This window comes from Desulfovibrio aminophilus DSM 12254, assembly GCF_000422565.1.
Lineage (GTDB): Bacteria > Desulfobacterota > Desulfovibrionia > Desulfovibrionales > Desulfovibrionaceae > Aminidesulfovibrio > Aminidesulfovibrio aminophilus.
The window spans coordinates 165,678-277,353 of record NZ_AUMA01000007.1; the positions used below are offsets into that span (position 1 = coordinate 165,678).

The 111,676-nt window shown below is 66.5% G+C and carries 106 protein-coding genes, 5 tRNA genes, 1 pseudogene and 1 riboswitch (2 of these 113 only partly in view); of the genes and pseudogenes, 83 read left to right on the top strand and 29 right to left on the bottom strand.

The annotated features are described in order from the left end of the window. The 3 genes in view from H587_RS0104375 to H587_RS0104385 are tightly spaced (at most 26 nt apart) and all read right to left on the bottom strand, a layout consistent with a single transcriptional unit that may run on beyond the window. Positions 1-173: the 5' end (the start) of an indolepyruvate oxidoreductase subunit beta gene (locus H587_RS0104375; protein WP_027175233.1), read on the bottom strand. 424 nt of this gene lie to the left of the window's left edge; the window shows 173 of its 597 coding nt (coding positions 1-173); the start codon lies at positions 171-173; the stop codon falls past the left edge of the window. Beyond that, complete coding sequence (gene iorA / locus H587_RS0104380) at positions 170-2,011, bottom strand: indolepyruvate ferredoxin oxidoreductase subunit alpha (protein WP_027175234.1); 1,842 nt, start codon at positions 2,009-2,011, stop codon at positions 170-172. Before iorA ends, H587_RS0104375 begins: the two co-directional genes overlap by 4 nt. Before the next feature lie 26 nt (positions 2,012-2,037). Further along, positions 2,038-2,697, bottom strand: a complete 660-nt coding sequence (locus tag H587_RS0104385; protein ID WP_027175235.1) for a hypothetical protein — start codon at positions 2,695-2,697, stop codon at positions 2,038-2,040. Between the two features lie 214 nt (positions 2,698-2,911). Between H587_RS0104385 and H587_RS0104390 the strand changes: the two genes are divergently transcribed. Together H587_RS0104390 and H587_RS17235 are read left to right on the top strand one after the other, a co-directional pair. Continuing rightward, on the top strand, positions 2,912-4,171 hold the full coding sequence (locus H587_RS0104390) for a glutamate-5-semialdehyde dehydrogenase (RefSeq protein WP_027175236.1): 1,260 nt from the start codon (positions 2,912-2,914) through the stop codon (positions 4,169-4,171). An 8-nt stretch (positions 4,172-4,179) separates the two neighbouring features. Next, positions 4,180-4,845: a nicotinate-nicotinamide nucleotide adenylyltransferase gene (locus tag H587_RS17235; protein WP_034608547.1), complete on the top strand. Its 666-nt coding sequence runs from the start codon at positions 4,180-4,182 to the stop codon at positions 4,843-4,845. A gap of 21 nt (positions 4,846-4,866) precedes the next feature. On the opposite strand, the gene H587_RS0104400 is transcribed toward H587_RS17235, so the two are convergent. Then, a complete protein-coding gene (locus H587_RS0104400; RefSeq protein WP_027175237.1) occupies positions 4,867-5,886 on the bottom strand; it encodes a glycosyltransferase family 9 protein in 1,020 nt (339 codons plus the stop codon). Positions 5,887-6,008: 122 nt separating this feature from the next. Here H587_RS0104400 and H587_RS0104405 point away from each other — a divergent pair, with 122 nt between their 5' ends. The 20 genes and pseudogenes from H587_RS0104405 (at position 6,009) to hisA (ending at position 23,808) form a co-directional block, all read left to right on the top strand. Continuing rightward, positions 6,009-7,064, top strand: a complete 1,056-nt coding sequence (locus H587_RS0104405; protein ID WP_027175238.1) for a hemolysin family protein — start codon at positions 6,009-6,011, stop codon at positions 7,062-7,064. A 9-nt stretch (positions 7,065-7,073) separates the two neighbouring features. Continuing rightward, positions 7,074-7,499, top strand: coding sequence for a cytochrome c maturation protein CcmE (locus H587_RS0104410; protein WP_027175239.1), 426 nt, complete (start codon positions 7,074-7,076; stop codon positions 7,497-7,499). Positions 7,500-7,569: 70 nt separating this feature from the next. Continuing rightward, complete coding sequence (locus H587_RS0104415; protein WP_027175240.1) at positions 7,570-9,456, top strand: heme lyase CcmF/NrfE family subunit; 1,887 nt, start codon at positions 7,570-7,572, stop codon at positions 9,454-9,456. Further along, positions 9,453-10,115: a heme ABC exporter ATP-binding protein CcmA gene (ccmA, locus tag H587_RS0104420; protein WP_027175241.1), complete on the top strand. Its 663-nt coding sequence runs from the start codon at positions 9,453-9,455 to the stop codon at positions 10,113-10,115. Before H587_RS0104415 ends, ccmA begins: the two co-directional genes overlap by 4 nt. Further along, complete coding sequence (locus H587_RS0104425; RefSeq protein WP_027175242.1) at positions 10,109-10,777, top strand: heme exporter protein CcmB; 669 nt, start codon at positions 10,109-10,111, stop codon at positions 10,775-10,777. Before ccmA ends, H587_RS0104425 begins: the two co-directional genes overlap by 7 nt. A gap of 12 nt (positions 10,778-10,789) precedes the next feature. Next, positions 10,790-11,476: a cytochrome c biogenesis protein gene (locus H587_RS0104430; protein ID WP_027175243.1), complete on the top strand. Its 687-nt coding sequence runs from the start codon at positions 10,790-10,792 to the stop codon at positions 11,474-11,476. 5 nt (positions 11,477-11,481) lie between these two features. Next, positions 11,482-11,616: a CcmD family protein gene (locus H587_RS20155; protein ID WP_084630390.1), complete on the top strand. Its 135-nt coding sequence runs from the start codon at positions 11,482-11,484 to the stop codon at positions 11,614-11,616. Then, on the top strand, positions 11,609-12,187 hold the full coding sequence (locus H587_RS17240) for a tetratricopeptide repeat protein (RefSeq protein WP_051202435.1): 579 nt from the start codon (positions 11,609-11,611) through the stop codon (positions 12,185-12,187). The genes H587_RS20155 and H587_RS17240 overlap by 8 nt, the downstream gene beginning before the upstream one ends. Before the next feature lie 187 nt (positions 12,188-12,374). Then, positions 12,375-13,559 carry a branched-chain amino acid ABC transporter substrate-binding protein gene (locus tag H587_RS0104445; protein ID WP_027175244.1) on the top strand — a complete coding sequence of 395 codons (1,185 nt, stop codon included), beginning with the start codon at positions 12,375-12,377 and terminating at the stop codon, positions 13,557-13,559. Positions 13,560-13,681: 122 nt separating this feature from the next. After that, positions 13,682-14,581: a branched-chain amino acid ABC transporter permease gene (locus H587_RS0104450; RefSeq protein WP_027175245.1), complete on the top strand. Its 900-nt coding sequence runs from the start codon at positions 13,682-13,684 to the stop codon at positions 14,579-14,581. Positions 14,582-14,615: 34 nt separating this feature from the next. Then, a complete protein-coding gene (locus H587_RS0104455; RefSeq protein WP_027175246.1) occupies positions 14,616-15,833 on the top strand; it encodes an ABC transporter permease subunit in 1,218 nt (405 codons plus the stop codon). Then, on the top strand, positions 15,826-16,614 hold the full coding sequence (locus H587_RS0104460; protein ID WP_027175247.1) for an ABC transporter ATP-binding protein: 789 nt from the start codon (positions 15,826-15,828) through the stop codon (positions 16,612-16,614). The genes H587_RS0104455 and H587_RS0104460 overlap by 8 nt, the downstream gene beginning before the upstream one ends. A gap of 1 nt (position 16,615) precedes the next feature. Continuing rightward, complete coding sequence (locus H587_RS0104465) at positions 16,616-17,320, top strand: ABC transporter ATP-binding protein (protein ID WP_027175248.1); 705 nt, start codon at positions 16,616-16,618, stop codon at positions 17,318-17,320. A gap of 18 nt (positions 17,321-17,338) precedes the next feature. Continuing rightward, positions 17,339-18,796 (top strand): IMP dehydrogenase, encoded by a 1,458-nt coding sequence (guaB, locus tag H587_RS0104470; RefSeq protein ID WP_027175249.1) that lies wholly within the window; start codon positions 17,339-17,341, stop codon positions 18,794-18,796. Positions 18,797-18,857: 61 nt separating this feature from the next. Then, positions 18,858-20,405, top strand: a complete 1,548-nt coding sequence (gene guaA / locus H587_RS0104475) for a glutamine-hydrolyzing GMP synthase (protein ID WP_027175250.1) — start codon at positions 18,858-18,860, stop codon at positions 20,403-20,405. A gap of 4 nt (positions 20,406-20,409) precedes the next feature. Then, positions 20,410-20,730: a Sec-independent protein translocase protein TatB gene (tatB, locus tag H587_RS17245; RefSeq protein WP_034608549.1), complete on the top strand. Its 321-nt coding sequence runs from the start codon at positions 20,410-20,412 to the stop codon at positions 20,728-20,730. 89 nt (positions 20,731-20,819) lie between these two features. Next, positions 20,820-21,554 (top strand): annotated as a pseudogene (tatC, locus tag H587_RS17250) (twin-arginine translocase subunit TatC); the annotation flags it as partial. A 291-nt stretch (positions 21,555-21,845) separates the two neighbouring features. Then, positions 21,846-22,436: an imidazoleglycerol-phosphate dehydratase HisB gene (hisB, locus tag H587_RS0104490; RefSeq protein ID WP_027175251.1), complete on the top strand. Its 591-nt coding sequence runs from the start codon at positions 21,846-21,848 to the stop codon at positions 22,434-22,436. Then, entirely contained in the window at positions 22,433-23,077 is a 645-nt protein-coding gene (locus H587_RS0104495; protein WP_027175252.1) for a hypothetical protein, read from the top strand. The genes hisB and H587_RS0104495 overlap by 4 nt, the downstream gene beginning before the upstream one ends. Next, positions 23,074-23,808, top strand: a complete 735-nt coding sequence (gene hisA / locus H587_RS0104500) for a 1-(5-phosphoribosyl)-5-[(5-phosphoribosylamino)methylideneamino]imidazole-4-carboxamide isomerase (protein ID WP_027175253.1) — start codon at positions 23,074-23,076, stop codon at positions 23,806-23,808. Before H587_RS0104495 ends, hisA begins: the two co-directional genes overlap by 4 nt. A 49-nt stretch (positions 23,809-23,857) precedes the next feature. On the opposite strand, the gene H587_RS0104505 is transcribed toward hisA, so the two are convergent. The 3 genes from H587_RS0104505 to upp all read right to left on the bottom strand — a co-directional run bounded on the left by H587_RS0104505 (position 23,858) and on the right by upp (position 26,661). Further along, positions 23,858-24,622 (bottom strand): glycosyltransferase family 2 protein, encoded by a 765-nt coding sequence (locus H587_RS0104505; RefSeq protein ID WP_027175254.1) that lies wholly within the window; start codon positions 24,620-24,622, stop codon positions 23,858-23,860. 100 nt (positions 24,623-24,722) lie between these two features. Further along, positions 24,723-25,973 carry a uracil-xanthine permease family protein gene (locus H587_RS0104510; protein WP_027175255.1) on the bottom strand — a complete coding sequence of 417 codons (1,251 nt, stop codon included), beginning with the start codon at positions 25,971-25,973 and terminating at the stop codon, positions 24,723-24,725. Positions 25,974-26,034: 61 nt separating this feature from the next. Then, positions 26,035-26,661: a uracil phosphoribosyltransferase gene (gene upp / locus H587_RS0104515; protein ID WP_027175256.1), complete on the bottom strand. Its 627-nt coding sequence runs from the start codon at positions 26,659-26,661 to the stop codon at positions 26,035-26,037. A 142-nt stretch (positions 26,662-26,803) separates the two neighbouring features. Here upp and H587_RS17255 point away from each other — a divergent pair, with 142 nt between their 5' ends. Further along, positions 26,804-28,471 (top strand): dephospho-CoA kinase, encoded by a 1,668-nt coding sequence (locus tag H587_RS17255; protein WP_245560821.1) that lies wholly within the window; start codon positions 26,804-26,806, stop codon positions 28,469-28,471. Next, entirely contained in the window at positions 28,468-29,190 is a 723-nt protein-coding gene (locus H587_RS0104525; RefSeq protein WP_027175257.1) for a rhomboid family intramembrane serine protease, read from the top strand. Before H587_RS17255 ends, H587_RS0104525 begins: the two co-directional genes overlap by 4 nt. 10 nt (positions 29,191-29,200) lie before the next feature. Here H587_RS0104525 and H587_RS17260 read toward each other — a convergent pair whose 3' ends face one another. Next, positions 29,201-29,755: a BON domain-containing protein gene (locus H587_RS17260; protein ID WP_051202436.1), complete on the bottom strand. Its 555-nt coding sequence runs from the start codon at positions 29,753-29,755 to the stop codon at positions 29,201-29,203. A 149-nt stretch (positions 29,756-29,904) separates the two neighbouring features. Here H587_RS17260 and H587_RS0104535 point away from each other — a divergent pair, with 149 nt between their 5' ends. The 26 genes from H587_RS0104535 (at position 29,905) to recJ (ending at position 57,638) form a co-directional block, all read left to right on the top strand. Continuing rightward, positions 29,905-30,873 carry a DnaJ C-terminal domain-containing protein gene (locus H587_RS0104535; protein ID WP_027175258.1) on the top strand — a complete coding sequence of 323 codons (969 nt, stop codon included), beginning with the start codon at positions 29,905-29,907 and terminating at the stop codon, positions 30,871-30,873. 12 nt (positions 30,874-30,885) lie between these two features. Continuing rightward, on the top strand, positions 30,886-31,215 hold the full coding sequence (locus H587_RS0104540) for a chaperone modulator CbpM (protein ID WP_051202437.1): 330 nt from the start codon (positions 30,886-30,888) through the stop codon (positions 31,213-31,215). 52 nt (positions 31,216-31,267) lie between these two features. Then, positions 31,268-33,865, top strand: coding sequence for an ATP-dependent chaperone ClpB (gene clpB, locus H587_RS0104545; protein ID WP_027175260.1), 2,598 nt, complete (start codon positions 31,268-31,270; stop codon positions 33,863-33,865). A gap of 4 nt (positions 33,866-33,869) precedes the next feature. Continuing rightward, positions 33,870-34,610 carry a hypothetical protein gene (locus H587_RS20500; protein ID WP_156904446.1) on the top strand — a complete coding sequence of 247 codons (741 nt, stop codon included), beginning with the start codon at positions 33,870-33,872 and terminating at the stop codon, positions 34,608-34,610. Continuing rightward, positions 34,597-35,802 (top strand): aminopeptidase, encoded by a 1,206-nt coding sequence (locus H587_RS0104550; RefSeq protein WP_027175261.1) that lies wholly within the window; start codon positions 34,597-34,599, stop codon positions 35,800-35,802. The genes H587_RS20500 and H587_RS0104550 overlap by 14 nt, the downstream gene beginning before the upstream one ends. A 113-nt stretch (positions 35,803-35,915) precedes the next feature. Next, a complete protein-coding gene (locus H587_RS0104555) occupies positions 35,916-36,479 on the top strand; it encodes a nucleotide exchange factor GrpE (RefSeq protein WP_027175262.1) in 564 nt (187 codons plus the stop codon). Between the two features lie 109 nt (positions 36,480-36,588). After that, the gene (dnaK, locus tag H587_RS0104560) at positions 36,589-38,508 is read left to right on the top strand and encodes a molecular chaperone DnaK (protein WP_027175263.1); all 1,920 of its coding nucleotides are present in this window, start codon (positions 36,589-36,591) and stop codon (positions 38,506-38,508) included. A gap of 141 nt (positions 38,509-38,649) precedes the next feature. Continuing rightward, the gene (locus tag H587_RS17265; RefSeq protein WP_051202438.1) at positions 38,650-40,686 is read left to right on the top strand and encodes a penicillin-binding protein activator; all 2,037 of its coding nucleotides are present in this window, start codon (positions 38,650-38,652) and stop codon (positions 40,684-40,686) included. 19 nt (positions 40,687-40,705) lie between these two features. After that, positions 40,706-41,002, top strand: a complete 297-nt coding sequence (gene gatC / locus H587_RS0104570) for an Asp-tRNA(Asn)/Glu-tRNA(Gln) amidotransferase subunit GatC (protein WP_027175264.1) — start codon at positions 40,706-40,708, stop codon at positions 41,000-41,002. A 49-nt stretch (positions 41,003-41,051) separates the two neighbouring features. Further along, positions 41,052-42,521, top strand: a complete 1,470-nt coding sequence (gene gatA, locus H587_RS0104575) for an Asp-tRNA(Asn)/Glu-tRNA(Gln) amidotransferase subunit GatA (RefSeq protein ID WP_027175265.1) — start codon at positions 41,052-41,054, stop codon at positions 42,519-42,521. Positions 42,522-42,940: 419 nt separating this feature from the next. Further along, complete coding sequence (gene rsxC / locus H587_RS0104580) at positions 42,941-44,275, top strand: electron transport complex subunit RsxC (RefSeq protein WP_027175266.1); 1,335 nt, start codon at positions 42,941-42,943, stop codon at positions 44,273-44,275. Continuing rightward, entirely contained in the window at positions 44,272-45,270 is a 999-nt protein-coding gene (locus H587_RS0104585) for an RnfABCDGE type electron transport complex subunit D (RefSeq protein WP_027175267.1), read from the top strand. Before rsxC ends, H587_RS0104585 begins: the two co-directional genes overlap by 4 nt. A gap of 4 nt (positions 45,271-45,274) precedes the next feature. Continuing rightward, entirely contained in the window at positions 45,275-46,159 is an 885-nt protein-coding gene (locus H587_RS17270; RefSeq protein WP_051202439.1) for an FMN-binding protein, read from the top strand. 13 nt (positions 46,160-46,172) lie between these two features. After that, positions 46,173-46,793, top strand: a complete 621-nt coding sequence (gene rsxE, locus H587_RS0104595; protein ID WP_051202440.1) for an electron transport complex subunit RsxE — start codon at positions 46,173-46,175, stop codon at positions 46,791-46,793. Next, a complete protein-coding gene (locus tag H587_RS20960; protein ID WP_084630394.1) occupies positions 46,790-47,710 on the top strand; it encodes an electron transport complex protein RnfA in 921 nt (306 codons plus the stop codon). Before rsxE ends, H587_RS20960 begins: the two co-directional genes overlap by 4 nt. Before the next feature lie 13 nt (positions 47,711-47,723). Continuing rightward, positions 47,724-48,617 carry an RnfABCDGE type electron transport complex subunit B gene (rnfB, locus tag H587_RS17275; RefSeq protein WP_051202441.1) on the top strand — a complete coding sequence of 298 codons (894 nt, stop codon included), beginning with the start codon at positions 47,724-47,726 and terminating at the stop codon, positions 48,615-48,617. Positions 48,618-48,627: 10 nt separating this feature from the next. After that, positions 48,628-49,587 (top strand): FAD:protein FMN transferase, encoded by a 960-nt coding sequence (locus H587_RS17280; protein WP_051202442.1) that lies wholly within the window; start codon positions 48,628-48,630, stop codon positions 49,585-49,587. 8 nt (positions 49,588-49,595) lie between these two features. Then, complete coding sequence (gene mnmA / locus H587_RS0104615; RefSeq protein WP_027175270.1) at positions 49,596-50,606, top strand: tRNA 2-thiouridine(34) synthase MnmA; 1,011 nt, start codon at positions 49,596-49,598, stop codon at positions 50,604-50,606. A gap of 67 nt (positions 50,607-50,673) precedes the next feature. Continuing rightward, a complete protein-coding gene (locus H587_RS0104620; protein ID WP_027175271.1) occupies positions 50,674-51,936 on the top strand; it encodes a MiaB/RimO family radical SAM methylthiotransferase in 1,263 nt (420 codons plus the stop codon). Continuing rightward, on the top strand, positions 51,933-52,529 hold the full coding sequence (locus tag H587_RS17285; protein ID WP_034608550.1) for a DUF4416 family protein: 597 nt from the start codon (positions 51,933-51,935) through the stop codon (positions 52,527-52,529). Before H587_RS0104620 ends, H587_RS17285 begins: the two co-directional genes overlap by 4 nt. Next, positions 52,514-53,395: a YicC/YloC family endoribonuclease gene (locus H587_RS0104630; RefSeq protein ID WP_027175272.1), complete on the top strand. Its 882-nt coding sequence runs from the start codon at positions 52,514-52,516 to the stop codon at positions 53,393-53,395. The genes H587_RS17285 and H587_RS0104630 overlap by 16 nt, the downstream gene beginning before the upstream one ends. Positions 53,396-53,397: 2 nt before the next feature. Next, positions 53,398-53,688, top strand: coding sequence for a DUF370 domain-containing protein (locus H587_RS17290; RefSeq protein WP_034608551.1), 291 nt, complete (start codon positions 53,398-53,400; stop codon positions 53,686-53,688). Next, entirely contained in the window at positions 53,681-54,313 is a 633-nt protein-coding gene (gmk, locus tag H587_RS0104640) for a guanylate kinase (RefSeq protein ID WP_027175273.1), read from the top strand. Before H587_RS17290 ends, gmk begins: the two co-directional genes overlap by 8 nt. Then, positions 54,306-55,007 carry an orotidine-5'-phosphate decarboxylase gene (gene pyrF / locus H587_RS0104645; protein WP_027175274.1) on the top strand — a complete coding sequence of 234 codons (702 nt, stop codon included), beginning with the start codon at positions 54,306-54,308 and terminating at the stop codon, positions 55,005-55,007. The genes gmk and pyrF overlap by 8 nt, the downstream gene beginning before the upstream one ends. 29 nt (positions 55,008-55,036) lie before the next feature. Beyond that, complete coding sequence (locus tag H587_RS0104650) at positions 55,037-55,912, top strand: HDOD domain-containing protein (protein ID WP_027175275.1); 876 nt, start codon at positions 55,037-55,039, stop codon at positions 55,910-55,912. Positions 55,913-55,931: 19 nt separating this feature from the next. Continuing rightward, positions 55,932-57,638: a single-stranded-DNA-specific exonuclease RecJ gene (gene recJ, locus H587_RS0104655; protein ID WP_027175276.1), complete on the top strand. Its 1,707-nt coding sequence runs from the start codon at positions 55,932-55,934 to the stop codon at positions 57,636-57,638. Position 57,639: 1 nt separating this feature from the next. Here the strand turns inward: recJ and lipA are convergent, their stop codons facing one another. From lipA to H587_RS0104720, 13 genes are all read right to left on the bottom strand, one after another. After that, a complete protein-coding gene (lipA, locus tag H587_RS0104660) occupies positions 57,640-58,521 on the bottom strand; it encodes a lipoyl synthase (RefSeq protein WP_027175277.1) in 882 nt (293 codons plus the stop codon). Further along, positions 58,451-59,107: a lipoyl(octanoyl) transferase LipB gene (gene lipB, locus H587_RS0104665; RefSeq protein WP_027175278.1), complete on the bottom strand. Its 657-nt coding sequence runs from the start codon at positions 59,105-59,107 to the stop codon at positions 58,451-58,453. Before lipB ends, lipA begins: the two co-directional genes overlap by 71 nt. Continuing rightward, a complete protein-coding gene (locus tag H587_RS0104670; RefSeq protein WP_027175279.1) occupies positions 59,104-60,231 on the bottom strand; it encodes a small ribosomal subunit Rsm22 family protein in 1,128 nt (375 codons plus the stop codon). Before H587_RS0104670 ends, lipB begins: the two co-directional genes overlap by 4 nt. Then, entirely contained in the window at positions 60,221-61,774 is a 1,554-nt protein-coding gene (locus H587_RS0104675) for an ASKHA domain-containing protein (RefSeq protein ID WP_027175280.1), read from the bottom strand. Before H587_RS0104675 ends, H587_RS0104670 begins: the two co-directional genes overlap by 11 nt. 71 nt (positions 61,775-61,845) lie before the next feature. Further along, positions 61,846-62,613: a sirohydrochlorin cobaltochelatase gene (locus tag H587_RS0104680; RefSeq protein WP_027175281.1), complete on the bottom strand. Its 768-nt coding sequence runs from the start codon at positions 62,611-62,613 to the stop codon at positions 61,846-61,848. Further along, on the bottom strand, positions 62,610-63,320 hold the full coding sequence (gene cobI, locus H587_RS0104685) for a precorrin-2 C(20)-methyltransferase (RefSeq protein ID WP_027175282.1): 711 nt from the start codon (positions 63,318-63,320) through the stop codon (positions 62,610-62,612). The genes H587_RS0104680 and cobI overlap by 4 nt, the downstream gene beginning before the upstream one ends. Further along, positions 63,317-64,270, bottom strand: a complete 954-nt coding sequence (locus H587_RS0104690) for an ABC transporter substrate-binding protein (protein ID WP_156904447.1) — start codon at positions 64,268-64,270, stop codon at positions 63,317-63,319. Before H587_RS0104690 ends, cobI begins: the two co-directional genes overlap by 4 nt. Then, complete coding sequence (locus H587_RS0104695) at positions 64,155-64,967, bottom strand: ABC transporter ATP-binding protein (RefSeq protein ID WP_027175284.1); 813 nt, start codon at positions 64,965-64,967, stop codon at positions 64,155-64,157. The genes H587_RS0104690 and H587_RS0104695 overlap by 116 nt, the downstream gene beginning before the upstream one ends. After that, positions 64,964-65,989 carry a FecCD family ABC transporter permease gene (locus H587_RS0104700; RefSeq protein ID WP_027175285.1) on the bottom strand — a complete coding sequence of 342 codons (1,026 nt, stop codon included), beginning with the start codon at positions 65,987-65,989 and terminating at the stop codon, positions 64,964-64,966. The genes H587_RS0104695 and H587_RS0104700 overlap by 4 nt, the downstream gene beginning before the upstream one ends. After that, positions 65,986-66,879, bottom strand: a complete 894-nt coding sequence (locus H587_RS0104705; protein WP_027175286.1) for a sirohydrochlorin cobaltochelatase — start codon at positions 66,877-66,879, stop codon at positions 65,986-65,988. Before H587_RS0104705 ends, H587_RS0104700 begins: the two co-directional genes overlap by 4 nt. Before the next feature lie 133 nt (positions 66,880-67,012). After that, positions 67,013-67,192, bottom strand: a riboswitch (cobalamin riboswitch). Continuing rightward, the gene (locus tag H587_RS0104710) at positions 67,191-68,852 is read right to left on the bottom strand and encodes a chemotaxis protein CheA (protein WP_027175287.1); all 1,662 of its coding nucleotides are present in this window, start codon (positions 68,850-68,852) and stop codon (positions 67,191-67,193) included. Its footprint overlaps the riboswitch before it by 2 nt. 7 nt (positions 68,853-68,859) lie before the next feature. After that, the gene (locus tag H587_RS0104715; protein WP_027175288.1) at positions 68,860-69,612 is read right to left on the bottom strand and encodes an Hpt domain-containing protein; all 753 of its coding nucleotides are present in this window, start codon (positions 69,610-69,612) and stop codon (positions 68,860-68,862) included. 15 nt (positions 69,613-69,627) lie between these two features. Beyond that, positions 69,628-70,023 (bottom strand): response regulator, encoded by a 396-nt coding sequence (locus H587_RS0104720; RefSeq protein WP_027175289.1) that lies wholly within the window; start codon positions 70,021-70,023, stop codon positions 69,628-69,630. 136 nt (positions 70,024-70,159) lie between these two features. Between H587_RS0104720 and H587_RS0104725 the strand changes: the two genes are divergently transcribed. After that, complete coding sequence (locus H587_RS0104725; RefSeq protein WP_027175290.1) at positions 70,160-70,750, top strand: TrmH family RNA methyltransferase; 591 nt, start codon at positions 70,160-70,162, stop codon at positions 70,748-70,750. Here H587_RS0104725 and H587_RS17295 read toward each other — a convergent pair. Beyond that, positions 70,740-72,383: a glycosyltransferase gene (locus H587_RS17295; protein WP_034608552.1), complete on the bottom strand. Its 1,644-nt coding sequence runs from the start codon at positions 72,381-72,383 to the stop codon at positions 70,740-70,742. The genes H587_RS0104725 and H587_RS17295 overlap by 11 nt on opposite strands. 75 nt (positions 72,384-72,458) lie before the next feature. Here H587_RS17295 and H587_RS0104735 point away from each other — a divergent pair, with 75 nt between their 5' ends. Further along, positions 72,459-73,088, top strand: coding sequence for an L-threonylcarbamoyladenylate synthase (locus H587_RS0104735; protein ID WP_051202443.1), 630 nt, complete (start codon positions 72,459-72,461; stop codon positions 73,086-73,088). Between the two features lie 755 nt (positions 73,089-73,843). Here H587_RS0104735 and H587_RS0104740 read toward each other — a convergent pair. Further along, a complete protein-coding gene (locus tag H587_RS0104740) occupies positions 73,844-75,262 on the bottom strand; it encodes a sigma-54 interaction domain-containing protein (RefSeq protein ID WP_027175292.1) in 1,419 nt (472 codons plus the stop codon). 302 nt (positions 75,263-75,564) lie between these two features. On the opposite strand from H587_RS0104740, the gene H587_RS0104745 reads away from it, so the two are divergent. The 9 genes from H587_RS0104745 (at position 75,565) to pdxA (ending at position 85,080) form a co-directional block, all read left to right on the top strand. Further along, positions 75,565-76,308 carry a sulfotransferase-like domain-containing protein gene (locus H587_RS0104745; RefSeq protein WP_156904449.1) on the top strand — a complete coding sequence of 248 codons (744 nt, stop codon included), beginning with the start codon at positions 75,565-75,567 and terminating at the stop codon, positions 76,306-76,308. A gap of 30 nt (positions 76,309-76,338) precedes the next feature. Beyond that, positions 76,339-77,343 carry a DMT family transporter gene (locus H587_RS0104750; protein WP_027175294.1) on the top strand — a complete coding sequence of 335 codons (1,005 nt, stop codon included), beginning with the start codon at positions 76,339-76,341 and terminating at the stop codon, positions 77,341-77,343. Between the two features lie 11 nt (positions 77,344-77,354). Continuing rightward, a complete protein-coding gene (locus H587_RS0104755; RefSeq protein WP_027175295.1) occupies positions 77,355-77,627 on the top strand; it encodes a hypothetical protein in 273 nt (90 codons plus the stop codon). 60 nt (positions 77,628-77,687) lie between these two features. Next, positions 77,688-79,229: a BCCT family transporter gene (locus H587_RS17300; RefSeq protein ID WP_051202444.1), complete on the top strand. Its 1,542-nt coding sequence runs from the start codon at positions 77,688-77,690 to the stop codon at positions 79,227-79,229. A gap of 683 nt (positions 79,230-79,912) precedes the next feature. Next, positions 79,913-80,395 (top strand): NUDIX domain-containing protein, encoded by a 483-nt coding sequence (locus H587_RS0104765; protein ID WP_027175296.1) that lies wholly within the window; start codon positions 79,913-79,915, stop codon positions 80,393-80,395. Between the two features lie 7 nt (positions 80,396-80,402). Next, entirely contained in the window at positions 80,403-81,866 is a 1,464-nt protein-coding gene (gene glgA, locus H587_RS0104770) for a glycogen synthase GlgA (RefSeq protein ID WP_027175297.1), read from the top strand. Between the two features lie 114 nt (positions 81,867-81,980). Further along, positions 81,981-82,184 (top strand): hypothetical protein, encoded by a 204-nt coding sequence (locus tag H587_RS0104775; RefSeq protein WP_027175298.1) that lies wholly within the window; start codon positions 81,981-81,983, stop codon positions 82,182-82,184. Positions 82,185-82,186: 2 nt separating this feature from the next. Beyond that, positions 82,187-84,097: a 1,4-alpha-glucan branching protein GlgB gene (glgB, locus tag H587_RS0104780; RefSeq protein ID WP_034608554.1), complete on the top strand. Its 1,911-nt coding sequence runs from the start codon at positions 82,187-82,189 to the stop codon at positions 84,095-84,097. A gap of 8 nt (positions 84,098-84,105) precedes the next feature. Further along, positions 84,106-85,080: a 4-hydroxythreonine-4-phosphate dehydrogenase PdxA gene (gene pdxA / locus H587_RS0104785; RefSeq protein ID WP_027175300.1), complete on the top strand. Its 975-nt coding sequence runs from the start codon at positions 84,106-84,108 to the stop codon at positions 85,078-85,080. A gap of 136 nt (positions 85,081-85,216) precedes the next feature. Here the strand turns inward: pdxA and H587_RS0104790 are convergent, their stop codons facing one another. From H587_RS0104790 to H587_RS0104805, 4 genes are all read right to left on the bottom strand, one after another. Next, positions 85,217-86,695, bottom strand: a complete 1,479-nt coding sequence (locus tag H587_RS0104790; protein ID WP_027175301.1) for a B12-binding domain-containing radical SAM protein — start codon at positions 86,693-86,695, stop codon at positions 85,217-85,219. Between the two features lie 143 nt (positions 86,696-86,838). After that, complete coding sequence (gene hypE, locus H587_RS0104795) at positions 86,839-87,843, bottom strand: hydrogenase expression/formation protein HypE (protein ID WP_027175302.1); 1,005 nt, start codon at positions 87,841-87,843, stop codon at positions 86,839-86,841. A 2-nt stretch (positions 87,844-87,845) separates the two neighbouring features. After that, positions 87,846-88,940: a hydrogenase formation protein HypD gene (hypD, locus tag H587_RS0104800; protein WP_027175303.1), complete on the bottom strand. Its 1,095-nt coding sequence runs from the start codon at positions 88,938-88,940 to the stop codon at positions 87,846-87,848. 125 nt (positions 88,941-89,065) lie between these two features. Continuing rightward, positions 89,066-89,383: a TusE/DsrC/DsvC family sulfur relay protein gene (locus H587_RS0104805; RefSeq protein ID WP_027175304.1), complete on the bottom strand. Its 318-nt coding sequence runs from the start codon at positions 89,381-89,383 to the stop codon at positions 89,066-89,068. A 239-nt stretch (positions 89,384-89,622) separates the two neighbouring features. On the opposite strand from H587_RS0104805, the gene H587_RS17305 reads away from it, so the two are divergent. Genes H587_RS17305 through H587_RS20510 form a run of 7 tightly spaced genes read left to right on the top strand, consistent with a single transcriptional unit; the run spans position 89,623 to position 96,528 of the window. Beyond that, positions 89,623-90,249 (top strand): HDIG domain-containing metalloprotein, encoded by a 627-nt coding sequence (locus tag H587_RS17305; RefSeq protein WP_084630416.1) that lies wholly within the window; start codon positions 89,623-89,625, stop codon positions 90,247-90,249. Further along, a complete protein-coding gene (locus H587_RS0104815) occupies positions 90,234-91,157 on the top strand; it encodes a D-alanine--D-alanine ligase family protein (protein WP_027175305.1) in 924 nt (307 codons plus the stop codon). Before H587_RS17305 ends, H587_RS0104815 begins: the two co-directional genes overlap by 16 nt. Before the next feature lie 16 nt (positions 91,158-91,173). After that, complete coding sequence (locus tag H587_RS0104820; protein WP_027175306.1) at positions 91,174-92,445, top strand: 3-deoxy-D-manno-octulosonic acid transferase; 1,272 nt, start codon at positions 91,174-91,176, stop codon at positions 92,443-92,445. 20 nt (positions 92,446-92,465) lie between these two features. Continuing rightward, positions 92,466-93,197 carry a 3-deoxy-manno-octulosonate cytidylyltransferase gene (gene kdsB, locus H587_RS0104825; RefSeq protein WP_027175307.1) on the top strand — a complete coding sequence of 244 codons (732 nt, stop codon included), beginning with the start codon at positions 92,466-92,468 and terminating at the stop codon, positions 93,195-93,197. Further along, positions 93,197-94,321 carry a glutamine-hydrolyzing carbamoyl-phosphate synthase small subunit gene (gene carA, locus H587_RS0104830; protein ID WP_027175308.1) on the top strand — a complete coding sequence of 375 codons (1,125 nt, stop codon included), beginning with the start codon at positions 93,197-93,199 and terminating at the stop codon, positions 94,319-94,321. Before kdsB ends, carA begins: the two co-directional genes overlap by 1 nt. A gap of 30 nt (positions 94,322-94,351) precedes the next feature. Next, entirely contained in the window at positions 94,352-95,155 is an 804-nt protein-coding gene (locus H587_RS0104835) for a tetratricopeptide repeat protein (protein WP_027175309.1), read from the top strand. A 14-nt stretch (positions 95,156-95,169) separates the two neighbouring features. After that, positions 95,170-96,528, top strand: a complete 1,359-nt coding sequence (locus H587_RS20510; protein WP_156904450.1) for an FAD-dependent oxidoreductase — start codon at positions 95,170-95,172, stop codon at positions 96,526-96,528. Between the two features lie 50 nt (positions 96,529-96,578). On the opposite strand, the gene H587_RS0104845 is transcribed toward H587_RS20510, so the two are convergent. Both H587_RS0104845 and H587_RS17315 read right to left on the bottom strand, forming a co-directional pair. After that, positions 96,579-97,529: a chemotaxis protein gene (locus tag H587_RS0104845; protein WP_156904452.1), complete on the bottom strand. Its 951-nt coding sequence runs from the start codon at positions 97,527-97,529 to the stop codon at positions 96,579-96,581. A 52-nt stretch (positions 97,530-97,581) separates the two neighbouring features. Continuing rightward, entirely contained in the window at positions 97,582-98,625 is a 1,044-nt protein-coding gene (locus H587_RS17315) for a tRNA dihydrouridine synthase (RefSeq protein ID WP_245560822.1), read from the bottom strand. A gap of 189 nt (positions 98,626-98,814) precedes the next feature. On the opposite strand from H587_RS17315, the gene H587_RS0104855 reads away from it, so the two are divergent. The 15 genes from H587_RS0104855 to rpoC all read left to right on the top strand — a co-directional run. After that, positions 98,815-98,890: transfer RNA gene (locus H587_RS0104855), tRNA-Thr, on the top strand. Positions 98,891-98,892: 2 nt separating this feature from the next. Continuing rightward, positions 98,893-98,978 (top strand) — tRNA-Tyr (locus H587_RS0104860). A 71-nt stretch (positions 98,979-99,049) separates the two neighbouring features. After that, positions 99,050-99,126 (top strand) — tRNA-Gly (locus tag H587_RS0104865). Between the two features lie 34 nt (positions 99,127-99,160). After that, a tRNA-Thr gene (locus H587_RS0104870) sits at positions 99,161-99,236 on the top strand. A 58-nt stretch (positions 99,237-99,294) separates the two neighbouring features. Next, complete coding sequence (gene tuf / locus H587_RS0104875) at positions 99,295-100,488, top strand: elongation factor Tu (RefSeq protein WP_027175311.1); 1,194 nt, start codon at positions 99,295-99,297, stop codon at positions 100,486-100,488. Between the two features lie 3 nt (positions 100,489-100,491). After that, the gene (rpmG, locus tag H587_RS0104880) at positions 100,492-100,641 is read left to right on the top strand and encodes a 50S ribosomal protein L33 (RefSeq protein WP_027175312.1); all 150 of its coding nucleotides are present in this window, start codon (positions 100,492-100,494) and stop codon (positions 100,639-100,641) included. A gap of 12 nt (positions 100,642-100,653) precedes the next feature. After that, a tRNA-Trp gene (locus H587_RS0104885) sits at positions 100,654-100,730 on the top strand. A gap of 28 nt (positions 100,731-100,758) precedes the next feature. Next, the gene (secE, locus tag H587_RS0104890) at positions 100,759-101,007 is read left to right on the top strand and encodes a preprotein translocase subunit SecE (protein WP_027175313.1); all 249 of its coding nucleotides are present in this window, start codon (positions 100,759-100,761) and stop codon (positions 101,005-101,007) included. A gap of 21 nt (positions 101,008-101,028) precedes the next feature. Next, on the top strand, positions 101,029-101,592 hold the full coding sequence (gene nusG, locus H587_RS0104895; protein WP_051202447.1) for a transcription termination/antitermination protein NusG: 564 nt from the start codon (positions 101,029-101,031) through the stop codon (positions 101,590-101,592). A gap of 41 nt (positions 101,593-101,633) precedes the next feature. After that, a complete protein-coding gene (rplK, locus tag H587_RS0104900) occupies positions 101,634-102,059 on the top strand; it encodes a 50S ribosomal protein L11 (RefSeq protein WP_027175315.1) in 426 nt (141 codons plus the stop codon). A 13-nt stretch (positions 102,060-102,072) separates the two neighbouring features. Continuing rightward, positions 102,073-102,780, top strand: coding sequence for a 50S ribosomal protein L1 (gene rplA, locus H587_RS0104905; protein WP_027175316.1), 708 nt, complete (start codon positions 102,073-102,075; stop codon positions 102,778-102,780). A gap of 165 nt (positions 102,781-102,945) precedes the next feature. Continuing rightward, positions 102,946-103,470 (top strand): 50S ribosomal protein L10, encoded by a 525-nt coding sequence (gene rplJ / locus H587_RS0104910; protein WP_027175317.1) that lies wholly within the window; start codon positions 102,946-102,948, stop codon positions 103,468-103,470. A 45-nt stretch (positions 103,471-103,515) separates the two neighbouring features. Continuing rightward, the gene (gene rplL / locus H587_RS0104915; RefSeq protein WP_027175318.1) at positions 103,516-103,899 is read left to right on the top strand and encodes a 50S ribosomal protein L7/L12; all 384 of its coding nucleotides are present in this window, start codon (positions 103,516-103,518) and stop codon (positions 103,897-103,899) included. 328 nt (positions 103,900-104,227) lie between these two features. Then, complete coding sequence (rpoB, locus tag H587_RS0104920; protein WP_027175319.1) at positions 104,228-108,337, top strand: DNA-directed RNA polymerase subunit beta; 4,110 nt, start codon at positions 104,228-104,230, stop codon at positions 108,335-108,337. A gap of 77 nt (positions 108,338-108,414) precedes the next feature. After that, positions 108,415-111,676: the 5' portion of a DNA-directed RNA polymerase subunit beta' gene (rpoC, locus tag H587_RS0104925; protein ID WP_027175320.1), read on the top strand. It continues 899 nt past the right edge of the window; 3,262 of the gene's 4,161 nt are visible here — the first part of the coding sequence; its start codon is at positions 108,415-108,417; its stop codon lies off the right edge, out of view.

A 111,676-nucleotide genomic window follows, 5' to 3' on the forward strand; every position in this document is an offset into this window, starting at 1 on the left:
ATGAGCAGGAAGGACTCCACCACGCCGCCGCGCTGGGCCATGCCGTGGATTTCACCCGAGGTCACGGGCAGTCCCTTGAGGGTCGCGGCCTGGGCCAGGACCGTGGTGGCCGTGAGCGTGCCTTGTCCGCCCACGCCGGTCATGAAGATGCGCACGGGCTTGATCGTTTTCATTTGCCCTCCAGCTTGCGTGCCTTGATGTGGGTGCAGACCTGGAGGCAGAGCATGCAGCCGCCGCAGAGCAGGGGGTTGATCTCCACCTTGCTGGAGGTCTTGTGGAAGGCCGGGCAGGCCAGTTCGTCCAGACAGCGGCCGCACTGGTCGCAGGAATCGGAAACCGCGGCCACGCGGGTGACCTTGGCTCCGTAGACGCGCCTGGCGTGCAGGGGGCAGGGCTCGCGGGCGATGATCACCCGCACCCCTCTTTCCGCCTTCATCTTTTCCAGGATCGCCGTCATTTTCTTGTGGTGCAGGGGATTCACGGTTTCGATCCTGGTCACGCCCAGGCCCCGGCAGACGGCCTCGATGTCCACCTTGGCCTCGTTGTCGCCGAGGATGGTCTTGTCCACGCCCGGGTTGGGCTGGTGGCCGGTCATGGCCGTGGTGTGGTTGTCCATGATCACGAGCAGGATGTCGTGGCGGTTGAAGACCGCGTTGACCAGGCCGGTGATGCCGGAATGGAAGAACGTGGAGTCGCCGATGAAGCCCACCACGGTCTGCCCGGCCGCGCGCGCGGCGCCGGAACCGGCCGAGATCGAGGAGCCCATGCAGAGCAGGAAGTCGGCGGCGGCCAGCGGGGGCAGGATGCCCAGCGTGTAGCAGCCGATGTCCGAGGAGTACACGGCGTCGTTGCCGAAGACCTTCTTCACCGCGAAGTAGGTGGCCCGGTGCGGGCAGCTGGCGCAGAGGTTCGGCGCCCGCTGGGGCAGGTCCGCCGTTCCGGCGCAGACCTTGCGCTGGGGCTTGCGCAGCTTGAGCACCGTGCGCAGGGCGTCGGCCACCAGGCCAACGGAAAACTCGCCGTTGCGCGGCAGGACGTCCTTGCCCCGGATGGCCACATTCAGGCCCCGCTTCTGGGCCAGCACGCGCAGGTCGTTCTCCAGGACGGGCTCCAGTTCCTCGACCACGAGCACCGTGGAGAGGCCCTTGAGGAACTTCAGGCAGAGCTTTTCGGGCAGGGGATGGGTGAAGCCCAGCTCCAGAAGCTTGACCTTGCCCGCCAGGCCCAGTTCGGCCAGGGCGTCGGCCAGGTAGGCCCGGCCGATGCCCGAGGCGGCCACGCCGATCTCGCCCTTGCCGGAGATGCGGTTGTAGGGGCTCTTCTCGGCCTCGGCCCGCAGCTTCTCGATGGTTTCCAGGAGACGGACGTGCATGGGCCGGGAAAAGGCCGGAACGGGCACGAAGCGCGCCGGGTTTTTCTGGAATCCGGCGGGCTTTTCCTTTTCCGGCCGCGCGCCGAAGGTCACCGGGCCGCGCAGGTGGTTGACCCGCGTGGTGGTGCGCAGCAGCGCCGGAGCGCCCATCTCCCGGGACAGGAGCAGGGCGTCGCGGGCCATGTCCTTGGCCTCCTGGGCCGTGGACGGCTCCAGGCAGGGCAACCCGCCCAGTCGGGCGTAGATGCGGTTGTCCTGCTCGTTCTGGCTGGAATGGCAGCCCGGGTCGTCGGCGGAAAGGAGCACGAGGCCGCCGGGCGCGCCCACATAGGTCAGGGTCATGAGCGGATCGGCGGCCACGTTCACGCCCACGTGCTTCATGGTGCACAGGCTGAGGGCGCCGGCCAGGGTCGCGCCGCCGGCCACCTCCAGGGCGACCTTCTCGTTGACCGAGTACTCGAAGTAGAAGTCGCCCTCGGGGCTCAGGCGGAAGAAGGTGTCGGGCACTTCCGAGGAGGGCGTTCCGGGGTAGCAGGTGATGACGTCGACGCCTGCCTCCAGGGCGCCCCGGACGATGGCCTCGTTGCCCAGAAGCAGGTGCCTGGCGCCCGCGTCACGGGTCAGCAACGGATGGGGCATGGACGGGACTCCTTATTGTGGGACGGCTAGTTGGCCGCCTTCAGTTGCGCGATCTTGGACTCGATGAAGGGGCGGTCACCCACGGCCTCGGACTTGGCCAAGGTTTCGTAAGCGGCCAGGGCGGTCTGCCGGTCCCCGGCGGCCTCGGCGGCCAGCGCCAGCTGGCGGGTCAGGGGCACGAGGAAGGGCTCGGGAGCGCCCTGCTTGAGGGCCTCCAGCTCCTTCACGGCCTCGGCGGCCTTGCCGCCCCGGGTCAGGGCGTGGGCGTGGCCCAGCTTGGCCACGACACGCTCGTCGCCGTCGGCGCGCGCGGCGAGATCGGCCCAGTATCCGACGGCCTTGTCGTATTCCTTGAGGTTCATGCTCGCCCCGGCCAGTTCGAAGAGAACGGCCGAACGCAGCCCGGAAGGAGCCTCGGGCAGGAACTTCTCCAGGGCCGCGATCTTCTCCTTGCCGGTGTTCCCGGCCAGGATGGCGCCCAGGGACTCCTGGGCCGTGGCCAGGGTGCGCGCCTGGATCATGCGGTAGCCGGCGAAGCCGGCGGCCGCGGCCACGATCACCGCCGCGCCGATGAGCAGGGGTTTCAGGTTGGCGACGAACTTCTGCAGGATGGTCGGGGTCTCCCGGTTGACCACGTCCTGGAACCGTTCCAGGACGACGCCGGGTTTCGTCTTGTTCTCTTCCATGTCGGGCAGCCGCCTCCGGGTTCGTTCAGTGTGGCTTGGAGCGCACACCGTTACGCAAAAATGTAAAAAAGGTCAAAACGGAAATCGCGAGGGTCCACGGCCGTCGGGCCCCGCGCCCCGAGCGCGTTGACTTTTTCGTCGCCGCGTGCTTCACCGAAAGGGCTCGATCCGTGTTCGGGCGGGGCTTTAGCATATTTTTTCTCGGGAGGGAATGATGGAAATCCGGGATGCGATGCTGGACGTGGCCGCGCGGGCCAAGCGGGCCGCGCGTTCCCTGGCCTCGGCCTCGGGCCGGGCCCGGCGCAAGGCCGTGGGGGACGTGGCCGTCCTGCTGGAGGCTCGCAAGGACGCCGTGACGGCGGCCAACGCCAAGGATGTCGAGGCGGCGCGCGCCGCTGGACTGGACCCGGCCAAGCTGCAGCGGCTCACGGTGACGCCCAAGGTGCTGGCCTCGATGATCCAGGGCTGCCGCGAGGTGGCCGCGCTCTCCGACCCGGTGGGCGAGATCGAGTCCATGTGGAAACGGCCCAACGGGATGCTCGTGGGCCGCATGCGCATTCCCCTGGGCGTGGTGGCCATGATCTACGAGGCCCGGCCCAACGCCACCGTGGACGCGGCCGTGCTCTGCCTCATGTCCGGCAACGCCTGCATCCTGCGCGGCGGTTCCGAGGCCTTCCACTCCAACGCCGCGCTCTGCGCCATCATTCAGGAAGCCCTGGCGGGTGCGGGGCTGCCCGTGGAGGCGGTCCAGGTTCCCGAGACCAAGGACCGGCAGGCCGTCACCGAGCTGCTCAAGTTGAACGAATACATCGACGTGGTCATCCCGCGTGGCGGCGAGAGCCTCATCCGGGCCGTGGCCGAGCAGGCCACCATGCCCGTGCTCAAGCACTTCAAGGGCGTCTGCCACATCTACGTGGACCGCGACGCGGACCTGGACCGGGCCGTCGAGATCGTGCTCAACTCCAAAACCCAGTATCCCAGCGCCTGCAACGCCCTGGAGTGTCTGCTCGTGCATCAGGCCGTGGCCAACGAGCTGCTGCCCCGCGTGGCCGGGCGTCTCGCCCCGGCCGGGGTGCGCTTCAAGGCCTGCCCGGCCTCCCTGCCGCTGCTCGGGCCTTCGGCCGAGCCCGCCGCCGAGGACGACTGGGGCCGGGAGTATCTGGACCTCGTCCTGGCGGTGAGGATCGTGGCCTCCATGAACGAGGCCCTGGAGCACATCGCCCGCTTCGGCTCGAACCACACCGAGGCCATTCTGACCAACGACCACGCCAAGGCCATGCGCTTCGTGCGCGAGGTGGACGCCTCCCTGGTCCTGGTCAACGCCTCCACGCGCTTCAACGACGGCAACCAGCTCGGCCTGGGGGCGGAGATCGGCATCTCCACGTCCAAGCTCCACGCCTACGGCCCCATGGGCCTCAAGGAGCTGACCAGCACGAAGTTCGTGGCCCTGGGCGAGGGCCAGGTGCGGGAGTAGCGCCGGACATGCGGCTCGGCATCCTGGGCGGCAGCTTCAACCCCATGCACACGGGCCATGTGCGCATGGCCGTGGAGGCCCGGGAGGCCCTGGGGCTGGCCCGGGTGGACCTGGTTCCGGCCGCCGCGCCGCCGCACAAGCCCGGGCCGGGCCTGCTGCCCTTCGGCCTGCGGCTGCGGCTTGCGGAACTGGCCGTGCATGGCATCCCGGGGCTGGCCGCCAGCGGCGTGGAGGGCGAACTGCCGCCGCCGTCCTACACGTGGCGCACCCTGGAGGAATACGCCCGGCGCGAACCGGGGGCGGAACTTTTCTTCATTCTGGGTTCGGGCACGCTGCTCGACCTCCCGGACTGGAAACGCGGGCCGGACCTTTTCGGTTTGGCCCATTTCGCGGCCCTGCATCGATGGGACATGGATCTTGAGGGAGTGGAGCGGATGCTCACGGCTCACTGGCCCGGAGTCCGTCGCGAGGCCCCGGCCCTCTGGCGCTTTCCATCGGGCAAGACCCTGTCCTGTCTGGAGATGCCCCGCCTGGACATCAAGGCTGCGGACCTGCGTGTCCGTTGGCGTGAACGCCGCAGCCTGGCCCTGCTCGTGCCTCCGGCCGTGGAAGAGGCCCTGGAGCGGGGCGGGGCGGAGTACGAGGCCGCCTGGGGGCCTCGCCGCCCGCTGTAATTCCTTCGGATTTCTGAGACATCAGCCCTTTTTTCCGTCCAGGACGCCCTGGGCGGCCTCCAGGACCTCGCGCGGATCAATGGCGGTCAGGCAGACGCGCCCCTCGGCGCAGGGGGTGCCGCCGTGCAGGGAGCAGGGGCGGCAGGGCAGGTCGCGTTCCAGAATCCGATCCCGGGGACCGGCCGGGTAGAAGCCCCAGGCCCGGGCCGTGGGGCCGAACAGGCCCACCACGGGCGTGCCCACGGCCGAGGCCAGGTGCATGGGCCCGGAGTCGTTGGTGACCAGGGCTCCGGCCTGGGCCAACAGGGCGCAGAGAGCGCGCAGGTCCGTGGCGTTGGTCAGGTCGCGGGGATCATCCGGCAGGAGCGGGGCCGCGTCCCGGCCCACCACGATCCAGGGGATGCCCGCCTCGTCCAGCCGGGAGGCGAGGGTGGCCCAGTGCTCACGCGGCCAGGCCTTGTCCGGGTGCGTGGCGTAGGGATGCAGGGCCAGGAAACCCGGCGCGGCTCCGGCCCGGACGGCCAGTTCCCGGCCCGTCTCGCGCTCCTCGGTGGTGAGTCGGATGAGCGGGAGCAGTTCGCCGGGAAGCGGCGCGGTGCTCTCCAGGGCCAGCGAGTAGCGCTGCGGCACGTTCAGGGCCTCCAGGCGGCGGCGCAGGAGATCCAGCCGGGTGCGTTGGAACAGGCGGCGGGAGAGGTTGAATTTCGGGTAGCGGCGCACCGGGCCGTTCCAGAACGCGCCGAGCACGCGGGAGCGCAGGGTGCCGTGCAGATCCAGGAGGCCCGTGCCCCGGCAGCGGGCGGCCAATTCCCGGGCCACGGCGGGCCAGGGCTCGCTGGAGAGCCGCGTCTCGTCCAGGCCGATGACCTCGTCCACGGCCGGGTGCCCGGCCAGGACCGGGGCCAGCCGGTCGCGGGTCACGACGGTGAAGCGCAGGCCCCGCCGGGCATTCCACCAGGCCAAGGGGCCGGTGGTCAGAACCAGGTCGCCGAGGGCGCTCAGGCGGAACACGGTCCACCGTTCGGGCTGGGAGGGACGCATCCGGCTAATGTCTCCGAAACGGCGGCCAAGTCAAGACCGGCGAGTTGCGCGGGCGCGCGGCTTCTGGTATATGGCCGTATCGGGGCGACCTCTGCCCCCCTGGAGACGGTCAACGAAACCATATGTTTGAACTCATCCTCGCCGTCGCGCTCTCCTGCGTGGCCTCGGCCTTCTGTTCGGTGAGCGAGGCCGCCTTCTATTCCTTTTCCTGGAGCCGGATCGAACAACTCAGGAAGCAGGGCAAACGCTCGGGGGACGTCCTGCACGCCCTGCGAAGCGACGTGGAGAAGCCCATCGCCGCCGTACTGACCCTGAACACCGTGGCCAACACGGCCGGGGCCTCCATCGCGGGCGCGGCCTGGGTCCGGGTCTACGGCCCGGAGAGTCTGGTCTGGTTCGTGGCGGCCTTCACCGCGCTCATTCTCATTGTCGGCGAGATCGTGCCCAAGACCGCCGGGGTGGCCTACAACCGCACGCTCATGCCCCTGTTGGCCCGGCCCCTGCAACTGCTCGTCCTGGGGCTTACGCCGCTGGTCTGGGTGGTGGGCATGTTCGGCCGTTTGGTGCGGCGCGGCAAGAAGGGCCCCGAAGCCACCGAGGAGGACATCCGCGCCCTGGTCAGCCTGACCCGCCGGGCGGGAGTGCTCAAGGCTTACGAGGAAATGGCCATCCGCAACATCCTCTCCCTGGACAGCAAGACCGTGGACCAGATCATGACCCCGCGCACCGTGGTCTTCTCCCTGCCCGCGGCCATGACCGTGGCCGTGGCCCGGGACTGCCGGGGCTCCTGGCCGCACAGCCGCATTCCGGTCTACGAGGGCGAGGACACCGAGGACATCGTGGGGGTCATCTTCCGGCGGCAGGTCTTCGAGGCCTTGGCCGACGACCGGGACGACATCCGCTTGGCCGATCTCATGCGGCCGGTGGACTTCGTGCCGGAAAACATTACCTTGGACAAATTGCTGGTGAAGTTCCTGGAAAGCCATTCGCATCTCTTCGTGGTCCTGGATGAATACGGCGGCCTGGCCGGGGTGGTCACCCTGGAGGATGTGCTGGAGGAGATCCTGGGCAGCGAGATCGTGGATGAGACGGACCAGGTGGTGGACATGCGTGAACTGGCCCGGCGGCGACGCAGCCAGATCACGAGGACGGCGGCCTCCGGGCCGCGTGAACGGTAGCGGACGGACATGACGCGGACGAAAAGCAACAAGATCGTGTATCTGGTGGCCCTGCTGCTCTTCCTCGGAGGGCTGGGCTGGCTGGTGCTCTCGGGGCTCTCCGAGGACAGCGTGTATTTCCTCAACGTCTCCGAGGCCCTGGCCCTGGAACCCGCCAAGCGCGAACAAGCTCGGCTCTTCGGCGCCGTGGACGCGGCGGACCTGGAGGCCGACGCCCAGTCCCTGGGGGTGAGCTTCAACCTCCTGGACAAGCTCGACCGCAGCAAGTCCATCCGGGTGAACTATCGTGGCGCGGTGCCCGACACCTTCAAGCCCGGGGTGGAAGTCATCGTCGAGGGCCGTTTCGACAAGGCGAGCGGCGTCTTCACGGCCAACACCCTGATCACCAAGTGTCCTTCCAAGTACAAGAAGATGAACGAGGAGGCCCAGGGCTAGACCCGGGGCCGTTTCCGTCACCCCTGCGCGTTCGCGTTCCGCTTCGGGCGGCCGCGATGAAGGAATCCGCATGCATTTGACCGCCTATCTCGGCCTGCTGTTCGCCCTCATGGCTTGTCTGTTCCTGGCCGGTTTCGCGGCCCTGGCCGCCTGGAGAGACCAGGAAAACGGTCTGGTCGTCCTGGAGCGGGGCTTCCTCGTGCCCACGTTCCTGGTGACGTTCTCCTCGGCCGTGTTTACCTCGGCCCTGGCCGCAAAGGACTTTTCGTTCCTCTACATCTACGAGCACGTGGACCGCGTGCTGCCGCTGTTCTACACCTTCTCGGCCTTCTGGGCCGGGCGCGAGGGTTCGCTGCTCTTCTGGGCCCTGACCATGATGCTCATGGGCGCGATCTTCGCCTTCTCCCCGGGGTATCGCTCCCTGTCCGGCCGCACCCGGGTCTGGTTCTGGCTTTTCTTTCTCCCTGTGCAGGCCTTTTTCCTCCTTCTGCTCACCTGCTGGAGCAACCCCTTCATCGAGGTCGTTCCGGTCCCGGCGGACGGGCAGGGGCTCAATCCGCTGCTTCAGAACCCGGGCATGATCTTCCACCCGCCGTTGCTCTTCCTGGGCTACGCCGGGTTCGCCATCCCGGCCTGCGCGGCCTTGGCCTCGGCCATCGCCGCCGAGCCCGGCTCCTGGATCAAGGCCTGCCGCAATTGGAATCTGCTCTCCTGGATATTCCTCTCGGCGGGCATCATCCTAGGCGGCTGGTGGTCTTACATGGAACTGGGGTGGGGCGGCTACTGGGCCTGGGATCCTGTGGAGAACGCCTCGCTCATTCCCTGGTTCTCGGCCACGGCCTTCCTGCACACGGCCATCATCGAGAGCCGCCGGGGGGCCCTGTCGCGGACCAACGTCCTGCTCATGGCCCTGACCTTCCTGCTCTGCGTCTTCGGCACGTATCTCGTGCGCAGCGGGGTCATCGAGTCCCTGCACGCCTTCGGCGAGGGCGGGGTGGGGACGCCCCTGCTCCTGTTCATGATCGTGGGCGGTGCGGTTTCCTTGCTGGCCGTGCTGGCCGGGGAGAAACCCGCCTACCGGGCCCTGAGCGACATGTGGAGTCGCCAAGGCCTGCTTCTGGTGACCTCCTGGTTCTTCCTCGCCCTGGGGCTGGTGGTGGCCATGGCCACCATGTGGCCGGTGATCAGCAAGCTTTGGAGCGCCACCACCGTGGGCTTGGGCGAGGATTTCTACAACCGCGTCTGCGTGCCTCTGCTGGCCCTGGTGGTGCTGCTCTTCAGCCTCTGCCCCTGGCTGGACTGGAAGGCGGGACTGCGTGAGCGGCGTGGGCCGCTGCTGGCCCTGGGGGCGTTCATTCTGGCCCTGGCGGGCTTCGCCGCCGGAGGCGTGACCAAGCCCGTGGCCCTGGTGGCGGCGGCTGGTTCCGTCTCGCTGATGACCACCTGTGTCCTGCTCTTCGTCTTCGTTCCGGCCATGCGCCGGACCCGCCAGTCCTGGGGCGCCTACGCAGTGCATCTGGCCGTGGGCCTCATGGCCTTGGGCATCGCCTTCTCCGGGCCGTACAAGGTGGAACGTGAACTGGTTCTGTCACCGGGCCAGTCGGCCGAGCTGTCCGGCTACACCCTGACCTTCGAAAAGAGTGAGCAGGAGCGCACCCCGGCGCTGTCCCTGGTGCGGGCGATCCTGCACGTGACCCGCGACGGCAAGCCCGTGGGCACCCTGGCCCCGGAACGCAGGCTCTATCTGCACTTCCCCCAGCCTTTCGCCGAGGCCTCGATCATCCCGGGCCTGGGCGACGAGCTGTACGCCACGCTGCTGGGCTTCACCAGCGAGACCAGCGTGAGCCTCAAGGTCAGCGTGAACCCCCTGGTGAACTGGGTCTGGATCGGCGGCACGCTGCTCTGTCTGGCTCCTTTCCTCCTGCTGCGTCGCCGCAACGGAGGCCAGGGCGCATGAACGCGGCCCCGGTGCTGTCCGCGCGCCGTCTGACCAAGTTCTACGGCGACAAGCTCGTGTTTCGGGACGTGTCCATGGAACTCGGGCCGGGTCGCGTGCTTCTGGTGGTGGGCGGCAACGGCGCGGGCAAGTCCACGCTGCTGAAGATCCTGGCCGGGCTGCTCAAACCCAGCGAAGGCGAGGTGGAAAGCGGCGCGGCCGAAGGCCGCACGGCCTATCTGGGCCACGCCACCTTCATCTATCCCCGGCTGTCGGCCCGCGACAACCTGGCCTTCTGGGCCCGGATGTACGGTCTGCCCGCCGACGAGGACCGGCTCGGGGCGGCCCTGGCCCGCGTGGGACTGGCCCGCGTGGCCCAGGAGCGGGCGGGGGGCTTCTCCCGGGGCATGGCCCAGCGCCTGAACCTGGCCCGGGTCTTCCTGGTGGAGCCGGAGCTGCTTTTTCTTGACGAGCCGGGCACGGGGCTGGACGCGGCATCCCAGGACATCCTGCGGGCCGAGATCGCGGGTCTGCGCCAACGCGGCGCAGCCGTGGTCTGGGTCAGCCACGACCTGGCGGGCGACCGGGACAGGGCGGACCTGCTCCTGGCCCTGGACCGGGGCCGGAGGGCCTTCTTCGGGCCCGCCGCCGACTACCGCCCGGAGGCCCCCTCATGCTGAGGCGCGCCGGGATCATCGCGGCCAAGGATCTGCGGCTCACCGTGGGCGGCCAGGGACTGGTCCAGGCGATCCTCCTGGGCCTGCTGCTCATCTTCCTGTTCAGCCTGTCGCGCCCGGCCGGGGAGCTGACGCCGCCCCAGTCGGCGGCGGCCATCTTCTGGCTGGCCTCGGCCTTCGGCCTGGTCCTGGTGGTCAACGACCTCTTCGCCCTGGAGGAGGCCAACGGCGCGCGGCTGGGACTTCTTTCCGCCCCTCTCGCTCCTCAGGCCATCTGGCTGGGCAAGGGGCTGGCCGGGTTCTGCCTCCTGCTTCTCTCCCAGGCAGTGTTCCTGCCCGCCTCGGTGGTCTTTCTGGGCCAGGACATGGGCGGGGAGTGGTGGCTCGCGCCGGTGACGCTTTTCACCGCGGACCTGGGGCTGGTGGCCCTGGGCACGCTCCTGGGGGCGTTGTCGCAGGGACAGGCCGCGCGGGAGTCGCTGCTTTCCGTAATTCTGTTCCCGCTGCTGCTGCCCGTGCTGCTCGGCGGGATCAAGCTCTTCACCCAGGTTTTCGCCGCCCAGGCGCCGGACCTGTCCTGGCTCGGGCTCATGGGCGCCTTCGACGCCCTGTTCGCGGGAACGGGCTTGATCCTTTTCCAATTTGTGTATACCGGCGAGGAATAGTTCGGAGTTCCCATGCCCAAGCTGAAAATTCTGGCCCTGGTTGCAATCCCGGCCCTCTGCCTGTTTCAGTACATGATCTGGTTCTACGCGCCCGTGGAGGCCACCATGGGGCCGGTCCAGAAGATTTTCTACCTCCATCTGCCCCTGGCCTGGTGGGCCTTCGTCAGCTTCCTGGTGGTCTTCGTGGCCAGCGCGGGCTACCTGATTCGGCCCAGACCCGCCCTGGACGCCCTGGCCGGGGCGGCCGCCGAGGTCGGCGTGGTCTTCTCCGGGCTGGTGCTCATCACCGGCTCGATCTGGGGCCGCGCGGCCTGGAACGTCTGGTGGACCTGGGATCCCCGGCTGACCACCACCCTGGTCATGTGGTTCGTCTACTCGGGCTATCTTCTGCTGCGGGCCTCGCCCCTCGGCGGCGAACGCCGGGCGCAGGTCTGCGCCGTGCTCGGCGTGGTGGCCTTCCTGGACGTTCCATTGGTGTTTTATTCGGCCCGGCTCTGGCGCAGTGTGCATCCGGCGGTCTTCGGCAGCCAGGGCGGCGGCCTGGAGCCGGAGATGTGGCACACCGTGGTGGCCGGAATGGTCGCCGTGGGCCTGTTCTGGCTTTGTCTGTTGCTGGCGCGCCACGGCCTGGCCCGGACCGCCGGGCGGCTGGACGCCTTGCGCGCCAGGTATTTGGAAAACGAAACCTCACGAGGATGAACCGCATGTCCATGAGTTATCTTTTCGCGGCCAACGTGGTCGTCTGGCTCGGCCTGGGAGGCTATCTGGCCTTTCTGGCCGGTCGTTCGGCCGGACTGGAACGGCGTGTGCGCCAATTGGAGCGTTTGAACGATGCCTGAGAACACCGCCGCCGGTCGCCGGTTGCTCGTCCTGTTCATGGCCGGAATCGTGGGCGTGCTTTTCGTGACGTCCTTCTGGTACCGCATGGAACATCCTTCCCTGCGGGTGGAGATGCGTTCCGAGAGCCAGACCCCGCCGGGCATGGGCGGGCAGGGCGGCATGGACATGGCCCGGGTCCAGGGGCTCATGAAGAAGATGGGCGAGAATCCCGAGGACGTGCCCACGCTTCTGGAGTTGGCCGACCTCTTTCTGTCCATGCAGGCCCATGACCGGGCTCTGGTTTTCCTGGAGAAGGCTCAGGCCCTCAATCCCGGTGATCCCAACGTCCTGCGCGGACTGGGCATGGTCCGGTTCGAGATGAAGGAATACGACAAGGCCGCCGAGGCCTTCGCCGCGATCCTCAAGGTGGAGCCGGACGACGCCGTGAGTCATTTCAATCTGGGCATCGTGCTGAAACATTTTTTGAACAGGCCCGAGGATGCGGAGGGGCATTTCCGCGCGGTCGTGACGGGCAAGACGGCCGATTCCGGGCTGCGGCAGGAGGCCGCCAAGGAACTCGGCGGCAAATGAACGGGATCTCGGAGTGGTGCCTGGTCCTTCCAGGCTGTTGACATGGGCGCGTATCTTACTAGAATGTTGGGCTCCGCAGGCGGCCGCACGAGCGTTTCGCCGCCCGGAGTCTCGGACACAACCGGAACGGGCCCGGGGCCCATTCCGGTGGACTTTCCCAGCTGACCGTTTTTCACAGGAGGACGCGATGAAAGCTAAGTGGACTGCGCTGGCCCTGTTTCTGGCCATGAGCCTGCTCCTGGTCGCCGGCTGCGCCCAGGAGAAGAAGGAAGAAAAGAAGGAAGCCGCCAAGACCGAGCAGACCGCTCCGGCCGCCGCTCCGGCCGCCGGCAAGATCATTCTTGGTGTGCCCGGCGCCCATTCCGGCGACTTGGCCTCCTATGGTCTGCCCACCTTCAACGCCGCCAAGCTCGTGGCCGCCGACTACAACGCCAAGGGCGGCATCAACGGCATGCAGATCGAGGTCGTGCCCCAGGACGACCAGTGCAAGCCCGAGATGGCCACCAACGCGGCCACCAAGCTGGTTTCCGACAAGGTCACCGTGGTTCTCGGCCACATCTGCTCCGGCGCCACCAAGGCGGCCTTGCCGATCTACACCGAGTCCAAGATCGTCTGCATGTCGCCCTCGGCCACCAGCCCGGCTCTGACCCAGAGCGGCGACTACCCGGTCTTCTTCCGCACCATCGCCTCCGACGACGCCCAGGCCGCCCTGGAAGTGCAGTTCGCCCTGGACAAGCTGGGCCTCAAGAAGGTGGCCATCATCCACGACAAGGGCGACTACGGCAAGGGCTTCGCCGAATACGCCCAGAAGTTCATCACCGACAGCGGCAAGGCCGAGGTGGTTCTTTTCGAGGGCGTGACCCCGGGCGCGGTGGACTACTCCGCCGTGGTCCAGAAGATCAAGTCCTCGGGCGCCGAAGCCGTGATCTACGGCGGCTACCATCCCGAGGCCTCCAAGATCGTGACCCAGATGCGCAAGAAGGACATGAAGATGCCCTTCCTCTCCGACGACGGCGTGAAGGACGACACCTTCATCAAGGTCGCGGGCGAGTTCGCCGAGGGCGTCTACGCCACCGGCCCCAAGGACATCTCCAAGAATCCCATGTACGCCAAGGCCCTGGAAGAGCATAAGAAGACCTTCGGCGCCGACCCCGGGGCCTTTTTCTACGAGGCCTACTCCGCGGCCCAGGCCCTGCTGAACGCCCTCGACAAGGCCAAGTCCACCAAGTACGACGACATCGTGAAGGCGCTGCGCACGGAGTACGTCGAGACCCCGGTGGGAAAGATCAAGTTCGACGCGCGCGGCGACGCCGAGGGCGTCGGCTTCGCCATCTACCAGGTCCAGGGCGGCAAGTACGTCGAGTTGAAGTAAGAGCCGGAGCCCAGGCTCCCGATGCTGAGAACGCAAGGGGGCAGGCCCGGAGCCTGTCCCCTTGCATTTATCCGCAATGGCCCGTATCAGGGCCGCCAAGCGCCTTGATCGACAGGACGGCCATGGACTATTTCTTCGAACTTTTCTTCAGCGGGTTGACCAGGGGCAGCATCTACGCCCTCATCGCCGTGGGCTACACGATGGTCTACGGCATCATCGAGCTGATCAACTTCGCGCACGGCGAAATCTATATGATCGGGGCCTTCACCGCCCTGGTCGTGGCCGGCGTCCTCACCGCCCTGGGCTTCCCAGCCCTGGCCATCCTGGCCATCGCCCTGGCAGCGGCCATCATCTGGTCAGCCGCCTACGGCTTCACGGTGGAGAAGATCGCCTACAAGCCCTTGCGCGGCGCGCCCAGACTCTCCCCGCTCATTTCGGCCATCGGCATGTCAATCTTCCTGCAGAACTACGTCATGCTGGCCCAAACCCCGGACTTCCTGCCCTTCCCCCGGCTCATGCCCGAGTTGCCGCTGGGCCCGTTGCAGAATTACATCGGCTCCTCCGGGGTCTTCATCATCCTGGCCACGGCCGTGTCCTGCGCGGGGCTGACCCTGTTCATCAAGTTCACGCGCATGGGCAAGGCCATGCGGGCCACGGCCCAGAACAGCAAGATGGCGATGCTGGTGGGTGTGAACGTGGACCGGGTCATCTCGCTCACGTTCATCATCGGCTCGGGCCTTGCGGCCGTGGGAGGCGTGCTCATCGCCTCGCACGTGGGCCAGATCAACTTCATGATCGGCTTCCTGGCCGGTCTCAAGGCTTTTACGGCGGCCGTACTGGGCGGCATCGGGAGCATTCCCGGCGCCATGCTCGGCGGCTTGGTCCTCGGCTGGACCGAGAGCTTCGCCACGGGCTACGTCTCCAGCGACTACGAGGACGTGTTCGCCTTCCTTCTTTTGGTGCTCATCCTCATTTTCCGGCCGTCGGGCATCCTCGGCAAGCCGCCGACCCAGAAGGTCTGAGGCCCCGGACAACTGAAGAGAGAAAGAGACGGCGATGGATCAATTCAAGCGAGCGATTTTCACCAGCATCTGGTTCATGTTCCTGACCTTCCCGATCATGGTGGTCCGCGTGAACACCATCGAGAAGATCGTGCAGTGGCGCTTCATGAACATGCTCTACGTGGGCGTGGGGGCGTTCATCTTCTCCTACGTCTGGCGCTACCTCCTGAGCAAGCGCCAGGTGGGGCCGCAGCAGGAGGAGGGCGGGACGGAAGCCAAGGCCGGATTCCTGCACCGGCTCGCCACCGACCGCCGGGTGTACGTGCCGGTGCTGGCCGGAATCCTCGTGGCCGCGGCCTGCTTCCCCATGGTGGGCACCATGTACCAGGTGAACATCATGATCACGGCGCTCATCTACGTGGTCCTGGCCCTGGGCCTGAACATCGTGGTGGGGCTTTCCGGCCTCCTGGTCCTGGGCTACGCGGCCTTCTACGCCGTGGGAGCCTATACCTACGCCTTGCTGAATCATCATTTCGGTCTGGGTTTTTGGACCGTGCTGCCCATCGGCGCGGGCATGGGCGCGCTCTTCGGCATCTTGCTCGGCACGCCGGTGCTGCGGCTGCGCGGCGACTACCTGGCCATCGTGACTCTGGGCTTCGGCGAGATCGTGCGTCTGGTCCTGGAGAACTGGGGCGTCGTCACCCAGGGCCCCAGCGGCATCTCCGGCATCAGCCGCCCCTCGCTGTTCGGTTTCAAGCTCTCGGTTTCCGACTCCACGGTCTACATGTATTACATCATGATCGGCCTGGTGCTGGTGACCATCTTCGTGGTCAACCGACTGAAGAACTCGCGCATCGGCCGGGCCTGGATGGCTCTGCGCGAGGACGAGATCGCCTGCCAGGCCATGGGCATCGACAAGACCAAGACCAAACTCACGGCCTTCGCCCTCGGCGCGGCCTGGGCCGGACTCATGGGCGTGGTCTTCGCCGGCAAGACCGTATTCGTGAACCCGGCCAGCTTCACCTTCCTGGAGTCGGCCATGATCCTGGCCATGGTCGTTCTGGGCGGCATGGGCTCCATCGTCGGCGTGATTCTGGGAGCCTTGGTGCTCATTCTCCTTCCCGAGTTCCTGCGCGACTTCGCGCTCTACCGCATGCTCATCTTCGGCGCGGCCATGGTCGTGGTCATGGTCCTGCGGCCCCAGGGGCTGGTCAGCGGCCAGCGCCAGAAATATCGTTTCAAGGTCAAGGAGGCGGTCGCCGCCCATGAATAAGGTGCTGGAAGTCAAGAACCTGTCCATGGATTTCGGCGGCCTGAGGGCCCTGAACGAGGTGGATTTGGACGTGCGCGCGGGCGAGATCGTGGCCCTCATCGGTCCCAACGGCGCGGGCAAGACCACCTTCTTCAACTGCATCACCGGGATGTACACACCCACCGAGGGCGATGTGTTGACCCGGCCGCCGTCCGGCGGCGAGGTCCGGCTCAACGGCCTCAAGCCCAACTCGGTGACCGAGATCGGCTTGGCCCGCACCTTCCAGAACATCCGTCTGTTTCCGTCCATGACCGTTCTGGAGAACGTCATGATCGGGCGTCACTGCCGTGCCAAAGCGGGCATCCTGGGCGCGGTCCTGCGTGGTCCGGGCACCCGCCGCGAGGAGCAGGGCATCGTCGACAAGAGTTACGACCTGCTCACCGAGCTGGGCCTTGAGGACTCGGTGAACGAGCTGGCCCGTAATCTGCCTTACGGCGCGCAGCGCCGCCTGGAGATCGCCCGGGCCCTGGCCACGGAGCCCTATCTGCTCCTGCTGGACGAGCCCGCCGCCGGAATGAATCCCCAGGAAACCATGCAGCTCAAGGATCTGGTCCTGAACATCCGCGAACGCTACAAACTTTCCATCCTGCTCATCGAGCACGATATGAAGATGGTCATGAGCCTCTCCGACCGTGTCTTCGTCATGGAGTACGGGCAGATGATCAGCGTGGGCACGCCCGCCGAGGTGAGCCGCGATCCGCAGGTCATCCGGGCCTACCTCGGGGAGGACCACGATGGCTAACGTGCTCGAACTCAAGGGTGTGAACACTTTTTACGGCCAGATTCAGGCCCTGCGCGACGTGACCATGGAGATCGGCGAGGGCGAGATCATCACCCTCATCGGCGCCAACGGCGCGGGCAAGACAACCACGCTCATGAGCGTCAGCGGCGTCGTCCCGCCCAAGAGCGGCGAGATTCTTTACCGTGGGAAACCCATCCACAGTCTGTCGCCGGACAAGATCGTGGCCCTGGGCCTGTGTCAGGTGCCCGAGGGACGACTCATCTTCCCCGAGCTGACCGTTCTGGAGAACCTGGACATGGGTGCATTCATGCGCACGGACAAGGACGGCGTGCGCCGGGACATGGAGTACATCTTCGGGCTCTTCCCGATTCTGGCCAAGCGCCGCAGGCAGGCGGGCGGCACCCTCTCCGGCGGTGAGCAGCAGATGCTGGCCATCTCCCGGGCGCTCATGGCCCGTCCCCAGCTGCTTCTGCTGGACGAACCCTCCCTGGGACTGGCTCCGCTGGTCATCAAGCAGATCTTCGAGATCGTGCGGAAGATCAACGCCGACGGGACCACGGTGTTCCTGGTGGAGCAGAACGCCAACCTGGCGCTCAAGATCGCCCACCGGGGCTATGTCATGGAAAACGGCCGGATCACCCTGACCGACAGCGGCCAGGCCCTGCTGGCCAACGAAGACGTGAAAAAGGCCTACCTGGGACTCTAGGCCGCGCGCGGAGGCGATATGGACAGGATCAACGGCAAAGCCTACACTTTCGACGACGTTCTGCTTCTTCCGGCCTATTCCGAGGTTCTGCCGGACAGCGTGGACATCTCCACCCAGCTGACTCCCACCATCCGCCTGAACATCCCCCTGGTTTCGGCGGCCATGGACACCGTCACCGAGTCGCGCATGGCCATCTCCATGGCTCGGCACGGCGGCGTCGGGGTGATCCACAAGAACATGCCCATCCGTGACCAGGTCACCGAGGTGGGCAAGGTGAAGAAGTCCGAGAGCGGCATGGTCCACGACCCCGTGACCGTGCATCCCGAGGACACCGTGGGCAAGGCCCTCAAGCTCATGGCCGAGTACCGCATCTCCGGCCTGCCCGTGGTCAAGGGCGACCATCTGGTGGGGATCATCACCAACCGCGACGTACGCTTCGTCGAGGACATGAACATCCCGGTCTCCGAGGTCATGACCTCGCGCAACTTGGTCACCGTGCCCGAAGGCATCTCCGAGGAGGAGGCCAAGCGGCACCTGCACCAGAACCGGATCGAGAAGCTTCTGGTGGTGGACGGCGACAACAAGCTCAAGGGCCTGATCACCATCAAGGACATCGACAAGATCAAAAAATATCCCAACTCCTGCAAGGACGACAAGGGACGGTTGCGCGTGGGCGCGGCCGTGGGCGTGGGCCGCGACTGTCTCCAGCGGGCCGACGCCCTGTTGCGCGCCGGGGCCGACTTCCTGGTTCTGGACTCGGCCCACGGCCACTCCATGAACATCCTCAAGGCCGCCCAGGCCCTGCGCGCCGAGTTCCCGGACTGTCAGCTCATCGGCGGCAACGTGGCCACCTACGAGGGCGCCTTGGCCCTGATCGAGGCCGGCGTGGACACCGTCAAGGTGGGCATCGGGCCCGGCTCCATCTGCACCACGCGCATCGTGGCCGGAGTGGGCGTGCCCCAGATCACGGCCATCATGGAGACCTCCCGGGCCTGTCGCGAACACGGCAAATGCCTCGTGGCCGACGGCGGCATCAAGTACTCCGGCGACGTGGTCAAGGCCATCGTGGCGGGCGGCGACACGGTCATGATCGGCAGCCTCTTCGCGGGCACCGAGGAGAGCCCGGGCGAGACCGTGCTCTACCAGGGCCGGACCTACAAGATATATCGCGGCATGGGCTCCATCGACGCCATGAAGCAGGGCAGCTGCGACCGCTACTTCCAGGACAAGTCCAAGAAGCTGGTGCCCGAGGGCATCGTGGGCCGCGTTCCCTTCCGGGGCCAGGTTTCGGAGAGCATCTACCAGCTCATGGGCGGCCTGCGTTCGGGCATGGGCTACGTCGGCTGCGGGAACATCGCGGAGCTTCAGACCAAGCCCCGCTTCGTGGAAATTTCGGCGGCTGGCCTGCGCGAAAGCCACGTCCACGACGTCATCATCACCAAGGAAGCTCCCAACTATCGGGTGGAGCCCTCCTGATCGACAGGGCCGGAGGCGAAATTCCTTCCCCTCTTCACAGCCTTGGTATAGAGGAAAGCGCATGCAGCACGGAGATATCGTCGTTATTCTGGACTTCGGGTCCCAGGTCACCCAGCTCATCGCGCGGCGCATTCGCGAGGCCGGGGTCTATTCGGAAATCCACCCCTGCAACGCGGACTTCGAGGCCGTCAAGGCGCTCAGGCCCAAGGCCCTGGTGCTCTCCGGCGGTCCTTCCAGTGTCATGGACCAGGACGCGCCGCCCTTCGATCCGCGTTTCCTGACCCTGGGCGTGCCCATACTGGGCATCTGCTACGGCATGCAGCTCCTGGCCCACCACCTGGGCGGCTCGGTGGTCTCCTCCACCGACCGCGAGTACGGCCGGGCGGAATTCCACGGCGAACCCTCCTGCCCGCTCTTCGAGGGCATCAAGGACAAGGAGCGCTTCACGGTCTGGATGTCCCACGGGGACAAGGTCCAGGCCCTGCCGGAAGGGTTCTCGGTCATGGGCAGCACGCCCAGCGTGGATTTCGCGGCCATGGGCAACCCGTCGGCCGGAATCTACGCCCTGCAGTTCCACCCCGAGGTGGCCCATACCGAGAACGGCGCGCTCATCATCTCCAATTTCCTGTTCAAGGTCGCGGGCCTGAAGCCCGGCTGGAGCATGTCCTCCTTCGTGGACTCCACGGTGAACGACCTGCGGGAGAAGATCGGCGGGGACAAGGTTGTTCTGGGGCTCTCCGGAGGCATCGACTCCACCGTGGCCGCCGTGCTCCTGAACCGGGCCATCGGCAAACAGCTTTACTGCATCTTCGTGGACAACGGCCTGCTGCGCCTGAACGAGCGCGAGGAGGTCATCGGCTACCTGGAAGAGCACTTCGACCTGAACGTGAAGTGCGTGGACGCCGCCGACCTCTTCCTGGACCGTCTGGCCGGGGTCACGGACCCGGAGCGGAAGCGCAAGATCATCGGCCACACCTTCATCGAGATTTTCGACAAGGAAGCCAAGGCCATCCATGGCGTGAAGCACCTGGGCCAGGGCACCCTCTACCCCGACGTCATCGAGAGCGTCTCCTTCCGGGGCCCCTCGGCGGTCATCAAGAGCCACCACAACGTGGGCGGCCTGCCCGAGAAGATGAATCTCTCGCTGGTGGAGCCCCTGCGCGAACTGTTCAAGGACGAGGTCCGCAAGGCGGCCTACGAGCTGGGCTTGCCCGAGGCGCTCATCTGGCGTCACCCCTTCCCGGGGCCTGGCTTGGCCATCCGGGTCATCGGCGAGATCACCCGGGAACGTTTGGACATCCTGCGTCAGGCCGACAAGATCGTGCAGAACGAGCTCATCGCCTCGGACTGGTATCGCAAGGTCTGGCAGGGCTTCGCCGTGCTCCTGCCGCTGAAGACCGTGGGCGTCATGGGCGACGGCCGCACCTACGAGCACGTCATCGCCCTGCGCATCGTGGACAGCCTGGACGCCATGACCGCAGACTGGTCGCGCGTGCCCACGGAGATCCTGGCCCGCATGTCCAACCGCATCATCAACGAGGTCAAGGGCGTGAACCGGGTGGTCCTGGACATTTCCTCCAAGCCGCCCAGCACCATCGAGTGGGAGTAGGGACATGTTCGGCATCGGCACCACGGAACTGCTCGTCATCCTCGTCGTGGCCCTGATCGTGCTCGGGCCCAGCAAGCTGCCCGAGCTTATGAAGTCCCTGGGCAAGGGATTGGCCGAATTCCGGCGCATGAGCACGGACGTCAAGCGCACGCTGGACGCCGAGGTGGAGAAGGCCGAGATGGATCAGAAGACGGCCGAGATGAAGAAGCAGATGTTCCCGGAGAAGCCGGACACGGTCACTCCGGATTCGGCCAAGGCCGCCAAGACCGCCGAGGCCGCCCCCGCCGAGACCGCGCCCGCCGGGGAGACCAAGGAAAAGGCATGAGTGAGCATCAGGACGTGACGCCGGAGGAGAAGGCCCTGCCCCAGGCCGAGGCCGGGGGGGAGGGCGGCGAGGAAACCGCGCAGGGAGGCATGAGCCTGCTGGATCACCTGGGCGAGTTGCGCAAGCGCCTGACCAAGTGCGTCTACGCCGTGGCGGTGGGCTTTTTCGCCTGCTACTCCTTCGCCGAGGACATCTTCAACGTCCTGCTGGCGCCCATGGCCGGCATCCTCACCGACGGCCACTTCCAGTACACCAGCCCGCCCGAGGCGTTCTTCACCTACCTCAAGGTGGCCCTGGTGGCGGGCATCTTCCTGGTCAGCCCCTACATCTTTTATCAGATTTGGGCCTTCATCTCGCCCGGGCTCTACGAGCACGAGCGCAAGTGGATCATCCCGATCACCATCGTCACGGCCGTGCTCTTCGTGACCGGTGCGCTCTTCGGCTACTTCGTGGTCTTTCCGTTCGGCTTCGAGTTCTTCGCCAGCTTCGCCAGCGAGAAGATCCAGTTCATCCCCAAGCTCAACGAATACACCACGTTCTGTCTGCAACTTCTGCTGGCCTTCGGCGTCGTCTTCGAGATGCCGTTGTTCATGCTCATTCTGGCCCGGCTCGGCATCGTCACCGCCGAGAAGCTGAGGAAATCCCGCAAGTACGCCATCCTGATCATCTTCATCGTGGCCGCCATCCTGACCCCGCCGGACCCCTTCACTCAGACCCTCATGGCCGGACCACTCATCCTGCTCTACGAGGTGTCCATCTGGCTGGCCAAGGTTTTCGGGCGCAAGCCTGAGCCCGAGGTCGAGGAGGACGCGGAGGGCGAGGCCCCGGTCGCCGCGCCCGCCGCCGCGCCCACGCCCGCCGTCGAGGCCGCGCCGGGTGCTCCCGACGAGTCCGAGTCCGCGGAAACCGCCGTGACCGAGCAAGAGGTTGCCATCGCGTCGGCCCCGGAGGGGACATCCGCGTCCGAGGAAGCGGCCCCCACGGAGGAAGACGCCGCCCCGTCCGACGAAGGGGAAAAGGACAAGGATAGCGACGGGAATGCGGGAGCCTAGCGGCTTCGGGCATTTCCTTTTTTTCATTTTTCCTGCATAGTCAGGCCTGGAGAGGAGGCGATGGTGGGCAAGCGAAAGGCGACCGTTGCGCGCACGACGCGCGAGACCGACGTGCGTGTGGTTCTGGGCCTTGACGGTTCGGGCCGCGCCGAGATCTCCACCGGCGTGGGCTTCGCCGACCACATGCTCACTCTGCTGGCCTTCTGGGCCGGTTTCGACCTGACCCTTTCCTGCAAGGGCGACCTGGAAGTGGACGCCCACCACAGCCTGGAGGACGTCGGCCTGTCCCTGGGGCAGGCCCTGGCCGAGGCCCTGGGGGAGAAGAAAGGCATCGCCCGCGTGGGTTGGGCCGAGGTGCCCATGGACGAGTCCTTGGCCCGCGTCACCGTGGACCTCTCCGGCCGCCCCTGGCTCGTGTACGCCGACTCCGTCCTGCCCGCGATCATCGCCGGGGAGGAGAAGGACGTCTGGCGCGAATTTTTCAAGTCCCTGGCCATCAAGGCCGGGATGAACCTCCACATCCGCTTCGAATACGGACAGAACGGCCATCACCTGCTGGAAGCCGCGTTCAAGGCTCTGGGGCTGGCCCTGGCCCAGGCCGTGCGCGTGACCCGCGTGGGAGTGTCCAGCACCAAGGGGAGTCTCGACTCATGAAACGCACCGCTGTCGCCGTCTCGTGCGCATTGTTCGTCCTGCTCCTGGCGGCCGCCTGCGCCCGGCCCGTGCCGCAGACGGCCCGTCCGTCAGGCACCTTGGCCGTGGCCGGTTTCCGCAATCCGGCGTTCACCTGGGAGCTTCTGGCCGGTTATCTGCCCCGCGAGGGCGTGAAGGTGGACCCCCTGGTCATCGACAAGCTGAACCAGTCCCTGACCAACGCGCTCATGACCCACGGCACCACGGGGTACGTGAGCATGGGCAACACCCGCCAGTGCGAGGACATCAAGAATTATGAGACCGAGGTGAGTTCCCGCACCACGGCCCTCAAGTACTGGGTCGAGGTGGGCCGCTGCACCGGCGCGGACCTGTTGCTCGTGCCCCAGCTGCTCTACTGGAAGGAGCGCCAGGGCAAGGAAATGGGCGTGGAGTCTCCGGCCTCGGTCATGCTCGACATCTACCTCATCAACGTGAAGGAGGGGCGCATCGCCCAGCGCTTCCACTTCGAGGAGACCCAGCAGGATCTCACCTCGAATCTCCTGGACATCCCCAAGTTCTTCGAGCGCAAGGCCAAGTGGATCACGGCCGGCCAGCTGGCCGACGAGGGCATCGAAACCGGCCTGCGGACCCTGGGTCTATGATTCTTTTCCCCGCCGTGGACATCAAGGACGGTCAGTGCGTCCGTTTGGCGCAGGGCCGGGAGGACGCGGTGACCGTGTTCTCGCCCGATCCCGTGGCGCAGGCCCGGCACTGGGCCGACCTCGGCTCCTCCTGGCTGCACGTCATCGATCTCGACGGGGCCTTCTCCGGTCAGCCGCGCAACGCCGAACTGGTGCGCCGCATCTGCTCCGAGGTCTCCATCCCGGTGCAGCTCGGCGGCGGCATCCGCGACGCGGCGACCGCCCGGGCCTACATCCAGGCCGGGGTGCGGCGGCTCATCATCGGGACCATCGCGCTCACCGAGCCGGAGGTCTTCGCCGCCATTTGCCGGGAATTCCCGGGCCGCGTGGGCGTGTCCCTGGACGCGGTGGACGGCCGCCTGAAGACCAAGGGCTGGGTCGAGGACGCGGGCCTGACCATCTTCGACGTGCTGCCGCGCCTGGAGGCCGACGGCGCGGCCTTCATCATCTACACCGACATCTCTCGCGACGGCATGCAGACGGGCGTGAACCTGAAGGCCCTGGAGGCCCTCTGCGAGGCCACCCGGCTTCCGGTCATCGCGGCCGGGGGAGTACATACCCTGGACGACCTCAAGGCCCTGGCCCCGCTGACGAAGAAGGGCCTGGAAGGGGCCATCTCCGGCCGGGCCATCTACACCGGCACCCTGGATGTGCGGGAAGCCCTGGACTGGATACGATCCCAGGCAGCCTGAAAATGAAAAGGCCCGGGGTGTCCCGGGCCTCTTTTTTTCGTCGTCGCCGTCAAGGCTTCGGCCCCCAGTCCCCTTTCTCCTCCACCCGGATGTACTTCTGGAAGGCGTAGTAGGCCCCGGCGCAGGCGTTGATGAACCCGGCCCGGCCGTCCAGGAACCCGAGCTTCAGGACATAGAGCTTCAGGAAGCGGATTGCGGCGTGGGCCACGGCCCGGGCCACGCCCCCCTTCCTGCCCTTGGCGCGCATCTCGTCCGCGGCCTGCTGGGCGTAGGAGTTCATCTTGGCCATGTGCTCGCGGAAGTTGGCGTAGGGGTAATGGACGATGTCGCCGGAGAGCTTGGCCGTGGGCCCTTGGGGATTGAAGTGGTAGTGCGCCCCCGTCACCGTGACCTTCATGCGCCCGGCCCGGAACACCCGCAGGAGGTGGTCCGGATACCAGCCGGAGTGCTTCAGGAAGCGGTCGAAATAGAAGGAGCGGCGCGGCACGTACCAGCCCGCCAGGTCCGCCGGGGCCTCGGCCAGGGCGCGCCGGATGTTGTCCCGCAACTCGTCGGTGAGATATTCGTCCTGATCCAGGCTGACCACCCAGTCGGTGGCGATTTGCCCGAGGGCGAACTGGAATTGCGGCCCGGGGCCTTCCCATTTCCGGGTGAGCACGCGGGCTCCGGCCTGCTTGGCCAGCTCCCGGGTTTGGTCCGTGCTGAGGGAGTCGACCACCAGAATCTCGTCGCAGAAGTCGAGACTCTTCAGACACTCGCGCAGCAGGCGTTGGCCGTTGAAGGTCAGGATCAGGCCGGTGACGGTGGGCTTCATGCGAGGGATGTAGAGGATTTCCCGGGCGTGGTCCAGCCCGGAGCGGAGAAGGGGCGGCGGCGCCGACCCCGAGGGGCCGCGCCGCCGCGCCGGGAATGCGTCAGGACTGCCGCTTGCCCTCGGGCAGGAGCAGATTCAGGACCACGCCGGTGATGCCGGCCAGTCCGATGCCCTCCAGCTTGAACTCGCCCGCGCCGAAGCTCATGCCGCCCACGCCGAAGATGACGATCAGGGCCACGATGACCATGTTGCGGGGTTCCATGAGATCCTGGCCAGCGCGCACCAGGGTGTTGATGCCCACGACCATGATGGCCCCGAAGAGCAGGACCATGATGCCGCCCATGACCGGCACCGGGATGGTGCCCAGGAAGGCTCCGAGCTTGCCCACGAAGGCCAGGAGCATGGCGGTGATGGCGGCCCAGGTCATGATCGCCGGGTTGAAGACCTTGATCAGGGCAACGGCGCCGGAGACCTCGGAATAGGTGGTGTTCGGCGGGCCGCCCAGCAGGGAGGCCAGGGAGGTGGCCAGACCGTCGCCCAGCAGGGTGCGATGCACGCCGGGGTCCTTGATGTAGTCCTTGCGGGCGATGGAGCCGATGGCCAGCACGTCGCCGAAGTGCTCGATGGCCGGGGCGATGGCCACGGGGACGATGAAGAGCACGGCCTCGAGCTTGAACTCGGGAAAGACGAAGTCGGGCACCGCGAGCCAGGGTGCGGCGAGCATGCGGCTGAAGTCCACCAGCCCGAAGGCCAGGGAGGCGGCGTAGCCCACGACGATGCCGGAAAGGATCGGCAGGAGCCGCAGCCAGCCCTTGGCCAGCATGGACACCGCGATGGTGGCCAGGAGCGAGAGCATGGACACGATCATGGCCGTGTCGCGGGGCACGAGCACGGCCGAGCCGTCGCCGGTCTTGCCCAGGGCCATGTTCACGGCCACCGGGGCCAGGATCAGGCCGATGACCATGATCACCGGGCCGGTGACGATGGGCGGCAGGATGCGGTGGAGCATCTGCACGCCGCGCAGCTTGATGACCGCGGCCAGGAGCACGTAGACCAGACCGGCGGCCGCCAGGCCGGAGAGCGTGGCCGGGATGCCCCAGGTCTGAACGCCGTAGATGATGGGTGCGATGAAGGCGAAGGAGGAGGCCAGGAAGACCGGCACCTTGCCCTTGGTGATGACCTGGAAGAGCAGGGTGCCCGCTCCGGCGGTGAACAGGGCCACGTTGGGGTTGAGCCCCGTGAGCAGCGGCACCAGGACCAGGGCGCCGAAGGCCACGAAGAGCATCTGGGCCCCAAGGACGGCGTCCTTGAGGCGGAAGACGTAATCAGTTGGTTGACGGACCGCGCTCATTGTTCCTCCTTGTCTCTCTCAGCCGCGCGAAAAAAAGGGGCGCCCGGACGCGCCCCGTGTCTTACTTGGTGCCGAAGATGCGGTCCCCGGCGTCGCCCAGGCCGGGGAGGATGTAGCCGTTCTCGTTGAGGCGCTCGTCGACGGCCGCAGTGTAGATGTCCACGTCGGGGTGCTGGGAGGTGATGCGTTCGATGCCCTCGGGCGCGGCCACCAGGAACAGGCCCCGGATCTGCTTGCAGCCCGCTTCCTTGAGCAGGGTGATGGTGGCGTTCAGGGTGCCGCCGGTGGCCAGCATAGGGTCCAGGATGAGGGCCATGCGGCTTTTGATGCTCTTGGCCAGCTTGACGTAGTACTTCACCGGCTGGAGGGTCTCCTCGTTGCGGTAGAAGCCGACCACCGAGACTTTGGCCCCGGGCACCATGTCAAGCACACCGTCCATCATGCCCAGACCGGCGCGCAGGATCGGCACCACGGTGATCTTCTTGCCCTTGATGCGGTCGATGGTCACGTCTCCGGCCCAGCCCTTGATGACCTTCTTTTCGGTCTCCAGGTCCTTGGTGGCCTCATAGGTGAGGAGCCGCGAGACTTCCGTCGCCACGTCGCGGAACAGGCTGGTGGGCAGATCGTGCTTGCGCAGGATGCCCAGTTTGTGCCGCACCAGGGGATGATCAACCACGAATACCGACACGGGACGCCTCCTTGGCTGGGATCAGGCGGCCGGGCCGCCGATGAAATCCCCCTCTTGTAAAGGCAGCTCCGCCGGAGGGTCAAGACGCTTCCGCATTTTTTTTGATATGCATGAGAAAGTGTTTTGCTTTCAACGGGTTCACGTGTATTTGTCGGAAATGGACAAGGAAGAGCACACGTCCTGGGAGCGCCGGGTCGAGAATCCCGACGCGGGCCTGCGCCTGGATCGTTTCTGGGCCAGGGAGTTGGCCCCGGAGGGCGTCTCGCGCGAACAGGTCAAGGACTGGATCAAGTCCGGCCGCGCTCTGCTGGACGGGGTGGTCTGCGCCAAGCCCAATCAGCGCCTGGACGGCGGCGAGTCCCTGCGTCTAACCGGCGAGTCCCGCGCCGGGCGACTCGCCGCCGAGGACGGAGTCCTGGACCTGATCCACCGCGACGCCCACCTGGTGGTTCTGGACAAACCCGCCGGGCTGACCACGCATCCCGCGCCCGGGCTCTCGGCGGGCACCCTGGTGCATCGTCTGCTGCACCACTTCCCGGAGATACGGGTGCTGGACGAGCAGCGGCCGGGCATCGTGCATCGCCTGGACAAGGACACCTCGGGCGTCATGGCCGTGGCCCTGACCTCGGAGGCCCGCCTCGCCCTGGCCCGGGACTTCGCCGAGCGACGGGTGTCCAAGGCCTATCTGGCCCTGGTGCATGGGCGGCCCCGGCGGGACGAGGGCCGGGTGGACGCGCCCATCGGACGTCATCCGACTCAGAAAACCAAGATGGCCGTGGTGGAGAAGGGCGGTCGTCCGGCCGAGAGCGCCTGGCGGGTGCTCTGGAGCGACCCTGAGGGCCGGGCCAGCCTGCTTCTGGTGCGCATCTTCACCGGCCGCACGCATCAGATTCGCGTCCATATGGCCCACGTCGGCCACCCCATCGTGGGCGACGCGGTCTACGGCCCGCGTGAGCACGCGGCCTGGAAGGCCCGGGGAGAGGCGGCCGCCGCCCTGGCCGGACGCCAGATGCTGCATGCCTTCTTCCTGGCGCTCACCCATCCGGCGACCGGCGGCAGGATGTATTTCCGACGCAAGCCGCCCGTCGATTTCCTGGAGCTTCTGACGGCCCTGGACCAACGCTGCCTGCGTCTGGCCGTGGTGGGCCGCACGGGCTCGGGCAAATCGGCCCTGCTGCGGGCCCTGGCCGCGCGCGGGGTTCCGGTCTTTTCGGCCGATGCCGAGGTGGCCGGGCTGTACGCCCCGGACGGCGACGGCGCGGCCCTGCTGACCCGGCGTTTCGGCGACGTGTTCATCGCGGCGGACGGCGGGGTGGACAAGACCGCGCTCATGGACGCCATGCGGCGTTCGGACGGCCTGCGCCGGGAGATCATGGATATGATCCATCCCCTGGTCTGGCACCGGCTGGAGGTCTTCTGGACCGCCAACGCCGCGGCCGAGGTGGCGGTTGCCGAGATTCCGCTGCTGCAGGAGTCCGGCCGGGCCGATGCGGTCGATCTGCTGGCCGGGATCTGGCGGCCGGAGGAGGTTCGCCGGGCCGACGTGCTGGCCGGACGCGGCCTGGACGCCGAAACCCTGGCCCTGTTTGATTCCTGGCAATGGCCCGGGCCCGCCAAGCTGCGCGCCTGCCATCTCGTTTTGGACAACTCCGGGAGCCTGGCCGATCTGGAGCGCCGGGCCGGGGCCCTGCTCAAGATCGCGCGCGGTGTCGCAGTCCGGCGGCGGGAGGCGGCCGCGCGGAGATTCGAGGCGCTCTGGGAGCGGCTGGAGCGGGAACTGGCCGCCGTCGACGGGGAGGCCGGGACGTGATCCCCCTGCGCGACAACGTGCCCCGGCTGACCATTCCCTACGTGGTCTGGGGCATCATCATCCTGAACGTGCTGGCCTTTCTCTTCCAGACGAGCCTGCCGCCCTGGGACCGCAACGCCCTGGTCCATCTCTTCGGCGTGGTCCCGCTGCGCTACTTCAACCCGGAGTGGGCCCGGGTCCACGGCCTGTCGCAGTCCCTCTGGCCCGCGCTGACGTACATGTTCCTGCACGGCGGCTGGTGGCATCTCATCATCAACATGTGGATGCTCTGGATTTTCGCCGACAACGTGGAGGACGCCGCCGGACATGTCGGCTTCGCGATCTTCTACGTGCTCTGCGGATTGGCGGCCCTGGCCGCGCATCTCATCCTGAACCTGGGCTCGCCGGTGCCGGTCATCGGGGCCTCCGGGGCCATCGCCGGGGTCATGGGGGCCTATTTCGTGCTCTATCCCCGGGGCACGGTGCACACCCTCATTCCGATCTTCTTCATTCCCTGGTTCGTGGACATCCCGGCGCCCTTCTTTCTGGGTTTCTGGTTCCTGACCCAGATCATCTCCGGGGTGGCCTCCCAGGGCGGCGGGGGCGTGGCCTGGTGGGCGCACGTGGGCGGCTTCCTGGCCGGAGTCGTGCTCATCCGTTTTTTCCGCAGTCCCCGGAGCTGCCCTTCCTGTTACAACCGGGGCACGCGCCAGTACGAGTGGCGGCGGCCCGGTCCCTGATCCCGCCCGGTCAGCGCCCCGGAATCAGGAAGGACTGGACCCGCTCCACGCCCGGAACGGCTGTCGCCGCCTCCCTGACCCGCTCGGCCGCGGCCTGGTCCGGCACGGTTCCCAGGAGCACGGCCACGCCGTTGACCACCTCGACCTCCAGCCGTCCGGCGGAGATGGCCTTGTCCGCCGCCAGGACGGCCCGCACCCGGTCGGCCACCTCGGGATCGGCGGAGGCGTCGCCGGTTTCGGGCAGGAAGTAGATTTCCACCGAGAGGACGCCGTCCGCCGCGCGCGCCGTGGTCACCGCGAAATTCTGGAAGGCCGCGTCGTCCAGCCGCCCCACGAGGTAGACCCGGCCGTCGAAGCAGGAAACCTTCACGGCCAGTCCTTTTTGCTTGTCCTTGTCCAGGAGCTTGGCCTTGATGGTGTTGGCGATGCGTTGGTCTCCGCTGAGGGTGGCCAAGCCGCGCCCGGCGGTTGTCGGTTCCTTCGTCTTCTGGGGCACGAAGCCGGAGGCGCAGAAGAGCAGGGCCAGGACGGCGCAGAGGGTCGCCGGGCGGGAGAGGGCGGGCATGGAGACCTCCTTGACTGAGGCGATCCTACGCAACCGGAAGGCCGCTGTGAAGTCGGGCGTCGGCTTCTTGACTTCTCCTTCTTTCACGTTACCTTGTAGCATCGAGGCGGACCGCGCCGACGGTCCCGATCAAGGAGTGTGGCAAGACGATGTCCGTCGAATACAAGGACTATTATAAGATTCTCGGAGTCTCCAAGACCGCCTCCCAAGAGGAGGTCTCCAAGGCCTTCAAGAAGCTGGCCCGCAAGTACCACCCGGACCTCAACCCGGGCGACCCCAAGGCCGAGGGCAAGTTCAAGGAGGCCAACGAGGCGTACGAGGTGCTCAAGGACCCCGAGAAACGCAAGCTCTACGACACCCTGGGGCCCAACTGGCAGCAGGGACAGGGCTTCCAGCCGCCTCCGGGCTACGAGAACATGCGCTTCAACTTCGGCGGCCAGGAGTTCGGCGGGGGCTCGGGCTTCAGCGACTTCTTCGAGACCATCTTCGGAGGCCGGGGATTCGGCGGCCAGGGTTTCGGGGGGCAGGAGTTCGGCGGCCGGGAGTTTCGCCAGCGTCCCCGGCGCGGCCAGGACGCCGAGGCCGCCTATGAGATTTCCCTGGAGGACGCCTTCCGAGGCGGGCCCCAGTCCATCACGCTCTCGGAGCACGTGCCCGGGCCCGACGGCCTGCCCCGGATGAGCACCAAGACGCTCAGCGTCACGGTGCCCGCCGGAGTCAAGGACGGCCAGCGCATCCGCTTGGCCGGGCAGGGCAACCCGGGCAGCGCGGGCGGCCCGGCGGGTGATCTCTACCTCAAGATCAGGCTCGCCCCGCATCCGCTGTACAAGGTCAAGGACGAGGACCTGGTCTACGACCTGAAGCTCACGCCCTGGGAGGCCGCGCTGGGCGCGACCGTGCGCGTGCCCACCCTGGACGGGGGCGTGGAGATGAAGATTCCCGCCGGCATCGGCAGCGGCAAGAAGCTGCGCCTGCGCGGCAAGGGCCTGGGCTGCGGCGACAGCCGCGGCGACCAGTTGGTGCGGATCATGATCCAGACCCCGGACCGCCTCTCCGACGAGGAGCGGCGGCTCTGGGAGGAGCTGGCCCGGAAGTCCTCCTTCCGGCCCAGGGACTAGGAGGACGTGGGCATGACCAAACGTGTTCAGGAAACGCTCGTGACCGTGGGCTGCACCCTGCCCGAGCCGTCGGAGCAGGTGGCCTGGGCCCAGCTCGTGGAGCTGACCGGGATCGCGCCCGCCTGCATGGGCGAGCTGGTGGAGATGGGCTGGGTGGAGCCGGTGCGCACCGGGGCCGAGGGCTACCTCTTCCGCATGCGCGACGTCTACCGCATCCAGAAGCTGCTGCGTCTGAGCAACGATCTGGGCATCTCCGTGGCCGGGGCGAGCATCATCGTGGATCTGCTGGCCCGCATCGAGGAACTGGAAAAGGAGGTGGCCGAGCTGCGGCGGCTGCTCTAGCCGCGCGCCCGGTACGCCGAGATCATCATACGAGACTGCAAGGAGGTTCCGCATGGACCCCAACAAGCTGACCCAGAAATCCCAACAGGCCCTCAGCGAGGCCCAGAGCTTGGCCGTCCGCTTCGGGCAGCAGCAGATCGACGCCGAGCATCTGCTGGCGGCCCTGGTGGCCCAGGAGGGCGGGCTGGTGCCCGAGATCCTCAAGAAGTGCGGCATCGAGCCCGGGGCCTATGCCCAGGCCGTGGAGGCCGAGGTCCGCAGGCTGCCCAGCGTGAGTGGGCCCGGAGCCCAGCCCGGCCAGGTCTTCGTGACGCCGCGCCTGTCGAGCCTGATCGTGCGCGCCGAGGACGCGGCCAAGCGGATGCAGGACGAGTTCGTGAGCGTGGAGCACCTGTTCTTGGCCCTGCTGGACGAATCGCCGTCCAGCGGCGTGGGCCGGGTGAACCGCCAGTTCAATCTGAACCGCGACAAGGTTCTCGGCGTGCTCACCGAGGTGCGCGGCAAGCAGCGCGTGACCTCGGACAACCCGGAGGCCACCTACGACGCGCTCAAGAAGTACGGCCGCGACCTGGTGGCCGAGGCCAAGGCGGGCAAGCTCGACCCGGTCATCGGCCGGGACGCCGAAATCCGCCGGACCATCCGCATCCTCTCGCGCCGGACCAAGAACAATCCCGTGCTCATCGGCGAGGCGGGCGTGGGCAAGACCGCCATCGTGGAGGGCCTGGCCCAGCGCATCGTCAAGCAGGACGTGCCCGAGGGGTTGAAGGACAAGATCGTCTTCGCCCTGGACATGGGCGCGCTCATCGCCGGGGCCAAGTACCGGGGCGAGTTCGAGGAAAGGCTCAAGGCCGTGCTCAAGGAAGTCCAGCAGTCCGAGGGCCGCATCCTGCTCTTCATCGACGAGCTGCACACCATCGTGGGCGCGGGCAAGGCCGAGGGCGCCATGGACGCGGGCAACCTGCTCAAGCCCATGCTGGCCCGGGGCGAACTGCACTGCATCGGCGCGACCACCACGGACGAGTACCGCAAGTACATCGAGAAGGACCCGGCGCTGGAACGCCGCTTCCAGCCGGTGATGGTCGACGAGCCGAGCGTGGAGGACACCATCTCCATCCTGCGCGGCCTGCGCGAGCGCTTCGAGGTGCACCACGGCGTGCGCATCAGCGACGCGGCCGTGGTCGAGGCCGCCGTGCTCTCGGCCCGCTACATCTCCGACCGCCAGCTCCCGGACAAGGCCATCGACCTCATTGACGAGGCTGCGGCCCTCATCCGCACCGAGATCGACTCCCAGCCCTACGAACTGGACAAGGCCAACCGCACGGCCCTGCAACTGGAGATCGAGCGCGAGGCCCTCAAGCGCGAGACCGACAAGGCCAGCAAGGAAAGGCTGAAGAAGCTCGAAGAGGAGCTGGAGGAGGTCAAGGCCGGGCAGGCCGAGTTGCAGGGGCAGTGGGAGCGCGAGAAGAGTTCCATCGAGAGCCTGCGCCGCCTCAAGGAGGACATCGAGCGCACCCGCCACGAGGTGGAGGAGGCCGAGCGGCAGCTCGACTACAACAAGGCCGCCGAACTGCGCTATTCCAAGCTGCACGCCCTTGAGAAGCAGTTGGCCGACTCCGAGGCCTCGCTCTCCGAGGACGGCAAGCCCCGGTTGGTCAAGGAGGAGGTGGGCCCGGACGACGTGGCTTCGGTCATCTCCCGCTGGACCGGCATCCCCGTGGCCCGGCTCCTGGAGGGCGAGCGCGAGAAGCTGCTCCGGCTGGAGGATATCCTGCACGCCCGGGTGGTGGGCCAGGACGCGGCCGTCACCGCCGTGGCCGACGCCGTGCTGCGCGCCCGCGCGGGGCTCAAGAATCCCAAGCGGCCCATCGGCTCGTTCATCTTCCTGGGCCCCACGGGCGTGGGCAAGACCGAGCTGTCCAAGGCCCTGGCCGAGGCCCTGTTCGACTCCGAGGAGAACATGATCCGCCTGGACATGTCGGAGTACATGGAGAAGCACACCGTGGCCCGGCTCATCGGCGCGCCTCCGGGCTACATCGGCTATGACGAGGGCGGCCAGCTCACCGAGGCCGTGCGCCGCAAGCCCTACGCCGTGGTGCTCTTCGACGAGATCGAGAAGGCCCACCCGGACGTCTTCAACGCCCTGTTGCAGATCCTGGACGACGGGCGGCTCACGGACAGCCACGGCCGGACCGTGGACTTCAAGAACACGATCATCATCATGACCTCCAACCTGGGAGCCCAGTACCTCCTGGACGGCATCGAGCCGGACGGGAGCTTCAAGCCGGGCACCGAGGACGCGGTGATGAACACCCTGCGCACCAACTTCCGGCCCGAGTTCCTGAACCGGGTGGACGAGACCGTGCTCTTCAAGCCGCTCCTGCAGGAGCAGCTCATGAAGATCGTGGACCTCCTGCTGGCCGGGCTGCGTTCCCGCCTGGAGGACCGCAAGATCGGCCTCGACCTCACGGACCGGGCCAAGGCCTTCATCGCCCAGTCGGCCTACGATCCGGTCTTCGGCGCGCGGCCGCTGCACCGCTACCTCCAGTCGCGCCTGGAAACGCCCCTGGCCAAGGAGCTCATCTCCGGCAGGCTGGAGGACGGCCGAAACGTGACCGTGGATGTGGACAAGGACAAGCTAATCTTTAGGTGAGATTATGGTTTGTAAGCTTTGTGGCCAGGTGAGAAAGCTTGTAAAAGCGCACATAATTCCACGCTCATTTTATGCTAGAGTATCTGATTCTCAATTCGGCACGTTAGTTTTGACAGATGTAGATGGGGAATATCCAAAAAAATGTTATTCTGGATTATATGACGATACAATATTGTGTAGTTATTGTGATAATAATATAATTGGAGTTTACGATGATTATGCGAAAAAAATATTCGTAGATGAGCTATTCAATATTGATCCAATATTTTTTGGTGGTGAAGTTGTTGGGTATAAAACAAATGATATTGATTACATAAAAACAAAAATGTTCTTTATTTCAGTGCTATGGCGAGCCTCTGTGTCAAGCCAGCATCACTTTAAAGGTGTTTCATTAGGTCCATTTGAAGAAATAGCGCGAAAGATGATTTTTACTAATGATCCTGCACAAAAAGATGATTTTTCTGTAATAATTTATAAACTTTCTGATGTTGATTATGCAATGTTCACACCTTATTTGACTAAACAAGATGGTGTAAATTTTTATAAGGTATTTTTACCTGGATATTGTGCCTTTGTAAAAGTCGATAAACGCAAGGCGCCTGAATCGTTGAGGTATGCACAAATAACTGCAAATGAGCCGATTAGAATTGTTTCAAAACAATTGATTGGGAGTAGAGACGGCAGAGCCGCAAGTAAAATAGCGCAGGCAAACTTAGGTAGAATAAAAATCCGTGAGCCTAATTAGCAAGGAAGACCTCGAATCCTACGCCGACGTTCTGTTCTGGGCGTTGGGCACGTCGCGGGCGATGCCGTTCAAGAACGGCGACCTCGTGCTCGTGCGCTACGACGTGCCCGCCGTTGACCTGGCCGAGGCGGTCTACGCCCGGCTCATCGACGCCCATCTCCATCCGCTCTGCCTCTCCCGGCCGACCCCGGGCATGGAGGCCTGCCTTTGCGAGAGCGGCAGCTTCGGCCAGCTCACCTTCGAGCGGCCGGGCGAGGTGGAGCTGTTCCAGAAGACCGCCGGCGTGCTGAACATCCTGGCCCCGGCCGATCCCGCCCACCTGGCCCACGTGGACCCCAGGGTGGTGGACCAGATGCGCCAGGGCCGTCTGCACGCGGGACAGATCCTGGAGCGTCGCCGCCGGGCCGGGCTCCTGGGCTGGACCACCTGCCTCCATCCCACCCAGGCCCTGGCCGACGCGGCCGGGGTGGACCTGGAGGAATACGCCCGGCTCCTGGCCCGGGCCTGCTATCTGAACATGGCCGACCCGGTGCGCGAGTGGAAGCGCCTGCGCGAGGAGGTGGAGGACACCGGCCGCTGGCTGGACGGGCTGAAGGCCACGTCCTACCGCCTGGAGTCCGCCTCCTGCGACCTGACCGTGGAGCCCGGGCCGCACCGCCGCTTCGTGGGCGTGAACGGGGCCAACATCCCGGGCGGGGAGCTGTACATCGCCCCGGACGGCCGCTCGGCGCGCGGGGTCTTCTATGCCGACCAGCCCTCCCTGCACATGGGCCACCTCGTGCTCGGCGCACGCCTGGAGTTCCAGAACGGCATCGCCGTGCGCGCCGAGGCCGCCAGGGGAGGGCAGTTCCTCCAGCAGCGGCTCTACGCCGACGCCGGAGCCCGTCGTCTGGGCGAGTTCTCGCTCACCGACAGCCGCTTCTCGCGCGTGACGCGGTTCATGGCCCACACCCTGCTGGACGAGAACCTGGGCGGGGAGCGGGGCAACTGCCACATCGCCCTGGGCTCCGCGCCGCTCTCCAGCTATTCCGGCCCGCTGGAGATCCTCACGCCGGAGATGGAGGCCGAATTCGGCTTCAACGTCTCGGCCCTGCACTGGGATCTGGTGAACACCGAGTCCAAGGTCGTGACCGCCGCCCTGCCCGGCGGGGCCGCGCGCGTGATCTACGAGAACGGCCGCTTTCTCCGCTGAATCGTACGGAAAAAAACCGTCCGTCCGGCCGCTGCCCGTTGACAACCCTTGAGCGGTGCTTACCTCATGGGCGCGGCGGTCTTCCGCCGCGATTTTTTGACGCGAGGTGACGCATGTCCGTTGAGGAAAGCAAGGATCGGGAGATTCCCGTGACCAATGGTGACACGGCTCCGGGCGAGGGCCCTGAGCTGACTCTGAGCGAGGAGGAGCTGGCCGCGCTCTGCAAGAGCCACGTCTGTCCCGGCTGCGAGGTCATGAAACAGGCCGAGGACGTGCGTTTGCGCTCCCTGGCCGAGGCCGACAACACGCGCAAGCGGCTTTCGCGCGAGACCGAGGAGTTGCGGCGGTTCGCCTGCCAGTCCGTGCTGGCCGATCTGCTGCCCGTGCTGGACAACCTGGACCTGGCCCTGAACCACGCCCCGGGCGAGGGCTGCAAGGACTTCGTGCTGGGCGTGGAGATGACCCGCAAGGTCTTCCTGGACATCCTCAAGAACCACGGCCTGACTCCCGTGGACGAGACCGGGGTGCTCTTCGACCCCAACCGCCACGAAGCCCTCGGCGCGGTGCAGGACCCCAATCTGCCCGACGGCTTCGTGACCCAGGTGGCCCAGAAGGGCTATCTGCTCAAGGACCGGCTCCTGCGGCCGGCCAAGGTTCTGGTGAACAAGCCGCAATAAATGCGGAACCGGCTCCTTTACAATCGGACAACAGGACTTATCCCAAACGGGACGGCGGGTTCCCGCCGAACAGACGAAACGAATTCTTCCAACTGAGGAGGACGAGATAATGGGCAAGATCATCGGGATCGACCTCGGGACCACCAACTCCTGCGTCTACGTCATGGAGGGCAAGGACCCGAAGTGCATCACCAACCCCGAAGGCGGGCGGACCACCCCCTCCATCGTCGCCTTCACCGACAAGGAACGGCTGGTGGGCGAGCTGGCCAAGCGCCAGGCCGTGACCAACCCGGACAAGACCGTTTTCGCCATCAAACGCCTCATGGGCCGCGCCTTCGCCGCCCCCGAGGTGGACAAGTGGAAGGGCCATTGTCCCTATCGCATCGTGGACGGCAAGGGCGGCGACGCCTGGGTTGAGATCGCGGGCAAGAAATACAGCCCGCCGGAGGTCTCGGCCATGATCCTGCAGAAGCTGAAGCAGGACGCCGAAACCTACCTGGGCGAGCCCGTGACCGAGGCGGTCATCACCGTGCCCGCCTACTTCAACGACTCCCAGCGCCAGGCCACCAAGGACGCGGGCAAGATCGCGGGCCTGGAGGTCAAGCGCATCATCAACGAGCCCACGGCGGCCTCCCTGGCCTACGGCTTCGACAAGAAGCGCAACGAGAAGATCGCGGTCTTCGACCTGGGCGGCGGCACGTTCGACATTTCCATCCTGGAGGTCGGCGACAACGTCGTGGAAGTCCGGGCCACCAACGGCGACACCTTCCTCGGCGGCGAGGACTTCGACCACCGCGTGATCCAGTATCTGGTGGAGGAGTTCCAGCGCGAGAACGGCATCGACCTTTCCAAGGACCGCATGGCCCTCCAGCGCCTCAAGGAGGCCGCCGAGAAGGCCAAGAAGGAACTCTCCAGCTCCATGGAGACGGAGATCAACCTGCCCTTCATCACCGCGGACCAGAACGGCCCCAAACACCTCATGATCAAGCTCACCCGGGCCAAGCTGGAGAAGCTGGTGGAGGACCTGGTGGACCGCACGGCGGAGCCCTGCCGCAAGGCCCTCAAGGACGCCGGGCTGTCGTCCAAGGAAATCGACGAGGTGGTCCTGGTCGGCGGCATGACCCGCATGCCCCTGGTGCAGCAGAAGGTGAAGGAGTTCTTCGGCAAGGAGCCCAACCGCTCCGTGAACCCGGACGAGGTCGTGGCCATGGGCGCGGCCATCCAGGGCGGCATCCTGGCCGGTGACGTCAAGGACGTGCTCCTGCTCGACGTGACCCCGCTGTCGCTGGGCATCGAGACCATGGGCGGCGTGTTCACCCGGCTCATCGACCGCAACACGACCATCCCGACCCGCAAGAGCCAGGTCTTCACCACGGCCGCCGACAACCAGCCTTCGGTGTCGATCCACGTGCTCCAGGGCGAACGGCCCATGGCGGGCGACAACATGACCCTGGGCCGCTTCGAGCTCACCGGCCTGCCCCCGGCCCCGCGCGGCGTGCCCCAGGTGGAAGTCACCTTCGACATCGACGCCAACGGCATCGTGAACGTCTCGGCCAAGGATCTGGGCACCGGCAAGGAGCAGTCCATCCGCATCACGGCCTCCAGCGGCCTGTCCGACTCGGACATCGACCGCATGGTCAAGGACGCCGAGGCCCACGCCGAGGACGACCGCAAGAAGCAGCAGGTCATCGAGGCCCGCAATCAGGCCGACAACCTGATCTACACCACGGAGAAGACCCTGCGCGACATCGGCTCGGGCGTGGACCCCGTGCTCAAGGGCGACATCGAGAACCGGGTCGAGGAACTGAAGAAGGTTCTCGGCGGGGACGACGTGGAGGCCATCAAGCGGGCCACCGACGCCCTGTCCAGCGCTTCGCACAAGCTGGCCGAACAGCTCTACGCCCAGAAAACCCAGGCCCAGGGCGCGGGAGGCCAGCAGGCCCAGCAGCCCGGCGCCGGGGAGCAGCAGGCCCAGGGCCGCAAGGATGACGACGACGTGGTCGACGCCGACTACACCGAGGTGAAGTAGCCCGGCCGCGCCCGGAGCGCTTGCCATGCACGGCCAACCGGTATAGCCTGACCCGGCCCGCGATCGACGCGGGCCGGGTTTTTTTCGCCCCATGCCGGGAACGGCCGCGCGCAAACCGCCGCCCTCTGGAGACGAGTCTTCATGATCTTCCGCCGCACCGCCTTCGCCGTCGCCCTGACGCTCTGCGCCGCGCTGCTCTTCGGCTGCGCCCAGCGCATCGCCTGGGCCCCCAGCGCCGAATCCGTGAATCTCATGACCACCCCGCAGCTCATGCAGGAGGCCGCCAAGGCCTATGACCAGCGCGACTGGGCCCGGGGCGAGTTGTATTACGGCCGCCTGCTCGAACGCGCCGACCTGTCCGGCCGCGACCGGCCCCTGGCGGCCCGCCGCCTGGCCGAGAGCGCCTTCGAGTCGCGCCACTACAACCAGTCCCTGGCCGCCCTGGACCTCTGGGCCAAGGCCGACAAGAAGGCCGTGGACGACTGGCGCTGGACCGACCTGAACATCCGCTCCCTGGCAGCCCTGGGCAAGGCGGCCGCCTTGGAGGAACAACGCGCCTGGCTGGCCGGGCGCAAGAACGTGCCCTGGGAGACGCGCCAAAAGGCCGCCCTGGCCTTCTTCGACGCCTTTTACGCGGACGGGCATCCGGTTCAGGCCCTGCAGGCCTTGGCCGACGCCTACCGCCTCGCCCCGGACGGCCCCTCCCGGGCGGCGCTGGAGAAGGATTTCCTGGTCCGCCTGGGGGCGCTCGGGGACAAGGATCTGAAGCGTCTGGCCGAGGCCGCGCCGTCCGAGGCCCGTTCGGCCTTTCCCTATGCCCTGACGGATTTCGAGAGGGCCCGCCGGGAAGCCAAGGGCAAGGACGACTGGGCCGAGAGCTGGCGGACCATGCGCGCGGTGTTGGCAGCCTCGCAGCTGGAGTCCAAGGACGTTCTCGCCCGCGATCTGCGTGAGCTGGAGAAGAAGCGGGGCGTGCCGCGCACCGGCGTGGCCCTGGCCCTGCCCCTGTCCGGCCGTTTCGCGGACGTGGGGCAGAAGATCGCCCGGGGCGCGTCCCTGGCCCAGTGGGCTCTGGCCAACGCGGGCCAGGAAACCGAGGTCCGGGTGATCAATACCGAGGTTCCGGGCTGGCCCGCCCGCCTGAACGAGCTGCCGCCGCATTTCTCCCTGGTGGGCGGCCCGTTGCGCATGGAGGCGGTCAAGGAGATGGAGCCCGCCGGGCTCTTGGCCAAGCGCGCCTTCTTCACCTTCCTGCCGAGCCTGGGCGACGTCCGCGAGGGCGCGCAGGCCTGGCGCTTCTTCCCCAGCGCCCGCGACCAGGCCCGGGCCGCGGCCAAGCTCGCCGTGGACGACCTGGGCATCCGCAACGTGGCCGTGCTGGCCCCGGAAGAGAAGTTCGGCCGCCATATGCGCGATCTCTTCGCCGAGGAGGTCGCGGCCCGGGGCGGGCACGTCTCGGTGACGGAAACCTACCCGCCGGGCGATCACCCGGAGTGGGGCAAGAGCGTGGCCCGGCTGCTGCATGTTCCGTTCAAGTCCGGCGGGACCGCGCCCAAGGCCGATTTCGGGGCAGTGTTCCTGCCCGATGGCTGGGCCCAGGCCCAAGTGCTCATCCCCAACTTCTTCTTTCATGAGTCCGGCTATCTCGTCTTCCTGGGACCGGAGATGTGGAGCCGTGCCCTGGACGAGTCCCGCGACCTGGAGGAGCAGTATTACCGGCTCACGGCCTGCTCCGGGGCCTGGGACCAGGAGAGTCCGGCGGCCCGGGCGCTTCAGTCCGCCCTGGACGAGCAGGGCTTGGGCGCGGCCGACTTCTGGGTGGCCCTGGGCTACGACTTCGTGCGTTTCGCGGCCCGCATGGGCGGCCTGGATTCGATCTCCCCGGCCGAGGTCAACGGCCGCTTGGCCCGCATGGAAGGCTTCGACTTCAGCCTCGCGCCCATGAGCTGGACCCCCGACGGCGCGGCCAGCGAGGCCCTGCACCTCTTCCAGCCCGCCAAGGACGGCAAGGTGGCGGCCGACCCCGCCCGCATGCACGAGAGCATCGCCAAGGCCCTGTCCCGGCGCGAACTGTTCATCAAGGCCGCCAACACCCAGCGGCAGGGCAAGGCGTCGGCCCCGGCGGCCGTCCCCGCCGCGCCCCAGCTGACGACGCCCGGGGAATTGGACCGCGACTGAGTCGCATCAAGGAGAAGTGATGAAGATCAGCCGAGAGGAAGTGTTTCGCGTGGCCCGTCTGGCCAGGCTGGAGCTGAGCGAGGACAAGGTGGAGCTGTTCGCCGGACAGGTGGGCGACATCCTGGACTACATCGACCAGCTCAACCGTCTGGACACCGAAGGCGTGGAGCCCATGTACGGCCCGGGTTCGAAGACGACGCTCCTGCGTCCCGACGAGGTTCGCCGGGAGTGCGGTCGGGAGCAGGTGTTGGCCAACGCGCCGGAAACCGACGGGGCCTTCTTCATCGTACCGCGCATTGTCTCCGCTGGACATTGATCCTGTTGCATGAGCAACTATTTAGTCTATTGAAGAGAACGGGAAAACCATGTCTGACCTGCATTTGAAGACGCTTTCCGAAATCCGGGGCCTGCTGGCCGAGCGCCGGGTGTCCGCCGAGGAGGCGACCAAAGCCTGCCTGGAGCGCATCGAGGCCACTGAGCCCACGATTCAGGCCCTGCTGCACGTGTCCGCCGAAACCGCGCTGGCCGAGGCCCGGACCTTGGACGCGGCCGGGCCTGACCCCGAGCGGCCGCTTTGGGGCGTGCCCCTGATCGTCAAGGACTGCCTGACCGCCAAGGGCCTGCCCGCCACGGCCGGGTCGCGCATCCTGGAAAACTTCGTCCCGTTCTACGACGCCACGGCCGTGGCCCGGCTCAAGGCGGCCGGGGCCGTGATCCTGGGCAAGTCCAACATGGACGAGTTCGCCATGGGCTCCAGCACCGAGAACTCGGCCTTTCAGCCCACCCGCAACCCCTGGGATGCGGAGCGGGTGCCCGGCGGGTCCAGCGGCGGCTCGGCCGCGGCGGTGGCCGCCTGCCAGGGCTTCGGGGCCCTGGGCACGGACACCGGCGGCTCCATCCGCCAGCCCGCCTCGTTCTGCGGCATCGTCGGGCTCAAACCCACCTACGGCCGCGTCTCGCGCTATGGGCTCATCGCCTACGGTTCGTCCCTGGACCAGATCGGGCCCATGACCCGCACGGTGGAGGACGCCGCGCGGCTGCTCCAGGTCATGGCCGGGCACGACACCCGCGATTCCACCAGCGTTGACGAGCCCGTGCCCGATTACCTGGCCGCTCTGTCGGCCCGGAGCGACCTCAAGGGGCTGACCATCGGCCTGCCCGAGGAGTATTGGGGCGAAGGCGTGGACCCCGAGGTGGCCGAGTGCTGCCGCGCGGCCGTGTCCCAGGCCGAGGCCCTGGGCGCGCGCACCGTTCCGGTGCCGCTCAGGCTCTCGGAGTACGCCGTGGCCGTGTACTACGTCATCGCCACGGCCGAGGCCTCCTCGAACCTGGCCCGCTTCGACGGCGTGCGTTACGGCCACCGCGACAAGCAGGCCCAGGATCTGATCGAGATGTACACCCGTTCTCGCACCCAGGGCTTCGGCGACGAGGTGCAGCGGCGCATCATCCTGGGCACCTATGTGCTTTCGGCTGGCTACTACGACGCTTACTACCGCAAGGCCGCCCAGGTGCGCGCCCTGCTGCGCCGCGACTTCGACACGGCCTTCCAGACTTGCGACCTCATCGCCGGGCCGGTCTGTCCGACCACGGCCTTCCGCGTGGGTCAGATGACCAACGATCCGCTGCAGATGTACCTCATGGACATCTTCACCATCTCGGCCAACCTGGCGGGCATTCCGGGGCTGAGCCTGCCCTGCGGCCTCGGCCGCGACTCGGGGATGCCCGTCGGTCTCCAACTCATGGCCAAGCCCTTTTCCGAGGACGTGTTGCTGTCCGCCGCCGACGTGCTGGAGCGGGCCCTGCCCAAACTGCCGCGGCCTGCCGGATTGGCTTAGCACACTGTTGAAAAAATGCGTCGCCCGCGTGGCGGCGTTGGAGCGGGCCCTTGTGCGCTGATGCCGCGCGGGGCCCCTTTTTTCGTGTCGCGTCCAGACTCCGCGTGCGTGGGATTTCCTGGGCGACGTTCTGCCGTCCGCTCCAGAGCGCGGCCAATCGGCCGCGTTTGGACGCCAGGATGTCCCGGTAGCCCCGCTCCATGCCGAGCATGGGCAACAGCTCCAGGAAGATGGTCTGGGGGATGTTTCCAATGCCCGGGACGGGGTCTGCCCAAGGGGGCTTCGGCCGTGGAGCAGCCGGTGGAAAAGGGATTTCCGCTTGCGTTCCCGAACGGCATTGCCTATCACTTGAAGTTGACGATTTGATATTGCCCCGACAGTACTTGGTTGCCGGGCGGACCGTTCTCCGGACAGGAAGGATGCGCAACGCCGAACCGTTCACGTTCACCCTCGGGGGAGTCCATCCCCCCGGCCGCAAGGCGCTCACCGCCGGCCTGCCCCTGGAGGTCATGCCGCCTCAATCCCGCTACGTGGTTTCCATGGCCCAGCACTTCGGCGCCCCGGCCGTGCCCCTGGTCAAGAAGGGCGACGCCGTGCGCGAGGGCCTGCGTATCGGCGGGGTGGACAAGTTCCTCGGCGCGGAGGTGCACAGCCCGGTGACGGGTACGGTGGTCTCCGTGGGCCGCGCGCCGCACCCCATCCTGGGCCCGGTGCCCGCCGTGGTCATCGAGCGCGACCCCGAGGCCCCGGACGCGGCCGTCACCCCTCTGGAGTGGGAAAGCCTTCAGGCTTGCGACATCCTGGCGCGCATCCGCGACGCCGGGGTGGTGGGCATGGGCGGCGCGGGCTTCCCCACCCACGTCAAGCTCTGTCCTCCGGCGAACCTCACGATCGACACCTGCATCCTCAACGGCGTGGAGTGCGAGAGCTACCTCACCGCCGACCACCGGCTCATGCTCGAACGCCCGGCGGACATCGTCCAGGGGCTGCGCATCCTGCTCAAGACGCTCGGCGCCGAGCGGGCCTTCATCGGCATCGAGAACAACAAGCCCGACGCCGTCGAAGCCCTGCGCGCGGCAGTGGCCGCAGCCGGAGAGGGAAAGCGCGTGACCGTGGCGGCCCTGGATGTGAAGTATCCCCAGGGCTCCGAGAAACAGCTCATCGAGGCTCTCACGGGCCGTCGGGTTCCCGCCGGTGGCTTGCCCGCGCACGTGGGCTGCGTGGTCCAGAACGTGGCCACGGCCAACGCCGTATACGAGGCCGTGGCCCTGGGCCGAAGCTGCTACGAACGGGTGGTCACGGTTTCGGGCCGGGGCGTGGCGCGCCAGGCCAACCTCGTCTGCCGCGTGGGCGTGACCCTGGCCGACCTGGCCGCGCACCTGGGCGGGCTGCGCGAGGAGGCCGTGAAGTGCGTGCTCGGCGGGCCTATGATGGGCTTCGCCGTGGCCGGGCTGGACTATCCCGTGACCAAGACCACCTCGGGCGTGCTCTTCCTCACGACCGAGGAGAGCCCGGAGTTCGAGCATGGTCCCTGCATCCGTTGCGGCCGCTGCCTGGACGCCTGCCCCATGGGCCTCATGCCCAACGAGATGTCCATCTACGCCGAACGCCGCAAGTACGACGGCATGCCGCGTTTCGGGCTCTGGGAGTGCTTCGAGTGCGGCTCCTGCTCCTACGTCTGTCCGGCCAAGCGGCCACTGGTCCAGTTCATCCGCGCGGGCAAGGCGCGGCTCAAGAGCGGGGCCGGAAAATGAGCGAACGGCTCTGGCGCGTCTCCATCTCGCCGCATCTGCGGGACGAGGCCACGGTGAGCGGGATCATGTGGACCGTGTTCGCCGTGCTCCTGCCCCAGCTGCTGCTCTCGGTCTTCACCTTCGGCCCGCGCGTCCTGGCCTTGGCGGCGGTGGGCGTGGGCACGGCCGTGCTTTCCGAGGCGCTCATGCAGCGGCTCCTGGGCAAGCCCGTGCGGATTTCCGACGGCAGCGCGGCGCTCACCGGCCTGCTCCTGGTCTATGTCCTGCCCCCGGGCGTGTCCCTGACCCTGCCGTTCTGGGGCTCGCTCTTCGCCATCTGCATCGGCAAGCAGCTTTTCGGCGGTCTGGGCTTCAACTTCTTCAATCCGGCGCTCATCGCCCGGGCCTTTCTCACCGTGGGTTTCCCGGTGGCCATGACCACGGCCTGGATCATGCCCGAGCTGCCGTCCTTCCTGGCCCGGCCCGACGCCCTGAGCTCGGCCACGCCGCTCTATCTGCTCAAGCATTCCGGCGCTGCGGCCTACGCCGCCCAGTTCGGCGGGGAGAAGGGCCTCTGGGCCGCGCTCCTGGGCTTCCGGCCCGGCTGCGTGGGCGAGACGAGCCCCGTGCTTCTGCTCCTGGGCGGGCTGTACCTGCTCCGCAAGCGGATCATCTCCTGGCACATTCCGTTGTCGATGATCGCCTGCGTCGCGCTTCTGGCCTGGATCTTCGGCCCGGAGGGCGTGTTCAGCGGCGATCCTTTGGTCCACGTGCTTTCCGGCGGCCTGATCCTGGGGGCTTTCTTCATGGCGACGGACTACGTGACCTCGCCCTCCAGGCCGGCGGCCAAGCTCCTGTACGGTGCCGGGGCAGGGGCGCTGACCATGCTCATCCGGCTCAAGGGGGGCTACCCCGAGGGCGTGTGCTACGCCATTTTGCTCATGAACTGTCTGAGCCCCGTGCTTGAGGAATGGGTCCGGCCCCGGCGTTTCGCCCCGCCGCTGCCCAAGGAATGAGGCCGTGAAAGAATTTCTGCGGATCGCCCTGAACCTTTTGGTCATCAGCCTGGTTTCGGCCGCGCTGCTGGGGCTGGTCTTCACCCGCACGGAGAACATCCGCAAGCGCAATGAACAGGCCCGGCTGGAGGCCTCCATGGGCCGCTACCTGGACCCCACGGCCGGTCCGGCGCACTACGCCCGCATCCACCGCTATCTCATGGAGCGGCCGGGGCAGGCGGCGGCCGTGGGCTACGTGTTGCCCGTGCGTGGCGGCGGCAACGCCTTTCTTTTGCTCACGCCCGACGGCGAGGTGCTTTCGGCCACGCCGCTCGACGGCCCGGTGGACGACGAGGCCGAGCGCGACGCCACCCTGGCCCGGGCTCTGCCCGGCGCGGCTGCGCACTACGCCGATTCCTACATCCTGGCCCTGGACGCCTCTGGGCATCGCATGGCCTCGTTCATCCAGGGCCGCACCGGCGGCTTCAAGACCTGGGTGCATCTGCTGGTGGCCCTGGGCCCGGACGGGAGCGTCAAGGGCCTGGAAATTCTGCGTCACGAGGAGGATCCCGGCCTGGGCGCGGAGATCGAGCAGGAATACTTCCGCAACCAGTTCGCGGGCCGGACCCTGGACGAATTGCGTACGCTGGGCGTGGTCCGGCTGCCCCTGCCCGAGGACTACCGCCGGGGACTGGAGCGCTCTCGCTGGGCCGCCCGGGGCATCACCCCGGAGCAGGGGAGAGCGTTGTGCGCACCCTACGGCCACGAGGACATCCACGCCATCACCGGGGCGACCATCTCCAGCCGCCGCGTCACCGAGGGCGTGAAGCGGCTCGTGCTGGCCTTCGTCAAGCGCATGGAGACCGTGGAGAACACGGCGCGCGCGGCGGGCCTGGAGCCGGCCTTCTAGGCTGGGAGGGGACATGGACGCACACGAGCACACGGTCCTGGAACGGCTGTCCAACGGCCTGATCAAGGAAAACCCCATCTTCAAGCTGGCGCTCTCCATGTGCCCGGCCGTGGCCATGACCAACACCGTGCGCAACGGCTTCCTCCTCGGGCTGGCCGTGCTCTTCGTGCAGGTGGCCTCCAACGTCACGGTCTCGGTGTTCCGGCGCTTCATTCACGAGCGCATCCGCATTCCGGCCTACATCATCATCATCGCCACCTGGGTCAGCGTGAGCGACATGACCCTGGCGGCCTACGCCCCGGGTTTCTACAAGGAGATCGCGCTCTACGTGAAGCTCATCGTGGTCTTCGCGATCATCATCTCCCGGCTGGAGGTCTTCGCCTCGCGCAACACGGTTTGGCCCTCCTTCTGGGACGGCATGGGCATGGGCCTGGGCTTCATGTTCGCGCTCATGCTCGTGGGCTGCCTGCGCGAGTTCCTCGGCGCGGGTACGCTCTGGGGCGTGGAGATCCTGCCCTTCAAGCCGTTCTTCTTCTGGTCCCTGCCGCCCGCCGGATTCTTCGCCATCGGCCTGATCATGGCCCTGTTCATCTGGCTGGAGCGCCGCTTCAACGCCTGGAGGGCCAAGCGATGACCGCCCGGGCGACGTTCCTGCTCCTGCTGGTCCTGCTTTGGGCCGCTCCGGCCCAGGCCGGGAACATCGTCGCGGGCGAGATCACGGGCGAGCACGAACTGACCCTGGCCCTGGCCGCGCCGCTGGACGCCGCCGTGGACTGGCGCGGCCGCGTGGGCGTGGTGGAACGGGAGAACCCGGACGTGCCCCTGACCGTCACGACCGCGGCCCTCTCCCCGGACGGCCGCGAGCTGGTCCTGACCCTGGCCGAGCCGGTCTCGAGCCAGGGGGCCTACGCCGTGACCCTGTGCGCCGGCCCGGACGGCGCGGCGGAGAGCTTCCAGGTGCGCAAGGGCGTGCTGGCCGTGCTCTTCTCCATCCTCATCAGCGCGGCGCTGATCCAGAACTTCGTCTTCAGCCGCTATCTCGGCCTGTGCATCTTCTTCGGGGCCTCGGGCCGCAAGGAGACGGCCGTGGGCATGGGCTTCTCGTTCATCCTGGTGATGACGCTCTCGGCGGTCTTCGTCTGGGCCATGTACAATTTCGTGCTCAAGCCCCTGCACCTCCAGTTCCTCCAGGTGCTCACCTTCGTGGGGATCATCGCCATCTTCGTGCAGCTCCTGGACACCGTGCTGCGCAAGGTGAACCCGTTCCTGTTCAAGAAGCTCGGCGTGTACCTGGTGCTCATCACCACCAACTGCATCATCCTGGCGGTGCCCCTGATCCTGGTGGACAACGCCTACGACCTCTGGGAGAGCCTGGCGCTGGCCCTGGGCTCGGGCGCGGGCTTCGCCCTGGCGCTGTTCCTCATGGCCTGCGTGCGCGAGAGGCTGGAGCTGGCGGACATCCCGGAACCGTTCCGGGGCCTGCCCATCGCCTTCGTGGTGGCCGGACTGTTCGCCCTGGCCTTCCTGGGCTTCTCGGGCATGAGTTTCTAGGAGTGGACGCGGCATGGACCTGATCCAACTGGCCTGGACCGGATTGGCCGTCTTCGGGGCCCTGGGGCTGGTCGCGGGCGTGGCCCTGGCCCTGGCGGCCGTGCGCTGCAAGGTCGAGGTTGACCCGCGCATCGCCGAGGTCAAGGAGGCGCTCATGGGCGCCAACTGCGGCGGCTGCTCCTACCCCGGCTGCGAGGCCTACGCCGAGGCCGTGGTCAAGGATCCGAACGTGCCGCCGGACCTCTGCCGTCCCGGCGGACCCTCGGTGGCCGTCGCCGTGGCCCGGCTCACGGGCAAGGCCATGGGCGGGGCCGAGCCGGTGGTGGCCTTCCGGCGCTGCGTCAAGGACGAGGGCCAAGTGGCCCGGCGACTGCTGTATTCGGGCGTCTCCACCTGCCAGGCCGCCAGTCTGGCCCTGGGCGGTCCGGACGCCTGCCGCTTCGCCTGCATCGGCCTGGGCGACTGCTTGGCGGCCTGCCCCTTCGGGGCCATGCGCCTGGAGAGCGGGCTCGTGCGGGTGGACGCGGAACTCTGCACCGGCTGCGGCAACTGCGTGCGGGTCTGCCCCAAGTCCATTCTCGAACTGACGCCGCGCAACTCCCGGGTCCAGGTCTTCTGCTCCTCGCGGGACAAGGGCAGCGAGGTCAGGGACGTCTGCGGGGCGGGCTGCATTTCCTGCGGCATGTGCGTGAAGAAGTGCCCGGCCCAGGCGGTGAGCCTGGATCGCGGACGCATCAGCGTGGACCACAAGGCCTGCGTGGCCTATGGCCCTTCCTGCGGGCTCGCCTGCGCCGGATTCTGCCCGCGTGGCATCCTCCGCCCCCTGGGGGACGAGACCCCCACGGCGCGGCCGGAGCCCGAGGCGCGGCGGCGGGCGGCCGGGACCGCGAATGGGGAACAAGCATGAGGACGAGCGTATGAAGCGCAGGGACGTGTTGCGATTTCTGGGAACGGGCGCGGCGCTGGCCGCGGGATACGGCGTGGCTTCCTGGCTGGACGGGGTGGTGCCTCTGGGCCGTCCCGGACGGATGCTCAGCGAAACGCGCCTGGGCATGGGAACCTACGTCAGCCTGAGCGTGGTGGACCCCTCCCAGTCCCGGGCCGAGGAGGCCCTGGGCGCCGCCTGGGCCGTGCTGGATCGCCTGGAGGCCCGGTTGACGCGTTTCCGGCCCGAATCCGCGCTCTCCGCGCTCAACTCTCACGGTCGACTGGACGGCGCGCCGGAGGATTTGACCCGGGTGCTGGATCTGGCCGTCTTCGCCCACCGGGCCACCAAGGGGGCCTTCGATCCCACGGTCCTGCCCGTGCTCGCGTACATCGAGGAATCCGCCGAGGCGGGACGACGGCCCGATCCCTCCCGTCTGGAAGAATTGCGGGGGCTGGTCGGTCTGGAGCGGGTGCGTTGGGACGGACGTTCGGTGCATTTGGACCGCGCGGGCATGGCCCTGACCCTGGACGGCGTGGCCAAGGGCTACATCGTGGACCGCATGGCCGAGGCCTTGCGCGAGCGGGGCGTGCGCCACGGACTGGTCGACGCCGGAGGCGACATCGCCGCCTTCGGCGGCAAGGCCGAGGGCCTGCCCTGGATGGTGGCGGTGCGCAACCCGGCGGATGTCGAGTCGCCCCTGGCCCGCCTGGAGCTGACCGATGGGGCATGCGCCACCTCGGGCGACTACGAGGTCTATTTCGACAAGGAACGTCTGTTCCACCACATCGTGGACCCGGCGACGGGCGTTTCACCGCACCTCATCCACTCCTCCACGGTCCTGGCGGATACGGCGGCCCGGGCTGATTCCCTGGCCACGGCCCTGCTCGTGCTCGGCCCCTGGGGCGAGGACGTGATCCGGCCGCACGTCAGCCGGGTCATCCTGGCCTGATCCGCTCCATGACCATCGCCGTGGCCGTGAGCGGAGGCGTGGACAGCCTCCTCTGTCTGGCGCTTCTGCGCGAAGGGGGCGAGGATGTCCTGGCCGTGCATGGCCGCTTCCAGGATCAGGACGCGGCCGGGCCGTCCCTGGCCGATCTCTGCGCCTCCCTGGGCGTACCCTACCTGGAGTTGGATCTGCGCCGCGAGTTCGAGGAACGGGTGGTGCGGCCCTTTGTCCGGGCCTATCTCGCGGGCGAGACGCCCAACCCCTGCGCGGCCTGCAACCCCGGCATCAAGTTCGGCGTCCTCTTCGACCACGCCATTGAGCGCGGAGCGGAGCGGCTGGCCACCGGCCATTATGTCCGCCTGGAGAGCGGTCGGCTGCTGCGCGGCATCGACGCGCGCAAGGACCAGAGCTATTTCCTGAGCCTCGTGCCCGCCGAGCGCCTGGAGCGGGCCGTGTTCCCCCTGGGTGGGTGGACCAAGGACGAGGTGCGCGCGGAGCTGGTCCGGCGCGGCTTGACGGCCCCCGTGCCCCGGGAGAGCCGGGAGATATGTTTCGTGCCCGGTGACGACTATAGGGCCTTTCTGGAGGGGCGCGGCGAACCCTTGCCGGACGGCGGGCCGGTGCTCCTGGAAGACGGCCGCGTTTTGGGACGGCATCGGGGGCTCTGGCGGCATACCCAGGGCCAGCGCCGGGGCCTGGGCCTGAGCTGGCCCGAGCCCCTCTACGTGCTGGACAAGGACCCGGAGCGCAACGCCTTGGTGGTGGGGCCGCGCGCATCCTTGGAGTCCCCAGGCTGCCTGCTGCGCGGGGTGAACCGCCTCGTCCCTTCGACGCATTGGCCGGAAGTGGTCCTGGTCCAGACGCGCTACCGCCAGAAGGCCCGGCCCGGCCGCTGGGAGGAAACCGGGGACGGCCTGCGTCTGCGTTTCCTGGAGCCGCAGGGGCGACCCACGCCGGGGCAGATCGGCGCGTTGTATACCCCGGAGGGCGCGGTCCTGGCCGGAGGCGTCATCGCGGGCTGAGCCCTCCCCGCCACGTGGCCCGCGCGGCCCTTGTCCCTCTCCGGGTCACGGTGTAGGACAGCCCGTGATGAAGACATTTCACACCGCCACCCTGGGCTGCAAGATCAACCAGTACGAAACCCGCGCCCTGGCCGAAGCCCTGGAGGCGCGCGGCTGGGTCCAGGTCGATGACCCGGCCTTGGCTGGGCGCATCCTGGTCAATTCCTGCGCCGTCACGGCCAACGCCGTGAGCGACCTGCGCCAGCTCGTGCGCCGCCTGCACCGCGAGAGCCCGGACGCGGCCATCGTCATCACCGGCTGCGCGGCCCAGATCCTGGAAGAGGAACTGGCCGGACTGCCCGGAGTGGAGCGGGTCGTGCCCCAGTCGCGCAAGGCCGAACTCCTGGATGCCGGTCCCGCGCGGGCTGGCTGGCAGCCCTTCGCCATCTCGGGTTACGACCGCGCGCGGCCCGTGCTCAAGGTTCAGGACGGCTGCTCCCACCGCTGCACTTACTGCGTCGTGCCCCTGGCCCGGGGTCGGAGCGTGAGCCGCGACCCGGCCGCGGTTTTGGCCGAGGCCGAACGTCTGCTGATGGCCGGATTCCGCGAGATCGTCCTGGGCGGGATCAACCTCCGCCAGTACGGCACGGACCTCCCCGGCCGCCCGGATTTCTGGGATCTGCTCGCCGGACTGGAGCGCGCCCTGGCCCCGCGCTGGGCCGATCGCGTCCGGCTGCGTTTGAGTTCCCTGGAGCCGGGGCAACTCGGGTCCAAGGCCCTGGACGTGCTGGGCGCTTCGCGGCTGGTCTGTCCGCACCTGCATCTCTCGTTGCAGAGCGGCGACCCCGAGGTGCTGCGGCGCATGGGGCGCGGTCACTACCGGCCGGAACAGGCCCTGGAGTTCAGCCGTGAGCTGGCGGCCGTCTGGCCGGTCTTCGGTCTGGGCGCGGACCTGCTGGTGGGCTTCCCGGGCGAGACGGCCGGGCAGTTCGGCAATACCCTGGCCCTGGCGCGGGCCCTGCCCCTTTCCTATGCCCATGTTTTCCCGTATTCTCCGAGGCCGGGCACTCCGGCGGCGGACCTGGACGGCCAGGTTCCCCAGGAGGAGAAGAAGGCCCGGGCCGCGAGCCTGCGGGCCGTGACCTCGGCCCGGAAGCGGGCCTTTCTCAAGGTTCTGGCCGGAGGCGGACCGCTGTCCGTTCTGGTGGAGAACGCCGAGGGCGAGGGCGTGTCCGAGCACTACGCGCCCTGTCGGGTGGAAGGCGTCTCGGCCGTGCGCGCCCTGGTGCGGGCCCGGCCCGTCGGCCTGGAAGGCGGCCGTGTCCTGGCCCGTCCGGAGCCCGAGGCGTGAGCGCGCCGCGCGTCCCGGAGCCCGGACTGCTCGTGCTCTCCGTGCTTTGCGCCGAATGGGAGGCCTGCTGGCCGCGACTCTCGGCGGAACTGGAGGCGCGTTTCGGCCCGACGGACTTCGCTTCCGCGTTCATGGATTTCGGACACACGGACTATTACGATCGGGAACTGGGCACGCCCCTGAGGCGGCGGATGCTGGCCTTCGAGCGGCTGGTCCCACTGGACGGCCTACCCGAGGCCAAGCTCTTCACCAACGAGCTGGAGCGGCGGGAAGCTCGACCTGACGGGAGCAGGCGTTTCAACCTGGACCCCGGCGTCCTGACCCAGGAGCGGCTCATTCTGGCCACGGGCAAGAATTTCACGCACCGGGTCTACCTGGGCCGGGGCATCTGGGCCGACCTGACCCTGGTGTACACCGGCGGCGGCTGGCTGGTCCTGCCCTGGACCTTTCCGGACTACGCCGCCCCGGACATGCTGGAGCTTTTGAGCGAGATGCGCGAACACTACCGCCGCAAGCTTTTCGCCCTGCGCGGCGACAACCCGGGGCTCGAGGCCCCCAACGAGGAAAGGAAGGAAACATGCCCGCGAGCATGACCGGCTTCGGCCGTTCCGAGAGCGCCGAGGAGAAGTGGGCGCACGGTTTCGAGGTCAAGAGCGTCAACGGCCGCTTTCTGGACGTGAAATGGCGCATTCCCTCGGCCCTGCGCAGCCTGGAGACGGCCTGGGAAAAGATCGTGCGGTCTTACGGCAGCCGGGGCCGGGTGGACGTCTCCCTGAATCTTGAGGTGAAAAGCCCGGACATCCTTGGCGTGAGCCTGAACCTGCCTCTGGTGGCGGCCATGCTGGACCAGGTCGCCAAGCTGGCGGCCATGCGCGGGCAGGCCTTCGAGCCGGACTATAATCGCCTTTTGTCCATGTCCTCGCTTTGGCGCGACGATTCCAGCGGCCCGGCCCCGGCGCTCCTGGACAGCCTGGAGCGGGGGCTGCGCGCGGCCCTGGAAGACTGGCGCGCCTCGCGGCAGTCCGAGGGCGCGGTTCTGGCCGAGGATCTGCGCGTCCGCCTGGCCCGTCTCCGCGAACTGGCCCAGGCCATCGCCCAGCGCATTCCCGGCGTGCTCAACGAGAAGCGCACGGGGCTCTGCCAGCGCGTGCGCGAGGCCCTGGCGCAGGTGGGGGCCGAGTACTCCGAGGACCGTATGCTCCAGGAAGTGGCCGTGCTCACGGATCGACTGGACGTCTCCGAGGAGCTGACCCGGCTGTTCGCCCACCTGGACCGCCTGGAGCAGACCCTTTCCGGCGCGGCCGAGGAGGGCAAGCGCCTGGACTTCCTCATCCAGGAGGCCTTCCGCGAGATCAACACCTGCGGCAACAAGGCCCAGGACGTGGAGGTCAGCCGTCTGGTGGTGGACTTCAAGACCGAGCTGGAGCGCTGCCGCGAGCAGGTCCAGAATCTGGAGTAGGCATGAGCAGGCAGGCGCTCCGCCAGGGGCTTCTGAACATCGGTTTCGGCAACTTCGTGGTCCTCACCCGGGTGGTGACCATCGCCAACCCCTCGTCCGCGCCCATGCGCCGCCTGCGCGAGGACGCCCGCCAGGAAGGCCGCCTGGTGGACGCCACCCAGGGCCGCAAGACCCGCGCCATCATCGTCACCGACTCCAACCACGTGATCCTCTCGGCCATCCAGGCCGAAACCATCGGCCAGCGGTTCCAGGCCGAGGCGTTCGAGATGTCGGAGGAGGCAGCCGATGTCTGAACGCGTCCGGCGGGGCATCGTTCTCGTGCTTTCCGCGCCCTCCGGTGCGGGCAAGAGCACCCTGGTCCGCAAGCTGCTGCGGGAGTTCCCGGGGATCGGCTACTCGGTGTCCTACACCACCCGCGCGCCCCGGGGCGCGGAGCGCGACGGCGTGGACTACCACTTCGTCGACCGCGACCGTTTCCTGGCCATGCGCGAGGCCGGGGAGTTCGCCGAGTGGGCCGAGGTTCACGGCAATTTTTACGGCACGGCCAAGGCTCCGGTGCTGGCGCTCCTGGACCAGGGCCGCGATGTGCTCTTCGACATCGATGTGCAGGGTGCGGCCCAGCTGCGCACGGCCTTTCCGGAGGGGGTGCTGGTCTTCATCCTGCCGCCGTCGCTGGCCGAACTGGAGCGCCGTCTGCGCGGCCGGGGCACGGACGCGCCCGAAGTGGTGACCAAGCGCCTGGAGAACGCCCGAGCCGAGATCGCGGCGGCGGAGCGCTTCGATTTTCTGATCCTGAACGACGATCTGGAGCGGGCCTGCGACGAGTTGCGCGCCGTGTATCTGGCCGCCCGGCTGCGGCCGGGGCTGCGCCCCGGACTCGTGGCGGACCTGCTGGCGGAGTGGGGGGAGCATGGCTGAATTGGTGGTGGCCCTGGACTATCCCGAGGCCGCGCCGGCCCTGGACATGGCCCGCCGCCTGGTCGGGACCGCGCCCTGGGTCAAGGTGGGCCTGGAGTTGTTCACCGCCGAGGGACCGGGGCTGGTGGCCGATCTCAAGGCGCTGGGCTTTCGGGTCTTCCTGGATCTCAAGTTCCTGGACATCCCGAATACGGTGCGTGGCGCGGTGCGTTCGGCCGCGCGTCTAGGCGCGGACATGGTCAACATCCACGTCCTGGGCGGCGCGCGCATGGCCGAGGCGGCCCTGGAGGGCCGGGACGCCGGAACCGCTCCCGGGGCCGAGCCGCCCCTGTTGCTCGGCGTCACCGTGCTGACCAGCATGGCCGACGCCGACCTGCCCGTGGACTATCCCGGCGGTGCGGGAGCGTTGGCGTTGGAGCTTGCCCGCCGCGCGCGGGGGTATTATCTTGATGGTGTGGTCTGCTCCGGCCTGGAGGCGGCCCGGATCAAGGAGGCATGCGGGGCGGGCTTCCGCTGCCTGACCCCGGGCATCCGCCCGGCGGGCGGGAGCGACGACCAGCGCCGCACCGTGACCCCGGCCCAGGCCGTGGCCGCCGGCGCCGACTACCTGGTGGTGGGACGCCCCGTCACCCAGGCGCCGGATCCCCGGAGCGCGGCCATGGACGTTTTGCGCGACATGCGCACGGGATGCTGAGGACCGGAGCGGGACGCCGAGGAGACGCCATGACGCATGAGACCGCCCAGAAATTTCTGGCCGAGCTGCCCGGCGTACGCAACGATCTGCCGTTCTCCCCGGTGCTCCTGCAGAAGCTCTTCATGCAGACCGGCGAGGGGGCCCTGGCCTCCATGCACGATATCGCCGAAACCATCGCCAAGGATCAGGGTCTCACGGCCAAGCTCCTGGCCATGGCCAACTCCGCCTTCTATGGCCTCCAGGCCCAGGTGACCACGGTGCAGCGGGCGGCCACGGTCCTGGGGCTGCGCGAGATCCGCAACATCGTCCTGGCCATCGGCATCCGCGCCCTGGGGCGCAAGAGGCCGATGCCCAAGGAATTCGACCTGGACGCCTACTGGCGGCATCAGTTCCGGGTGGCCTGCCTGAGCCGCGACCTGGCCCGTGCCCTGAATCGTCAGGAAGGGGGCGGACTGGACCCGGACCAGCTCTTCACCGCCGGGCTGCTCCACGACCTGGGCAAGCTCATCGTGGCCATGTTCCGACCTGAGGTCGCCGTGGAGATGCTCACCCTGGCCCGTACCCGGCACATCCCCGAGTCCCTGGCCGAGAACGACTACTGGGGCGTGGATCACGGCGTGGTCGGGGCCCTGGTCCTGGGTTCCTGGGATCTGCCCGCCGAGATCGTGGAGCCGGTGAACTGGCATCACGCCCCGGAACTGGCTCCGGTTTCGGCCCGGGAGGCCACGCTCCTGGCCCTGGCCGACGCCCTGGCCCACGAGGCAGCCGATCCGGCCGATCCCCAGGCTCTGCCCGCACCCGGCCTGGCCCAGTCCCTGGGCCTGTCCCTGGAGGACGTCCGCCCCTTGGCCGCAACCGTCCTGGCCGACGAATCCGTGGACCAGTTCGTCCAGAATCTCGTCTGAGCGGGGCGGCGCGCGACTCATGCCCTGTCTCTGGAAACCCCGCAACGAGGAAACGCCCCCGGCCTCCGTGGCCGAACTTGGCGAAATCTTGGGCGTTTCTGCCGTGACCGCCGGGATTCTCTGGTCGCGGGGTCTGCGCGAGGCCGGGGAGATGGACCGTTTTCTCTCCCCGGGCCTGCGGCACATGGCCGACCCGGCGACCATCCCGGGTCTGACCCGGGCCGCCGAGACCTTGGCTCGGGCCCTGGGCGAGGGCCGCAAGCCCGCCATCTGGGGCGACTACGACGTGGACGGGATCACCTCCACGGCGCTCATGACTGAATTTCTTTCCCTACGCGGTTTTCCGGCGCGCCCCTATCTGCCCAACCGTCTCAAGGAGGGCTACGGCCTGAACGCGGCGGGCATGGAGACTCTGGCAGCCGAGGGCGTGGGCGTGCTGCTCACCGTGGATTGCGGCGTCTCGGACCACGCGTCCGTGGAACGGGCCCGCTCTCTGGGCCTGATCGTGGTGGTCTCGGACCACCACCTGCCCGGCGAGACCCTGCCGGAGGCCGAGGCGGTCTGCAATCCCCGGCTCGCGGCCGATGGCCCCTTCGCGGACCTGGCCGGGGTGGGCGTGGCCTTCATGCTCGCCGTGGCCCTGAACAAACTGCTGCCCGGCGCGCCGCTGGACATGCGCCGCTTCCTGGACCTGGTGGCCCTGGGCACCGTGGCCGACGTGGTGCCGCTCACGGGCCAGAACCGCATTCTGGTCAAGAACGGACTGCTGCTCATCAAGGAAGCGCGTCGGCCGGGCATCGCGGCCCTCAAGGCGGCCAGCGGCTACGACCGTTACGCCGAGCTGGGGGCTGGGCAGATCGGCTTCGGCCTCGCCCCCCGGATCAACGCCGCCGGACGCCTGGGCGATCCGGGCAAGGCCCTGGACATGCTCCTGTCCCCGGACGAGGAGACCGCCAGGCCCCTGGCCCTGGAGCTGAACGCCCTGAACGCCGAGCGTCGCCGCGAGGAGGACTCCATCCAGCAGGAGGCCCTGGCCCAGGCCCGGGAGCTGCTGGCCGCCCGCCCCGGTCTGCGCGGGCTGGCGCTCTTCGGGGCCCACTGGCATCCCGGGGTCATCGGCATCGTGGCCTCAAGGGTGGTGGAGGAATTCTACCTGCCCACGCTCATTTTGTGCAGCGAGGGTGAGAAGCTCAAGGGTTCGGGCCGCAGCGTGGACGAATTCGACCTGCATGCCGGGCTGCGGAGCTTTTCGGACATCCTGCTGGGCTTCGGCGGGCACCGTCAGGCCGCCGGGCTCTCCCTGGCCCCGGAAAATCTGGAACCTCTGCGCGAGCGGTTTCACGCCGCCGTGCTTGAGCAGGTGGGCGACCGGGCCTTAAGGCCAGTGCTCAAGCTCGACCGTGAACTGGCCTTCGGCGAGATCAGCCACGTGTTGCTCAAGGAACTGGAGCTGCTCCAGCCCTTCGGGGTCGGCAACCCCGAGCCCGTGTTCCAGTCCCCGCCGGTGATCGTCAAGGACCGCCGCGTGTTCGGCAAGGATCACGTGAAGCTGACCCTGGTGGACGCCGAGGCCCGGGCCACGCTCTCCGGCAAGGCCTGGCGGCAGGCCGCCAACCTCACCCCGGCCGTGGTCGGCCGGACCATGCGCTTCGCCTATTCCCCGGGCATCGACGACTGGGACGGCGTCCCGCGCATCGAACTGCACCTCCGCGACTGGTGCGAGTAGGTCAGCCCATCTCCCGGGCCGCCTCGGCGGCGTGGTAGCTGGAGCGCACGCGCGGGCCGCAGAACATGTGCCGCACGCCGAGGCCCCGGCCGTATTCCGCCAGCTCCTCGAACTCGTCCGGGTGGACCCAGCGGACCACCGCCGGATGCTCCCGGCTGGGCCGCATGTACTGGCCCACGGTGATCATGTCGCAGCCCACGCCCGCCATGTCCGCCAGCACCCGCCGCACGTCCTCCATCTCCTCGCCCAGGCCGAGCATGAGCCCGCTCTTGGTCGGGATGGCCGGGGCCGCCGCCTTGGAGCGGCGCAGCAGCTCCAGGCTGCGCTCGTAGCGGGCCTGGGGCCGGATGCGCGGATAGAGTCCCGGCACGGTCTCCACGTTGTGGTTCAGCACGTCCGGCGCGGCGTCGAGCACCAGGCGCAGGGCGGCCTCGTCACCCTTGAAGTCCGGGATGAGCACCTCCACGGCGCAGCCTGGATTGCGCTCCCGGATGGAGCGGATCACGGCCGCGAAGTGCCCGGCCCCGCCGTCGGGCAGGTCGTCGCGGGTCACGGAGGTGACCACGGCGTAGGACAGGCCCAGCCTGGCCACGGCCTCGGCCACGCGGCGCGGCTCGTCCCGGTCCGGGGGCTCCACGCGGCCGGGATGGATGTTGCAGAAGGCGCAGTTGCGCGTGCAGACCGCGCCCAGCACGAGAAACGTGGCCACATGGCGGGAGTAGCACTCCCACTTGTTCGGGCACTTGGCCCCGGTGCAGACCGTGTTCAGGTTCAGGTCGCGGGTCAGGGCCTCGGTGGCGGCGAAGGCCGGATCACGCGGCAGATTGACGCGCAGCCAGGGCGGAATCCGGGAAGAGTCCCAGGAAGTGTCGCGAGAGTGCATCCTTGACGTCCTTCATGTCGATGTCGCGTCCGGTCTCCAGGGCCAGTGAGGTGGGCCGGGCCCCGGACAGTCCGCAGAGGGTGATGAGCTCGAAGAGGGAGAGGTCGCGGCCCACGTTCAGGGCCAGTCCGTGAAATGTGACCCAGTGTTTGACCCCGATGCCCATGGAACAGATTTTCCGCTCCCCGACCCAGACGCCGGGGCGGCCTTCCCAGCGTCCGGCGTCCACGCCGAAGTCCCGGCAGACGCGGATCACGGCCTCCTCCATGTCGTTGAAGAAGGCCCGGATGCCGCCCGGGCGGCGCTCCACGCGGAAGACCGGGTAGCCCACGAGCTGGCCCGGGAAATGACAGGTGATGTTGCCGCCGCGCCCGGTCTTGGAGAGCGTGATGCCGCGCTCCTTCAGAAAGGCCTCGGGCACGTGCAGGTTCTCCAGGCCGCCCTGATGCCCCAGGGTGATCACCGGCGGGTGCTCCAGGAGATAGAGGGTGTTCTCCGCGCGCTCCTCGCGCACGGCGGCGAGCGTCTCCAGTTGCAGGGCCTCGGCCTCGGCGTGGTCGATGAGCCCGAGATCAATGATTCTCACGACCGGACCCCCGGCAGGGGCAGGATCACGGCCCCGGACTTTCGATCGCGCTCGGGTTGATCCGGGAACGTGGCCGCAATGCCCCGACCCGGCGGCAGACCGCGTTCTCCGGTCGGGAAGCGCAGCAGCGTCAGTCCCTGGGCCGAGCAGGCGTACTGGCCGCGGAAGCCGAGCGGCAGGTCGAAGGCCTCGGACACGCCGCGCACACGGTTGGGCTCGGGCTCGAAGCCCTGGGTCAGGAGAAGGAACGAGAGCGAGAGATTGCGTTTGGTCAGGTCGGCCTTGGCCGTGAGCCGGACCAGCCATTCCGGCGCGCCGGTGGTGTCGAAGTTGAAGTGGCACCAGGGCGCCGGCTCGCGGCCGGGCATGGGGCAGCGCCGCAGATGCGGGCAGGGGGCCTGGGGATGCAGGCCCAGCTCCAGGCAGGCCCCGCGCAGGGCCGAGAGAGCCCGGCCCGCCTCACGCGTACCCGGCTCCACCAGGAGCGCGCGGCCCCCCGGGGCCAGCCCCTTCTGCAGGGTGGCGGCCAGGCGCGCGGCGTCCTCGTCGAGGTCCGGGCGGCGGGTCCAGGCCAACTCGTTGAGCGTGTTGGCCAGCACGAGCAGGTCGGCCCGCTCACGCAGATGCATGCCGAGCGCGCCCTTGACCAGGGTGATCTTCCAGGGCGGCTCGCCACCGGCCAGCTTGCGCAGCAGGTCCAGGCCCGAGCGCATGGGCTTGGGCGTGCGGTCCACGCAGACTACGTTCAGCCGCCGGGAGCGCAGCTCGGGCCGGGAGAGCCAGAGGGCCAGGGGCACGGTGAGCGGGCCGGAACCGTAGTCCACCAGGGTGGCGCCTTCGGTCAGGTCCAAGGAAAGCCCGGTGAACAGGCGGCCCAGGCGGTAGAGGTTCCAGGGCAGGAAGTAGCGCAGATAGGCCGAGAGGGTGCGCGGGTCGCCCATGTAGTCGCGGCCCAGGTCGTCGCGGTCCTCGGTGAGCAGGGAGGAGAGCAGGCGGATGTTGCCGGGCAGGTCCGCGCGGTGGCGGGCCTTCAGCGGCAGGACCGCGTCCAGGGCCGGGCCCAGGTCCGCCATATCCTTGCGGACGGCGGGGGGCAGGGGGGGGAAGAGATTTTCAGGAAACATGGCGGAAGATCATGCGCTCCAGGTAGCGGGCGTCGAAGCCGGGTTCATTGGTCAGATCGATGGCCTGGACCACCTTGGGCAGGTCCAGCACGGCGCGGCGCGCGTCCGTGTCCACGGCCAACAGCTCGGCTCCGGCCAGGGAGGTGTTTCCGGCCACGCGCACACGCGGCGGGAGTCCGGGAGGCAGGAAGCCCAGGCGTTCCAGGTCGGCGGGACGGGCGTGTTCGGCCACGGCCCCGGCCAGATGCACGGCGGCCAGGGCCGTGGGCGTGAGCCCGGCCTCGGCCAGAAGCCGGGAGAAAGCCAGGTTGAAGGCGGCCTTGAGCTTGAGGATCTCCTCCACGTCCGAGGCCGCCAGGAACAGGTTTGGGAGAATACGCAACACCGGCTCCCCGGCCTCGCGGTCCAACCCGTGGCCGATCTTGCGGGCCAGGGGCGTGTCGCCCTGGGTGAAGCGGCCGGAAGCGTCCAGCAGGCCGTTGGCCAGGAGAATGGAGACCAGGGAGAGGTAGGCCGGGCCGGTGAGCCCGGGGGTATCGCCGGGGGCGGGCGGGGCGTCGATGAAGCGCGGGACGAGTCCCGCCGGGCCCAGGTCGAAGAGCTCCACAGCGCCGGGTCCGGCCGTGCGGCCGAAGCGCAGGCCCACACCCTCAAGGGCCGGGCCCAGGGGTACGCTGGCGCAGAGCAGTTCGCCGGGCGAGAGGGCCAGGATGAACTCGCCGTTGGTGCCCATGTCGGCCAAAAGAAAGGGGTACTCGGGTGCCGCGCCTGGGGCCAGCATGAGGGCCGCCAGCCCGGCGCTCAAGTCGCCGCCCACGAAGGGCGCGAAGAGCGGCGGGATGAAGGCCGGGGGCAGGTCCGGGGCCAGTTCGCGCACGTCGCCGCCCGCGTAGTCCAGGCGGTAGGGCGCGCCGCGCAGGCCCTTGGCGTCCAGGCCGAGCAGGATCAGGGTCATGGCCGGGTTGCCCGCCACCACCAGGGACTCCGGCCGCGCGGGCAGATCCCGTATGATCTCCCGCAGGCGTTCCAGAACGAGGTCGCGCAGCACGGCCGCGCCCTCGGGACGGGCCGCGAAGGCCAGCCGGGACATGACCTCCGAGCCCAGGCCCATCTGGGGATTCAGCCCCCGGCCCCGGGCCGCGACGCGACCTTCGGCCAGGGCGGCCCAGTGCAGGGAGGTGGTGCCCAGGTCCACGGCCAGGGAGAGGGGGCCGGGCCCGGCGGTGAAGGCCGTGGCGTAGGGCTTCTCCCCTCGGGGTTCGGGCAGGGCCAGGGAACAGGGCGCGGCCGGGCGGAGGCAGGAGAGCCGCCAACCCTGGGCCAGTTCCCCGGCGGAGAGGCGTTTCTCTTCGGCGGCCAGCACGGGCGGCGGGTCGGCCAGGAAGCGCACCCGGCACAGGCCGCAGCGCCCCAGGCCGGAGCATAGCGGCAAACCCCGGAAGGGCCCGGCCAGGAACAGGGCCTGAGCCAGACTCAGGGCGGAGTCGGGCCGAAGGGTCAGCTCACGGCCGTCGAAGGTCTGCACACGGATGGTTTCGTTCATGGATGAAGGGGCGTTCGCGCCGTGATCCGACACCTAGCCCATGGGGCGTGAACTGTAAATGCCGGGCCGGTTCAGGCCGCCAGCCGGTCCACGGCCCGGCGCAGGTGCGCCAGCCAGAGATCCACCAGCTCCGGATAGTCGCCGGCGCCCTTGAGTTCCACCCGGCAGTTCAGACCCGCCTGGGTGAGGCGGCCGCGCCAGGAGTCCGGGCCGTCTCCGGCCAGATCCTGGGTGGCGTGGTATCCGGCCCCGAAAAGGAAGGGCAGGAGCAGGACCGAGCGCGTTCCCTGGGCCAGGAGCCGGTCGCGCAGAACCTCGATGCCCGGCTCGGATTCCAGCAGGCCCAGGTGCAGGCCCGGGTCGCGGCGGCGCAGGGCCTCGTCCAGGCGCAGATAGAGGGCGTTGCCCGGGTGGGCTCCGCCGTGTCCCATGAACAGCACGGCCTCGCCGCCGTCCGACGGGAAGCGGGCCGCGAGAATATCGGCCACGCGCTCCACGTCGCGTTCATCGGCCATGAGCGGGCCGCTCAGCTCCACGCGCAGGTCGGAGGCTGCGGCGGCCTCGGTCATGCCCGAGTATTCCTCGCCGGGCACTATGTGCAGGGAGAGCAGGGCCACGCGGCGGAAGCCCTGGCCCTTGAGCTTGTCCAGGGCCGCGGGCACGGAGTCCGCAGTCTCGCCGTTGCGGTTCAGGTGGTGACGCACGGCGCGCGAGGTGTAGGCCACGGCGCAGACCGTGTCCGGGTAAGCCGCGCGTACGCGTTCGCGGAGGCGTTCGACGGCGGCTCGGGCCCCGGCCTGCCGGGAGCCGTAAGCCGCCAGCAGGATGGCCAGGCTCATGTTGTTCGTTTCCGCACCAGGATCAGGGAGAAGTAGTGGGGGTCGTCGGGCGCGTCGTCCAGATTCTCGTGGACCAGTTCGCCCGGAAGTCCCACGCGGGACACAAACACGGACGACCCCGCCAGGTCAAGACGGGAAAGTGTTTCTCGTATCTCCTGCAGGTTGCGGTAGGCCTTGAGGATCACCGCGTTGTCCGCACAGGCCAGGAGTTTTTCCAGTTTTTCCGCCGAGCAGACTCCGGGGATGACGAGCAGGCTCTCCTCGGCCTCCACCAGGGGCTGGGCCACCCGGGCGGCGGCGGCCTGGTAGGAGGTGATCCCGGGTACGATCTCCACCGGCGGCATGGGGCCGGTCTCGGCCAGGGTGCGCAGGAGGTAGCCGAAGGTGCTGTAAGTCAGCGGGTCGCCCAGGGTCAGGAAGGCGGCGTCGCGGCCGGAGTCGAGCACGGCTCGGGTCTTCTCGGCGTTGGCCCGCCAAGCCGCCTGCTGCAGAGCCCGATCGCGGGTCATGGGGAAGTCCAGACGCAGGATTTCGGCCGTGGCGGGCAGATGCGGAGCCGCGATCTCCAAAGCCCGCGAGGCGTCGTTCTTGGGCGAGGCCGCGCCGAGGATCACGTCCACCCGGTTCAGCAGGCGCACGGCCTTGAGGGTCAGCAGTTCGGGGTCGCCCGGGCCGATGCCCAGGCCATAGAGGGTACCCTGCTTCATGGCTTCGCGCTCCCCTTGACGCCGTCCTGGAACCGGCCGGGATGGAGGAAGCGGGCCAGGGTCTCCACGGCCTCCACATTGCGCGGGCCGGGGCGGGAGAAGAGCAGTTCGTTCACCACCAGCACGCGGCCCTGGCGCACGGCGCGCAGTCCCTTGAAGTTGGGCCGCTCCCCTGGCGGCACGGGGTTGCGGTTCATGGGCCCGCGTTGGAGCACATAGGCGTCCGGGTCCAGGCGGAAGACCTCCTCCTCGGAGAGCCGGGCCAGCTTGTCGTCCAGGGGCACGGCGTTTTTTCCTCCGGCGGCCCGAATCACGTCGTCGATCATGGAGCCGCGCCCGGCGGCCAGTAGATTTGGATAACGGATTTCAAAGAGCACCGTGGAGTGTCCGTCGCCGTCCACGACCCGGGCCACGGCCTCCAGACGGGAGCGCAGGGACTGCTCCAGCGTGGCCGCTCGGCCGGGCTCGCCGCAGAGAACGCCCAGACGCTGGAGCACGGAGAAGAGTTCCGCGAAGGAGCGGGCCTCGAAGAAGGCCGTGGTCAGGCCGAAGCGCTCCAGGTCGCGCAGCGGCGCGGCTGCCTCGGCCCGGCCCCCCATCTGGAGCACGAGGTCGGGCTTGAGGGCCACGATCATCTCCACGTTGGGCCGCATATGCGTGCCGATGACCGGCCGGTCCAGGATCGAGGCGGGCAGCTCGTCGGCTTGGGTGCGGGCCGTGATGCGCTCGGTCAGGGCCATGCCGTCGAGCATTTCGTTGAAGGCGCCGTAGAGGGCCACGATGCGTTCGGCCGGAGCGGCCAGCCGCACCTGGCGGCCCAGGTCGTCGGTGATCTCAACGGGTCCGGCCAGGGCCGGGAGCGTCGTGAGGCAGAGAACCAGCGCCGGGAGCCAGATGCGCCTGAGGCAGGCCCAGGAGCGGGTGGCGGGAGACGAGGATGCGCGTTTCATATATCTCCGAGAGATGGGTTTCGGTGAAAACGTCATGCACCGGGCCGTCCAGGGCCACCCGGCCGTTCTTGAGGAAGATCAGGCGGCGGCAGGTCAGGGCGGCCAGGTTCAGGTCGTGGATGGCCGAGACGGCCGTGAGCCCGGCGGCGTTGCGGCGCAGGAGCAGTTCGGCGGCTTCGGCCTGCCGGGCCGGGTCCAGGCCGGAAGCGGCCTCGTCCAGAAGCAGGAGGTCGGCCTCCTGGGTCAGGGCGCGGGCCATGAGCACCCGTCGCCACTCGCCGCCGGAGAGCTCGTCGGCCCGGCGGTCCGCCAGGGCTTCGCCGCCGGTTTCCTCCAGGGCGTCCAGCGCCTTGTCCCGGTCCTCGTCGGTGTAGCCGCCGAGGAAGGAGACGCGGGCGTAGCGGCCCATGAGCACCACGGAGAGGACCTTGAGCCCCGGAGGTTCGGCGTGCTGGGGCACGGAGGCCGCCAACCGTGCCCGTTCCCGGGGCCGCAGGGATTCCAGGGGCCGTCCGGCCAGGGTCACGCGGCCTTCCAGCGGGGGCAGGGCCCCGGCCAGGGTGAGCAGAAGGGTGGTCTTGCCCGAGCCGTTGGGGCCCATCAGGCCCACCAACCCGCCGGGCTCCACCGTCAGGTTCAGATCGCGCAGCACGACCCGGTCGCCGTGGCCCACGCTGACGTTCTCCAGGCGGATCACGCGGCCTCCGCGCGGCGCTTGAGCAGCAGGCAGAAGAACGGGCCGCCGAGCAGGGCCGTGAGCACGCCCACGGGGAGTTCCACGCCGCCGGGCAGGAGGGTGCGGGCCAGGACGTCGGACCAGAGCAGAAGCAGTCCGCCCAGGAGCGCGGCGTTGAGCGTCAGGGGGCCGTGCTCCGCGCCTTGGATGCGGCGTACGAGGTGCGGCACCACCAGGCCCACGAAGCCGATGACCCCGGACACGGCCACGGCCGCGCCGGAGAGCAGGCTCGCGGCCACCAGGAGCAGGAGCCGGGAGCGGTCGGCGTTCAGGCCCAGGAGTCGGGCCTGGGCCGATCCCAGGGAGAGCAGGTCCAGCTCACGGGCCTGGGCCAGGATGATCGTCGAGCCGAGCGCCAGGTAGGGCAGATAGACGAGCACGTGGCCCCAGCCCCGGCCTTGGAAGCTGCCCATGATCCAGAAGACGATGCCCGAGACCGAGGACTCGTCCAGGGCCTTGAGCAGGGCGATGCAGGCCGAGAGGAAGGTGGCCGTGACCACGCCCGCCAGGACCAGGGTTTCGCGGCGCAGCTCCCTGCCGGAGCGGGCCAGGGCCAGGACCGCCAGCAGGGCGGCCAGGGCTCCGAGCAGGCCGAAGAAGGGCAGGGGATCGGCCAGGGGCAGCAGGGCCGGGGCCGAGAGCCCCAGGGCCAGGGCCAGGGAGGCCCCGAAGGCCGCGCCCGTGGAGACTCCCAGGGTAAAGGGGTCGGCCAGGGGGTTGCGCAGGATGCCCTGGAAGGCGGTTCCGGCCAGGGCCAGGCCCGCGCCCACGGCGTAGGCCAGGACCGCGCGCGAGGCGCGGATGCCGAGGACCACCGTGGCCAGGGCCGGGTCCGGCGGGGGGGAGGCCAGACCCAGGCCCGAGGCCAGGATGGTCAGCGCCTCCCGGGCCGGAATCGGCGCGGGACCGGGGAGGCAGGCCAGCACGATGGAGAGCGGGCCCGCCACGGCCAGGGCCAGCGCGGCCCGGGAGGCGTTGGTCACTTCATTTCCTTGAGGGCCTTCACGGCGTCGCGCAGGTGCTCCAGCCAGAGCGCGGACACCGCCGGGGTCTCGGCCAGGCCGCGCAGCACGGGCGTGGTCTGGATGCCCAGGGCCTTGATCCGGGAGGCGAAGGAGTCCTCCTCCTTGCCCGCCATGTCGTTGTGGGCGTGGTCCCCGGCCACGGCCATGAGCGGCACGAGGCGCACGGAGCGGACGTTGTCGCGCTTGAGCAGGGGCAGCACGTCGTCCAGGGCGGGCACGCCCTCCACCGTGGCCACGAAGGCGGTGGGGTCGAGCGTCCAGAGCTGGTACTGCATGGCCGGGTACATGGCGTTGGCCGGGTGCTCGGTGCCGTGGCCCATGAACAGCACGGCCTCGCCTTCCTTGCGGCCGGACTGGGACTCGAGCAGGGCCTTGGCGGCCAGCTTCAGATCCTCGGGAGCGGAGAGCAGCGGGCGGCCCAGGCTGATGGCGCGCAGGCCCTTGGGCATGCCGTCGAAGCGCTTGACCGTCTCCTCCAACTCGGTGAACTCCTCGCCGGGGATGCTGTGCAGGGACTGCACGGCCACCCGGGTGTAGCCGTCCTCGGCCAGCTGGGCCAGGGCCAGGGCCGGGGAGCCCGGATGGGCGGTCTTGGCCTTGGTCAGCTTGTCGCGGATGATCCGCGAGGTCCAGGCCCAGCGCACCTCCACGCCGGGGAAGGCCGCGCGCGCCTGGGCGTCGAAGGCCTTGAGCGCCTTCTGGCCCTCGGGCATGCTGCTGCCGAAGGCCACCAGGAGGATGGCCTCCTTGTCGGGGCGGGAGTCGCCGTGGGCCAGGGCCGGAACGGCCTGGGCCGAGAGAAGCAGGAGAAGCGCGAGCAGGGAGAGCAGCGGTTTCAGGTGCCGCATGGAAAACCTCCGAAGGTGGAGGGGCTCGGTTGGGAAGGGGAAACAAAAACCCCTTTCTCCAGTATGGAGAAAGGGATTCCCGTTTTTACCCCTTCCAAGAGGTTCGGCCGCCAAAGCCCCGTGGACGCCGAACCGGCCTCGACACCTCCAGGCAGGTCTTCCGACTCGCTTCACCTGTCCCGGCCTTCCCAGGTTTCCCCAGTGGCCGTCGCGGGGACGGGCTGTTCATGAAGCTCACGGCGGCGGGACCGCTCCCGATTCGCACGGGATTCCCTATGAAGCCCTCGCGGGCGCCTGAAGGAGTCTTTCGTCTATCCTCGGCCGGGAAGGGCTGTCAAGGACCGTTCGGAGGCCGCCGGCGGGGGCTGCTGTTCCAGAAAGTGGCGCAACAGTTCCTCGACGTTCACGACCACGGCGTCGGATTCGCCCATCATGCCGAGTCCCAGGATGGGCAGGGCGAAGATGTCCTGCACGGGCACGGTGAAGCCGGTGATGACCACCTGCTGCTGGCGCAGCACCTCGTCCACGAGGATGGCCGCCCGGGCGTCGCCCACGCGCACCACCACGGCCTGGCTGCGGGCGACGGGCCGTCCGTCGGAGGGGATGTCCAGGAAGCGGTCCAGCCGCAGCAGGGCGTGGACCTCACCGCGCACGTCCACGGTCTCACGGCCGCCGGGAAGGGCTACCACGTCGCGCTCGGCGGGGGCGTAGATCTCAACGACGTCCCGGCTGGGGATGAGGAAGACCTCCTGGCCCAGGCGGCAGACCAGGGCGTCCACGATGCCTTCGTCGGCCGAACGCGAGAGCGGGATGGTGATGGTGAAGGTGGCGCCCTTGCCGAGGTCGCTCTCGATGAGGATGTCGCCGCCGAGCCCCACGCGGATGGCGTTGACCACGGCGTCCATGCCCACGCCGCGACCGGAGACGTCGGTGATCTTCTCGGCGGTGCTGAAGCCGGATTTGAGGATGAACTGGAGTATCTCGGCCTCGGGAAGCTGGTCGGACTCCTTCATGAGCCCCTTTTCCACGGCCTTCCGGCGGATGCGTTCGGGATCCAGGCCCCGGCCGTCGTCGGAAACGAGCAGATAGGCGGTCTCGCCCTTGCGCAGGGCCGAGAGCCGCACCGTGCCGGTTTCGTCCTTGCCCAGGGCCGCGCGTTCTGCGGCGGGCTCCAGACCGTGGTCCAGGGCGTTGCGCAGCAGATGCACCAATGGTTCGTTGAGGGACTCCACGATGGACTTGTCCAGGGCCAGATCCTCGCCTTCGATCTCGAAGCGGACCTTCTTGCCGATCTTCTGGCTCAGGCTCTTCACCAGCCGTTGCATGGGCGCGACGATCTGCTTGAGCGGCACGAGCCGGATGGCTTCCACCTCGGTCTGGAGGCTGCCGATGACCGTGTCCATGTCGCGGAGCCCGGCCAGGGTCTTGGCCATGTCGCCGTTTCCGGCCTGGGAGATGACCGCGTAGGTGACCATGAGCTTGCCCACCAGTTCAATGAGCTTGTCCAGGCGGTCCGTGCCCACGCGCACCGAGGCGATGGCTTGGCGGGCGTGGGCCTGAGCCTCGTGGACCTTGTCCTGGGCGTGCTCGTCCTGGTGTTCCTCGGGATGCTCGGCGGGGGCGGTTTCCGCCTGGACCGGAGGCGCGGCTGGGATGGGCGCGTCCACCTGGGCCGGGGCCAGCTCCTTGCCGGAGCGCAGTACGCCCGCGCCCTGCTCGAGGAAGCCGGCCAGGGCGTAGAGCAGCTTCTTGTGCGCCTCGCAGACGCCCAGGAAGGCCGAGACAATGTCCTGATTCATAGGGGTGATGCCGTCGGCCAGCATGTCCAGGAGGGTGATGACCTGGGCCGAGGGAAGCTTCACATGCGAGAGTCCGAGCCGCTCCATGACTTCAGCGGCTTGGCCCGAGCCGGATTCCAGGTCCAGGACGCCCTGCTCCAGGGTTTCGATGCACTGCTGGATGCTGTCGAGCATGGGCCCCTCACTGTCCAGGCGGCGGTGGGCAAGCCGTCTGGAAATAGTCCTCCGCCGAGGCGAAGGCCTGCAGGGCCCGATCCAGACCCCAGGAATAGAACACGCTGCGGCAGTCGAAGCTCAGGCCGGTCACGGCTATTTCGCGTTTTTCGGCCAGGGCGGCCAGGGCTTCCCAGGCCGCCGAACCCACGGTGAGCACGCCGGAGAAGTCCAAAAGCACTCGTCCGCCCTCGGGGATGGCGGCCACGGCTCGGGTCAGGGTGTCGCGCTCGGGCCCCAAGTGGATGCGCCGGGCCAGGATCCGCAGGACCATGATCCCATCGCGTGCCTCGATCTCCACCCGGGCCTTGGCCTCGGCGGCGGTCGGGCCGCCCGGTCCGGATGCCTGGCGCAGGAGTTCGAGCATTTCCGTTGTTTCAGCCTCGTCCGGCGCGCCCTGCTCACGGATCTGCTCGATGACCGTGAAGATCATGTTCACGCCGAGGGAGAGCAGGGTCACGTTCTGCTCCGTGGGCTCGACCTCGCCGGATTGGATTTTCTTGAGGTAGTCCTCGACCTTGTGGGTGAAGCGGGAGGCGGCCTCGAAGCCGGTCATGAAGCCGGTGACGCCCTTGATGGTGTGCAGCGGGCGGGCGAGTATCTCGATGCCGCCGGGAATGTCGCCGGCCTCGAGCAGCCCCAGCCCTTCCATGACCTGGGGGGAATATTTGTCGTTGACCTCGGAGAAGAACTCCTCGACCAAGGCGTCGTCTTCGCCCATGCCGCCCCCGGCGCGTTATTTCCCGAGCAGACCCAGTTTCTCCAGTTCGGCGTACAACTTTTCCTTGATCACAGGCTTGACGATGTAGCCCGAGGCCTCGCCCTCGTGGAAGGAGCGGATGACCACCTTGGGATCATCCAGGGCCGTGGTCATGATGACCCGCACCGGGCGTCGCGTCTTGGTCCCCCGCTCCTCGCCCCGGATGATCTCCAGGGCCTGCATGCCGTCCACCTCGGGCATCATGATGTCCATGAGGATGAGGTCATAGGGGCGGCCCTCCTCGCGGGCCAGCCTGAAGGCATCCACGGCCTCCTTGCCGTTGACCACGATATCCACGTCGAAGAGGGTCGTCAGGTAGGAGAGCAGGATCTTGCGGCTCAGGAATTCGTCTTCGGCGATGAGGGCTCTCATGGCGTGTCCATCCTCCGCTGGCCCGGGTGTTCCATACCTTATGGTCTCGGGCCAATCGTGTTTCTTGTCAATGCTATCGCGGAAAATATAATGCCCGTTCTTGCGTCGCGCCGGGGCATGGGGTAGGAAGCCCTCCATGTCCAAAGAGCGCACCCCGGAACGGGAAGAACGCATCCGCGACGTCATCGCCCATCGCCGCAAGGATCTCACCCTGGTGATGGACAACATCTGGGATCCGCACAACGTCTCGGCCATTCTCCGCAGCTGCGACGCCTTCGGGGTTCTGCGCGTACACCTGCATTACACCACCGAACCCTGGCCCGACCTGGGCAAGAAGTCCTCGGCCTCGGCCAAGAAGTGGATCGAGCGCGTACGGCACCAGGACGCCGCCTCGCTGGTGGGCCGGCTCCACGGACAGGGCTTCCGCATCCTGCGCACGGGTTTCTCGGACACGGCCAGACCGCTCTGGGACTTCGACCTCTCCGGGCCGACCGCCGTGATCCTGGGCAACGAGCACAGGGGCGTGTCCCCGGAGCTGTGCGCGCTGGTCCCGGACGAACTGTTCATCCCCATGCGCGGCATGGTCCAGAGCTTCAACGTTTCCGTGGCCGCAGCCCTGATTCTCTATGAGGCCATGCGCCAGCGCCGCGAACGCGGCCTGCTGGACCAGCCCTCGTTGAGTCCGGAGGAGATGGAGCGCCTGGCCGCCGACTGGCTCACGCGCTAGCCGTCTCCGCGCGCAATTCCCGCTCCTTGACCGCGAGGTCGTCCCAAAGCCGGTCCAGACCGGACTCGGCCAGACTCTTGATCTGCTCCTGATCGTACAGGCATTCCAGCTTGACCTTGTTGCCGAGCACTTGGCCCACGGCCGCCGTGCTCTTGGCGCGGGCCAGGCTGGAGTGCTGCACGTGGCGCACGGCCAGGCCGCCGTCGTAGAGCACGGGCACCCCGGCCAGGTTGGCCCGGAGGTCGCGTTCCAGGTCGTCGAATTGGGTGGGGCTCAGGCGCAGATCGAAGTCTCCCACCGTGTCCAGGGTGCTCACGCGCAACGCGTGGCAGCAGCCCGACACGGACAGGGTTCGGCGGACGTAGGAGAAGAGCCCCAGGTCGAGGCCCGAGGCCGTGTTGTCGAAGAGGTGGATGTTTTCGGGAAAGCCCGGGAAGGATTCCACGCCCTGACGGCCGGGCAGGAGGTTGTAGTCCGCCGACTGCAGGCAGACCGGCGCGGAGGCCGAGACGATGCGGCAGCCCACCACCCCGGCCTCGGGGTGGGCGCGGGCCGTGCCCAGGAGGCGGGCCAGCCAGCCTTTGGGCAGAACCACGTCGTCGTCCAGGAACACGGCATGGGTGGCGGCGCGGACCCGGGGCAGGGAGAGCAGCCAGTTGCGCGCGGCCGGGGCGCCCACGTTCACCGGCAGGGAGACGATTTCGAGAGCCCCCTCGGGGAAGCGCTCCCGGACTTGGCGGAGCATGTCGCCGGCGCCGTCCGTGGAGCCGTTGTCCAGGACCGCCACGCGGGCTCCGAGGAGGTCCGGCCCGGCGACCCCCTCCAGGGTGGCCCGCAGCAGGTCGCGTTTGTTCCAGGAGTAGAGCAGGACCACGGCGTCCGAGGCGTCCCGGGCCGGGGCCGGGGCGTGGCGCAGGGCGTGCAGTTTGAGGGTCAGGTGCGGGTGCCAGGGCAGCCGCCGCCAGAGGGTCTCCAGCCGTTCGCGGGCCTCGGTCTCCCGGCCGAGGTGTGTGAGCGCCTCGCAGGCCGCCAGCAGCCGCCAGTGGCCGAAGCACTCGCCCAGGGCCTCGATGCGCTCCAGGGCCTCGTCCGAGGCCGCATAGAAAAAGGTCCACTCGGCCAGGAGCCGGTCCCGCAGGGGCAGGAGCGCCGGTTCCCAGGCCGTGGCCTCCAGCATGTCCCGGGGCAGGTCGGCGCGACCCAGGCGCATGAGCCAGTCCCAGGTCCGGGCCAGCCAGGCCGCGCCCGTGCCCGGCGTCCGCAGGCGGGGCAGGAGGTGCCGGAGCACCAGGGCGTGTTCCCCGGATTGCATCAATGCCTGCCAGTCGTCGGCCGGGAAGGGCAGGGAGAGCAGGGCGTCCAGGCGTTGCGCCAGGACGTTCGCCGTTTCGCCGCAGGCGGGGCCGTTTTGTCCCGCCTCCAGCAGCAGGCGGCAGGTCCCCTGGCTGAGGGGATCGCGCTGCCAGGTCCAGGCGGCCATGCCCCGGGCCAGGGGTTCCAGGGCGGGATTCTCGGCGGCCATGGCCAGGGTCCGCCGGGACAGGGCCAAGCGCGAGTCGGGTTCCTCGAAGCCCAGCGGCAGGCCGGGAAAGAGATGGCGCGGCGCGGCGGCGTCGGGTGAGGGTGCGGGCATGGCGGCCTCCTGGTTCCCGCTTTACGGGAAACATCGGGCATTGAAAAGCCGGAAGCGAGAGTCTATAGGCTTCCGATGCGCGAGGAATTTCCCGACATCCGCGTCGCCGTGGACGCGCTGCTCCACGGCGGTGTCCTGGTCTATCCCACGGAGACGCTTTACGCTCTAGGTTGCGACGCCCGCAACATCGCGGCCGTGTCCCGGGTGCTGCGGCTCAAGGGGCGGCCCGAGAACAAGCCCCTGCCCGTGGTGGTCGCGGACCTGGATGGGCTCGGCCGCATCCTTGAGGGCGAGATGCCCGGAGACGTCTTGCGTCTGGGCGAACGCTTCTGGCCCGGCCCCTTGTCGATCCTCGTGCGTACACGGGGGCTGGCCCCGGCGGTCCGCGACGGCGAGGGATTCACCTCGGTGCGGGTCACGGCCCATCCCCTGGCCGCCGCGCTCTGCTCTATCTCCGGAGCTCCTCTGGTGGCCACCAGCGCCAACCTGAGCGGGGAGCCCGCCGCAGCCGTCCCGGAGGAGTTGGACCCCGTGCTGGCCGTGCGGGCCGACCTCGTGCTGGACCAGAAGCCCTGGCCCTCTGGCGGCTTGGCCTCCACTGTGGTCGCCCTGGAAGGTCCCGGCCGCCTGCGGCTCATCCGCGCGGGGGCCGTGTCGATCCAGGCGCTGGAGGCCCGCGGCTTCATCGTCTCCTCCGGGAATTGACCCCGGCCGGTTTTTTCTACCGTCTCCGCCGGGGGCGGCATAATTTTCATTTTATTAACGATTACTGGTTGTTGCTGCGGTTCGCGTGACCTTTGGCGCGGGCTGTCGCGGTTCGCGTGTACAAAAAATGGGCCCGGCGGCATAGTTTCGCATTTGTAGACCGGGCGTCGTTGGCAATGCATAATATATTTATATTATTTAATATTTTGTTTTTTCAAGGGTCGGGCCCGAGGTTGGCACGCTCCCTGCTATGACTCAAGCATCCTTTCTTTTGCACCGAAGCACGAAACGGGCTTCCGGGGGTGGTCCCCGGGAGCCTTTTCGTTTTCCGCGTCCGGCGTCCCCGCGCCACGGGCCCTGAGCGGAACGTGGCCGGGCCGGTTCAGTTTTTTCTTCCCCGGGCCTGGTTCTGGGCAAAATTCATATTCAGCTTTTAAAACATATGGTTGCGATCGCTGATGCCGCCGACCGAGGCTCAAGAGCGAGCACGAGGTGCAAAAACTGGAACCGTTTCGCCCCCTGGCGGATAGGACCAATGTTGGTGGCTGATGGGTATTTTACTTTGAATTCATTGGATAAAAAATAAATGCGCACATGCGTCCTAGAGTTGGCACGCTCCCTGCTATGACTCAAGCATCCTTTCTTTTGCACCGAAGCACGAAATGGGCTTCCGGGGGTGGTCCCCGGGAGCCTTTTCGTTTTCCGCGTCCGGCGATTCGGCAGAGGAGGGGGAGCGGATCCGGCTTCAGCCCCCATCATCTTTTCACTTCGGATTTGATGCGCTTTTCAGCCCCGATGTACTTTCGGATCAGGCGTGAGGCCTTGCTCTGGCTGATATTCAGGTGTCTCGCCACGGCATACGAACTGCCGTATTCCGCATAAGCTCTCACAATAAGAGTTTTGGCTGTGTCTTCCATCGTCTGATCGAAGGTGCGTTCCTGGACTTGAGACCCAGCGCGTGGCGCGGCGTCGCGCACATTGGCCGGAAGATCGTCGAGCGTGACCCTGCCGGAGGGCAGAGTCACTGCCAATTCCTCCATCACATTTTCCAGTTCCCTGATGTTGCCGGGCCAGGGATATGCCTTCAATGTCTTGAGCGCGGCTTGTTCCATCCGGTGGGTCTTTCCATACTTGCCGCCAAATTTTTCCAGGAAATGGCAGGCCAGGGGGATGATGTCCTCTTGTCGTTCCCGCAGCGCCGGAAGCTGGAGATGCAGCACTTTGATTCTGTAGTAGAGGTCTTGGCGGAACAGCCGGTCTTGCACCATTTTGGTCAGATCGCGGTTGGTGGCGCAGATCAGGCGGACATCCACGGGAATATCACGCGTGGAACCCAGACGGCGTATCACTCTGTCTTGGAGCGCGTGAAGCAGTTTGGCCTGCATGGGGGGAGGCAGTTCGCCGATCTCGTCCAAAAAGAGCGTTCCGCCGTCGGCCAGTTCGAACATGCCCGGCTTTCCTCTGTTGGCGGCGCCCGTGAACGCGCCGGGCTCGTATCCGAAGAGTTCCGTTTCGAGGAGTTCACTGGGGATGGCGGCGCAGTTGATGGAGACCATGCGCTTGGCTGCCCTGGCTCCCATTTCATGAATGAGATGCGCGAAGAGGCTTTTACCTGTGCCGGTTTCACAGGTCATGAGCACTGTTGAATCCACCATCGCATATGTCTTCGCCTTTCGAATCACGTCCTCCATTTTTTGGCTGCGGGCGATGAAGCCCCGCGATTCCATGAGTTCCAGACTCAAGGATTTGAGTTTGCCTTCGAATTGAGCGAGTTCCCTTTTCTGGTTTCGGATTTTAGCCAGGGCGCGTTTGAAGTCGGTAATGTCGCGGGAGTTGGTGACGATGAACGTGAGGTCGCCGGCGTCGTTGAATATGGGCACCGCGCTGACCAGAAAGTGTTTGCCTGACCGAGTGTTCTGTTGAGTGATTATCTGCCGTTTTTCTTCGATGACCTGTGCTCCGATGCAGCAATCAAGCACCCCTTTATCGGTGAGTTCGGCGATATGTGTTCCGATGACTTCGTCGGCCTTAAGGCCGTAATTCTTCTCGCATACCGGGTTGACATACACGACCACGCCCTGGGCGTTGATGAGCGAGATTTCGTCGTAGGAGTTGTCCAGGATGAGTTTGAGGGTGGTGAAATCAAGTTCCCAGATGTTTTTTGGGGTCGACATGCCGCAACCTCCCATTGGCGAAAAGTCAATTTTGACTTGTAGAGTCTGTTTTGACTGATCTGGAAAAATTCTGAACCATGTTCGGCTCAAGCGCAAGAGAGGCTGTTCTCTAAGTCATCATCGACTTATGGTGGAGCCGGGGAAATGCGGCAAATTGAGGGGCGAAAGAGATACGCCCTGAGTGAAAAAGTGATAATATTAAAAAAAACAAAATGTTATGATGGTGTGCCGAGTGATTGTGAATTATGGAACGCTTGTTGCTCTCTCTGTTTAAGTTCAAAACACTTACAGGGAGGATTGCTTTGAAACAGATTATTTTGTTGTGGGGTGTGCCCCGTTCGATTTCCACTGCATTTGAGAGGTATTTTATTGAGCGTAAAGATTTTGCTATAGTGCATGAACCTTTTTCTTACCCGTACTACTTTGGTGAAAACAGGCAGACGGGCATCGTTTATCAGACTATAGATGAAAGCATGCCGAAGACATATGACGGATGCGTTGATTGGATTTACAAGGAAGCGCAGGAAAAGCCGGTGTTCGTGAAGGACATGAGCTTTCAGCCCTTTACGCACGTCATGAAGGACGACTCTTTCTTGGGCAATATCACCAGCACATTTTTGATCCGTGATCCCAACATCACCATCCGCTCCTACTATGGGATGCAGCAGGATCTGAGCGCCGAGGAAATCGGCTTCGAATGTTCCTGGAAGCTGTTTGAAAAAGTACGGGATTTGAGCGGCAAGGAGCCTGTCGTGGTTCAGGCCGAAGATTTGGAAGACAATCCCGAAGGCACCATGCGCGCCTACTGCGAAGCCTGCGGCATCCCCTTCATCAAGGAGGCCCTGTACTGGAAGGCCGGCACCCCCAAGGTCTGGGAGCATTGGGCCGAGTGGCATGGAGACGCCATCAACACCTGCGGCATCCAGAAGAATGTCGAGAAGTTCGATTTCGAAATCAAGGACAAGCCTGCCCTGCAGGCGCTGTATGATCACCACCGTCCCTTCTACGAGAAACTGAAGGCGCACGTCATCCGTCCGAAGAACTGAGCAACCCACGGAAAGGCCAAGGATCATTCGATGTCGACACTGGCTATTGAGAAAGCACGGAAAGCGGATCTCGGGCTGAGTCTAACCCACGCCAAGAAGGGACTCGGTTGGGGACTTCTCTCCGGAATCGCTTGGGGTCTCGACGCGACACTCCTGGCCATCGCCTTCACTCTCGCCCCTCTCGCCGGCATAGGCTCCGCCATTACGGCGAGCCTTGTCGGCACGGCGGGCAAGGAAGGCTTTGGCGGGCTGTGGGTCGTAGGCAACTGTCTGGTTCAGGGCAAGGGGGCCGAGATATTGCGGGCCCTCAAGACCAAGCCCGGCAGGCTCTGCTGTTTGGCCGGCCTCCTGGGCGGCCCCATCGCCATGAGCTGTTATGTCTTCTCGGTCTATGCTGCCGGGCCCGCGTACGCCGTGAGCATCGCCACCCTGTATCCTCTGTTCGGGGCGGTGTTCGCCATGCCGATTCTCAAAGAGAAGATGCAGCCGAAAGTGCTGGCGGGGATTGGAATATGTGTGATCGGCGCCATCGTGATCAGCTATTCCCCCGCCGATCTGGAGACCTACCCCAATTTCTACTGGGGGTTGTTCTTCGGTCTGTTGGCCAACGTCGCCTGGGGCATGGAGGCGGTCGTCTCCACCTTCGGCATGGATCTGCTTGACTCCGACGTGGTCCTGAGCATCAGGTATCTGACTTCGGCGTTGCTTTACATTCTCATCATCCTCCCCCTGGCGGGGGGGCTCGGGCTGGCGGTCGATCTGCTGACCACTGCGGAATCCCTGTCCATATTCGTGGCCATCGGCCTGACCAGCAGCCTGGCTTATCTGGCTTGGTACAAGGCCATGAACATGACCGGCGTAGCACGCGCCAACGCCTTGAACAACACCCATCTCATGTTCGGAATCTTCTTCTCGTGGATGATTCTGGACAGCGAGATCACACTTGGCCTCATCGTCGGAAGCGTGTTGATTCTCTTCGGAAGTCTCTCCGCTCTCACGGATAAAGAGGCCTTGTTCAACCTGAGAAAGGTGTGATGGGGTAATACATGAAATTGCCGATCAAATTCAGGCTCCTGCAGATGATAGCCGCAGGCGGGGTGCGCACTACCTCGGATGTCTTGAGAGTGCTTCAGATGGAATACTCCGGCGAACGTTGTGTCAACAGCAAGACAATTACCGAGTATCTTCAATCGCTCCGAGTTTGCGGGCTGTTGGAGATGGACTTGACCGGGGAATTTGATGAATTCGGTGTCCCGGTGAAGAACTGCCGTGTGACGGAATACGGCAAGGGGCGGCTCACATTCATCGCCGCTTCATAACCCGACAACATATGGGCCCTTCGGCTTCGCCAGGGCCCATATTCCGTTCTGGAGTCCTTTATGAACGAACAAGCGAATAATCCCAAGTTGAGCATGGCGACGATCTTGCCGACCTTGATTTTCGCGGCGTTGTCCCTGATTCCGCTCGTGCTGTATGAAAAGGAAAGCGCCGCCGCGCTCGACGGCTTCTTCAACTGGTTCAAGACCACGTTCGGCTCCATGTATCTCCTCTTGGGGCTGGCCTCCCTGGGGATATGTCTCACCCTGGCGTTCAGCAAATATGGGAAGATCAAGTTCGGTGAACCCGACGAAAAGCCTCAGTTCTCGACCCCCACCTGGGTCGCCATGCTGTTTTGCACCGGAGTTGCTGGCGGAGTCCTCTATTGGTCCATCGCCGAGCCACTTTATTATCTGGCTTATCCCCCGTTTTACGCCGCGCCATTATCCACAGAGGCATTCACTTGGGCTGGATGCTACACATTTTTCCATTGGGGACCGTTGCCGTGGTCCTTCTACATCATCTGTTCACTGCCACTGGGCTACGTCTTCTTCGTGCGCAAGAAGAATCTTCTGCGTGTCAGCGCTTCCTGTGATGATCTTTTCGGCGATCGCGTACGCAGGCCCGTTGGGGTGACGCTGGATATTTTGTTCGCCATCGGTCTGCTGGCCAGCAACATATCCATCGCGGGCTTCACCGTGCCGATGGTGGCCGAGGCGTTCTCCACCGCCACAGGCCTCCAGGCCGATTATTCCATGCAACTCGGCGTGTTGGCCGTCATTGCGGCGATCTATTTCACCAGCACATTCATGGGACTGGAGAAGGGCATCGCCAGATTGTCCAATTTCAACGTCGGGGTGGCGATCGCCATGTTGTGCTTCGTGATCGTCATCGGCCCGACATCCTTTCTCTTGGACAACTTCGTCAACGGTGTCGGAAACTTCATGCAGAACTTCTTCCGCATGAGCACCTGGACCGATCCGTACACCGCGGGAACTTTCCCGCAGGACTGGACCATGTTCTATTGGGCGTATTGGATCACGTACGCTCCGTTGACCGGTCTCTTCGTCGCCAGAATTTCGCGGGGAAGAACCATCAAGCAGATCGTGATCCATGGGTTGTGTTTCGGGATGCTTGGGGCGTGGGTCATCCATGGAGTCTTCGGTGGCTACACCCTGTTCACCCAACTTACCGCCGCCGCGGGTTCCTCGCCCATCGACGTCATGAAGACCGCGGGCATCTTCCCGGCCATCGCCTCGGTGCTGACCACGCTGCCAATGAAGATCTTGATGTTGTTGAGCTTCTGTGTCTTTTCCGTCATTTTCTTCGCCACCAGTCTCGACTCCTCGGCCTACGCCATCGCCCTGGCCTGCACGGACAACCTTGACGAGAAAGCCACGCCTTCCTGCGCCCACCGCATGTTCTGGGCCGTGATCCTGGCCGTGATACCGGCTGGTCTGCTCAAGGTCGGCGGATTGTCGGCCCTCAAGGGTTGCGTCAACGTGGCGGCCATTCCCATGACCATCATATCGGTTCTCATGGTTGTGGCCTTGTTCAAGGTGATCGGCCAGGACAAGAAATCGGGCAGACTCAAGCTGGACTGACGCGTTCCGCCAAAACCCTATGCCGCCCCTTCAAGGATCCGCTTACCTCCTTGCCTGCGGATCCTTGCTTCCGACGGCAGTTCAGCGCCATCTCTGAGTGGATGGCAGTGAGTCCCGCCCCGGTCCCGCTTCAAATGAAGCGGGACCTTTTCCTTTTCGGCGCCCGGCGATTCCCTTCGGCAGGGAGGACGGGCGGCAGGACGGGTGAGGTTCAGTTTTTCCTTCTTCAAGCCTGAACCGGGCATGATTTTGTTTTGTCCTGCTGAAGCAACATGTTGAGATGTGATGTGGGGCGCGGGTTGTTGGCCGTGGCTGTGGAGGGTGCAAAAAGTGGAACTGTTCCGCCCGGCGGAACGCGGCGGGCTTGCCGTGCGGCTTTGCGCTATTGCTCTTAATTCATTGTATAAAAAATATCATTGGTCCGTCGTCAGAAGTTGGCACGCTCCCTGCTATAACTCAAGCATCCTTTCTTTTGCACCGAAGCACGAAATGGGCTTCCGGGGGTGGTCCCCGGGAGCCTTTTCGTTTTCAGCAGCTCGAGATTTCCTGAAGCGTGTATGATAATCTGGTAAAACTGGTTTTTCTCATCTTTCGTGACATTGTGCGGTGGCAATAGTTCCGGTATGATACAAAGTATGCGATGCGGCGGGACGCCCCCTCGCGGAAAGTGGAAAGACGACACGATGAACGACCGGAAATGTACGCATTGCGGCGCTCCCTTGCCGGAGCCGCGCAATCCCCTGCCCACGGTGGACGCCGTGATCTTCGATCCGTCCTTGGGCGTGGTCCTGGTGGAGCGGGCCAATCCTCCGCTGGGCTGGGCCTTGCCCGGAGGATTCGTGGACCGGGGCGAAACCTGCGAGCAGGCGGCCGTGCGCGAGGTGCGGGAGGAAACGGCCCTGCGCGTGGTCCTCACGGGTCTGCTGGGGGTCTATTCCGATCCCGCCCGCGATCCCCGCGGGCACACCCTGAGCGTGGTCTACACGGCCCAGGCCGCGAATCCGGCCGATCTGCGGGGGGGCGACGACGCCCGCTCGGCCCGCTTCTTTCCCCTGGGGGAGTTGCCGCCGCTGGCCTTCGATCATGCCCGCATCCTGGAAGATTTCGCCCGTGACCTCGGACGCCGGAACCCCGGCCCCGCAAGCCCCGGCTTGGCCGGGTCGTGAGAGAGCCATGGCCGGAAAGCCCCTCGTCCTTTTTCTCGCTTCGGAGATGTACCCCTTTTCCAAGACCGGCGGCCTGGGCGACGTGCTGGGCGCGCTGCCCCTGGCGCTGCACCGCAAGGGGATCAACACGGCGGTCCTCACGCCCATGTACGGGCGGCTCTCGACGGCGGGCTACAAGCTTCGCCTGACCCAGTCGCACATTCCCGTGGGCTACCCCTGGCCTCCGGTCACGGCCGACGTCTACCAGACCGACTACCACGGCATGCCGGTCTACTTCCTGGCCCGGGGCGAGTATTTCGACCGGCGCTTCTACTACAATACCTACGACGGCGACTACTTCGACAACTGCGAGCGGTTCAACTTCTTCTGCCGGGCGGCGTTGGAGTTCGCCTCCCGGCTGCCCGAGCCGCCGGCCGTGATCCACGCCCATGATTGGCAGACCGCCCTGGCCCCGGCCTACGTCTCGTTCCTGCGCAAGAAAGAGCCCCGCTGGGCGGCCACCCGCACGGTCATGACGATCCACAACCTGGCCTTCCAGGGCCGCTTTTCCTCCCGTCTGTTCTGGGAATGCGGCCTGGATCACGCGGCCTGGCACATGGATGGAGCCGAGTACTTCGGGGACTTCAACCTGCTCAAGGCGGGCATCGCATACGCCGACGCCGTGACCACGGTGAGCCCGTCCTACGCCCGGGAGATCCTCACCCCGCAGTTCGGTTGCGGCCTGGAGGGCATTCTGAACAAGCGGCGGGCCGTGCTGCGGGGCATCCTCAACGGCGCTGACTACGACGTCTGGGATCCGGACGGCGACAAGTTCCTGCCCTGTTCGTACAACCCCGGAGATCCGGACGGCAAGCGCGAGTGCAAGAAGTCGCTCATCCGTGAACTCTATCTTTCGGACCAGCTTGAGGACAAGCCTCTGCTGAGCTTCATCGGTCGCATGCGCGGGCAGAAGGGCATCGACCTGCTCACGGAGATCATCCCTCGGCTGATGAAGAAGCAGGTGGGCGTCGTGGTTCTCGGCGAGGGCAACCTCAAGCATGAGGCGCGGCTGTTGGAGCTCATCGAGGAATACCCCGGCCGTCTGGCCGTGGTGGTGGGCTATTCCGAGGATCTGGCCCACCGCATCCAGGCCGGTTCGGACATCTTCCTCATGCCCTCGCGCTATGAACCCTGCGGCCTGACCCAGATGTACGCCCTGCGTTTCGGGGCCATTCCGGTGGCCACGGCCGTGGGCGGGCTCATCGACACCATCAGGCCCTATCCTGATCCGGCAGCCACGGGATTCACCTTCGCCGAGCCCAATGCCGAGCAGTTCCTCTGGACCATCAACCTGGCCATCAAGCTCTGGCGGGAGGAGAAAGCCGCCTGGGTCGCGATGGTCGAACGGGCCATGTCCCAAGCCTTCACCTGGGAGCGTTCGGCGGGGGACTACATCAAGCTCTATGGCGACATCGGCGCGCGTCTGGAGTGAGACGGCGGGTGAAGATTTCGCGACGCCCTTGCCTGCCGCGCTGGAAATGACTACATTCGCAAGTATTGAGGTCAAACCGCTTGCATTGGGTCTTCGACCCAAAGGAGCAGGGAAATGAAGATGCAGGACGTCCGCGCCATGGCCAGGAGAATGGAGGTCAAGATCGGCAACATGAGCAAGAAGGACGCCATCCGCGCCATTCAGAGGGCGGAGGGCAACTTCGATTGCTACGGCCGGGCCGAGGGAGGGTTCTGCGATCAGTCGGAGTGCCTGTTCTACGACGACTGCATGAAGCAGTCCGCAGCCGAAGACAACTGACAGTGAACACGTCCCGGACCATTCCGGTCTACATCCCCCCCTTCGACCTCCACCTCTTCGGCCGGGGCGAACACTGGGATCTCCATCGCATCCTCGGGGCGCACCCGCACACCCCCGATGAAGGCGAGGCTGCGGGCCTCTCCGGCTACCGTTTCGCGGTCTGGGCTCCCAACGCCCGGGCGGTGAGCGTCGTCGGGGACTTCAACGGCTGGCGCAGCGAGCGCCATCACTTGCATCCCGTGGGCTCTTCGGGCATCTGGGCCGGTTTCATCCCAGGTCTCGAGCAGGGGACGCTCTACAAGTATGCGGTGCGGCATCAGTCCGGCCATCTGGCCCTGAAGACCGACCCCGTGGCCTTCTTCGCCGAGATGCGCCCGGGCAACGCGGCCGTGGCCTGGACCCTGGACAACCACGAGTGGAGCGACCAGGATTGGATGGCCGCCCGCAGGGCCGTCGGTCCCCGCCTGCGTGAACCCATGTCCGTCTACGAGGTCCACGCGGGTTCCTGGCGTCGCCGCGACGGCCGTTTTCTTGCCTGGTCCGAGTTGGCCGACGAGCTCATTCCCTACGTCCGCGACCTGGGCTTCACCCACATCCAGTTCATGCCCCTGGCCGAGCACCCCTTGGACGAGTCCTGGGGGTACCAGACCAGCCACTACTTCGCCCCCACCTCGCGCTTCGGCCGCCCCGAAGACCTCAAGGACTTCATCGACCACTGCCACCAGGCGGGCCTCGGCGTGATCCTGGACTGGGTTCCGGGGCACTTCCCCAAGGACGACTGGTGTCTGGGACGTTTCGACGGCACGGCGCTCTACGAGCACATGGACCCGCGCAAGGGCGAACACCCGGACTGGGGCACCTACATCTTCAACTACGGCCGCAACGAGGTGAAGAACTTCCTGCTGGCCAACGCCCTTTACTGGCTCAAGGAATTTCACATCGACGGGCTGCGCATCGACGCCGTGGCCTCCATGCTGTATCTGGACTACTCCCGCAAGGAAGGGGAGTGGATTCCCAACGCCTTCGGCGGGAACGAGAACCTGGAGGCCATCCACCTGCTCCAGGAGCTGAACACCGTGGTCCACGCCCACTTTCCCGGCGCGGCCATGATCGCCGAGGAATCCACGGCCTGGGCCGGGGTTTCCCGTCCCACCTACACCGGCGGCCTGGGTTTCACCTTCAAGTGGAACATGGGCTGGATGAACGACACCCTGGACTATTTCCACTACGAGCCCATCCACCGCAGCTTTCACCAGAACAAGCTGACTTTTTCCATGATCTACGCCTTCACCGAGAACTTCGTGCTGCCGCTGTCCCACGACGAGGTGGTCCATGGCAAGGGCGCGCTGCTCTCCAAGATGCCCGGCGACATGTGGCAGCAGTTCGCCAACCTGCGGCTGCTCCTGGCCTACCAGTGGGCGCATCCGGGCAAGAAGCTCCTGTTCATGGGGGGCGAGTTCGGCCAGTGGAACGAGTGGAACTCCCAGATCGAGCTGGACTGGATTCTGCACGACTTCGACACCCACACCGGCGTGTCCCGGCTGGTGGGCGACCTGAATCGCCTGCTCCGCGCCCTTCCGGCCATGCACCGCGAGGACCACTCCTGGCAGGGCTTCGAGTGGATGGACTTCGCCGACAACCAGGCCTCGGTCCTGGGCTTCGCCCGCAAGGCCCCGGGGCAGGCCTCCGTGCTCTGGGTCTTCAATTTCACTCCCGTGCCGCGCCAGGGCTACGCCATGCGCTGCCCCGGCCCAGGCTGGTGGCGGGAGATCCTCAATTCCGACGCCGCCATCTATGGCGGTTCCAACCTGGGCAACAACGGCGGCGCCGAGGCCTTTCACCGCGAAGGGCGGGGCTGGAGCCTGTCCCTGACCCTGCCGCCCCTGGCCGCCGTCGCCTTCACGCAAGGATGATCCTTCCCATGACCAAGACCATCTGTCTGACCCTGGGCGATCCCGGGGGCCTGGGCCCGGAGCTGGTCCGGCGTTTCTTCGCCGCCGTCGCGCCCAAGGGCCCGGTGATCCTCATCGGCCCGGAGCGTTCCCTGGCGCGCCTGGGCGACCCCTTCTACGAACGCCTGGATGATCCCTCCGCCCGGCCCGGGCGTCCGGGGCTTTATCTCTTCGAGCCGCCGGAACTGGCCGGGCTGGACGTGCCCCCTGGCCAGGCCACGGTGGCTGGAGGTCGCGCCGCCGGATTCAGTCTGGAATGGGCCGTGCGTTTCCTGCTCTCCGGCCAGGCCCATGGGCTGCTTACCTGCCCGTTGAACAAGGCCATGCTTCAGGCCGCCGGGTTCGATTTCCCCGGCCACACGGAGTTCCTGGCCGAACGCCTGGGCACCGGGCCCGAGGGCCACTGCATGCATCTTTGCGGTCCGGTCCTGCGCGTGAGCCTGGTCACCACCCATCCGCCGCTGGCCGACGTGCCGCGTCTCGTCACCCACCAAGCCGTGCTCAACTGCCTTCTGCTGACGCACGCCTTCGTCCGCCGCCTGGGCCTGCCCGAGCCCGTGGCGGTCTGCGGTCTGAATCCCCACGCCGGGGAGTGGGGCCGCATCGGCCGGGAGGAGATCGAGGTCATCACCCCGGCCATCGAGGAGGCCCGCGCCCTCGGGCTGAACGTGGCCGGGCCCATGCCCGCGGATACGGTTTTCCACTTCGCGGCCAAGGGGCGCTATTCGGCGGTCCTGGCCATGTATCACGACCAGGGACTCGGCCCGCTCAAGCTTCTGCATTTCGGCGAGGCCGTGAACACCACCCTGGGCCTGCCGTTTCCCCGCACCTCCCCGGACCACGGCACGGGCTACGACCTCGTGGGCACGGGCCAGGCCCGCCTGGACAGCTTCGTCGCGGCTTACGAGCTGTTGGAGAAGTTGGTGGAGAAGGGGAAAAAATAGGCCTCCGGCGGCCAGGGGCCACTGGCCCCTTGACCCCTTTCAATGCGACGGCGCGTCCGCCGGGCAAGGCCCGGCGGACGCGCCGTCGCATGTGGGCATCATGGAAAAAGGCCGGAAGGCCGGAGCGTATTTCTTTTTATTCCTCGCGCATCCGGCGGGCGCACTTCTCGAAGTGCAGGCCGCATATTGCCATTTCCACGGCCGTGGGGAAGGCCTTGAACTTGGTGAACAGAGTCTTGAGGATGAGTTTCCAGTAGAGAAGCCGGGCGTGGGAGCGCAATCCGATGGTCCAGAAACTGCGGAACAGGGCCACGGTTTCGTTCCAGGTCACCCGGGAGAAGGCCGTGGGCCGGTAGTGCTTCAGGAAGGTGTTCACCCGGGCGTAGTACTCCTTCGGGGCGTAGAGGGAGTTCACGAGGTCCTTGTAGCCCTTGACCAGGGTGTCCACGCCCATCTTGGGGATGAAGTTCAGGCTGCCGTCGGTGTTCTCCCCGCTCGTTTCGCCCAGGAGCCGGTCCTCAGCCTGGAGCCGGTGCCAGAGCCGCGTACCGGGCAGGGCCGCCAACATGCCGACCATGGCCGTGACCACGCCGATCCGCTGGATGAACTGCATCTGGGTTTCGAAGATGCGCTCCGTGTCGCTGTCGAAGCCCACGATGAACCCCGCCATGACCTGCATCCCGTTGGACTGGATGGCGTTCACGGCCTTGGCGAGGTCCAGGGTCGTGTTCTGGAGCTTGCTGCACTCCTTGAGACTGTCCAGGGAGGGCGTCTCGATGCCCAGGAAGACCTTGTGGAAGTTGGCCGCGCTCATGAGCCGCATGAGTTCCTCGTCCTGGGCGAGGTTCAGGCTGGCCTCGGTGAAGAAGGTGAAGGGGAATTTGCTGGCCTTCTGCCAGACGATGAGTTCGCGCAGAAAGGTCTTCACCTTGTCCTTGTTGCCGATGAAGTTGTCGTCCACGATGAACACCGAGCCGCGCCAGCCCGCCTTGCGCAGGGTTTCCAGCTCGCCGAGCATCTGAGTCGGGGACTTGGTGCGCGGCACGCGGCCGTTCATCACGATGATGTCGCAGAACTCGCAGTTGAACGGGCAGCCGCGTGAGAACTGCACCGACATCGTGGCGTAGTTCTTCATTTTGATGAGCTGCCAGAGCGGGGCCGGGGTCTTGGCGATGTCCGGTTTCTCGTCCGAGGTGTAGCGGGGCTGGGGCGTTCCGGCCAGGAAATCGCGCACGAACATGGGCAGGGTGATCTCGCCCTCGTTGAGCACGAGGTGGTCCACGCCCGGAAAGAGTTCGGGGGCGGCGGTGAAGGCCGGGCCTCCCGCCACCACGCGTTTGCCCGCGGCCTTGGCCCGGTCGATGACCTCCTGGGCGCTCTCTCGTTGCACGAGCATGGCCCCGACGAAGACCAGGTCGGCCCAGTCCAGCGTCGCGTCGGTCAGCGGCTCCACGTTGAGATCAACGAGTTTTTTTTGCCAGCCGCCGGGAAGGATGGCGGCCACGGTGAGCAGCCCGAGAGGGGGAAAGGCGGCCTTCTTGGAAATGAAACGAAGGACGTGTTTGAAGCTCCAGAACGTCTCGGGATATTTCGGATTGATCAGCAGGATGTTCATGACCCGCCTCCGTTTTTCCGGTTCCCTTTGACCTTCCTATAGCGGATTGCCGGGGCGAGGTGAAGAGGCGGCGACCGCTTGTGGACAGAAAAAGCCCCGGTCGCGTCGGGCGCGGCCGGGGCTTTTGGGGGCATTGTCACGGTTCAGCAGATTCTCGGCAACTGTTCGCCTTCGAGCATGTTGAGCAGGCGCGTGCCGCCCAGCGGAGTCTTGAGCACCACCTTGCCCGGGTGAGCGTCGGTGACCGTGCCGATGCGCACGGCTCCGGCGCAGAGCGGGTCGGCGCGCAGGACGTCCAGGGCCTTTTCGGCCAGGGCCTCGGGCAGGAAGCAGAGGAATTTGCCTTCGTTGGCCAGATAGAGCGGGTCCAGGCCCAGGAAGGAGCAGCCGCCGCGCACTTCGGGCCGCACCGGGATGGCCGTCTCCTCCAGCTCACAGCAGACGTTGGAGGACAGGGCGATCTCGTTGATCGTGGTGGCCAGGCCTCCGCGCGTGGGGTCGCGCAGCACATGCACGTCCGGCACGGCTTGGAGCAGCCGGGCGATGGAGTGGTTCAGGGAGGCCGCGTCCGAAACCACGGGCGTGTCGAAGGCCAGGCCCTGGCGCGTGGAGAGGATGGCCAGGCCGTGGTCCCCCACGCTGCCGGTGACCAGGATGGCGTCACCGGGCCGGGCGCGTTCGCCCGAGGGAGCGGGTTCCACGAAGATCTCGCCGATGCCGGTGGTGTTGATGAAGATCTTGTCCACCGCGCCCTTGGGCACGACCTTGGTGTCTCCGGCCACCACCAGCACCTGGGCCTCCCGGGCGGCCTCGCCCATGGAGGCCACGACGCGTTCGAGCGCCGCCAGCTCCAGGCCCTCCTCCAGGATGAAGCCGCAGGTCAGGTAGCGCGGGACCGCGCCGAGCATGGACACGTCGTTGACCGTGCCGTGCACGGCCAAGCCGCCTATGTCGCCGCCGGGGAAGAAGATCGGGTCCACGGTGAAGGTGTCCGTGCTCATGGCCAACGGACTCTTGAGTTCCAGGCGGGCCGCGTCGTTGAGCCGGTTCAGTTCCGGGTTGCCGAGGTGCTTGAGGAAGAGGTCGGCCACCAGACGATGAGAGGCCCGGCCGCCGCTGCCGTAGTCCAGAAGGATTTTGTCGGACATGCTTATTCCACCTGATATTTGAAGTAGGCCGCGCAGGAGCCCTCGGTGGAGACCATGCAGGGCCCCACGGGCTTGGCCGGGGTGCAGGACTTCTTGAACAGCGGGCACTCGTCGGGTCGGATGCGGCCCTTGAGCACCTCGCCGCACTTGCAGCCGGGCAGGGGCGGACAATCCTCGATGGTGATGCCGTAAAGCTTTTTGGCGTCGAATTCTTCGAATTCCTTGGAGAACTCCAAGCCGGAGCCGGGAATCAGGCCGATGCCGCGCCAGAGCGCGTCGGCCGGATCGAAGACCTGCTCCATGATCTGCCGGGCCTTGGCGTTGCCCGCGTCGGAGACCACCCGTCGGTAGAGGTTCGTGACTTCCGCGCGGCCTTCCGTCTTGCATTTCGCCAGGAAGATCAGGGCCTGGAGGATGTCCACGGGCTCGAAGCCGGTGATGGCCGCTGCCTTGCCGTAGCGTTCGGCGATGGGCAGATAGGGCGCCAGACCGATGACCGCCGAGACGTGGCCGGGCAGGATGAAGCCGTCGATGCGCGTGCCCTTGTCGGCCAGGAGCACTTCCAGGGCCGGGGGCACCAGTTTGTGGAAGGAGAGGACCTTGAAGTTCTTCAGCCCCTGGGCCCGGGCCATGAGCACCGTGGCCGCCACGGTGGGCGCGGTGGTCTCGAAGCCCACGCCGAGGAAGACCACGGTGTCGCGGGGGTTGTCCTGGGCCAGCTTGAGGGCGTCGAAGGGCGAGTAGACCACGGACACCCGGCCGCCGTCGGCCTGGGCGCTCTTCAGGTTGTGGCCCTTGCGCCCGGGGACGCGCATGAGGTCGCCGAAGGTGGCCACGATGACGCCGGGGGTGCCGGCAAGGTCCAGGAAGGCGTTGACCTCGGACTCGTGGGTCACGCAGACCGGGCAACCCGGGCCTGAAAGATGCACGATTTCCTTGGGCAGCAGGGAACGCAGGCCGCTCTGGAAGATGGCCACGGTATGCGTGCCGCAAACCTCCATGAAGCGCAGTTCGCCGGACAGCTCGGCCCGCAGGCGGTCGAGGAGGTCGCGGCACAGGGCGGGGTCGTGGAATTGCTCCAGCAGTTCTCGGCTCACGGGATCACCTCGGGGGAAATGTTGGGCTTGAAGAAATTCCGGCCTTCATAGCCCTTTTCTCCGTGCGGTTCAAATAAAAAAGGCGGAGCAAGCTCCGCCTTTTGCATGCACGCTGGGCGTATGAATCAGACACAGCCCGTGGGCTTGGGAAGACCGGCCATCTTGCAGGCTCCCTTGCCGGGACCGGACGGGAACAGCTCGTAGATTTCCTTCAGCTTGAAGCCCGTCACCTTGGAGAGGATGCGGACCATGGGGGCGATGCCGTTCTTCTTGTAGTAGTCCTGCAGGAACTCGATGACCTTCTGGTGGTTGTCGGTCAGCTCCTTGATGCCCTCGGACTCCTTGACGTACTCGACCCAGTCCGGGTTCCAGTCGTCAAAGCGCTGCAGGAAGCCGTCCTCGTCCACCTCGAATTTCTTGCCCTTGAATTCCACAACAGCCATTGGATTCCTCCTCGCGATGTGTTGACACGATGGGTTGCCGAGGCGCGGTCGGGCAGCCGCGAAGGCGGCCGTTCATCTGCCAGGGCACGAGAGTCGCATTTACTTGTCCCGGGTGAAAATGGCAAGGGAAAAGTGTCCGCTCATGATTGGCCGGAGCCGGGTCACGTTGCGCTTTATTTTTGTCCGACAGGCTGATAGGTTCTGTGTCGGAGCGTCCTTCCAACCCCGACGTCATGAGCATGCGCACGATTCTTCCCCGGCCCGGAGGCGTTCTCGACGGCCTTCTGCCCCCCCTGGCCGCTCCGCCCGTTCCGGCCGGAGCCGGAGCCTGGGGCGCGCCCGACGAGGCGCGTTGCCGGGAGCTGTGGGATTTTCACGAGATGTTGCCCAACATCCGGGCCCACAGCCTGCTGGTCGCCCGTGTGGCCGCCTTCCTGGCCGAGAGGGGCCGGGAGCGCGGTTTCGACGTGGATGTGGCCACGGTACGGGCCTCGGCGTTGCTGCATGACCTGGCCAAGACCTACACGATCCGCTACGGCGGCAGCCACAGCCAGTTGGGAGCCTCCTGGGTCATGGAACACACCGGCAATCCGCGCATCGCCCAGGGCGTCATGCACCACGTGTTTTGGCCCTTCGAGGCCGATCTCGCCCGGGACTTCACGCCGCTGTGCGTGTTGTACGGCGACAAGCGCGTGGCCCATGACCAACTGGTGGGCATGGACGAGCGGTTCGAGGATCTCATGGAGCGATACGGCATGAGCGAGGCCATCCGGGCCCGCATCCTGGCCACCCATGAGCAGGGGGTTCAGGTGGAACGGCTTTTCAGCGAAGCACTTGAGGTGGATTTGCGATGCGCGTCCTTCTGATCGCGGGAGGCTGGTCCAGCGAACGCGAGGTGTCCCTGTCCGGGGCGCGGCAGATCGAGTCCGCGCTCCAGTCCCTCGGCCATTCCGTGACCTTTTTGGATCCGGCCCGCCGGTTCCGCGAGATTTTGCCCCTGGCCCGCAGGCACGACTTCGCCTTCATCAACATGCACGGCTCCCCGGGCGAGGACGGTCTGGTCCAAGCCATCCTGGACAAGGCGGGCTGTCCCTACCAGGGCTCGGGGCCCGAGGGCTCGTTCCTGGCTTTGAACAAGGCCGCGGCCAAGGAGGTCTTCGAGGCCGAAGGCATCCCCACGCCGGAATGGGCCCTGGCCAGCGAACACGGCGGCGTCTCCGCCGCCGAGGATCTGCTTCTGCCGGTCTTCGTCAAGCCCAACTCCGGCGGCTCGAGCCTGGGCATGAGCTTGGTGCGCTGGGCCGGTGAGCTGAGGCCCGCGCTGGAGCTGGTCTTCGGCATGAACGACGCGGCCCTGGTGGAGTGCATGGTCCCGGGCACGGAGTTGACCTGCGGCGTGCTCGGCGAGACCCCCCTGCCGCTGATCATGATCAAGCCCAAGCACGGCTCGGCCTTCTTCGACTACCAGAACAAGTACGCCGCCGACGGCGCCGACGAGATCTGTCCCGCGCCCGTGCCGGATGAAGTCGCGCGCATCGTCCAGGATTTGACCCTGCGCGCGCACCGGGCCCTGGGACTGTCCGGCTACAGCCGGGGCGACTTCATCTGGGACGGCGAGAAGGCCCATCTGCTGGAGATGAACACCCTGCCGGGCATGACGCCCACGAGCCTCGTGCCCCGCGCCGCCGCCCGCACGGGCCTGGACTTCCCGGCGCTCATCGCCGAACTCATCCGGCTGGGCCTGGAGGAGCGCGGCGGCCGCGCCCGGAGCTGAGGTCCGGCGCGTCCGTATGAGCCGTCCCCTTCTGGAATTCTGCTACGACCTGGCCTGGAAGCTGGCCGTTCCGCTGTTGTCCCGCAACGCGAGGCTGCGCGAGGGGTTGGAGGAACGTACGCTGCGTTCCGGGCCGCCGCCGCGTGCGCGGATCTGGATCCAGGCCGCCTCGGGCGGCGAGGCTTATCTGGCCTGGGATGTACTGCGCTGCCTGACGCCTGCGGGAGAGGGCGGGCTGGACGTGCTCTGCACCACGAACACCCGCCAGGGCCTGGGCATCCTGAAACAGGCGGCCGTTGATCCCGGATTGCCCGAAGGCCTTCGGGTCCAGGCCCGCTATTTCCCCTTCGACGCCCCCTCGATCATGGAGCGGGCCGTGGCAGCCGTCTCCCCGGAGGTGGCCGTGCTCCTGGAGAGCGAGATGTGGCCGGGATTCCTGGCCGCCTGCCGTCGCCACGGGACGCGCGTGCTCCTGGCCAACGGACGGATGACCGAGAAAAGTCTCTCGCGTTACCGGGCCGTGCCCGGGGCCGCCCGGCTGCTGCGGCCGGATCTGATCCTGGCCATGTCGCCCGAGGACCGGGAGCGCTTCGCCGCGCTTTTCGGGCTGGAGCGGGTCCGGCTCATGCCGAACATCAAGTTCGGCCGCCTGGCCCGGGCCTCGGCCCCCTCCGGGGACAATCCCCTGCGCGGCCTGCTGCCCGGCGACGCGCCTTTCGTCGTCCTGGGCTCGGTGCGCCGCCAGGAGGAGGAGGACGTGCTTGAGTTGGCGAGGGGCCTGTTGGAAGCCTCGCCGAGGGTGGTGCTCGGCCTGTTTCCCCGGCACATGGACCGAGTGGCGGTCTGGGAGCGGCGTCTGCGGCGCGCGGGCCTGCCCTGCGTCCGCCGTTCCGCGCTCCGGGGACCGGCCTCGCCCGGCGCGATTCTGCTCTGGGACGCCTTCGGCGAACTGGGCCACGCCTATGCCCTGGCTCGGGCGGCCTTCGTGGGCGGCAGCCTGAAGCCCCTGGGGGGGCAGAATTTCCTGGAGCCCCTGAGCGCGGGAGTGGTGCCGGTCATCGGGCCGCACTGGTCCAATTTTTCCTGGGTGGGCCGGGATTTGCTGGACCAGGGGCTGGTGCGCGAGGCGGCCGACGCGCGCGGCGCGATCCGCATTCTGGCTGATCTTTTGGAGCACGCTCCCGCCCGCGAGACCGTGCGCCGGGCCGCCATGGAGCACGCCGCCGGGAAAAGCGGCGGTGCGCGCGAGGTCTGCGGGCGTATTGCCCAATGGCTTCAGAACGAGTAGAGGAGAGCCGGTACGGCCCGATGAAGACACTCCCCGAATGCTACGGCGTCATCCCGGCGCGCTACGGCTCTTCCCGCTTTCCGGGCAAGCCGCTGGCCGACATCCTGGGACGCCCCATGTTCTGGCATGTGCATCGGCGCGCCTCGCTCTGCCCGGAGCTGAAGCGCGTGGTTCTGGCCACGGACGACGAGCGCATTCTTGATGCGGCGAGGAGCCTGGACGTGCCCGCGCTCATGACCCGGGCGGACCACGCCAGCGGCACGGATCGCGTGCTGGAGGCGGCCCTGGCCCTGGGCGTGCCCGACGATGCGGTGGTGGTCAACATCCAGGGCGACGAACCGGCCCTGGACCCGGCCATGCTCTCGGAAGTCGTGGCGCCCTTCGCCGACCCCGAGGTGCGGGTGGCCACGCTGGCTCGGGCCCTGGACCCGGAGGAGGCTCCCAGTCCGGATCGGGTCAAGGTCGTGCTGGACAGGAAGGGGAATGCGCTTTATTTCTCCCGCGCGGCCATCCCCTGGGGCGAGGGCGGGCATCTCCTGCATGTCGGCCTGTACGCCTTTCGCATGGAGGCGCTCCGGCGCTTCGCCGCCCTGGGGCAGGCGCCCCTGGAGATCCGCGAGAAGCTGGAGCAATTGAGGCTCCTGGAAAACGGCATTCCCATCCGCGTGGCCTTGACGGACCGCGCCGCACACGCCGTGGACAGGCCGCAGGACCTGGACATCGTGCGCAACATCCTCATGGAGCAGAATTGATGAAAGCCGTTCTGACCCTCGAAGACGGAGCCCGTTTCGAGGGCGCTTCGTTCACCGGCCACGGCGCGGCCGAAGGCGAGGTCATCTTCAACACCGGCATGACCGGCTACCAGGAGATCCTCACCGACCCGTCCTACGTGGGCCAGATGGTCTGCATGACCTATCCGCTCATCGGCAACTACGGGGTCAACCCCGAGGACGTGGAGTCGTCGCGGGTCCAGTGCGCGGCCTTCATCGTCAAGGAATGCTGCAAGAACCCCAGCAACTGGCGTTCGACCATGCCTCTGCCGGAATACCTGGAGCGGGCGGGCGTCATGGGCATCGAGGGCATCGACACCCGGGCCCTCACCCGCCACCTGCGCCTGCACGGGGCCCAGCGCGGCTACATGACCACCGAGGATCTTTCGCCCGAGGAGATGATCGCCCGGGCTCGGGCCATCCCCTCCATGGAAGGTCTGAATCTGGTCGAACGCGTCACCTGCGGCTCGGCCTACGCCTGGGACGACGCGGCTCCCCGTCCGGTGGACACGGACAAGGGGTACGACTGGTCCGGCTCCGGTCCCCGGCTCGTGGTTTATGATTTCGGCATCAAGTGGAACATCCTGCGCCTTTTGGCCGGGCAGGGCTTTGATCTGCTGGTGGTGCCCGCCTGCACCACGGCGGCCCAGGTGCGCGACCTGGCTCCGGACGCCGTGTTTCTCTCCAACGGTCCCGGCGATCCGGCGGCCGTGACCACGGCCGTGGAGGCCGCCCGCGACCTCATCAAGGACTATCCCGTGGCCGGAATCTGTCTCGGGCACCAGCTCCTGGGCCTGGCCCTGGGCGGGACCACCTACAAGCTCAAGTTCGGCCACCACGGCTGCAACCATCCCGTGCTCGACCTGGAGACAGGCAAGATCGAGATCTCCTCGCAGAACCACGGCTTCTGCGTGGATATCTCCGCCCTGGACTCCCTGAAGATGACCCATAGGAACCTCAACGACGGCACATTGGAGGGCTTCGCCCACCGCGACAGACCCATCCTCGCCATCCAGTTCCATCCGGAGGCGGCACCGGGGCCGCATGACAGCCAATGCTTCATGGCCAAGTTCCGGGAGTTGGTCCGCCGGGAGACGGGCAAGTAGGACCGCACGTCACACAGGGGAGGGAAGCGCATGTCCACGGAACTCATCAAGGCCCGCCAGCGGCTCGCCACGGTCCGCACCCAGCTCAAGCAGGGCAAGAGCATGCCCGCGGTGCAGGCCGTGCATGACGCCCTCATCCTCATCCTCAAGTCCTCGCTCATGAAGAGCGAGAAGGACGAGTTCGCCAAGCTGCTCGGAGACGCCGTGGCCGCGCTCAATTCCGACCCAGGACTGCGAAAGATCTACCCTCTGGTCATCCAGTATTCTCCGGGGGCCGAGAAGGAGCTTCTGGACTCGATCTATGAGCTGCTCCAGGAGATGCAGAACCTGGTCACCGAGGACGCCAAGAAGGATCTGGCCGAACTGGAGCGCCGCAAGATGGAGAGCCTGGCCCAGGCCCAGGCCAAGCTTGACGCTCAGAAGTACGAAGAGGCCAAGCTCCTTTTCGACCAGCTTGTGGCCGAATTCCCCCACGACACGGACCTCAAGGCCGACATCGCCGACCGCTTTCTCAAAGTGGGCCGCTACCAGGACGCCCTGGGCTACCTGGAAGAGGCCTTGCGCCACGATCCCAACGCCATCCACCTGTACAACCGCATCGGCATCGTCCTGCGCAAGATGCAGGACTTCGCCACGGCAGAGAAGTATTACCTCAAGGCCCAGGAGATCGCGGACAACGACGAGTACCTGCTCTTCAACGTCGGTAGGCTGTATATCGACTGGAAGAAGTGGCCGGAGGTGGAGAAGGCCGCCCAGCGCGCCCTGAAGGTCAACCCCGGCTTCGCCGAAGCCGAGAAGATGCTGGCCTTCGCCCGCAAGATGATGGGGAAGTGACCGGAGCCCTCGGCGTGCTCCGGACCGACATCCTGGTCATCGGCTCCGGCCTGGCTGGCCTGCGCGCGGCCTTGGCCGCCCGCGCCGCCGACTCCCGTTTGACTGTTCATGTGCTCTCTCCCTCCGCCGGTCCTTCGGGCTCGTCCTTCGCCAACCGCAACGACTGCCTGGGGATGCAGATCCCCGATCCGGACGACGCGGGCTTCGATGCCGAGGTCCTGCGTTTGGCCGCTCCGGGGTTCGCGGACCCGACGCTGGTGCGCCTGCCGCGTCTGGAGGCCCGGGCGCGGTTGGATGACCTTCTGCGGCTGGGTTTGGATTTCCGCCGCGCGCCGGACGGCTCCCTCGAGTTCTTGCCGGGCTGTTTCAGCGCCACCCCCCGGGCCGTGATCTTCAACGGCCTGGCCCGGGCGCATGCCCTGTTCCGGGGCGCGGCCGAGGCCGCCGGGGTGCGTTTTCTGGGCGGGCTGACGGCGCGGGAGCTGGTGGTGGCCGACGGCCGCGCGGCCGGGGCCCGTTTCATGGACCGGGACGGCGGCGAGGTGGACGTGTCCGCGCGGGCGGTGATCTTGGCCGCCGGGGGGCCTGCTCCGCTTTTCGAACGCAGCATGTGCGGCCCGGGCAACGACGCCCTGTCCTACGGGCTCCTGGAACGGGCCGGGGCGCGTCTGGCCAATGCCGGGTTCGTGCAGTTCTTTTGGAACGACGCCGGGTCCGGGCGGTTCGTCCAGCCCGGGGTGATTCTCCGTCCCGGGACCGAGCTCCACGGCCCGCGAGGGGGGCTCACCCTGACGGCAGGGCATCCGGCATTGGCCCAGGCCGAGGCCCGGGTCAGGCACTGTCCGGCCGGTTACGGCCTGCCCGACGCGATTCTGGACGAACTGCTCCTGGCTCACGCCGAAGAGGATGGGGTGGTTCGCCTGACCACGGCGGAGGGTGTGGAGATGGGCCTGGCCTTCTGCGCCCACGCGGGCAACGGCGGGGCCGTGGTGGACGCCGACGGCATGACCGGCGTTTCGGGACTGTTCGCCTGCGGCGAATGCGCCACGGGCATGCACGGGGCCAACCGCCTGGGGGGCGGCATGGTCCTGGCCACCCAGGTCTTCGGTTTCCGTGCCGGAGTGGCTGCGGCTCGTTTGGCGTCCGGGGCGAGTCGGCCCTCCACCTCGGCCTTCAACCTCCTTCCGCCGCTGCCGCCGTCTGAGTCTCCGGCGCTGCTGGAGCGGCTGCGCCGAGGCATGCAACGGCACTGCCTGTTCGGCCCCCGGCCCGGCCTGCGTGGATTCGTCCGGGAACTGGAGGGCATGGCCCGGACCTCGCCCTCGGCCTGTTCGGCTCTGATTCTGGCCCGCGCGCTCCTGCCCGGGGCATGAAAAAAGGCGATCCGGTGATTCCGGACCGCCTGTCGCTTTGTGAGAGAAGGTCAGCCCTGGGCCTGGATCAGGGCGGCGGCGCGTTTGGCCAGCTGGGTGATCTCCGGCTTGGAAATCTGGTCGTCCGCGCCCACGGCGTCGCCCTTGTGGCGCAGCTTGTCGGTGATGAGCGAGGAGAAGAGGATCACCGGCAACTGGCGCAGGGCCGGATCCTCCTTGATGCGCTTGGTCAGGTTGTGGCCATCCATGGCGGGCATTTCGATGTCCGAAACCACCACCTGCACGAAATCCGTCACCGGACGGCTCTCGGCCTCGCATTTTTGCTTGAACTCCTGGAGCCGGTCCCAGCACTCCTTGCCGTTGTTGCAGCACTCCACCTGGAAGTTGGCCTTGGTCAGCAGATCCTTCATCATTTCGCGGACCATGGACGAGTCGTCGGCCACCAGGGCCCGATAGTGCGCGTCGGTGTCCCAGTCCACGTTGTCGTCCAGACGCAGGGCCAGGCTGGGGTTCAACTCGGCAACGATCTTCTCCAGGTCGAGGATGAAGACGATGCGGCCTTCGAGCTTGACCACGCCGGTGATGGAGTTGGAGGACAGGGCGGCCACATAGCGGTTGGGCGCCTCGACTTCCTCCCAGCTGATGCGGTGGATGCGGGTCACGCCGGAGACGAGGAAGGCCGAGGTGACCTTGTTGAATTCGGTGACGATGACCTTGGGCGGTTCCTTCTCTACGCGCTTTTTGCCCAGCCACATGGCCAGATCCACCAACGGAATGACCTTCGAGCGCAGGTTGAAGGCCCCGAGCACCGAGGGATGGGAAACCTCGGGCATTTCGGTGATCTTGGGCTTCTGCATGATCTCCAGAACCTTGGCGACGTTGACGCCGTAGTATCCCTTGTAGGATTCGCCGTCGCTCGCCCTGGAGGCTTCCTCGATGTAAAACTCAACGATTTCCAGCTCGTTGGTTCCAGACTCCAGGAGGATGTTGGTCGTCTTCACCATGGCCCCCGATCTCCGGTTGTGATGTTATTTTGAACCCATATCGGACAGATTAGTCTTCGGCATAAGGGTCCGTCAATGGAAAAGCCTCGGGGGCGTAATGAGGATGGGGATCGGCGGGTTCCAGGATGGCGATGGCCTCGGCCGTTTCCTCCAGCGCCTCCCAGGTGAGGCAGGTGAGCAGTCGGGTGCGCAGGGCGCGGACGTCGCGCAGCCCCCGGGCATAGCGGGGGATGAGGGAGCGGATTTTGCGGAAGGAGCGCGGGGAACCGTCGAATTCCCGGGTCAGGCGGATGTGTTCGCGCACCACCGCGGCCAGGAAGGGACCGTCGGCGGGCGGCAGGGTGGCGCCACGTCGCAGGGCCAGGTAGCGGGCGAAGATGCTCGGGTCGTGCAGGGCGCCCCGGGCGAACATGAGCCCAGCCACGCCGGTTTCCTCCACGCAGCGGACGGCGTCCTCGGCGCAGAGCAGATCACCACTGGCCACCACCGGAACATCCACGCTCCGAACCAGCGCGGCCAGGCGATCCCAGTGGGCCCGGCCCATGAACATCTGCCGAGCGTAGCGCGGGTGCAGGGTGAGCCAGCCCACGCCCAGGTCTTCCAGCCGGCGCGCCAAGTCCAGGAAATTTTCCTCGCCCACGTTGAAGCCGAGGCGGATCTTGACGCCCACCGAACCGGGCGCGGCGGACCGGACCATGACCTCGGCGATCGCCAGGAGTGTTTCCGGCGTCTTCATCAGGGCCGCCCCGCTGCCGGACTTGAGCACCTTGCGCACCGGGCAACCGGAGTTCAGGTCGAAGTACCGGAAGCCACGTTCCAGCAGCCGGTCCATGACCGGCCCGAATGTCGCGGGCTCGGAGCCGAAGAGCTGAATCACCAGGGGGGCGTCCTCGGGGTGGGTGTCCAGGATGCGGTCGCTGCCGGGGCCGCCGTAGAGGAGGCCCTTGGCGCTGACCATCTCGGTGCAGGCCACGGCCGCGCCCTGGCGGCGGCAGAGCATGCGGAAGGGGAGGTCCGAGTATCCGGCCAGGGGCGCCAGCCAGGGCGCGTCGGGAGTGATGGGCGGAGTCTGCATGCAGGGGCCAATACGCATCGAGGGCCTCCGCGTCAAAGGGAAAAAGAGGGGTTTTTTTCTGGAAAGGGGAAAAGCTTCTTGACAGAAGCGGCTTCTGGTGAGTAAACGGTGCCCCTCCCTGGAATGTTCCAGGGCGTGCGGCCGAGAAAGGGGCCAGAAAATCCTTGCTTTTTCCAGGGCAAGGATGTATATCCCTTCGTTCGCGCGGCTGGCGTAGCTCAACTGGCAGAGCAACGGATTTGTAATCCGTAGGTTGCGGGTTCAAGTCCCATCGCCAGCTCCAGTGGTGGGGTTCCCGAGTGGCCAAAGGGAACAGACTGTAAATCTGTCGTCGTATGACTTCGGTGGTTCAAATCCACCCCCCACCACCATACGATCTTTGGGAAAGTCGCGCTGTAGGAGGCGGGGATCGTCCCCGTCGCTGGACTACGGAAGCGTCAAGGCGGGAATAGCTCAATTGGCTAGAGCATCAGCCTTCCAAGCTGAGGGTTGCGGGTTCGAGTCCCGTTTCCCGCTCCAGCCGCGCCCTTCCACACGTCACTGCGCGTGCAAGGCCCACGTAGCTCAGGAGGTAGAGCACTTCCTTGGTAAGGAAGAGGTCATCGGTTCAAATCCGATCGTGGGCTCCACAGACATCATAAACACCCGTGGAAACCGAAGAGAACTTTTTAGTCTAGGGGGTTAGCAATGGGAAAGGCCAAGTTTGAGCGGAACAAGCCGCACGTCAACATCGGCACCATCGGTCACATCGACCACGGCAAGACCACCCTCACCGCCGCCGTCACCAAGATGGCCTCGCTGAAGGGCATGGGCAGCTTCGTCGGTTACGATCAGATCGACAAGGCTCCCGAAGAGAAGGAGCGCGGCATCACGATCGCCACGGCGCACGTGGAGTACGAGACCGCCACCCGTCACTACGCCCACGTGGACTGCCCCGGCCACGCCGACTACATCAAGAACATGATCACCGGCGCGGCCCAGATGGACGGCGCCATTCTGGTCGTGGCCGCCACCGACGGCCCCATGCCCCAGACCCGTGAGCACATCCTGCTCGCCCGTCAGGTCGGCGTGCCCAGCATGGTCGTGTTCCTGAACAAGTGCGACATGGTCGACGACGCCGAACTGCTGGAGCTGGTCGAGCTGGAAGTGCGTGAGCTGCTCACCAAGTACGGCTTCCCCGGCGACGAGATTCCGATCATCAAGGGTTCGGCCCTGAAGGCCCTGGAGAGCGACGACGTCAACTCCGCCGACGCCAAGCCCATCTTCGAGCTGCTCGACGCCTGCGACTCCTACATCCCGGAGCCCAAGCGCGAGATCGACATGCCCTACCTGATGCCCATCGAGGACGTGTTCTCCATCTCCGGCCGCGGCACCGTCGTGACCGGTCGTGTGGAGCGCGGCATCATCAAGGTCGGCGACGAAGTCGCGATCATCGGCATCAAGGACACCGTCAAGTCCACCTGCACCGGCGTGGAGATGTTCCGCAAGATCCTGGACCAGGGTCAGGCGGGCGACAACGTGGGCGTGCTCCTTCGCGGCGTGAAGCGCGAGGACGTGGAGCGCGGTCAGGTGCTGGCCAAGCCGGGCAGCATCACCCCGCACAAGAAGTTCAAGGGCGAGGTCTACGTCCTGTCCAAGGAAGAGGGCGGCCGTCACACCCCGTTCTTCTCCGGCTACCGTCCCCAGTTCTACTTCCGCACCACGGACATCACCGGCGTGGTGACCCTGGAAGAGGGCGTCGAGATGGTCATGCCGGGCGACAACGCCACCTTCACCGTTGAGCTGATCGCCCCCATCGCCATGGAAAAGGGCCTGCGCTTCGCCATCCGCGAGGGCGGCCGCACCGTCGGCGCGGGCGTCGTCACCGACATCCTGGAGTAAATCATGCGGGTCAACATCCAGCTGCAGTGCACCGAGTGCAAGCGGCGCAATTACGCGACCGAGAAGAACAAGAAGAACACTACCGGCCGCCTGGAAGTGATGAAGTATTGTCCTTGGGACAAGAAGCACACTCTTCACCGCGAGTCCAAGTAGGTTCCATAACGCAGGGCAGTAGCTCTAACGGCTAGAGCGCCGGTCTCCAAAACCGGATGTTGGGGGTTCGAATCCCTCCTGCCCTGCCATTCCACTCTGCGACCAGGATGAGGCGAAATGGCCAAAGACAAGACGAAAGATTCGGCCGAGCAGACCCCCCAGGCCACCGGCCTGGTCGGCAAACTCGGGGAACTGAAGACGTTCTTCGAGGAGTCCAAGGTCGAGATCAAGAAGGTGGTTTGGCCTACCCGCAAGGAGACGGTCACCACCTGCATCGCGGTCCTGGTCCTTGTTCTCGTGATGTCGCTGTTCCTGGGAATTGTTGACCTGGGATTCTCCAAGATCATAGAGGCGATTTTGTCCTAGTGACCCGAGTGTAGGCATCCGATGAGCGACATTGTCGACAGTGCACAGACAGAGCAGCGTGCTCGCTGGTATATCGTCCATACGTATTCCGGCTTCGAGCATCGCGTCGAGCAGACCATCCGCGAAATGATGCGGACCGGGCAGGATCACGGCCAAGTCAAGGAAGTGGTCATGCCCACCGAAAAGGTCGTGGAGATGGTCAAGGGGGAGAAGCGGACCTCCACACGCAAGTTCTACCCCGGCTACGTCATGCTCAAGATGGTGCTGAGCGACGAATCCTGGCACCTGATTCAGTCCATCCCCCGCGTCACCGGCTTCGTGGGCGGCAAGAACCGCCCCACGCCCATGCGCGACAGCGAGGCCGAGGCCATCCTGGCCATGATGGAGACGCGTCAGGAGCAGCCCCGGCCCAAGTTCCACTTCGAACGTGGGGACGAGGTCAGGGTCATCGATGGGCCTTTCGGCGGGTTCAACGGCGTCGTAGAGGACGTCAACTACGACAAGGGCAAGCTGCGCGTGGCGGTGTCCATCTTCGGTCGCCAGACCCCGGTGGAGCTTGACTTCGTTCAGGTGACGAAAGGATAGGCGGGCTCCGCTTTCGGCGAGTCCGTTCGAGGTACAATACAATGGCCAAGAAGATTACCGGCAAAATCAAACTGCAGATCCCCGCTGGCGCCGCCAATCCGTCGCCGCCGGTCGGCCCGGCCCTGGGCCAGCACGGCGTGAACATCATGGAGTTCTGCAAGGCTTTCAATGCCAAGACCCAGGACCAGAAGGGGATGATCATTCCGGTGATCATCACCGTCTACGCCGACCGTTCCTTCACCTTCATCACCAAGACCCCTCCGGCCTCGGTGCTGCTCCTGAAGGCGGCCAAGCTGGACAAGGGGTCGGGGACTCCGAACAAGGACAAGGTCGGCAAGGTGACCATGGCTCAGGTGGAGGAGATCGCCAAGCTCAAGCTTCCCGATCTCACCGCCAACGATGTCGAGGCCGCCAAGCGCAGCGTCATGGGAACCGCCCGCAGCATGGGCATTGAAGTGATAGCCTAGAGGGGACGTTGCCATGGCACAGCATGGAAAGAAATATCGCAAGGCCGTCGAGGGCCCGGACCTGACCCAGAAGTATCAGGTCGATGAAGCCCTCAAGATGGCCGTCGGCAAAGCCTTCGCCAAGTTCGACGAGACCGTGGACGTGGCGATCAACCTGGGAGTCGACCCCAAGTACTCCGATCAGATGGTGCGCGGCGCCGTGAGCCTGCCCAACGGCTTGGGCAAGACGGTGCGCGTGGCCGCCTTCTGCAAGGGCGATAAGGAAGCCGAGGCCAAGGAGGCCGGAGCCGACGTGGCCGGCGCCGAGGATCTTCTGGAGAAGATCAAGGGCGGCTGGCTGGAGTTCGACAAGGCCGTGGCCACCCCGGACATGATGGCCCTGGTGGGTCAGGTGGGCCGGGTGCTCGGCCCCCGCGGACTCATGCCCAACGCCAAGACCGGCACTGTGACCTTCGAGATCGGCAAGGCCGTTCGCGAACTCAAGGCTGGCAAGGTGGAATTCAAGGTGGACAAGGCGGGCGTGCTGCACGCCCCCATCGGCAAGGTGTCCTTCGGTCCCGAGAAGCTCTTGGAGAACCTGAAGGCCCTGCTCGACACCGTCAACCGCCTCAAGCCCTCCAGCGCGAAGGGCACCTACATGCAGGGGATGGCCGTGGCCACGACCATGGGCCCCGGCGTGAAGGTGGATCCCCTGAGCATCCGTAAGTTCCTGGAGAGCTAGTAAAAACATGGCAAACGGCCTCCCGGAACGGTGTTCATGGCACTGCGAAGGGAGGCTCGAATACGCACGGGAAGTTGAGTCGAAGACAGCAGGTGGGTTCGCCCCTTAATTTCCTGCCGAGACACGCTTTGACCTGCTTTCCGGGCCCAACGACGAGGAGTGTTGATGAACAGGCAAGAAAAAGCCCAGATCATTGAGTCCCTTCGTGAGAAGGCTGGTCGGGCAAGCATTGCCGTCGTCACCGACTTCAAGGGCATGACCGTGGAGGAGGTCACCAACCTCCGCGTGAAGCTCCGCGATGCCGGCGTCGATTACCAAGTCGTCAAGAACACCCTGGCCCGGTTGGCTCTCAAGGACACGTCCCATGTTGTCCTTGAGCAGTACTTCAAGGAAAACTGCGCCATCGCCCTGGGGTATGAAGACCCTGTGGCCATGGCCAAGGCCCTGTCCGAATTCGCCAAGACGAGCAAGATGTTCGATCTGCGTTTCGGCAGCCTTGAAGGAAAGTTTCTTGACGCGGACGGCGTAAAAGAGCTTGCCAAGCTTCCGAGCAAGCCCGAACTGTTGGCGCGGGTCCTCGGCACCATGAATGCCGTTCCCACCAACTTCGTGGGCCTGTTCGCGAACCTGCTGCGGAATTGCCTCTATGCCTTGAACGCCATCAAGGACAAGAAGGAAGCCGCTGCCTAACACCGCCGCGAGTAAGCGGAATCAATTTCCCAGGAGGATGAGATCATGTCCGTGACCAAAGAACAGGTTGTTGAATTCATTGCCAACATGACTGTGCTTGAGCTCTCCGAGTTCATCAAGGAGCTCGAGGAGAAGTTCGGCGTTTCCGCCGCCGCCCCGGTGGCCGCCTTCGCCGCCGCTCCGGCTGCCGCCGCTCCGGCCGAGGCCGCCGAGGAGAAGACCGAGTTCGACGTCATCCTGGCCGCCGCCGGCGACAACAAGATCGGCGTCATCAAGGTCGTGCGCGCCCTCACGGGCCTGGGCCTGAAGGAAGCCAAGGCCGTGGTCGACGAGGCCCCGAAGCCGGTCAAGGAAGCGGTTTCCAAGGCCGAGGCCGACGAGGCCAAGAAGCAGCTTGAGGAGGCCGGCGCTAAGGTTGAAATTAAGTAATAATTTCAGCCCGTCAAGTTCGAAAGGAACATGGGGCGCAATCCCCGGTGTGGGATTGCGCCCTCTGTGCCATTTTGCGTTTTCCGCTCATTGACGTCTTGCGATGCGTTTTCGCGAATCCCCTGGCGATGCGGCTCCGCCAGGCGGAACGCCCGCTTCGGCGGGCCCCCCGGGCCGCGAGAACCGGCAACCGGTACGGGCGCAGCCCGACCGCGACGCGTAAAGCCCGCGCCAGAAGTCTTTGATCCGGCCGCCGAGGGCCAGGGCCCAAGGGCCCGAATCCAGGTTTTCCACACACCTATAACCTTCTCAGAACGATGAGGGTACAATGGGTCAGCTCAGAAAAAGATTCGGCAAGATTGCGGATGCGTTGACCACCCCCCACCTGCTGGAGCTCCAGACGGACTCCTACAAGCGGTTTCTCCAGTTGGAAGAGGCCCCGGCCAGTCGTGGCGACTACGGTCTGGAGGGCGTCTTCCGCTCCGTGTTCCCTATCGAGGATTTCAACAAGACGGCCAGCCTCGAGTACGTGAGCTACGAGATCGGTGAGCCCAAGTACGACATGCCCGAATGCATCTCCAAGGGCCTGACGTACGAGGCTCCCATCCGCATCAAGGTCCGGCTCGTGGTCTATGACGTGGATGAGGAGTCGGGAAACCGCACCATCCGCGACATCAAGGAGCAGGAGATCTATTTCGGCACGCTGCCGCTCATGACCGAGAAGGGCACCTTCATCATCAACGGCACGGAGCGGGTCATCGTCAACCAGCTCCAGCGTTCGCCCGGCATCATCTTCGAGCACGACTCGGGCAAGTCGCACTCCAGCCGCAAGGTTCTTTACTCTTGCCGCATCATCCCCATGCGCGGCTCCTGGCTGGATTTCGATTTCGACCACAAGGACATCCTCTACGTGCGCATCGACCGGCGCCGGAAGATGCCCGCCACGATCCTGCTCAAGGCCATGGGCATGTCCAAGTCCGACATCCTGGACTATTTCTACGAGACCGAGGACTACTCCTTCGAGGACGAGAAGCTCTTCCGCACCGTGCGCGAGGAGCAGTACCGCAAGGAGGACGCCTACGCCGACGTGCAGGGCGCGGACAAGGTTCTGGTGAAGAAGGGACAGGCCATCACCAAGGCCGCATGGCGCCGCATGGTCCGCGAGGGCATCACCCGCCTGGAGGTGGACCCCGCCTCCGTGCTCGGGCTGTTCCTGGCCCGCGACCTGACCGACGCCAAGACCGGCGAAGTGTTGGCCTCGGCCGCCGACGAGCTGACCGCCGACCTCATCGAGAAGCTGCGCACCGCCGGCGTGCATGAGTTCTCCGTGCTCCACACCAAGGGCATGGACGTGTCCTCCTCCATCCGCGACACCCTGCTCCTGGACAAGACCACGGACCTTGAGGGCGCCCAGATCGAGATCTACAAGCGTCTGCGTCCCAGTTCGCCGCCCACTCCCGAGATCGCGGCCAGCTTCTTCGAAAATCTGTTCCGCAGCGCCGACTACTACGACCTTTCCAGCGTCGGCCGCTACAAGCTGAACTCCCGCCTGGGGCTGGACCAGTCCATCGAGCTGCGCACCTTGACCAACGAGGACATCCTCAAGGCCATCAAGATGCTCACCAAGCTCAAGGACTCCCACGGCCCGGCCGACGACATCGACCACTTGGGCAACCGCCGCGTGCGGCCCGTGGGCGAGTTGGTGGAGAATCAGTACCGCATCGGCCTGGTGCGCATGGAGCGGGCCATCAAGGAGCGCATGAGCCTGCAGGAAGTGGCCACGCTCATGCCCCACGACCTGATCAACCCCAAGCCCGTGGCCGCGGTGCTCAAGGAGTTCTTCGGAACCTCCCAGCTTTCGCAGTTCATGGACCAGACCAACCCGCTCTCCGAGGTCACTCACAAGCGTCGTCTCTCGGCCCTGGGCCCCGGCGGCCTGACCCGTGAGCGCGCGGGCTTCGAAGTGCGCGACGTGCACGCCAGCCATTACGGCCGCATCTGCCCCATCGAGACGCCGGAAGGCCCGAACATCGGCCTCATCGTTTCCCTGACCACCTTCGCCAAGGTCAACGACTTCGGCTTCATCGAAACCCCGTTCCGGGTGGTCAAGGAGAACAAGGTCACCAACGAGGTGGTCTACCTGGACGCCTCGCGCGAGGCCGACGAGGTGGTCGCCCAGGCCAGCGTGGAGCTGAACCCCGACGGCAGCTTCGTCCACGACATCATCACCGCCCGCACCGAGGGCGACGTGTCCATGGTCCCGAGCACCGAGGTGACGCTGCAGGACATCAGCCCGAGCCAGATCGTCTCGGTGTCCGCGGCCCTCATCCCGTTCCTGGAACATGACGACGCCAACCGCGCCCTCATGGGCTCGAACATGCAGCGCCAGGCCGTGCCCCTGCTGCGCGCCGAGCAGCCCCTGGTGGGCACCGGCGTGGAGGCCGACGTGGCGCGCGATTCCGGCGCCTGTCTTCTGGCCGCCGGCGACGGCGTGATCCATTACGCCGACTCCGAGCGGATCATCGTGAACTACGACGGCAACGTGGCCCAGAACAGCGGCGGCGCCGTGCACTATGAGCTGCTCAAGTGGCACAAGTCCAACCAGAACTCCTGCTTCGGCCAGGTTCCCCGCGTGGGACTCGGACAGCGGGTGCGCAAGGGCGACGTGCTCGCCGACGGCCCGGCCATCCGGGACGGCGAGCTGGCGCTCGGCAAGAACCTCCTGGTGGCCTTCATGCCCTGGTGCGGCTACAACTACGAAGACTCGATCCTCATCTCCGAGCGCACGGTGAAGGAGGACACCTTCACCTCCATCCACATCGAGGAATTCGAGGTGGTGGCCCGCGACACCAAGCTCGGCCCCGAGGAGATCACCCGGGACATCTCCAACGTCTCCGAGGAGATGCTTCGCAACCTCGACGAGTGCGGCATCATCCGCCTGGGCGCGCGAGTCAAGGCCGACGACATCCTGGTCGGCAAGATCACGCCCAAGGGCGAAACGCAGCTCACCCCCGAGGAGAAGCTTCTGCGCGCCATCTTCGGCGACAAGGCGCGCGACGTGAAGAACACCTCCCTCAAGGTTCCGCCGGGAATCGAGGGAACCATCGTGGACGTGAAGGTCTTCAACCGCCGCTCGGGCGAAAAGGACGAGCGCACCCAGGAGATCGAACGCTACGAGCTGGACAAGTTCGACATGAAGGAGCTCAAGCACATCGCGGCCCTCACCGACCAGTGCCGGGAGAAGATCTGGCTCTCGGTGGAAGGCAAGGAGGTCGACCAGGCCCTGCCCGGCAAGAAGAAGGGCGAGGTTCTGCTGGCGGCCGGCAAGCCCATGACCCGCGAGGTGCTCTTCGACGTGCCGCTGAAGAAGCTGGCGGGCCTGTTCAAGGACAAGGACGCCAACGAGGCCGTGCGGAACATCCTGGCCGACTACGACCGCCAGGTGAAATACATCAAGACCGTCTACGACGTGAAGCGTGAGAAGGTCACCGAGGGCGACGACCTGCCCCCCGGCGTGATCAAGATGGTCAAGGTCTACGTGGCCGTGAAGCGCAAGCTCTCGGTGGGCGACAAGATGGCCGGACGCCACGGCAACAAGGGCGTCGTGTCCTGCATCCTGCCCGAGGAGGACATGCCCTTCTTCGCCAACGGCAAGCCCGTGGACATCGTGCTCAACCCCCTGGGCGTGCCTTCGCGCATGAACATCGGCCAGATCATGGAGACGCACCTGGGCTGGGCCGGTCTGGAACTGGGCCGCCAGCTGAGCCAGATGCTCGAGGACGGCGAGGTCTATACGAAGATCCGTCAGGACGTGAAGGACGTGTTCGACTCCCCCGAGATCAGCGCCCTGGTGGACTCCATGAACGACGAGGAGTTCGCCCAGTCCGTGCGCAGCCTGAAGAACGGCGTGGTCACCAAGACCCCGGTGTTCGACGGCGCCTCCGAGGATGAGATCTGGGGCTGGCTGACCAAGGCCGGCCTGCCCGACGACGGCAAGGTCGTGCTCTACGACGGCCGCACCGGCGAGCCCTTCCACAACCGGGTCACGGTGGGCGTCATGTACATGCTGAAGCTCCACCACCTGGTCGACGAGAAGATCCACGCCAGGAGCACCGGTCCTTACTCCCTGGTCACGCAGCAGCCCCTGGGCGGCAAGGCCCAGTTCGGCGGCCAGCGTCTGGGCGAAATGGAAGTCTGGGCCCTGGAGGCTTACGGCGCCGCGCATCTGCTGCAGGAGTTCCTCACGGTCAAGTCCGATGACGTGGCCGGACGTGTGAAGATGTATGAAAAGATCGTCAAGGGCGACAACTTCCTGGAAGCCGGTCTGCCCGAATCCTTCAACGTTCTGGTCAAGGAGCTCATGTCCTTGGGCCTGGACGTGAATCTGGTCCAGGACGAGAAGAAGAAGCTTCAGCCTTCGCCGCGCCCGTCCTTCTAGGACGCGCAACGGGCGGGCGGAACCCGGCCCTCCGGGGCCGGGTGCTTTGAGCAACATATTACAGACGAGGGAATTCCATGACCTTGGACGATCTGTTCAGTATGCGGGGATCGCCGGCTACCACGCTGGTGGGCCGTAACTTGAAAGCCATCCAGATCTCCATCGCCTCTCCGGAGAAGATCCGGGAGTGGAGCTTCGGCGAAGTCAAGAAGCCGGAGACCATCAACTACCGCACCTTCAAGCCGGAGCGGGACGGCCTGTTCTGCGCCAAGATCTTCGGCCCGGTGAAGGACTACGAGTGCAACTGCGGCAAGTACAAGCGCATGAAGCACCGGGGCATCGTCTGCGAGAAATGCGGCGTCGAGGTCATCGCCTCCAAGGTGCGCCGCGAGCGCATGGGCCACATCGAGTTGGCCGCGCCGGTGGCCCACATCTGGTTCCTGAAAACCCTGCCCTCCAAGATCGGCACATTGCTCGACATCACCATGGCCGATCTGGAGAAGGTGCTTTACTTCGACTCCTATATCGTTCTCGAACCGGGTGACACGCCGCTCAAGCGGCTGCAGGTGATCTCCGAGGACCAGTACCTCCAGGTCATCGACCACTACGGCGAGGACGCCATCACGGTGGGCATGGGCGCGGAGAGCATCCGCAAGCTCCTGGAAGCCATCGACCTGGAGGCCCTGCGCGTCGAACTGCGCGACGAGTCCCAGAGCACGCGCTCCCAGACCAAGAAGAAGAAACTCACCAAGCGGCTGAAGATCGTGGAGGCCTTCCTGGAATCCGGCAACCGGCCGGAGTGGATGATCATGGAGGTCATCCCGGTCATTCCGCCCGAGCTGCGCCCCCTGGTCCCCCTGGATGGCGGCCGTTTCGCCACCTCGGATCTGAATGACCTCTACCGCCGCGTGATCAACCGCAACAATCGCCTCAAACGGCTCATCGAGCTGGGCGCGCCGGAGATCATCATCCGCAACGAGAAGCGGATGCTCCAGGAGGCCGTGGACGCCCTGTTCGACAACGGCCGCCGCGGCCGGGCCATCACCGGCACCAACGGCCGCCCGCTGAAGTCCCTCTCGGACATGATCAAGGGCAAACAGGGCCGTTTCCGTCAGAACCTCCTGGGCAAGCGTGTGGACTACTCCGGCCGTTCGGTCATCGTGGTCGGCCCGAGCCTCAAGCTGCACCAGTGCGGCCTGCCCAAGAAGATGGCCCTGGAGCTGTTCAAGCCGTTCATCTACGCCGAGCTGGAGCGCCGCGAGATCGCCACGACCATCAAGAGCGCCAAGAAGATGGTCGAGCGCGAGGATCTGGTGGTCTGGGACATCCTTGAGGACGTGGTCCGCGAGTACCCGATCATGCTCAACCGCGCCCCGACCCTGCACCGCCTGGGCATCCAGTCCTTCGAGCCGCTGCTCGTCGAGGGCAAGGCCATCCAGCTGCATCCGCTCGTCTGCTCGGCCTACAACGCCGACTTCGACGGCGACCAGATGGCCGTGCATGTGCCGCTCTCGGTCGAGGCCCAGATCGAGTGCCGGGTGCTCATGATGAGCTCCAACAACATCCTCTCGCCGGCCAACGGCCAGCCGATCATCAACCCGAGCCAGGACATCGTGCTCGGTCTCTACTACCTGACCACGGCCCGCAGCTTCGAGCGGGGCGAGGGCATGGTCTTCACCGCGCCCTGGGAGGTCATCGCCGCGCACAACGCTGGCATCCTGGGCCTGCACGCGCGGATCAAGTGCCGCATCGAGGGCAAGCTCCTGGAAACCACCACCGGCCGCGTCATCGCCGGGGAGATCCTGCCCGAGCAGATGCCCTTCGAGACCGTGAACACGGTCCTGAACAAGAAGAACATCGGCCGCTTGGTTTCCGACGCCTACCGCAGCGCGGGCACCAAGGCCACGGTCATTCTCTGCGACCGCCTCAAGTCCCTGGGCTACGAGTACGCCACCCGGGCGGGCGTCTCCATCGGCGTCAAGGATCTCAAGATCCCGGACCGCAAGGCTCCGCTGCTGGACGCCGCCAACCGCGAGGTCACGGACATCGAGGCCCAGTACCGCGACGGCATCATCACCCGCACGGAGAAGTACAACAAGGTCGTGGACGTCTGGACCAAGGTCACCAACGACGTCTCCACCGAGATGATGAAGGAGATGTCCACGGACGTGGTCCGCGACTCCCGGACGGGCAAGGAAGAGGTCAACGCCAGCTTCAACCCGATCTACATGATGGCCACCTCCGGCGCCCGAGGCAATCAGGATCAGATGCGCCAGCTGGCCGGCATGCGCGGCCTCATGGCCAAGCCTTCCGGCGAGATCATCGAGACGCCCATCACGGCTTCCTTCCGCGAGGGCCTTTCGGTTCTCCAGTACTTCATCTCCACGCACGGCGCGCGCAAGGGCTTGGCCGACACCGCGCTCAAGACGGCCAACTCCGGTTACCTGACCCGCCGTCTGGTGGACGTGGTCCAGGACGTGACCGTCTCGGAGATCGACTGCGGCACCGTGGACGGCCTGGAGATCGGCCACTACATCAAGGGCGGCGAGATCAAGCAGCGCCTGGCCGAGCGCGTCCTGGGCCGGATCACCATGTTCGACGTCTATGACGAGGAGACGGGCGAGATCCTCATCCCCGGCAACACCCTCATCGACGAGAACTACGCGGTCAAGCTGGATGAGGCGGGCGTGAACACGGTCGTCATCCGCTCCGGTCTGACCTGCAAGAGCAACCACGGCGTCTGCGCCATGTGTTACGGCCGTGATCTGGCCCGCGGGCACCTGGTCAACGTGGGCGAGACGGTCGGCATCATCGCCGCCCAGTCCATCGGCGAGCCCGGCACCCAGCTGACCATGCGCACGTTCCACATCGGTGGTACGGCCAGCCGCGTCATCGAGCAGTCGAGCATCGAGACGCAGCATCAGGGCCGGATCACCTTCTCGCGCATGCGCACCGTCACCAACACCGAAGGTCATCAACTGGTGCTCGGCAAGAGCTGCCAGGTGGCCGTGGTGGACGAGCAGGGCAGGGAGCGTGAGAAGTACGTCCTGCCTTCGGGCGCGCGCCTGCTGGTCAGCGAGGGCCAGGCGGTGAAGAAGAGTACGCCCATCGCCGAATGGGACCCCTTCAACGAGCCGTTCGTCTCGGACGTGACGGGCACCGTGCGCTTCACGGACATCATCGAAGGCAAGACCTTCCAGGAACGCGTGGACGAGGTGACCCAGCGGGCCACGTACACCATCATGGAGTACCGCACCACGAGCTACCGCCCCTCGCTGTCCATCGTGGACGAGAAGGGCAAGCCCGTGACCCGGCCCGGCAGCGCCAGCACGGCCGTGT

What these genes read in the sequence shown, in the direction of transcription:
- rpmG (WP_027175312.1), top strand. Translation starts at nt 100,492, where the DNA reads ATGCGGGTCAACATCCAGCTGCAGTGCACCGAGTGCAAGCGGCGCAAT.
- H587_RS0104815 (WP_027175305.1), top strand. Translation starts at nt 90,234, where the DNA reads ATGCGCGTCCTTCTGATCGCGGGAGGCTGGTCCAGCGAACGCGAGGTG.
- H587_RS20960 (WP_084630394.1), top strand. Translation starts at nt 46,790, where the DNA reads ATGACCGCCCGGGCGACGTTCCTGCTCCTGCTGGTCCTGCTTTGGGCC.
- H587_RS0104430 (WP_027175243.1), top strand. Translation starts at nt 10,790, where the DNA reads ATGCCCAAGCTGAAAATTCTGGCCCTGGTTGCAATCCCGGCCCTCTGC.
- carA (WP_027175308.1), top strand. Translation starts at nt 93,197, where the DNA reads ATGAAAGCCGTTCTGACCCTCGAAGACGGAGCCCGTTTCGAGGGCGCT.
- guaA (WP_027175250.1), top strand. Translation starts at nt 18,858, where the DNA reads ATGCAGCACGGAGATATCGTCGTTATTCTGGACTTCGGGTCCCAGGTC.
- H587_RS0104735 (WP_051202443.1), top strand. Translation starts at nt 72,459, where the DNA reads ATGCGCGAGGAATTTCCCGACATCCGCGTCGCCGTGGACGCGCTGCTC.
- secE (WP_027175313.1), top strand. Translation starts at nt 100,759, where the DNA reads ATGGCCAAAGACAAGACGAAAGATTCGGCCGAGCAGACCCCCCAGGCC.
- H587_RS0104740 (WP_027175292.1), bottom strand. Translation starts at nt 75,262, where the DNA reads ATGTCGACCCCAAAAAACATCTGGGAACTTGATTTCACCACCCTCAAA.
- H587_RS0104535 (WP_027175258.1), top strand. Translation starts at nt 29,905, where the DNA reads ATGTCCGTCGAATACAAGGACTATTATAAGATTCTCGGAGTCTCCAAG.
- H587_RS0104670 (WP_027175279.1), bottom strand. Translation starts at nt 60,231, where the DNA reads ATGTTTCCTGAAAATCTCTTCCCCCCCCTGCCCCCCGCCGTCCGCAAG.
- H587_RS0104415 (WP_027175240.1), top strand. Translation starts at nt 7,570, where the DNA reads ATGCATTTGACCGCCTATCTCGGCCTGCTGTTCGCCCTCATGGCTTGT.
- H587_RS0104675 (WP_027175280.1), bottom strand. Translation starts at nt 61,774, where the DNA reads ATGAACGAAACCATCCGTGTGCAGACCTTCGACGGCCGTGAGCTGACC.
- H587_RS17300 (WP_051202444.1), top strand. Translation starts at nt 77,688, where the DNA reads ATGAACGAACAAGCGAATAATCCCAAGTTGAGCATGGCGACGATCTTG.
- H587_RS0104505 (WP_027175254.1), bottom strand. Translation starts at nt 24,622, where the DNA reads ATGAAGCCCACCGTCACCGGCCTGATCCTGACCTTCAACGGCCAACGC.
- guaB (WP_027175249.1), top strand. Translation starts at nt 17,339, where the DNA reads ATGGACAGGATCAACGGCAAAGCCTACACTTTCGACGACGTTCTGCTT.
- hisA (WP_027175253.1), top strand. Translation starts at nt 23,074, where the DNA reads ATGATTCTTTTCCCCGCCGTGGACATCAAGGACGGTCAGTGCGTCCGT.
- hypE (WP_027175302.1), bottom strand. Translation starts at nt 87,843, where the DNA reads ATGTCCGACAAAATCCTTCTGGACTACGGCAGCGGCGGCCGGGCCTCT.
- H587_RS0104445 (WP_027175244.1), top strand. Translation starts at nt 12,375, where the DNA reads ATGAAAGCTAAGTGGACTGCGCTGGCCCTGTTTCTGGCCATGAGCCTG.
- cobI (WP_027175282.1), bottom strand. Translation starts at nt 63,320, where the DNA reads ATGAAGCAGGGTACCCTCTATGGCCTGGGCATCGGCCCGGGCGACCCC.
- H587_RS0104710 (WP_027175287.1), bottom strand. Translation starts at nt 68,852, where the DNA reads ATGCTCGACAGCATCCAGCAGTGCATCGAAACCCTGGAGCAGGGCGTC.
- H587_RS0104555 (WP_027175262.1), top strand. Translation starts at nt 35,916, where the DNA reads ATGTCCGTTGAGGAAAGCAAGGATCGGGAGATTCCCGTGACCAATGGT.
- rpoB (WP_027175319.1), top strand. Translation starts at nt 104,228, where the DNA reads ATGGGTCAGCTCAGAAAAAGATTCGGCAAGATTGCGGATGCGTTGACC.
- ccmA (WP_027175241.1), top strand. Translation starts at nt 9,453, where the DNA reads ATGAACGCGGCCCCGGTGCTGTCCGCGCGCCGTCTGACCAAGTTCTAC.
- iorA (WP_027175234.1), bottom strand. Translation starts at nt 2,011, where the DNA reads ATGCCCCATCCGTTGCTGACCCGTGACGCGGGCGCCAGGCACCTGCTT.
- tuf (WP_027175311.1), top strand. Translation starts at nt 99,295, where the DNA reads ATGGGAAAGGCCAAGTTTGAGCGGAACAAGCCGCACGTCAACATCGGC.
- H587_RS17260 (WP_051202436.1), bottom strand. Translation starts at nt 29,755, where the DNA reads ATGCCCGCCCTCTCCCGCCCGGCGACCCTCTGCGCCGTCCTGGCCCTG.
- H587_RS17305 (WP_084630416.1), top strand. Translation starts at nt 89,623, where the DNA reads ATGCGCACGATTCTTCCCCGGCCCGGAGGCGTTCTCGACGGCCTTCTG.
- H587_RS0104690 (WP_156904447.1), bottom strand. Translation starts at nt 64,270, where the DNA reads ATGAAACGCGCATCCTCGTCTCCCGCCACCCGCTCCTGGGCCTGCCTC.
- H587_RS0104585 (WP_027175267.1), top strand. Translation starts at nt 44,272, where the DNA reads ATGAGCGAACGGCTCTGGCGCGTCTCCATCTCGCCGCATCTGCGGGAC.
- H587_RS0104805 (WP_027175304.1), bottom strand. Translation starts at nt 89,383, where the DNA reads ATGGCTGTTGTGGAATTCAAGGGCAAGAAATTCGAGGTGGACGAGGAC.
- rplA (WP_027175316.1), top strand. Translation starts at nt 102,073, where the DNA reads ATGGCACAGCATGGAAAGAAATATCGCAAGGCCGTCGAGGGCCCGGAC.
- glgA (WP_027175297.1), top strand. Translation starts at nt 80,403, where the DNA reads ATGGCCGGAAAGCCCCTCGTCCTTTTTCTCGCTTCGGAGATGTACCCC.
- H587_RS0104765 (WP_027175296.1), top strand. Translation starts at nt 79,913, where the DNA reads ATGAACGACCGGAAATGTACGCATTGCGGCGCTCCCTTGCCGGAGCCG.
- clpB (WP_027175260.1), top strand. Translation starts at nt 31,268, where the DNA reads ATGGACCCCAACAAGCTGACCCAGAAATCCCAACAGGCCCTCAGCGAG.
- H587_RS0104385 (WP_027175235.1), bottom strand. Translation starts at nt 2,697, where the DNA reads ATGGAAGAGAACAAGACGAAACCCGGCGTCGTCCTGGAACGGTTCCAG.
- rplK (WP_027175315.1), top strand. Translation starts at nt 101,634, where the DNA reads ATGGCCAAGAAGATTACCGGCAAAATCAAACTGCAGATCCCCGCTGGC.
- H587_RS0104720 (WP_027175289.1), bottom strand. Translation starts at nt 70,023, where the DNA reads ATGAGAGCCCTCATCGCCGAAGACGAATTCCTGAGCCGCAAGATCCTG.
- H587_RS0104725 (WP_027175290.1), top strand. Translation starts at nt 70,160, where the DNA reads ATGTCCAAAGAGCGCACCCCGGAACGGGAAGAACGCATCCGCGACGTC.
- H587_RS0104450 (WP_027175245.1), top strand. Translation starts at nt 13,682, where the DNA reads ATGGACTATTTCTTCGAACTTTTCTTCAGCGGGTTGACCAGGGGCAGC.
- H587_RS0104820 (WP_027175306.1), top strand. Translation starts at nt 91,174, where the DNA reads ATGAGCCGTCCCCTTCTGGAATTCTGCTACGACCTGGCCTGGAAGCTG.
- H587_RS0104835 (WP_027175309.1), top strand. Translation starts at nt 94,352, where the DNA reads ATGTCCACGGAACTCATCAAGGCCCGCCAGCGGCTCGCCACGGTCCGC.
- H587_RS20155 (WP_084630390.1), top strand. Translation starts at nt 11,482, where the DNA reads ATGTCCATGAGTTATCTTTTCGCGGCCAACGTGGTCGTCTGGCTCGGC.
- H587_RS0104455 (WP_027175246.1), top strand. Translation starts at nt 14,616, where the DNA reads ATGGATCAATTCAAGCGAGCGATTTTCACCAGCATCTGGTTCATGTTC.
- H587_RS17265 (WP_051202438.1), top strand. Translation starts at nt 38,650, where the DNA reads ATGATCTTCCGCCGCACCGCCTTCGCCGTCGCCCTGACGCTCTGCGCC.
- H587_RS0104620 (WP_027175271.1), top strand. Translation starts at nt 50,674, where the DNA reads ATGAAGACATTTCACACCGCCACCCTGGGCTGCAAGATCAACCAGTAC.
- kdsB (WP_027175307.1), top strand. Translation starts at nt 92,466, where the DNA reads ATGAAGACACTCCCCGAATGCTACGGCGTCATCCCGGCGCGCTACGGC.
- rplL (WP_027175318.1), top strand. Translation starts at nt 103,516, where the DNA reads ATGTCCGTGACCAAAGAACAGGTTGTTGAATTCATTGCCAACATGACT.
- gatC (WP_027175264.1), top strand. Translation starts at nt 40,706, where the DNA reads ATGAAGATCAGCCGAGAGGAAGTGTTTCGCGTGGCCCGTCTGGCCAGG.
- rsxE (WP_051202440.1), top strand. Translation starts at nt 46,173, where the DNA reads ATGGACGCACACGAGCACACGGTCCTGGAACGGCTGTCCAACGGCCTG.
- H587_RS0104750 (WP_027175294.1), top strand. Translation starts at nt 76,339, where the DNA reads ATGTCGACACTGGCTATTGAGAAAGCACGGAAAGCGGATCTCGGGCTG.
- H587_RS17235 (WP_034608547.1), top strand. Translation starts at nt 4,180, where the DNA reads ATGCGGCTCGGCATCCTGGGCGGCAGCTTCAACCCCATGCACACGGGC.
- gatA (WP_027175265.1), top strand. Translation starts at nt 41,052, where the DNA reads ATGTCTGACCTGCATTTGAAGACGCTTTCCGAAATCCGGGGCCTGCTG.
- nusG (WP_051202447.1), top strand. Translation starts at nt 101,029, where the DNA reads ATGAGCGACATTGTCGACAGTGCACAGACAGAGCAGCGTGCTCGCTGG.
- H587_RS17290 (WP_034608551.1), top strand. Translation starts at nt 53,398, where the DNA reads ATGAGCAGGCAGGCGCTCCGCCAGGGGCTTCTGAACATCGGTTTCGGC.
- H587_RS20500 (WP_156904446.1), top strand. Translation starts at nt 33,870, where the DNA reads ATGGTTTGTAAGCTTTGTGGCCAGGTGAGAAAGCTTGTAAAAGCGCAC.
- recJ (WP_027175276.1), top strand. Translation starts at nt 55,932, where the DNA reads ATGCCCTGTCTCTGGAAACCCCGCAACGAGGAAACGCCCCCGGCCTCC.
- pdxA (WP_027175300.1), top strand. Translation starts at nt 84,106, where the DNA reads ATGACCAAGACCATCTGTCTGACCCTGGGCGATCCCGGGGGCCTGGGC.
- H587_RS17295 (WP_034608552.1), bottom strand. Translation starts at nt 72,383, where the DNA reads ATGCCCGCACCCTCACCCGACGCCGCCGCGCCGCGCCATCTCTTTCCC.
- H587_RS0104390 (WP_027175236.1), top strand. Translation starts at nt 2,912, where the DNA reads ATGGAAATCCGGGATGCGATGCTGGACGTGGCCGCGCGGGCCAAGCGG.
- H587_RS0104425 (WP_027175242.1), top strand. Translation starts at nt 10,109, where the DNA reads ATGCTGAGGCGCGCCGGGATCATCGCGGCCAAGGATCTGCGGCTCACC.
- H587_RS0104775 (WP_027175298.1), top strand. Translation starts at nt 81,981, where the DNA reads ATGAAGATGCAGGACGTCCGCGCCATGGCCAGGAGAATGGAGGTCAAG.
- H587_RS17240 (WP_051202435.1), top strand. Translation starts at nt 11,609, where the DNA reads ATGCCTGAGAACACCGCCGCCGGTCGCCGGTTGCTCGTCCTGTTCATG.
- H587_RS0104460 (WP_027175247.1), top strand. Translation starts at nt 15,826, where the DNA reads ATGAATAAGGTGCTGGAAGTCAAGAACCTGTCCATGGATTTCGGCGGC.
- H587_RS0104510 (WP_027175255.1), bottom strand. Translation starts at nt 25,973, where the DNA reads ATGAGCGCGGTCCGTCAACCAACTGATTACGTCTTCCGCCTCAAGGAC.
- H587_RS0104755 (WP_027175295.1), top strand. Translation starts at nt 77,355, where the DNA reads ATGAAATTGCCGATCAAATTCAGGCTCCTGCAGATGATAGCCGCAGGC.
- H587_RS0104410 (WP_027175239.1), top strand. Translation starts at nt 7,074, where the DNA reads ATGACGCGGACGAAAAGCAACAAGATCGTGTATCTGGTGGCCCTGCTG.
- H587_RS0104680 (WP_027175281.1), bottom strand. Translation starts at nt 62,613, where the DNA reads ATGAGCCTGGCCATCCTGCTGGCGGCTTACGGCTCCCGGCAGGCCGGG.
- H587_RS17280 (WP_051202442.1), top strand. Translation starts at nt 48,628, where the DNA reads ATGAAGCGCAGGGACGTGTTGCGATTTCTGGGAACGGGCGCGGCGCTG.
- H587_RS0104650 (WP_027175275.1), top strand. Translation starts at nt 55,037, where the DNA reads ATGACGCATGAGACCGCCCAGAAATTTCTGGCCGAGCTGCCCGGCGTA.
- rplJ (WP_027175317.1), top strand. Translation starts at nt 102,946, where the DNA reads ATGAACAGGCAAGAAAAAGCCCAGATCATTGAGTCCCTTCGTGAGAAG.
- H587_RS0104495 (WP_027175252.1), top strand. Translation starts at nt 22,433, where the DNA reads ATGAAACGCACCGCTGTCGCCGTCTCGTGCGCATTGTTCGTCCTGCTC.
- gmk (WP_027175273.1), top strand. Translation starts at nt 53,681, where the DNA reads ATGTCTGAACGCGTCCGGCGGGGCATCGTTCTCGTGCTTTCCGCGCCC.
- H587_RS0104630 (WP_027175272.1), top strand. Translation starts at nt 52,514, where the DNA reads ATGCCCGCGAGCATGACCGGCTTCGGCCGTTCCGAGAGCGCCGAGGAG.
- rnfB (WP_051202441.1), top strand. Translation starts at nt 47,724, where the DNA reads ATGGACCTGATCCAACTGGCCTGGACCGGATTGGCCGTCTTCGGGGCC.
- H587_RS0104540 (WP_051202437.1), top strand. Translation starts at nt 30,886, where the DNA reads ATGACCAAACGTGTTCAGGAAACGCTCGTGACCGTGGGCTGCACCCTG.
- H587_RS0104790 (WP_027175301.1), bottom strand. Translation starts at nt 86,695, where the DNA reads ATGAACATCCTGCTGATCAATCCGAAATATCCCGAGACGTTCTGGAGC.
- tatB (WP_034608549.1), top strand. Translation starts at nt 20,410, where the DNA reads ATGTTCGGCATCGGCACCACGGAACTGCTCGTCATCCTCGTCGTGGCC.
- dnaK (WP_027175263.1), top strand. Translation starts at nt 36,589, where the DNA reads ATGGGCAAGATCATCGGGATCGACCTCGGGACCACCAACTCCTGCGTC.
- H587_RS0104405 (WP_027175238.1), top strand. Translation starts at nt 6,009, where the DNA reads ATGTTTGAACTCATCCTCGCCGTCGCGCTCTCCTGCGTGGCCTCGGCC.
- H587_RS0104715 (WP_027175288.1), bottom strand. Translation starts at nt 69,612, where the DNA reads ATGGGCGAAGACGACGCCTTGGTCGAGGAGTTCTTCTCCGAGGTCAAC.
- H587_RS0104705 (WP_027175286.1), bottom strand. Translation starts at nt 66,879, where the DNA reads ATGCGGCACCTGAAACCGCTGCTCTCCCTGCTCGCGCTTCTCCTGCTT.
- rsxC (WP_027175266.1), top strand. Translation starts at nt 42,941, where the DNA reads ATGCGCAACGCCGAACCGTTCACGTTCACCCTCGGGGGAGTCCATCCC.
- H587_RS17315 (WP_245560822.1), bottom strand. Translation starts at nt 98,625, where the DNA reads ATGCGTATTGGCCCCTGCATGCAGACTCCGCCCATCACTCCCGACGCG.
- pyrF (WP_027175274.1), top strand. Translation starts at nt 54,306, where the DNA reads ATGGCTGAATTGGTGGTGGCCCTGGACTATCCCGAGGCCGCGCCGGCC.
- mnmA (WP_027175270.1), top strand. Translation starts at nt 49,596, where the DNA reads ATGACCATCGCCGTGGCCGTGAGCGGAGGCGTGGACAGCCTCCTCTGT.
- H587_RS0104400 (WP_027175237.1), bottom strand. Translation starts at nt 5,886, where the DNA reads ATGCGTCCCTCCCAGCCCGAACGGTGGACCGTGTTCCGCCTGAGCGCC.
- lipA (WP_027175277.1), bottom strand. Translation starts at nt 58,521, where the DNA reads ATGCACTCTCGCGACACTTCCTGGGACTCTTCCCGGATTCCGCCCTGG.